This is a genomic window from Stappia sp. ABD4_338, from assembly GCF_056312175.1.
In genome coordinates this window covers 2,089,270-2,204,612 of the sequence record NZ_CM149982.1, presented here as the reverse complement: position 1 = coordinate 2,204,612, position 115,343 = coordinate 2,089,270, and the positions used below count along the sequence as shown (strand labels likewise).

The 115,343-nt window shown below is 65.5% G+C and carries 87 protein-coding genes, 2 tRNA genes and 2 pseudogenes (2 of these 91 only partly in view); 71 read left to right on the top strand and 20 right to left on the bottom strand.

Going from position 1 to position 115,343, the window contains the following annotated elements; all coding sequences use genetic code 11:
- Positions 1-811, bottom strand: partial view of a phosphoribosylformylglycinamidine cyclo-ligase gene (gene purM / locus ACYX4S_RS10070; protein WP_476360054.1) — the 5' portion only. Its footprint begins 266 nt before the window's first position; the window shows 811 of its 1,077 coding nt (coding positions 1-811); the start codon lies at positions 809-811; its stop codon lies off the left edge, out of view.
- A gap of 337 nt (positions 812-1,148) precedes the next feature.
- Between purM and ACYX4S_RS10065 the strand changes: the two genes are divergently transcribed.
- From ACYX4S_RS10065 to ACYX4S_RS10050, 4 genes are all read left to right on the top strand, one after another.
- On the top strand, positions 1,149-2,288 hold the full coding sequence (locus ACYX4S_RS10065) for an AI-2E family transporter (RefSeq protein WP_476360053.1): 1,140 nt from the start codon (positions 1,149-1,151) through the stop codon (positions 2,286-2,288).
- Positions 2,281-2,973 carry an HdaA/DnaA family protein gene (locus tag ACYX4S_RS10060; protein ID WP_476360052.1) on the top strand — a complete coding sequence of 231 codons (693 nt, stop codon included), beginning with the start codon at positions 2,281-2,283 and terminating at the stop codon, positions 2,971-2,973. Before ACYX4S_RS10065 ends, ACYX4S_RS10060 begins: the two co-directional genes overlap by 8 nt.
- 113 nt (positions 2,974-3,086) lie before the next feature.
- Complete coding sequence (locus tag ACYX4S_RS10055) at positions 3,087-5,315, top strand: RNA degradosome polyphosphate kinase (protein WP_476360051.1); 2,229 nt, start codon at positions 3,087-3,089, stop codon at positions 5,313-5,315.
- Complete coding sequence (locus ACYX4S_RS10050; RefSeq protein WP_476360050.1) at positions 5,308-6,834, top strand: Ppx/GppA phosphatase family protein; 1,527 nt, start codon at positions 5,308-5,310, stop codon at positions 6,832-6,834. The genes ACYX4S_RS10055 and ACYX4S_RS10050 overlap by 8 nt, the downstream gene beginning before the upstream one ends.
- Positions 6,835-6,975: 141 nt before the next feature.
- Here ACYX4S_RS10050 and rnd read toward each other — a convergent pair whose 3' ends face one another.
- Positions 6,976-8,208, bottom strand: a complete 1,233-nt coding sequence (gene rnd / locus ACYX4S_RS10045; RefSeq protein WP_476360049.1) for a ribonuclease D — start codon at positions 8,206-8,208, stop codon at positions 6,976-6,978.
- Positions 8,209-8,480: 272 nt separating this feature from the next.
- Between rnd and aspS the strand changes: the two genes are divergently transcribed.
- Positions 8,481-10,397: an aspartate--tRNA ligase gene (gene aspS, locus ACYX4S_RS10040; protein ID WP_476360048.1), complete on the top strand. Its 1,917-nt coding sequence runs from the start codon at positions 8,481-8,483 to the stop codon at positions 10,395-10,397.
- Positions 10,398-10,431: 34 nt separating this feature from the next.
- Complete coding sequence (locus ACYX4S_RS10035; RefSeq protein WP_476362794.1) at positions 10,432-12,213, top strand: ABC transporter ATP-binding protein; 1,782 nt, start codon at positions 10,432-10,434, stop codon at positions 12,211-12,213.
- Between the two features lie 165 nt (positions 12,214-12,378).
- On the opposite strand, the gene ACYX4S_RS10030 is transcribed toward ACYX4S_RS10035, so the two are convergent.
- From ACYX4S_RS10030 to ACYX4S_RS10020, 3 genes are all read right to left on the bottom strand, one after another.
- On the bottom strand, positions 12,379-14,469 hold the full coding sequence (locus tag ACYX4S_RS10030) for a hypothetical protein (RefSeq protein WP_476362793.1): 2,091 nt from the start codon (positions 14,467-14,469) through the stop codon (positions 12,379-12,381).
- A 152-nt stretch (positions 14,470-14,621) separates the two neighbouring features.
- The gene (locus ACYX4S_RS10025; RefSeq protein WP_476362792.1) at positions 14,622-15,821 is read right to left on the bottom strand and encodes a hypothetical protein; all 1,200 of its coding nucleotides are present in this window, start codon (positions 15,819-15,821) and stop codon (positions 14,622-14,624) included.
- Positions 15,822-15,973: 152 nt separating this feature from the next.
- On the bottom strand, positions 15,974-16,882 hold the full coding sequence (locus ACYX4S_RS10020; RefSeq protein WP_476362791.1) for a sugar kinase: 909 nt from the start codon (positions 16,880-16,882) through the stop codon (positions 15,974-15,976).
- Positions 16,883-17,040: 158 nt separating this feature from the next.
- Here ACYX4S_RS10020 and ACYX4S_RS10015 point away from each other — a divergent pair, with 158 nt between their 5' ends.
- The 5 genes and pseudogenes from ACYX4S_RS10015 to ACYX4S_RS09995 all read left to right on the top strand — a co-directional run.
- Positions 17,041-18,660: an EAL domain-containing protein gene (locus ACYX4S_RS10015; protein ID WP_293720523.1), complete on the top strand. Its 1,620-nt coding sequence runs from the start codon at positions 17,041-17,043 to the stop codon at positions 18,658-18,660.
- 153 nt (positions 18,661-18,813) lie between these two features.
- Entirely contained in the window at positions 18,814-19,794 is a 981-nt protein-coding gene (locus ACYX4S_RS10010) for a D-alanyl-D-alanine carboxypeptidase family protein (protein WP_476362790.1), read from the top strand.
- A 218-nt stretch (positions 19,795-20,012) separates the two neighbouring features.
- Positions 20,013-21,605, top strand: coding sequence for a sensor histidine kinase (locus ACYX4S_RS10005; protein ID WP_476362789.1), 1,593 nt, complete (start codon positions 20,013-20,015; stop codon positions 21,603-21,605).
- Positions 21,602-22,426, top strand: coding sequence for a response regulator (locus ACYX4S_RS10000; protein ID WP_476362788.1), 825 nt, complete (start codon positions 21,602-21,604; stop codon positions 22,424-22,426). The genes ACYX4S_RS10005 and ACYX4S_RS10000 overlap by 4 nt, the downstream gene beginning before the upstream one ends.
- Before the next feature lie 146 nt (positions 22,427-22,572).
- Positions 22,573-22,711: pseudogene (locus ACYX4S_RS09995) on the top strand (IS3 family transposase); the annotation flags it as partial.
- 1,506 nt (positions 22,712-24,217) lie between these two features.
- Here the strand turns inward: ACYX4S_RS09995 and ACYX4S_RS09990 are convergent.
- Both ACYX4S_RS09990 and ACYX4S_RS09985 read right to left on the bottom strand, forming a co-directional pair.
- Positions 24,218-27,616, bottom strand: a complete 3,399-nt coding sequence (locus ACYX4S_RS09990; protein WP_476362787.1) for an acyl-[ACP]--phospholipid O-acyltransferase — start codon at positions 27,614-27,616, stop codon at positions 24,218-24,220.
- A gap of 40 nt (positions 27,617-27,656) precedes the next feature.
- On the bottom strand, positions 27,657-27,938 hold the full coding sequence (locus ACYX4S_RS09985) for a YiaA/YiaB family inner membrane protein (RefSeq protein ID WP_476362786.1): 282 nt from the start codon (positions 27,936-27,938) through the stop codon (positions 27,657-27,659).
- A 181-nt stretch (positions 27,939-28,119) separates the two neighbouring features.
- On the opposite strand from ACYX4S_RS09985, the gene ACYX4S_RS09980 reads away from it, so the two are divergent.
- The gene (locus tag ACYX4S_RS09980) at positions 28,120-28,710 is read left to right on the top strand and encodes a TetR/AcrR family transcriptional regulator (RefSeq protein WP_476362785.1); all 591 of its coding nucleotides are present in this window, start codon (positions 28,120-28,122) and stop codon (positions 28,708-28,710) included.
- A 115-nt stretch (positions 28,711-28,825) separates the two neighbouring features.
- Positions 28,826-29,314, top strand: coding sequence for an Lcl C-terminal domain-containing protein (locus tag ACYX4S_RS09975; protein WP_476362784.1), 489 nt, complete (start codon positions 28,826-28,828; stop codon positions 29,312-29,314).
- 1,241 nt (positions 29,315-30,555) lie between these two features.
- Here the strand turns inward: ACYX4S_RS09975 and ACYX4S_RS09970 are convergent.
- From ACYX4S_RS09970 to ACYX4S_RS09960, 3 genes and pseudogenes are all read right to left on the bottom strand, one after another.
- Entirely contained in the window at positions 30,556-31,212 is a 657-nt protein-coding gene (locus ACYX4S_RS09970) for a hypothetical protein (RefSeq protein WP_476362783.1), read from the bottom strand.
- Positions 31,213-31,293: 81 nt separating this feature from the next.
- Positions 31,294-31,527: pseudogene (locus ACYX4S_RS09965) on the bottom strand (transposase); the annotation flags it as partial.
- Between the two features lie 222 nt (positions 31,528-31,749).
- Positions 31,750-35,442, bottom strand: a complete 3,693-nt coding sequence (locus tag ACYX4S_RS09960; protein WP_476362782.1) for a vitamin B12-dependent ribonucleotide reductase — start codon at positions 35,440-35,442, stop codon at positions 31,750-31,752.
- Positions 35,443-36,327: 885 nt separating this feature from the next.
- Here ACYX4S_RS09960 and ACYX4S_RS09955 point away from each other — a divergent pair.
- The 7 genes from ACYX4S_RS09955 to ACYX4S_RS09925 all read left to right on the top strand — a co-directional run bounded on the left by ACYX4S_RS09955 (position 36,328) and on the right by ACYX4S_RS09925 (position 50,240).
- A complete protein-coding gene (locus tag ACYX4S_RS09955) occupies positions 36,328-37,254 on the top strand; it encodes a response regulator (RefSeq protein WP_476362781.1) in 927 nt (308 codons plus the stop codon).
- Positions 37,255-37,345: 91 nt separating this feature from the next.
- A complete protein-coding gene (locus ACYX4S_RS09950) occupies positions 37,346-37,732 on the top strand; it encodes an NADH:ubiquinone oxidoreductase subunit NDUFA12 (protein WP_293723015.1) in 387 nt (128 codons plus the stop codon).
- Positions 37,733-37,864: 132 nt separating this feature from the next.
- The gene (pbpC, locus tag ACYX4S_RS09945; protein WP_476362780.1) at positions 37,865-40,012 is read left to right on the top strand and encodes a penicillin-binding protein 1C; all 2,148 of its coding nucleotides are present in this window, start codon (positions 37,865-37,867) and stop codon (positions 40,010-40,012) included.
- A 104-nt stretch (positions 40,013-40,116) separates the two neighbouring features.
- Positions 40,117-40,995: a 4-hydroxy-tetrahydrodipicolinate synthase gene (dapA, locus tag ACYX4S_RS09940; RefSeq protein WP_293723020.1), complete on the top strand. Its 879-nt coding sequence runs from the start codon at positions 40,117-40,119 to the stop codon at positions 40,993-40,995.
- Between the two features lie 72 nt (positions 40,996-41,067).
- Positions 41,068-41,547 (top strand): SsrA-binding protein SmpB, encoded by a 480-nt coding sequence (gene smpB / locus ACYX4S_RS09935; RefSeq protein WP_476362779.1) that lies wholly within the window; start codon positions 41,068-41,070, stop codon positions 41,545-41,547.
- A gap of 350 nt (positions 41,548-41,897) precedes the next feature.
- Positions 41,898-44,486 (top strand): PAS domain S-box protein, encoded by a 2,589-nt coding sequence (locus ACYX4S_RS09930; protein WP_476362778.1) that lies wholly within the window; start codon positions 41,898-41,900, stop codon positions 44,484-44,486.
- A 168-nt stretch (positions 44,487-44,654) separates the two neighbouring features.
- Entirely contained in the window at positions 44,655-50,240 is a 5,586-nt protein-coding gene (locus ACYX4S_RS09925; protein WP_476362777.1) for an alpha-2-macroglobulin family protein, read from the top strand.
- A gap of 120 nt (positions 50,241-50,360) precedes the next feature.
- Here ACYX4S_RS09925 and ACYX4S_RS09920 read toward each other — a convergent pair whose 3' ends face one another.
- Positions 50,361-51,017, bottom strand: coding sequence for an alpha/beta hydrolase (locus tag ACYX4S_RS09920; RefSeq protein WP_293723030.1), 657 nt, complete (start codon positions 51,015-51,017; stop codon positions 50,361-50,363).
- A gap of 475 nt (positions 51,018-51,492) precedes the next feature.
- Between ACYX4S_RS09920 and ACYX4S_RS09915 the strand changes: the two genes are divergently transcribed.
- The 8 genes from ACYX4S_RS09915 (at position 51,493) to ACYX4S_RS09880 (ending at position 59,553) form a co-directional block, all read left to right on the top strand.
- Positions 51,493-52,674 carry a cysteine desulfurase family protein gene (locus ACYX4S_RS09915; RefSeq protein ID WP_476362776.1) on the top strand — a complete coding sequence of 394 codons (1,182 nt, stop codon included), beginning with the start codon at positions 51,493-51,495 and terminating at the stop codon, positions 52,672-52,674.
- Positions 52,675-52,782: 108 nt separating this feature from the next.
- On the top strand, positions 52,783-54,255 hold the full coding sequence (sufB, locus tag ACYX4S_RS09910; RefSeq protein ID WP_293723035.1) for a Fe-S cluster assembly protein SufB: 1,473 nt from the start codon (positions 52,783-52,785) through the stop codon (positions 54,253-54,255).
- A 284-nt stretch (positions 54,256-54,539) separates the two neighbouring features.
- Positions 54,540-55,295, top strand: coding sequence for a Fe-S cluster assembly ATPase SufC (sufC, locus tag ACYX4S_RS09905; protein ID WP_293723452.1), 756 nt, complete (start codon positions 54,540-54,542; stop codon positions 55,293-55,295).
- 20 nt (positions 55,296-55,315) lie between these two features.
- Positions 55,316-56,644, top strand: coding sequence for a Fe-S cluster assembly protein SufD (sufD, locus tag ACYX4S_RS09900; protein WP_476362775.1), 1,329 nt, complete (start codon positions 55,316-55,318; stop codon positions 56,642-56,644).
- A gap of 114 nt (positions 56,645-56,758) precedes the next feature.
- Positions 56,759-58,009: a cysteine desulfurase gene (locus tag ACYX4S_RS09895; protein WP_476362849.1), complete on the top strand. Its 1,251-nt coding sequence runs from the start codon at positions 56,759-56,761 to the stop codon at positions 58,007-58,009.
- A gap of 10 nt (positions 58,010-58,019) precedes the next feature.
- Positions 58,020-58,427 (top strand): SUF system Fe-S cluster assembly protein, encoded by a 408-nt coding sequence (locus ACYX4S_RS09890; protein ID WP_476362848.1) that lies wholly within the window; start codon positions 58,020-58,022, stop codon positions 58,425-58,427.
- Between the two features lie 249 nt (positions 58,428-58,676).
- Complete coding sequence (gene sufA / locus ACYX4S_RS09885) at positions 58,677-59,054, top strand: Fe-S cluster assembly scaffold SufA (protein WP_293723046.1); 378 nt, start codon at positions 58,677-58,679, stop codon at positions 59,052-59,054.
- A 70-nt stretch (positions 59,055-59,124) separates the two neighbouring features.
- Complete coding sequence (locus ACYX4S_RS09880; RefSeq protein ID WP_476362774.1) at positions 59,125-59,553, top strand: EamA family transporter; 429 nt, start codon at positions 59,125-59,127, stop codon at positions 59,551-59,553.
- A gap of 16 nt (positions 59,554-59,569) precedes the next feature.
- Here the strand turns inward: ACYX4S_RS09880 and ACYX4S_RS09875 are convergent, their stop codons facing one another.
- From ACYX4S_RS09875 to parE, 5 genes are all read right to left on the bottom strand, one after another.
- Positions 59,570-60,628, bottom strand: a complete 1,059-nt coding sequence (locus ACYX4S_RS09875) for a GGDEF domain-containing protein (protein ID WP_476362773.1) — start codon at positions 60,626-60,628, stop codon at positions 59,570-59,572.
- 221 nt (positions 60,629-60,849) lie between these two features.
- The gene (locus ACYX4S_RS09870) at positions 60,850-62,409 is read right to left on the bottom strand and encodes a DEAD/DEAH box helicase (protein WP_476362772.1); all 1,560 of its coding nucleotides are present in this window, start codon (positions 62,407-62,409) and stop codon (positions 60,850-60,852) included.
- Positions 62,410-62,588: 179 nt separating this feature from the next.
- Complete coding sequence (locus ACYX4S_RS09865) at positions 62,589-63,011, bottom strand: hypothetical protein (RefSeq protein WP_293723054.1); 423 nt, start codon at positions 63,009-63,011, stop codon at positions 62,589-62,591.
- On the bottom strand, positions 63,011-63,790 hold the full coding sequence (locus ACYX4S_RS09860; protein WP_476362771.1) for a sulfotransferase family 2 domain-containing protein: 780 nt from the start codon (positions 63,788-63,790) through the stop codon (positions 63,011-63,013). The genes ACYX4S_RS09865 and ACYX4S_RS09860 overlap by 1 nt, the downstream gene beginning before the upstream one ends.
- A 137-nt stretch (positions 63,791-63,927) precedes the next feature.
- Positions 63,928-65,985: a DNA topoisomerase IV subunit B gene (gene parE / locus ACYX4S_RS09855; RefSeq protein ID WP_476362770.1), complete on the bottom strand. Its 2,058-nt coding sequence runs from the start codon at positions 65,983-65,985 to the stop codon at positions 63,928-63,930.
- Positions 65,986-66,718: 733 nt separating this feature from the next.
- On the opposite strand from parE, the gene ACYX4S_RS09850 reads away from it, so the two are divergent.
- A complete protein-coding gene (locus ACYX4S_RS09850; protein ID WP_476362769.1) occupies positions 66,719-67,570 on the top strand; it encodes a tetratricopeptide repeat protein in 852 nt (283 codons plus the stop codon).
- 502 nt (positions 67,571-68,072) lie between these two features.
- Here ACYX4S_RS09850 and xth read toward each other — a convergent pair.
- A complete protein-coding gene (xth, locus tag ACYX4S_RS09845) occupies positions 68,073-68,855 on the bottom strand; it encodes an exodeoxyribonuclease III (RefSeq protein WP_476362768.1) in 783 nt (260 codons plus the stop codon).
- Positions 68,856-68,916: 61 nt separating this feature from the next.
- Positions 68,917-69,285 (bottom strand): iron-sulfur cluster insertion protein ErpA, encoded by a 369-nt coding sequence (erpA, locus tag ACYX4S_RS09840; protein WP_293723067.1) that lies wholly within the window; start codon positions 69,283-69,285, stop codon positions 68,917-68,919.
- 267 nt (positions 69,286-69,552) lie between these two features.
- Between erpA and ACYX4S_RS09835 the strand changes: the two genes are divergently transcribed.
- From ACYX4S_RS09835 to ACYX4S_RS09630, 42 genes are all read left to right on the top strand, one after another.
- Positions 69,553-70,770, top strand: coding sequence for a deoxyguanosinetriphosphate triphosphohydrolase (locus ACYX4S_RS09835; protein ID WP_476362847.1), 1,218 nt, complete (start codon positions 69,553-69,555; stop codon positions 70,768-70,770).
- 74 nt (positions 70,771-70,844) lie between these two features.
- Entirely contained in the window at positions 70,845-72,608 is a 1,764-nt protein-coding gene (argS, locus tag ACYX4S_RS09830) for an arginine--tRNA ligase (RefSeq protein WP_476362767.1), read from the top strand.
- Between the two features lie 221 nt (positions 72,609-72,829).
- Positions 72,830-75,193 carry an SPOR domain-containing protein gene (locus ACYX4S_RS09825; RefSeq protein ID WP_476362766.1) on the top strand — a complete coding sequence of 788 codons (2,364 nt, stop codon included), beginning with the start codon at positions 72,830-72,832 and terminating at the stop codon, positions 75,191-75,193.
- A 99-nt stretch (positions 75,194-75,292) separates the two neighbouring features.
- The gene (gene nagZ / locus ACYX4S_RS09820) at positions 75,293-76,312 is read left to right on the top strand and encodes a beta-N-acetylhexosaminidase (protein ID WP_476362765.1); all 1,020 of its coding nucleotides are present in this window, start codon (positions 75,293-75,295) and stop codon (positions 76,310-76,312) included.
- A 73-nt stretch (positions 76,313-76,385) separates the two neighbouring features.
- Positions 76,386-77,240 carry a segregation and condensation protein A gene (locus ACYX4S_RS09815; protein ID WP_293723077.1) on the top strand — a complete coding sequence of 285 codons (855 nt, stop codon included), beginning with the start codon at positions 76,386-76,388 and terminating at the stop codon, positions 77,238-77,240.
- Positions 77,241-77,301: 61 nt separating this feature from the next.
- The gene (scpB, locus tag ACYX4S_RS09810; protein WP_293723457.1) at positions 77,302-77,937 is read left to right on the top strand and encodes an SMC-Scp complex subunit ScpB; all 636 of its coding nucleotides are present in this window, start codon (positions 77,302-77,304) and stop codon (positions 77,935-77,937) included.
- On the top strand, positions 77,921-79,048 hold the full coding sequence (locus ACYX4S_RS09805) for an ABC transporter ATP-binding protein (RefSeq protein ID WP_476362764.1): 1,128 nt from the start codon (positions 77,921-77,923) through the stop codon (positions 79,046-79,048). The genes scpB and ACYX4S_RS09805 overlap by 17 nt, the downstream gene beginning before the upstream one ends.
- Positions 79,049-79,168: 120 nt before the next feature.
- On the top strand, positions 79,169-79,396 hold the full coding sequence (locus ACYX4S_RS09800; RefSeq protein WP_293723081.1) for a twin-arginine translocase TatA/TatE family subunit: 228 nt from the start codon (positions 79,169-79,171) through the stop codon (positions 79,394-79,396).
- Positions 79,397-79,702: 306 nt separating this feature from the next.
- Positions 79,703-80,191 (top strand): Sec-independent protein translocase protein TatB, encoded by a 489-nt coding sequence (gene tatB / locus ACYX4S_RS09795; RefSeq protein WP_476362763.1) that lies wholly within the window; start codon positions 79,703-79,705, stop codon positions 80,189-80,191.
- Positions 80,188-80,973, top strand: a complete 786-nt coding sequence (gene tatC, locus ACYX4S_RS09790) for a twin-arginine translocase subunit TatC (protein WP_293723087.1) — start codon at positions 80,188-80,190, stop codon at positions 80,971-80,973. The genes tatB and tatC overlap by 4 nt, the downstream gene beginning before the upstream one ends.
- A 64-nt stretch (positions 80,974-81,037) precedes the next feature.
- On the top strand, positions 81,038-82,318 hold the full coding sequence (gene serS, locus ACYX4S_RS09785) for a serine--tRNA ligase (RefSeq protein WP_476362762.1): 1,281 nt from the start codon (positions 81,038-81,040) through the stop codon (positions 82,316-82,318).
- Positions 82,318-83,079 carry a 5'/3'-nucleotidase SurE gene (surE, locus tag ACYX4S_RS09780; protein ID WP_476362761.1) on the top strand — a complete coding sequence of 254 codons (762 nt, stop codon included), beginning with the start codon at positions 82,318-82,320 and terminating at the stop codon, positions 83,077-83,079. The genes serS and surE overlap by 1 nt, the downstream gene beginning before the upstream one ends.
- Positions 83,080-83,140: 61 nt before the next feature.
- Positions 83,141-83,860: a protein-L-isoaspartate(D-aspartate) O-methyltransferase gene (locus tag ACYX4S_RS09775; protein WP_476362760.1), complete on the top strand. Its 720-nt coding sequence runs from the start codon at positions 83,141-83,143 to the stop codon at positions 83,858-83,860.
- Between the two features lie 127 nt (positions 83,861-83,987).
- On the top strand, positions 83,988-85,316 hold the full coding sequence (locus tag ACYX4S_RS09770; RefSeq protein ID WP_476362759.1) for a murein hydrolase activator EnvC family protein: 1,329 nt from the start codon (positions 83,988-83,990) through the stop codon (positions 85,314-85,316).
- Positions 85,317-85,517: 201 nt separating this feature from the next.
- Positions 85,518-85,594 (top strand) — tRNA-Asp (locus ACYX4S_RS09765).
- 59 nt (positions 85,595-85,653) lie between these two features.
- Positions 85,654-85,730, top strand: a tRNA-Asp gene (locus ACYX4S_RS09760).
- A gap of 177 nt (positions 85,731-85,907) precedes the next feature.
- Positions 85,908-86,756, top strand: a complete 849-nt coding sequence (locus tag ACYX4S_RS09755) for a penicillin-binding transpeptidase domain-containing protein (protein ID WP_476362758.1) — start codon at positions 85,908-85,910, stop codon at positions 86,754-86,756.
- 492 nt (positions 86,757-87,248) lie between these two features.
- Positions 87,249-87,614, top strand: coding sequence for an NADH-quinone oxidoreductase subunit A (locus tag ACYX4S_RS09750; RefSeq protein ID WP_293723100.1), 366 nt, complete (start codon positions 87,249-87,251; stop codon positions 87,612-87,614).
- Positions 87,605-88,183 (top strand): NuoB/complex I 20 kDa subunit family protein, encoded by a 579-nt coding sequence (locus ACYX4S_RS09745; RefSeq protein ID WP_293723101.1) that lies wholly within the window; start codon positions 87,605-87,607, stop codon positions 88,181-88,183. Before ACYX4S_RS09750 ends, ACYX4S_RS09745 begins: the two co-directional genes overlap by 10 nt.
- A 79-nt stretch (positions 88,184-88,262) precedes the next feature.
- Positions 88,263-88,862, top strand: coding sequence for an NADH-quinone oxidoreductase subunit C (locus ACYX4S_RS09740; protein WP_422068607.1), 600 nt, complete (start codon positions 88,263-88,265; stop codon positions 88,860-88,862).
- Between the two features lie 11 nt (positions 88,863-88,873).
- On the top strand, positions 88,874-89,308 hold the full coding sequence (locus ACYX4S_RS09735) for a GFA family protein (RefSeq protein ID WP_476362757.1): 435 nt from the start codon (positions 88,874-88,876) through the stop codon (positions 89,306-89,308).
- Positions 89,301-90,485 carry an NADH-quinone oxidoreductase subunit D gene (locus ACYX4S_RS09730; RefSeq protein WP_293723107.1) on the top strand — a complete coding sequence of 395 codons (1,185 nt, stop codon included), beginning with the start codon at positions 89,301-89,303 and terminating at the stop codon, positions 90,483-90,485. Before ACYX4S_RS09735 ends, ACYX4S_RS09730 begins: the two co-directional genes overlap by 8 nt.
- On the top strand, positions 90,485-91,678 hold the full coding sequence (locus ACYX4S_RS09725; protein WP_476362756.1) for an NADH-quinone oxidoreductase subunit E: 1,194 nt from the start codon (positions 90,485-90,487) through the stop codon (positions 91,676-91,678). The genes ACYX4S_RS09730 and ACYX4S_RS09725 overlap by 1 nt, the downstream gene beginning before the upstream one ends.
- Before the next feature lie 15 nt (positions 91,679-91,693).
- The gene (nuoF, locus tag ACYX4S_RS09720) at positions 91,694-93,001 is read left to right on the top strand and encodes an NADH-quinone oxidoreductase subunit NuoF (RefSeq protein ID WP_293723111.1); all 1,308 of its coding nucleotides are present in this window, start codon (positions 91,694-91,696) and stop codon (positions 92,999-93,001) included.
- A gap of 86 nt (positions 93,002-93,087) precedes the next feature.
- Positions 93,088-95,154, top strand: coding sequence for an NADH-quinone oxidoreductase subunit NuoG (gene nuoG / locus ACYX4S_RS09715; protein WP_476362755.1), 2,067 nt, complete (start codon positions 93,088-93,090; stop codon positions 95,152-95,154).
- A gap of 12 nt (positions 95,155-95,166) precedes the next feature.
- A complete protein-coding gene (gene nuoH, locus ACYX4S_RS09710) occupies positions 95,167-96,225 on the top strand; it encodes an NADH-quinone oxidoreductase subunit NuoH (protein WP_293723459.1) in 1,059 nt (352 codons plus the stop codon).
- Positions 96,226-96,245: 20 nt separating this feature from the next.
- Positions 96,246-96,482 carry a hypothetical protein gene (locus ACYX4S_RS09705; RefSeq protein ID WP_422068611.1) on the top strand — a complete coding sequence of 79 codons (237 nt, stop codon included), beginning with the start codon at positions 96,246-96,248 and terminating at the stop codon, positions 96,480-96,482.
- Positions 96,483-96,601: 119 nt separating this feature from the next.
- Positions 96,602-97,090 carry an NADH-quinone oxidoreductase subunit NuoI gene (nuoI, locus tag ACYX4S_RS09700; RefSeq protein ID WP_293723117.1) on the top strand — a complete coding sequence of 163 codons (489 nt, stop codon included), beginning with the start codon at positions 96,602-96,604 and terminating at the stop codon, positions 97,088-97,090.
- Between the two features lie 308 nt (positions 97,091-97,398).
- The gene (locus ACYX4S_RS09695) at positions 97,399-98,013 is read left to right on the top strand and encodes an NADH-quinone oxidoreductase subunit J (RefSeq protein WP_476362754.1); all 615 of its coding nucleotides are present in this window, start codon (positions 97,399-97,401) and stop codon (positions 98,011-98,013) included.
- A gap of 85 nt (positions 98,014-98,098) precedes the next feature.
- Positions 98,099-98,407: an NADH-quinone oxidoreductase subunit NuoK gene (nuoK, locus tag ACYX4S_RS09690; RefSeq protein WP_293723121.1), complete on the top strand. Its 309-nt coding sequence runs from the start codon at positions 98,099-98,101 to the stop codon at positions 98,405-98,407.
- Between the two features lie 7 nt (positions 98,408-98,414).
- The gene (gene nuoL / locus ACYX4S_RS09685; RefSeq protein WP_476362753.1) at positions 98,415-100,376 is read left to right on the top strand and encodes an NADH-quinone oxidoreductase subunit L; all 1,962 of its coding nucleotides are present in this window, start codon (positions 98,415-98,417) and stop codon (positions 100,374-100,376) included.
- Positions 100,376-101,890, top strand: coding sequence for an NADH-quinone oxidoreductase subunit M (locus ACYX4S_RS09680; protein WP_476362752.1), 1,515 nt, complete (start codon positions 100,376-100,378; stop codon positions 101,888-101,890). The genes nuoL and ACYX4S_RS09680 overlap by 1 nt, the downstream gene beginning before the upstream one ends.
- Positions 101,891-101,911: 21 nt before the next feature.
- Positions 101,912-103,366, top strand: a complete 1,455-nt coding sequence (gene nuoN, locus ACYX4S_RS09675; protein WP_293723129.1) for an NADH-quinone oxidoreductase subunit NuoN — start codon at positions 101,912-101,914, stop codon at positions 103,364-103,366.
- A 26-nt stretch (positions 103,367-103,392) separates the two neighbouring features.
- Positions 103,393-104,151, top strand: a complete 759-nt coding sequence (locus ACYX4S_RS09670; protein WP_476362751.1) for a biotin--[acetyl-CoA-carboxylase] ligase — start codon at positions 103,393-103,395, stop codon at positions 104,149-104,151.
- Between the two features lie 156 nt (positions 104,152-104,307).
- Entirely contained in the window at positions 104,308-105,975 is a 1,668-nt protein-coding gene (locus ACYX4S_RS09665; RefSeq protein ID WP_476362750.1) for a ribonuclease J, read from the top strand.
- A gap of 146 nt (positions 105,976-106,121) precedes the next feature.
- Entirely contained in the window at positions 106,122-106,526 is a 405-nt protein-coding gene (mce, locus tag ACYX4S_RS09660) for a methylmalonyl-CoA epimerase (protein ID WP_422070325.1), read from the top strand.
- A 95-nt stretch (positions 106,527-106,621) separates the two neighbouring features.
- Complete coding sequence (locus tag ACYX4S_RS09655) at positions 106,622-106,888, top strand: DUF1467 family protein (protein WP_293723136.1); 267 nt, start codon at positions 106,622-106,624, stop codon at positions 106,886-106,888.
- 146 nt (positions 106,889-107,034) lie between these two features.
- Positions 107,035-107,697, top strand: a complete 663-nt coding sequence (locus ACYX4S_RS09650; RefSeq protein ID WP_476362749.1) for a protein-L-isoaspartate O-methyltransferase family protein — start codon at positions 107,035-107,037, stop codon at positions 107,695-107,697.
- A 367-nt stretch (positions 107,698-108,064) separates the two neighbouring features.
- A complete protein-coding gene (locus tag ACYX4S_RS09645) occupies positions 108,065-109,498 on the top strand; it encodes a TolC family outer membrane protein (protein WP_476362748.1) in 1,434 nt (477 codons plus the stop codon).
- Between the two features lie 298 nt (positions 109,499-109,796).
- Complete coding sequence (locus ACYX4S_RS09640; protein WP_476362747.1) at positions 109,797-110,465, top strand: PopZ family protein; 669 nt, start codon at positions 109,797-109,799, stop codon at positions 110,463-110,465.
- 253 nt (positions 110,466-110,718) lie between these two features.
- On the top strand, positions 110,719-113,562 hold the full coding sequence (locus tag ACYX4S_RS09635) for a valine--tRNA ligase (protein WP_476362746.1): 2,844 nt from the start codon (positions 110,719-110,721) through the stop codon (positions 113,560-113,562).
- A 32-nt stretch (positions 113,563-113,594) separates the two neighbouring features.
- Positions 113,595-114,143: a DUF2155 domain-containing protein gene (locus ACYX4S_RS09630; protein WP_293723147.1), complete on the top strand. Its 549-nt coding sequence runs from the start codon at positions 113,595-113,597 to the stop codon at positions 114,141-114,143.
- On the opposite strand, the gene ACYX4S_RS09625 is transcribed toward ACYX4S_RS09630, so the two are convergent.
- Both ACYX4S_RS09625 and ACYX4S_RS09620 read right to left on the bottom strand, forming a co-directional pair.
- On the bottom strand, positions 114,115-115,203 hold the full coding sequence (locus tag ACYX4S_RS09625) for an alpha/beta hydrolase family protein (RefSeq protein ID WP_476362745.1): 1,089 nt from the start codon (positions 115,201-115,203) through the stop codon (positions 114,115-114,117). The genes ACYX4S_RS09630 and ACYX4S_RS09625 overlap by 29 nt on opposite strands.
- 104 nt (positions 115,204-115,307) lie before the next feature.
- Positions 115,308-115,343, bottom strand: partial view of an ATP-binding protein gene (locus ACYX4S_RS09620; protein ID WP_422068621.1) — the final stretch only. It continues 858 nt past the right edge of the window; the window shows 36 of its 894 coding nt (coding positions 859-894); its start codon lies off the right edge, out of view — the gene reads right to left on this strand; it ends in the stop codon at positions 115,308-115,310.

The following is a 115,343-nucleotide window of genomic DNA, read 5'->3' as shown; positions in this document are numbered from 1 at the left end:
GCAGCACGCGCGGCAGGTTTTCCGGCAGGCCGCCGCCGGTGATATGGGCAAGGGCCTTGATGCCGTCGTTGGCCCGGATCGCCGCGAGAAGCGGCTTCACATAGATGCGCGTCGGCGTCATCAGCGCCTCGCCCAGCGTCGCGCCCGGCGCGAAGGGAGCGGCATCGGTCCAGGTCAGGCCGCTGGTCTCCACGATCTTACGTACCAGCGAGAAGCCGTTGGAGTGGACACCCGACGACACGAGCCCGAGCAGGATGTCCCCCTCGGCGGCATCGGCGCGCGGCAGCAACGCGCCACGCTCCGCCGCGCCCACGGCGAAACCGGCCAGGTCGTAGTCGCCCGCGCGGTACATGCCCGGCATCTCGGCCGTCTCGCCGCCGATCAGCGCGCAGCCGGAGATGCGGCATCCCTCGGCAATGCCCTTCACCACGTCGCTGGCGACCTCGAGGTCGAGTGCGCCGCAGGCATAGTAGTCGAGGAAGAGCAGCGGCTCGGCGCCCTGCACGACAAGGTCGTTGACGCACATGGCCACAAGGTCGATGCCCACGGTCGCATGGACGCCGCTGTCGATGGCGATCTTGAGCTTTGTGCCCACGCCGTCATTGGCCGCGACCAGGATGGGATCGTCGAAGCCCGCCGCCTTGAGGTCGAACAGGCCGCCGAACCCGCCGATCTCGCTGTCGGCGCCCGGCCGTGCCGTCGCCTTGACGAAGGGCTTGATGCGGCGGACGAGCTCGTTGCCCGCGTCGATGTCGACACCGGCATCCGCATAGCTCAGGCCATTGCGGGGGGGCTGGCTCGCTGCGCTCATCGCATTCGTCTCCAGGTGCTCTTTGTGAAGGGCTCTTTGTGAAAGAGCGCGCATACAAACACAGAAAAAGGGGAATGCAAGTGAAACCGCCAGCCTTGCACAGGCGTTGGGCGGCAAAAGGAACGGATCTTGCGCCGATGACGGACGAGGAACGCCACCTGGGGTGCCCGGCCGGCGCAAATCCTGCGGAAAGCGGGCATGACGCGGTGCGAAGCTTGACGGTGTTTGCGCCGCCTGCCTATCTGCCAGAACACGGTCGGCCGCGTTTTCACGCAGGCGGCGACCACCCGAAAGTCCCGGATATCCGGGGCGGGGCGGAAGAAGGGGCACGTATACCGTGACGTTGCAGCGACAGATCTACTTCTGGCTTGGGTCCTTCATCGCCTTTGTTGCCTTCGTCTATCTGTTCAGCCCCATCCTGCTGCCCTTCGTGGCGGGCATGGCGCTGGCCTATCTGCTCGATCCCGTCGCCGACCGGCTGGAGGCCATGGGCCTGCCGCGTCTTGGCGCGACGCTGATTATCCTCGTCTCCTTCGTGCTGATCTTCCTGCTGGTTCTGCTCCTCATGCTGCCGCTGCTCGGCAACCAGCTTTCCGGCTTCCTCAAGGCGCTTCCCGGGCTGGTCAATTCGCTCCAGTCTCTGGTGAGCGACAATCTCGGCGAACGCGTGTTCTCCCTTTTCGGAATGGGGGGAGAGGACCTGAAGTCCAATGTCGGTTCGCTGCTGGGCGAGGGAGCCGGCTGGGTCGCGAGCTTCGCCAAGTCGATCTGGAACGGCGGCCAGGCGCTGCTGTCCGTCATATCGCTCTTCGTGGTGACGCCGGTTGTCGCCTTCTATCTGCTGCTCGACTGGGACCACATGGTCGAGCGCATCGACAGCTGGCTGCCGCGCCCCTATCAGGCGACGATCCGCCGGCTCGCCGGCGAGATGGACCGGGCGGTCGCGGGCTTCGTCCGCGGGCAGGTGAGCGTCTGCATCCTGCTCGGCACCTATTACGCCATCGGCCTCGTCGCCGTCGGGCTGAACTTCGGCCTGCTCATCGGCATCGGCGCTGGCCTCGTCAGCTTCATTCCCTATGTGGGCGCGACGCTGGGCCTCGTCGTCTCGCTCGGGGTCGCGCTTGTCCAGTTCTGGCCGGACTGGCCCATGGTCGTGGCCGTGCTGGTGGTCTTCGCCACCGGCCAGTTCCTGGAAGGCAACATCCTGCAGCCCAAGCTTGTCGGCTCCAATGTCGGCCTGCACCCGGTCTGGCTGATGTTCGCGCTCTTCGCCTTCGGCTACCTCTTCGGCTTCGTGGGGATGCTGATCGCCGTTCCCGCCTCGGCCATGATCGGCGTGCTCGCGCGTTTCGCGCTCTCGCAGTATCTTCACAGCCGCCTCTATGCGGGCGCGCCCGGGCAGGCCGGCGCGGCGGAACACCCCGACGCGCTCGGCGACGGGCAGAAAGGAATGGCCGGGGAGACACGCAATGGCTGAGACCAAGCCTCTCGCGCTGGACCAGATCCCGCTTGTGCTGCCGCATGAGGCCGCCTTCGGGCGTGACGACTTCCTGCCCGGAGCATCGAACGCGGCCGCCGTCTCGCTCATCGAGTCCTGGCCGGACTGGCCTTCGCCGGTCGTGCTTCTGGCGGGCCCGGTCGGCTCGGGCAAGACCCATCTCGTCCATGTGTGGCAGGAGATCAGCGGCGCGGTCATCGTCAATGCCCGCGATCTGGTGGAGACGGAAGCGGATGCGCTCGCCCGGCACGGAGCGGTCGCCGTGGAGGATGCCCATGCGGGCGTCGACCAGGCGGCGCTGTTTCATCTCATCAACGCGGTGCGCGGGCATGGCGCGCATCTGCTCGTCACGGCGCGCACATGGCCGCAGTCCTGGGGGCTGACGCTGCCCGACCTCGCCTCCCGCCTGCGTGCCGCCACGCCGCTGGAAATTCTCGAGCCGGACGACGAACTGCTGCGCCGGGTTCTGGTCAAGCTCTTCGCGGATCGGCAGATCGATGTCGATCCGGCGGTGGTCGACTATCTGGTGGTTCGCATGGAGCGTTCGCTCGCCGCCGCCCAGGACATCGTGGACCGGCTGGACCGCGCATCGCTGTCGGCCGGGCGCGGCATCACCCGACCGCTTGCCGCGAGGGTGCTCGACGCCCTGTCCACAGCCCGGTAGGCGATCCGCGCGATGGGGGCGGGCGTTGATGCAAAACCGTCAAACCATTTCTATAGGCTCGGCGCTGTAGTAGACCGGGATGGTCCGGACGGATCCGGGCGCAGGAGGCATGAATGAACGACGCAACCGTTGAGGCGACACAGGCGAACGCCACGGACGAGGCAGCTCAGGCGCAGGCCGCTGCCGCGCGCACGTCCGACGCGGCCGAGGCGCTGGGCGGACACCCGAGCCGTTTCATCAACCGCGAGCTGTCATGGCTGCAGTTCAACCGCCGTGTGCTGGAGGAGGCGGAAAACACTTCCCATCCAGCGCTTGAGCGGCTGCGCTTCCTGTCGATCTCGGCCAACAATCTCGACGAGTTCTTCATGGTCCGCGTCGCGGGCCTGCGCGCGCAGCTGCGCGAGGGGGTGGGAACCCGCTCCATCGACGGACTGACGCCGGCCGAGCAGCTTGAGCGCATCACCTCCGCCGTTCTCGCCCTGCAGAACGAGCAGCAGGGCGTGTGGCGCGAGATGCGCAAGATCATCTCCGGCGTCGGCGTGTCGCTGGTGGAGGAGGGGGATCTCACCTCGTCCGACCGCAAGTGGCTGGAAGACTACTTCCTCGGCCATATCTTCCCGGTTCTGACGCCGCTGGCCATCGATCCCGCGCATCCGTTCCCCTTCATTCCCAACCTCGGCTTTTCGCTGGTGCTTGAACTGGCGCCGCAAAAGGGCGGGCGCGGCATGACGGCGCTGCTGCGCATTCCCGCGCAGCTCGACCGCTTCGTGCGCCTGCCTGCCGTCGATGGTGTCGAGGGGGACCGTTTCATCACCATCGAGAACGCGCTGGGCCTGTTCATCACGCGTCTCTTCCCCGGCTACGAGATCCGTGGCCGTGGCGCCTTCCGCGTCATCCGTGATTCCGATCTGGAAATCGAGGAGGAGGCCGAGGATCTGGTGCGCCTGTTCGAGAGCGCGCTGAAGCGGCGCCGGCGCGGGTCGGTGATCCGCCTCGAGATCGAGCACTCGACCCCGGACTCCCTGCGCGAGTTCGTTGCCGACGCGCTGCATGTCGATCAGGATGAGGTGTTCATGGTCGACGGGCTGCTGGCGCTCAACAACCTGTCCCAGCTTGTCTCCGTGGATCGCGACGATCTCAAGTTCGAGCCCTATACGCCTCGATTTCCCGAGCGCATCCGCGAGCATGGCGGGGATTGCTTCGCGGCGATCCAGCAGAAGGACATCATCGTCCACCACCCCTACGAGTCCTTCGACGTGGTGGTCCAGTATCTGCGCCAGGCTGCGCAGGATCCTGACGTTGTCGCCATCAAGCAGACGCTCTACCGCACGTCCAACAACTCGCCGATCGTCAAGGCGCTGGCGGAAGCAGCGGAAGCCGGAAAGTCGGTGACCGCGCTTGTCGAGCTGAAGGCGCGTTTCGACGAGGAGGCCAACATCCGCTGGGCGCGCGACCTGGAGCGCGCGGGCGTGCAGGTCGTCTTCGGCTTCCTGGAGCTCAAGACCCACGCCAAGCTGTCGATGGTGGTGCGTCGCGAGCATGGCGAACTGCGCACCTATTGCCACATCGGAACGGGCAACTACCATCCGATCACCGCGCGCATCTACACGGACCTGTCCTATTTCACCGCCGATCCGGATCTCGCCCACGACGTGGCGAAGATCTTCAACTACATCACCGGCTACGCTGAGCCGGTGGAGTTGAACCGCATGATGGTTTCGCCGGTGACGCTGCGCCGTGACATCATGAAGATGATCGCGGCAGAGGCCGATCACGCCCGGGCCGGGCGTCCGGCGCAGATCTGGATGAAGATGAACTCGCTCGTCGATCCCCAGATCATCGACGCGCTCTACGAGGCGAGCCAGGCGGGCGTGCAGGTGGAGCTTGTCGTGCGCGGCATCTGCTGCCTGCGTCCCGGCATTCCCGGCCTGTCGGAGAATATTCGCGCCAAGTCGATCGTCGGCCGGTTCCTGGAGCACAGCCGCATCTTCTGCTTCGGCAACGGACACGGGCTTCCCTCGCCGAATTCGGTCGTCTATATCGGCTCGGCGGATCTGATGCCGCGCAACATCGACCGCCGCGTGGAGACGCTTGCTCCCTTGCGGACCGCGACGGTGCATGAGCAGGTTCTCGACCAGATCATGGTCGCGAGCCTCAAGGACAACCAGCAGAGCTGGCGGCTTCTGGCGGACGGCGGTCACGAGCGCGTTCGCCCCGGCCGCGGCGAGAAGCCGTTCAACGCACACCAGTATTTCATGACAAATCCGTCTCTCTCCGGCCGTGGCAAGTCGCTGCGCGCAAACAGTCCGAAATCGATCACGGAGCCGGCAAAGCGTGGCTGACAGGCTGCCAGATGGACTCGTGCGGGGCCGGTTGAATGGAACCGGCCCCGTCGCGGTGATCGATATCGGATCCAACTCGATCCGCCTTGTCGTCTACGAGCGCCTCGCGCGCTCGCCGACGGTTCTCTTCAATGAAAAGGTGCTCGCTGGCCTCGGGCGCGGACTAGCCGCGACCGGTCGTCTCGCCGAGGGGCCGGAGCGCACGGCACTGCAGGCGCTGGTGCGTTTTCGCCGCCTGTGCGACCAGATCGGCGTCACCGACCTTCACATCCTTGCAACCGCCGCCACGCGCGACGCCACCAACGGCTCCATCTTCATCGCCGAGGTGGAGCGCATCTGCCGGACGTCGGTGCGCGTCCTGACGGGGCGCGACGAGGCGCGGCTCGCAGCACTCGGCATCGTCTCCGGCATCTGGCGGCCGGAGGGCATCGTCGGCGATCTCGGCGGGGGCAGTCTGGAACTCGTGGAGCTCAAGCACGACGAGATCGGGCGGGGGCAGACCCTTCCTCTCGGCGGCATCCGGCTTCAGGAGGCCTCGGACGGCAAGATCGCCCGGGCGCAGAAGCTCGCGGACGACGCGCTTTCGGGTGTCGAGTGGCTGCCGATCGGATCGGACAAGACCTTCTATGCGGTTGGCGGGACCTGGCGTTCGCTGGCCCGCCTGCATCTCCACCAGAACGGCTATCCGCTGCATGTGATGCACGACTATTGCATCGAGGCGGAGGAGGCGATCGAGTTCTGCCAGCATGTGGCGCGGCGCGATCCGGACTCGCTCGACATGATCGACGTTGTTTCGCGCGCGCGCCGTCAGCTTCTTCCCTTCGGCGCGACGGTGATGGAAAAGGTCCTGCGCCGCACCAAGTCGGCCCGCGTGGTCATGTCCGCCATGGGCCTTAGGGAGGGGCTGCTCTACGATCTGATGCCGGAGGACACCCGCCGGCTCGATCCGCTGGTCGCCGCCGCGCGCGAGCTCTCCATCCTGCGCGCGCGCTCACCCGACTACGGCGAGGAACTTATCGCCTGGACGGATCGCATCTTCCCCGCCGTCGGCATCGACGAGACCGAATACGAACGCCGCCTGCGTGCCGCCGGCTGCCTGCTGTCGGATATCGGCTGGCGCGCGCATCCCGACTATCGCGGTGAACAGAGCCTCAACATCATCTCGAACGCCGGTTTCGTGGGCATTGACCATCCGGGGCGGGCCTATCTGGCGCTTTCGGTGTTCTACCGCCATCAGGGACTGGTGGAGGACGCATTGGGACCCCGCATCCGCGAGCTCGCCCATACGCGTCTCAAGGAGCGCGCCCGGCTGCTCGGTGGGGCATTGCGCCTTGCCTCGGTGCTCAGCGCTTCCGTTGCCGGCATCCTGCCGCGCATCGGCGTCGAGGTTCAGGACGGGGGAATGACCATCGTTCTGCCGGACGAGCTTGCCGCCCTCGAGGGGGAACGGCTCGCCAAGCGCGCCAACCAGTTCGGTCGTCTCCTCGGCCTCAAGGCCAGGATCTCCGCGCGCCCCTGATCCGTCGGCAGCGGGCCGTCCGGGCCGTTCCGGCGAAAACCTGCGCAAGGGTCTCCGGCCCAGGGATATCCGAAAGAGAAAAGGCGCGAGGGGCGGAAGCCCGACGCGCCTTTTTCGGATCGGTGGCAGCGTGGCGGCGGATCAGCCCGGCACGCTCGCCGCCCGGGAGCGGCTGCGCTTCTTGCGCCCGCCCTCGGAGGAGGGCTTGACCAGCAGCGGTGCGTCCTGCTCCACGGCGATGACCCTCCGGCCGTTGAAGGCCAGTGCCATCTCGCCGCGCTTGAGCTTCAGCGCCGCTTCCCCGAAGAGCTCCCGGCGCCAGCCGCTCAGGGCGGCCACATCGGCCTCCTCGTCGCTGGCCGCGATCTTCTCCAGGTCCTCGACCGTCGCGATAACCTTCGCGGCGACGCCGTTGGCCTCGCTGACAAGCTTCAGAAGAACCTTCAGCAGGTCGACGGCCGCCGCCGAGCCGTCCGGCGCCGAGCGCCCCTTGGGCACCTCGGGGAGCTTGTCCTTCGGAATCGCGAGCGCGCGCTTCACCGCGCCCAGGATTTCCTCCGCGGCCCGCGAGCGTTCGAAGCCGCGCGGCATGGTGCGAAGGGCGGCGAGGGCCTGCTGGCTCGTCGGCTGCTGTGCGGCGATCTCGTAGATGGCGTCGTCCTTGACGATGCGGTTGCGCGGCACGTCGCGGGTGTGCGCCTCGCGCTCGCGCCAGGCCGCGACCTCCTGCAGCACCGCAAGCTCGATGGGCTTGCGCACCCTCAGCTTCAGCCGCTTCCAGGCGTTTTCCGGGTCGGTGCGATAGGTGTTCTCGGAGGTGAGCACCTCCATCTCGTCGCCGACCCAGTGGCTGCGTCCCTGTTCGGCCAGATTGGCCTTCAGGAAGTGGTAGACGTCGCGCAGATGCGTGACGTCGGCCAGCGCGTAGGCCAGCTGCTTGTCGGTGAGCGGCCGGCGCGTCCAGTCGGTGAAGCGCGACGACTTGTCGATGCGCTCCCCCGTCACCCGGTGCACGAGCTGGTCGTAGGAGATCGAGTCGCCGAAGCCGCAGACCATCGCCGCGACCTGGGTATCGAACAGCGGGTGCGGAATGAGCCCGCCGCGATGATAGATGATCTCGATGTCCTGCCGGGCGGCGTGAAACACCTTCACGACGCTTTCATCGCGCATCAGCTCGAAAAAGGGCTCCAGATCGAGATCGTCGGCGAGCGCGTCGACGATCACGGCCTCTTCCATGCTCGCGATCTGGATCACGCAGAGCTTGGGCCAGAAAGTCGTTTCGCGGAGGAACTCCGTGTCGACCGCGACAAAATCATGAGTGGCGAGCCGCCGACACACGTCGGCGAGGTCCTTGGTGCTTGTGATAATATTCATGGTAATCGCGACGTATATCTCATGCTTGCCCGCTTGTCGCCACGAAACCGCCGATCTCCGTCGGATCGTTCGAGGCCCGTCCGGCGGGCCCGTTCCGGTCGTCACACGGGGCGGGCGAGGCGGCGGTGCCGGGCGCGCGTCCCGCGCCGACCTTGACTTTGTCGCCCTGCCATGGCTTGTGCACGGCGCGTTGCCGGGCTCTCTCCGGCGCGTCCCCGCGCGGTTCCCATCCCGTCCGCGCGTCTTTTCACGACCTGGCACTCGAGGACGTCATGCATCGCTATCGCAGCCACACATGCGGAGAACTGCGCGAAACCCACGTGGGTGAAACCGCGCGCCTGTCCGGCTGGGTTCACCGCGTGCGAGATCACGGCGGCCTCCTGTTCATCGACCTGCGCGATCACTACGGCATGACCCAGTGCGTGGTCGACCCCGATTCGCCCGCCTTCAAGCTGGCAGAGAGCGTGCGCGCCGAATGGTGCATCCGCATCGACGGCGAGGTGAAGAAGCGCACCGACGAGACCATCAACGACACGCTGCCGACCGGGCACATCGAGCTCTTCATTCGCGAGCTGGAGATCCTGGGCTCGGCGCGCGAGCTGCCGCTGCCGGTCTTCAACGAGCCGGAGTATCCGGAAGACATCCGTCTGACCTACCGCTTCCTCGACCTGCGTCGCGAGACGCTGCACGAGAACATCATGACGCGCACGCGCATCATCTCCTCGATGCGCCGCCGCATGGGCGAGGAAGGCTTCACGGAGTTCCAGACGCCGATCCTGACGGCCTCCTCGCCGGAGGGCGCGCGCGACTTCCTGGTGCCCTCGCGCCTTCATCCGGGCAAGTTCTACGCGCTGCCGCAGGCGCCCCAGCAGTTCAAGCAGCTGCTGATGATGTCGGGCTTCGACCGCTACTTCCAGATCGCGCCGTGTTTCCGCGACGAGGATCCGCGCGCCGACCGGCTGCCGGGCGAGTTCTACCAGCTCGACCTGGAGATGAGCTTCGTCGAGCAGGATGACGTCTTCAGCACGATGGAACCTGTCATGCGCGGCGTGTTCGAGGAGTTCGCCAAGGGCAAGCCCGTCACCGACGTCTTCCCGCGCATTCCCTATGCGGAGGCGATCCGCAAGTACGGCTCCGACAAGCCGGACCTGCGCAACCCGATCGAGATGCAGGACGTCAGCGAGCATTTCGCCGGCTCCGGCTTCAAGATCTTCGCGCGCATGCTCGAGGACGAGAAGAACGCCGTCTGGGCGGTGCCCGCTCCCACGGGCGGCAGCCGCGCCTTCTGCGACCGGATGAACTCCTGGGCGCAGGGCGAGGGCCAGCCGGGGCTTGGCTACATCTTCTGGCGTGAAGGCGAAGTTTGGGTGCAGCGTAAAGTAACACAGATGTCTCAGAGCGAGCTTACTTCTGCTATAGCATCTGGAGACGTTGTTGCTGATCACGCAGAGCCCATCGATCGACCTGCAGGGCCAGACGGATGGGAGAAGCGAAAGATCTTCGAGGCAGCAGGTCCGCTTGCCAAGAACATCGGCCCGGAGCGCACCGAGGCGATCCGCACACAGCTCGGCCTCAAGGCCGGCGACGCGGCCTTCTTCGTCGCGGGCGATCCGAAGAAGTTCTCCGACTTCGCCGGCAAGGCGCGCACGCGCGTCGGCGAGGAGCTGGAGCTGATCGACCGCGACCGCTTCGCGCTCGCATGGATCGTCGACTTCCCGTTCTACGAATGGGACGAGGACGAGAAGAAGGTCGAGTTCGCGCACAACCCCTTCTCCATGCCCCAGGGCGGCCTCGACGCGCTGGCGACCATGGACCCGCTCGACATCAAGGCGTTCCAGTACGATCTGGTCTGCAACGGCTACGAGATCGCGTCGGGCTCCATTCGTAACCAGTCGCCGGACCTCATGGTCGCCGCCTTCGAGAAGGTCGGTCTCACCAAGGCGGACGTGGAAGAGCGCTTCGGCGGTCTCTACCGCGCCTTCCAGTACGGTGCCCCGCCCCATGGCGGCATGGCCGCCGGCGTCGACCGCATTGTGATGCTCCTCGTGGGCGCGAAGAACGTGCGCGACGTCAGCCTGTTCCCGATGAACCAGCAGGCGCAGGACCTTCTGATGGGCGCTCCCTCGGACGTCTATCCGAAGCAGTTGCGCGAGCTGCACATCCGGCTCAACCTGCCCGAGAAGGGCTGATCCGCGGATCCGCTCCGCTGCGGAGTGACACGTCTTGCGCAAGCGTCTGGAAGCCTGGCTCTTTGCCGATGCGGACGGAGCGCCCGCGCTCATCCGCCGTCTGGTGAGAGAGAACGCGCGGGCCTTCGCGCCGCTCTACGCGCTCGCTTTCGTGTGCATGGGCCTCGTCGCCGCCACGACGGGGGCGAGTGCCTGGGTCCTCAAGGACGTCATCAACGAGATCTTCGTCGCGCGCGACGGGGCGATGGTGATCGCCATCGCCGTCTTCGTGCTCGTGGTGTTCCTGGTCAAGGGGGCGGCCTCCTACGGCCAACTCGTCATTCTGGGGCGCATTGGCAACGCCATCGTCGCCCAGATCCAGAGACGTCTGTTCAACGCCATCACGAGCCAGGACGTCGCCTTTTTCGAAAGCTCCGGCATCGGTGATCTCGGCACGCGCCTGTCGCACAACGCCAATGCCGCGCGTGCCGCTCTCGACCTCGTCGTCACCGCCCTTGGACGCGACCTTCTCTCGGTGATCGCCCTCGTCGGCGTCATGGTGATCCAGGACCCGCTGATGAGCGTCATCGCCCTGGTGATCGCTCCGCCTGCGATCATCGTCGTGAGCAAGCTCGTGCGCCGGGTCCGCCGTGTGGCGAAGTCGCAGTTCGTTTCGCTCTCGCGTATCCTGTCGATCTCCCAGGAGACGATTTCCGGCATCCGCATCGTCAAGGCCTTCGCCGTGGAGCAGCGCCTGCGCTACGAGATGGGCCAGGCGGTGGCCGATGTCGAGACGCAGGCGAACAAGATCACCCGCCTGTCGGCCCGCACCTCGCCGGTGATGGAGACGCTCGGCGGCATGGCCATCGCCCTGGTGATCCTCTACGGCGGCTATTCCGTCATCGAGCTTGGCAGCGATCCGGGCTCGTTCGTCTCCTTCATCGCGGCACTTCTGCTCGCCTATGATCCGGCCCGGCGGCTGGCGCGTCTCAACGTCAACCTGTCGGCCCATCTCGTCGGCGTGCGGCTCATGTACGAGGTGCTCGACCGGGAGACGGGCGAGCGCGACACGGCGCCCGACGCGCCGCTGCGGCTTGACGAGGGACGGGTGACCTTCGACGACGTCGTCTTCCGGTATGGCGAGGCGCCGGCGCTCGACCATCTCGCGTTCGAGGCGCGTCCGGGCGAGGTGACGGCGCTCGTCGGACCGTCGGGCGCGGGCAAGTCCACCGTTTTCGCCATGCTGGAGCGTTTCCACGATCCGCTCGCCGGTCGGGTGCTGATCGACGGGACCGATATTCGCGAGGCCGGCCTCCAGTCGCTGCGCGCGCAGATCGCGCTCGTCTCGCAGGACACGTTCCTCTTCGACCTGAGCGTGCGCGACAACATCGCCATCGGCCGTCCGGGCGCGAGCGAGGACGACATCCGCCAGGCCGCGCGCGAGGCCAATGCGGAGGAGTTCATCCTCGGTCTCGACGGCGGATACGATGCCAGCGTCGGCGAGGGCGGTGGCAGGCTCTCCGGCGGTCAGCGCCAGCGCGTGGCCATCGCCCGCGCGATCCTGCGCGATGCGCCGATCCTCCTGCTGGACGAGGCAACCTCCGCGCTCGATTCCGAGAGCGAGGCCAAGATCCAGGAAGCGCTTTCGCGGCTGATGAAGGGGCGCACCACGCTCGTGATCGCCCATCGCCTCGCCACCGTGCGCGAGGCCGACCAGATCGTGGTTATGGACAAGGGACGCGTTGTCGAGCGCGGCACCCATGCGGCGCTTGTCGCCGAAGGCGGTCTCTACAAGCGCCTTTGCGACCTGCAGTTCAACGACAAGAACGCCTCCTAACAGGTTCCCCCGACTCGTGAATCGGTTTGTGAAGTCACGTTTCTTCCGTGGCAGGCCATGGGCGCGCGCGCGTCTCCGCTCGCCGTGCGGTGACCGGACGCAAAAAAGCCCCGCCCGGAAAACCGGACGGGGCATCTTGCAGGCGTTCCCGTGGTGGAACGCGGATCAGTTGTTGGCGCTGATTGCCGCGCCCAGCAGGTCCGGGATGCCGCCGGGCGAGGTGGCCGCCAGGCCGAGGATCTGGGTCACCGGCACCGGAGCGTTCGGCGAAAGCTCGACCACCAGTTCGTCGGGCGAGGCGAGGAAGGCACGCACGGCCCCTTCCGCGTCCTTGGCGAACGGGGTGCCGGCGAGCGGCCCCATGCCGGCGGCGGCCTGGTCGGCCAGCGCGTTGGAAAGGGTCTCGGCGGAGATGCCGGCCTTTTCCGCCTCGCCCTCGATGTAGGCGGAGACGAGCTTCGCGTCCTTCACCTCAAGACGGGCGCTGATCAGCGTCGCGGTGGCGAGCGCGGCCTGCGCGTTCTCCGGGTTTTCGAACACGAGACGCGGGATGCCGCCGACCTCGGCGGTGAAGGTTGCCGAGCCGCCACCGTCGATGGACATGGTCATCGGGTCGACGGAAAGCTTCAGCGTGTCCGGGTCCCAGCGGATCGAAAGCTCGTCCGCATAGGCGACCTGGGTCAGGCCGAGGCGCTCGAGGAGCTTGCGCGCGTTCCGGTCGTCAACCAGTTCGACCGGCATCTGAGCGCCCACGGTCTTCATCGCGATGGAGGTCGGGATCGGGTCGATGAAGCCGTCCATCGACAGCGAATAGCTGTCGAGCTTGATCGGGCCGGGCAGGTCGTCGGACGCAACGTCCAGTCCCTTCATCTCCATGCCGGAGAGCATCGGCACCACGGCGAGGATCTCCTGGATGTTCGGCTTGCCGGTCTTGGTGGCAAGGGCAATGTCGATGTAGTTGGCCAGCGGCGGGAGCGTCAGTCCGTCGAGGGTGAAGGAGTCGAGCTTCACCGTCGTGTTGTCCTCCTTGACGGCGACGTCGACACCGGTCAGTTCACCGTGCCCGAGACCCCGGTAGGACGCGTCGTCCACGGCGATGCGGTCGATCGTGCCGTTGCCGAAGTCGGAGGTGACGGCGATCGTGTCCATCGCCATGGAGGCAACGGTAAACCCGTCGAGAATGTCCAGCGCCTTGCGGCCGAGGTTGACCAGCGAGGCCTCGTCCTTGGGCAGGGTGCCGAGCATGGCCTGATCGCCGATGGCGAGCGCGTCCACCGGCTCCACGTCCGTGTCGAGGGTCACGCCGCTTGCCGTCGTGCTGGCGATGGTGAGCTGGCCGAACTTGGCCGAGATCTTCATGTCGTCCGAGGACAGGCTCTCGATGATCGTGTCGTTCGCGGCGGTGCCGGCGGGGACGATCTTCAGCACTTCGTACAGCGGCCGGATATCGGTTCCCTTCACCACATAGGCGCCGGTTTCCTGCTTGATCTCAAGCTTCTCGGCATCCGCGCCGTCGGACAGCGGGAACGACTGTACCGAGGTCATTCGGCCGATGCTCTGCTCCTCGATCCGACCGTTGCCAAAGCCTTTGTAGCTGATGTCCTCGTAGCGGTCGTTCTGCGTGCTGCCCTGGTTTTCGACCTGCATCTCGATCAGGCGCGCGGAACTCTCGTCGATGCGCACGTCGAGGAATGCCAGCAGCATCGGCTTGAAGCGTGACACGGGGTGTTCGGCATCCTCGGCAAGCTCGAGCCGGGGCTGGAAAATGCCGGTGACCACCGCGTCATACTGGGTAATGACCGCGTCGAACGACTTGCGCTCGCCATCCTCGGTCACGCCGCCCGACAGGCTCACCGTCATTGCGCCGGGGTACTCGATCTTGTCGAAGGAATAGCCCTTGTCGTCGATCTTTGCTCCGTACAGGCGAACTTCCGGGGCCTCGAGGCGGATGTCGAGGTCGATGTCGGCGTCGCCGAGCTTGAAGGCGAGGTCCCAGCCGAGCTTTCCGTCGCGCATGACGGCGTCGTTCGGTGCGGTCTCGTTGACCTCGCCGTACTCGCCACTCGAGGCGCCCCATGCCTTGGCGGTCTCGAGGAAGCTGTCGAGCGCCTTGACGGCATCATTGGCGTGGGCCGGGGCGGTGAGGGGGCCTGCAAGAATGGCGAGGCTGGCGGTCAGGGCCAGCAGTCGGCGACGCTGCGTGGAGCGTTCCTTCGTCGCGCACGTATTGCGGGAAAGGACAGGCATGGCTTTCATTTACGGATCTCCGAGGCTTCCGTGCGAGCCGTCCGGGGCCACAAGGGGCGTGGCGGTGCCGGCGGCCGCTACGGGTGCGGTCTGGGTATGAAGGTGGACGCACCGGCAGGGTGGCAAAGGGCTGCCGTGCCGGTGCGGACGTTCGTGACGGTTTACTGGTCGGCCTTCGGCTCATTGGCCGCGATGGTGACGTTCAGGATGTCCGGAAGCATCTGCGGCGCCATCATCGCGGTGCCCATCACCTGCGCCAGCGGCAGCGGGTTGGCGGGCGACGCGACGGCGGACAGCGACTTCGGCTCGTTCAGGAACGTGGTGCCCGCAGCGGCGACCTTGGTCTGGAAGTCGGCGTTGTTGAGCACCGAGAGCATCATCGGCAGCGCGCCGGAAAGCTGGGCGACGAAATCGGCGCGGCTCATGCCGGAGGACTTGGCCTGGCTGTCGAGCAGCCGGTCGACGAGTGAGGCGTTGTCGATCCGCAGCGTCATGCGCTCCAGCGTGAGACCCTGCATGAGTGCCATGGCCTGCTGGGGATCCTCCTGCGACTGGTCGAGCTTTTCGACCACCTCGCGGGTGAGGCCGCCGAGCACGAGGCTGGCGTCGATGGTCGCCGACGTGTCGCCGCCCATGGTCAGGCGTGTCACGTCGAGTCGTCCGCTTGCCGGATCCCAGTCGCCCGAGAAGCCGGCTGACAGCGTCAGCTCCTCGTAGCCGAGTTCGGCGAGGGTTTTCTTTTCGTCGTCATCGAGCATGTCCTGGGAGATGCGGATGCCCTCCAGGTCGACGGACCCGGAGGTCGGCAGGTCGCCGTCCATGCGGTCGATGCGCGCCACGACGCGCTCGACCGGAATGCGACCCTGGTCGCCGGCGTCGATGAGGATGTCGGACAGCTCGGCGCGCGAGTAGCCCGGCGCCACCGTTCCGGCGGCCGCCTTGCCGACGCTCGCCGCCGAGGGAAGCACCGGGTCGGCGATGGTGATCGTCTCGACGGTGATGGCGATGTCGTCGCCCTTGTCCTTGCCGTCGACGCGCACCTGCGTCATGGCAAGCGCGCCGGCGCTCAGCCCGCCGTCGTCGGCGAGCTGGCCGCCGGTGATCGCGGTCGAGGCGATCGAGAGCTTCGCGGCGTCGTCGCCTTCGTTGATGGTGGTGGCCAGGCCGGTGATGGTGACCGTGTCGCCGCTTTCGGCGACGCTGTCATAGCCGGTAACCGTGGCGTTGCCCGCTTCCATGATCTCCATGAACCGGTCGGCGATGTCGTTGCCGCTCGCCTCGAAGGCGAGCGCCGCGACAGGGAGCACGAGCGGAACGGCGAGCGCCATGGCAAGGGCGGAACGGGAAGTGAGGTGATTCATCCAGTCGTCTCCGAGAATCGGTGTTTTCAAGTCCGCTCCCTGCCTGCGGGCCAGCGATACCTTGCGTCAATTGGCGGGCAAGGACAACCCGCCAGCCCCGGCGGGCCCCGGCCCCACGCCCGCGACAGGGGCACGCTGGCGGTCGAGCGTGACTAAACCGTGACGGACATTGCCTTTTCCGGCCATTGTCCCATGGCCTTTGCCACATCCTCGTCCCGCGGCATGCTCGCCTCGTTGCCGAGGTGCTGGATGGCGTGCGCGGAGGCGGCGCGGGCAAAGCGGAAATGCTCCTCCCAGCCGGCGTCCGGGGCGGCGAGGTGATGATGCACATAGGCACCGTGAAACACGTCGCCGGCGCCGTTCGTATCCACAACCTTTTCCGCCGGAACGTCGAGGGCGGGCATGTGCCGCAGGGCGCCGTCGCCCTCGTACCAGTGCATCCCCTTCTCGCCGAGCGTCACCGCGCCGACGTGACACCCCTTTGCGCGCAGGTACTCCAGCGTTTCGCCGACGCCGAGCCCGAGTTGCTCGCAAAAGCGCGCGGAGACCACCGCCACGTCGATGAGGGGCAGGAGCTCCTCGGTGTTGGCGCGCACCGCGCCGCCGTCGAGGGAGGTCAGGATGCCGGCTTCCCGGCAGGCCCTGGCGTAATGCAGCGCCGCGTCGGGCATGTGCCCGTCGAGATGCAGCGCCCGGCAGCCTTCCAGGTTGAGCGGCTGGAAGGGATGCAGGTAGGCGTCGTCGCGGCAGCGCACGATGGCGCGCTTTCCGTCCTTCGGCATGATGAAGGAGAGGGAGGATTCGTGAACCTTCCGCCCGTGGATCGGGATGCCGTATTTGGCGGCCATGTCCAGGAACATGCGCGCCAGCCAGTCGTCGGCGAGCGAACACATGATTTCCGGTTTCGATCCGAGCCGCGCGGCCGCGAAGCCGGCCGTCACCGCGTTTCCGCCGAAGCTCACCGCATAGTCGCGCGCGATGGTCTTCTCGTCGCTGGTCGGCAGTTCGTCCGTGAGAAACGTGATGTCGATATAGGCCTGGCCGATGAACAATGCCTGCATGGCGGATCCTTCTGAAATCGAGGCGGGCGGGCGGAGGTCGGCATCGTCGCGTTGATGTGCCAAGCGTCCGGAATTCTTGCGCTTTCGTTTTCCCCGTTCAGGGGTCATTTACCAAAGCCTGTGCATATTGGGATCATCGGTCAATCTCGGAAACGCGCGTGTCCAGACGCTATGCACTCTTCTTCAGGACGTTGCTGATCGCAATTGCGGTGGCGATCGCGCCCCTCGTGGTGGCCAACTACATCCTGAGCAACTACGCCGAACGGCAGGCGGAAGACGAGATGCGCGCCATCGCGGAGCGCTACGTCCTGCGCGCCGAGAAGGCCATCGGCGACGCCGTTTCCGCGCTTCAGCAACTGCATCAGGGCGGGTTCGTCACCTGCGCGGCCATGGACCGGGCGGCCTTTCATTCGGCGCTGCTCGGCGCGCCCTTCGTGCAGATGATCGGCGTTGTGGATGCCAACGGCGTTCTCATGTGCAACGTCCCCGACGAGGCGACGAGCGGCAAGCCGGTGCTGCCCATGCTCCAGTCCGATTCGCCGCTTGTGGGAATCGGCATGCGCGACAAGATCTACGAGGGCACCCGTGTCGCCCTCGTGAGCTGGCGTATCGGGAACGGTCAGCGCCTGCTGGCCGAGATTTCGCCGGTGGCGATTTCCATCGACCCGGGCCCGGAGTACCTGCGCCCCTATCGCCACGTGGACCTGCGCCTTGGCGACGGTGTCGTCTGGCTGCGATCGGGCGAGAGCAACAGCCTCGATGCCACGGCCGCCGAGCGTCAGCTCGTGGTCGGCGTCGCATCGGCCAAATATCCCATGTCTGCCGACGTGACCGTGCCGGCATTCGCGGCCGAGATGCTGGTTCGCGATCTCAAGGTGGTCGCGGCGATTGCCAGCGTCGGCGTCGCGATCCTTCTCGTCGCCGTCGGCGTGTGGTTCTCCTGGCGCCCCGAGAGCGAGGCGGAGGACGATTTCGTCCAGGCCATCCGCAAGAGCGAGTTCGTCCCCTTCTACCAGCCGGTCATGGACATCGAGACCGGGCGGCTGCGCGGCTGCGAGGTGCTGATGCGCTGGCAGAGGCCGGACGGGACCATCATCTCGCCGGGCGCCTTCATGACCTTCGCGGAGACCTCGGGCCATGTGTTCGAGATGACGCGTCAGATCATGCGCAAGACCTGCGAGGAGGTTGGCGACCTCTACTACCGCAATCCGGATTTCAAGCTGTCGATCAACCTTTTCGCCGGCCACTTCGAGGACCGGCGCATCATCGACGACATTCAGGAAATCTACGGCGGGTCGAAGATCGCCTTCCAGCAGATCGTCATGGAAGTGACCGAGCGCCAGCCGCTCGCCAACATGGAAACCGCGCGCAAGATCATCGCCGAGATGCAGGCGCTCGGGGTGCGCGTCGCGCTCGACGACGTGGGCACCGGCCACGGCGGTTTCGCCTACCTGCAGAAGCTGGGCATCGACATCATCAAGATCGACAAGATGTTCATCGACAGCCTGGGCACCGACGACAACTCCACCACCATCGTCGACACGATGGTCGAACTGGCCGACAATCTGGGTATGGGCATCATCGCCGAGGGCGTGGAGCACATGGAGCAGATCGAGCGCCTTCGCGAACTGGGTGTCTCCGCCGCCCAGGGCTACATCTTCTCGCCGCCGCTGCCGGCGAAGCTCTTCATCGACCTGGCCGAGGCGCTGTCCGCCAGCGGCGGCGCGATGCCGGGCGAGGAAAACAGCCCGCTCGCCATGGTGGCCGGCGCCGCCTGAGGCGGTCCGCACGCGAACATCCTGGCCCGAAGCTCTCTACCCCGTCTCTTGTTCACGGGCCGCGTAAGCGGCCTTTTGCCCTGTCCTGCCTTCGGATAAGGTGGCGCCGGTTTTCGGCCCCTTGGCCGACTTTCACGAACGATGAGGGCGAATGTGAGCGACAGGGCGGCGAACGGCTCGGTGCGAGGAAAGCGTGCCGCGTGGCGTGGACATCTGGCGCTTGCGCTTGCCGGACTTGTCCTTGCCGGCTGCCAGAGCACCGGGCAGACCGGCGGACAGGCAACGGCGCGTTCGGCCTCGCGGACGGCGGATGCCGCCGTCACGCGGGAGTCGCTTGCCCCGCTTCCCGGGACGGGGCTCTCCTATGCCTCCGCGACGCAGACGCCGGTGCGTTCCGATCCGGGCACGGCGGTTGCCAGGGCGCATTCGGCCATCGTCATCGACGCCGCCTCGGGACGTGTCCTGCACGAGGAGGCCGCCGACGGGCTGCGCTATCCCGCATCGCTTACCAAGATGATGACGCTCTACCTGCTCTTCGACGCGCTCGACAGGGGCGAGGTGAGCATGGACACGCCCATCCCGGTAAGTGCCCATGCCGCGCGCCAGCCGCCGGCGAAGATCGGGCTCGTCGCCGGGGGCGACCTCACCGTGCGCCAGGCCGTCAGCGCCCTGGCGGTCAAGTCGGCGAACGATGTCGCGGTTGCGGTCGCGGAGAAACTCGGCGGCTCCGAAAGCGCGTTTGCCGCGCGCATGACCGCCAAGGCGCGTGCGCTCGGCATGACGCGTACCAGCTTCGTGAACGCGTCAGGCCTGCCCGACGCGCGCCAGGTCACGACCGCGCGCGACATGGCGATCCTCGCCCGCGCGCTCAAGACCCGTCATGCCCGCCAGGCGCGCTTCTTCACGGCGCGCTCCTTTACCTACAAGGGGCGCACCTTCGAGGCGACGAACAACCTGCTCGGCCGCGTTCCCGGCGTGGACGGGCTGAAGACCGGCTACATCAGCCTGTCCGGCTACAATCTCGCGGCCTCGGCCCATCGGGGAGGGCGGCGCATCATCGCGGTGGTCATCGGCGGCAAGAGCGAGAGCTCGCGCGACAAGGAAGTCGAAAACCTCATCGCATCCTACCTTTGAGTTCGTTTTCGCGATCGCCGACCTGCGGTGTGAGAAGACGCCCTTTGCTGCGATGCGTCATGGAAACTACGGAGATATGGCAGTTTTGATGGCGTGTAGGAGCGAAATTCTCTAGGGAAGATTGCTTAAGATGCGAGATATCTAAAATTTTCGCGATTGTTTTTTCTGTCCCTTGAAAGGGACTCACCTACGTTGTCCCTCTTTGACGGAGGTGCGATGTGACGAATCCGACCCGCCATGACTGGTCCGACAGTGCGCTGCTGCGGCACATCGTGAGTTCCGTGCACCATGGCATCACCGTCATGGATGCACAGCATACCTTCGTGCTGCTGAACGAGACCGCGCGCCGGCTTTTCGAGCTTCCCGACAGCTTCGTGGAAGGTGAGGCCACGCTGGCCGATCTCGTTCGTCTCAATGCGGAGCGTGGCGAATACGGCGACGGGGACGTCGAGGAGATCATCGCGGATCGCTACCGGATTGCCAGTGGATGCGAGCCGCATGAGCTGGAGCGGATCCGCCACGACGGCACGGTTATCCGAATCCAGGGAACGCCGCTTCCCGACGGCGGTTTCGTGACGATCTGCACCGATGTGACCGACCTTTACCACCGGGAGCAGGCGGTGCGCCGGGAGAACGACCTTCTCGAGACGCGTCTGGAGGAGCGGACCCGTGAGATCGAGTGCGGGCGCAATCTGCTCGTGACCGCGATCGACGCGGTGCGCGACGGTCTGGTGATCACGGATCCGCTCAGCCGGGTGATGTTCGTCAACCGGGCCATGGGCGGGATCTACGAGGACACGCGGACCCCGGTCACCGAGGGGGCTGACCTCCTTGAGTTCCTTCGCGAGCGCGAGGGGCGCCATCTGGTCGAGGACCTTCTCGAACTGGAGGGCGATGGCGCGCTCGAGCACAAGATGTCGACGGGCAAGTGGTTCCGCGTCAGTTGCCGCCCGGCGGGCGACATCGGCCACATCTACAAGTTCACCGACATTTCCGAGTTCAAGGCCCAGACGGCGAAGCTCCGCCGCCATGCGGACGAACTGGTGCGCATGTTGCGCCAGGAGGTTCAGCTCAACGAGATGCAGCGCGAATTCGTTTCCATGGCCTCGCACGAGTTCCGCACGCCGCTGGCGATCATCGACAGCGCCGCGCAGCGTATCCTGCGCCGGGCGGACCGCATCGAGCCGGAGCAACTTGTCGAGCGCATCGGCAACGTGCGCGATGCCGTCGAGCGGATGCAGTATCTCATCAACCGCTTCCTGAATGCCTCCCAGTCCGAGACGGGGCATCTGGAGCTCGACCTGCACCGGGCCCCCTTGCGGGAGATGGTCGAGACGCTCGTTTCCCGCCAGTCGCGGATCACGCCTGAGCGGCAGATCACTCTCGATCTCGGGGATCTGGACGAGGACGCGATGATCGACCGGAAGCTGCTCGAGCAGAGCCTCATGAACGTTCTGTCCAACGCGCTGAAATACTCGCCCGATGGCGAAAGGGTCGAGGTCGCCTGCAGGGTCGAGGAAAAGTGCAACGTCATCCAGGTCACCGATCACGGCGTCGGTATTCCGAAGGATGAGATCGGCAAGATCTTCAACCGCTATTTCCGCGCCTCCACCTCCAGCGGCATTGCCGGCACCGGCATCGGCCTCAACATGACCGACATGATCGTGCGCAAGCACAGAGGGCGGGTCGAGGTGACCAGCACGATCGGGGAGGGGACAAGCGTCGAGATCCGCCTGCCACGGCTTCTTGAGGAGCTGGAGACGATGGTGGGCACCAATGACAACCGCGCGGAAGGAGGGCTGGCATCATGACCCAGAAACCACGCATCATGTGCATCGAGGACGAGCGGCTCCTTCTGGCCGACCTCGTCGAGGAACTGAAGGACTTTGGCTACAACACGATTGCGGCCAACAATGGCGTGGAGGCGCTGGAGATCCTCAAGAGCGAAACGCCGGACCTGATCCTGTGCGACCTGATGATGCCGCGCATGGACGGCCGCGCGGTCCTGCAGCGCGTGCGCGCCGACTTTCCCCGCCTGAAGCGCACGCCATTCATTTTCCTGACCGCGCTCGCCACACGCGACGACGTGATCGCGGGCAAGCGGCTCGGGGCCGACGACTATCTCACCAAGCCGATCGACTACGACCTTCTGTTCGCCACCGTGGAGTCGCGGCTGTCGCAGGTCGCGCGCATCGACGGCGTCTACAAGTCCCAGCTCCTGAAGATCCAGGAGGCGATCCTGAAGAAGTCCAGCGTCAAGGGGCCGCTCCGGATCGCCATTGTCTCGGGTCCGGCGAAGGTGACCGTGCCGATCAAGTCCGCGCTTGAGGAGCTTGGCTGCGAGGTCAATCTCGTGGCGGAAGACGCATTGGTCAGGAAGGAGGTTTCGCTCGATCACGACGATCTCGTTTTCCTGAACTATTCCAAGGTCGTGCACTACTTCCTGAAATATATCGTGAAGGAGGAGAAGAAGAGCACGCTGAAGGCCAAGCTCATCATGCTCTCACCGCCCAATCTCTCGGTGGAGCAGAAGGACGGTCTCGCCGAGACCGGCGTCGACGGGTTCATCGAGTATCCCTACCGGCCCGTCGAGGTGTTCAAGCAGGTCATGGAGCGGCTTCAGCCGCAATGACACGACGCACCGGTGGCAGGAGGTCGGCGTACCGTGGGCAGGCGGGCGCACCGGCTCCTGGGGCCTCCTGTCGCCGGTCAGGCCTTCTCGCAGTTGTAGATATGTCGGTACTCGCGGGACATCTCCAATAAACTCCCCATTCCGGGATGAAGGAATGCGTGGCCGATCTGACGCTGGAGAACCGTCTGCTCGAAAAAGCATCATTGCGGATGGGGACGACGACGCATGAGGTATGCCGCATCCGAGAAGCTGGAGATCATCCGGCTCGTCGAGCAATCGCACCTTCGTGGGTAGAAGCGGCTGAATCACAGACCATTCCGCACAATTCAGCAGAAATGAGTCGGTGCGCGATACGCATTCGCTGGTCCATCTATTCTGCCGGGCAATTAAGAGGCCACGGCGGAGGAGCCGGCCCACGTTGATGCGCCCGCAGTTCCAACGCTTTCGGCCCAATGCTGGAGAGAATCAATTCTAGTAGACATTCCCGCTATTTCTTTTGCTTCCTGAGGAAGACTAGGGTGAGTACCGAAAGGCACAACGGCCCCAATACAGTGGCAAGCGAAACAGGGTTAAATTTGAGCAATATATCCAAATTCTGAAATGTCATAATAAGATGAAATGAGGCTATGATCGCGCAATTGGCCATGATTGCGAGTCGGGAACGAAATAATGTCCCGATCGCAAGCAGAAGAAGAAGGGTAAGAGGAAAGATACCAGCGAATGGTATTGCTCGTAGAAAAAATATGGAAAAGAACGCACTGCTTATCGCAGCTGAAGCGTGCGTAAGATGAATTTTGCCCCATGTCATTTTTCTAACTTTCTCCCAGCGTGCGAGGCTATAATATTATTCATTTCCGATACTTCTTTTGCTTCCTGAGAAAGACTAAGGTGAGTACTGAAAGGCACAATGGCCCCATTGTAACTGCAATCGGAATAAAGCTAGAATTGAGAAATCTATCCAAGTTCTGTAATATTATAAGAAGATGAAATGAGGCTATGATCGCGCAATTGGTGATGATTGCGAGTCGGGAACGAAATAATGTCCCGATCGCAAGCAGAAGAAGAAGGGTAAGAGGAAATATTTCGGCGTGGGGTGTTGAGCGTAGAAAGAATATGGATAAGAACGCACAGCTTATCGTAGCTAAAGCGTGCAATAGATGAGTTGCGCCCCATGTCATGTTTCAAATTTGCTCCCAGCGTGCGAGGTTATTGATTGCTGTCCCTTATATTTCGCGGAATGAATACGGTAATATTTCATGCGCGCGACAGTATTTTACTTTATGAATTTTTGGACGTAAGCGTCTGATGGTGAATTTTTATTATGCTATTGGCAGGTTCGGGATTATATGAGTGTATTTATCCTCTGATATTGCCCTCTTTCTAGACCGCCGTTCAAGGTCAATTTTGCTTTTTGCTGGCGTCGCGGACTTCCATTTTTGCAGGGTTCGTCAAGGCTGGGAGAACCTATTATTTGCGTTTGTTTGCGCGAGACATCGAAACGGAGCGCCCCATCGTTCGGGATCGCCCGGGGACGCCGTGCTGGCGGTTTTCACTCACATTTCTGCGCTCCAACGAAGGTCGGATGAGTATTAACAGTACATTGCCGACTTGTCTGGATTGCGCAACCCCAGCGTGTTCCTTTCTTGGAGAAGCGGGAGATGTATCGTTTTTTGAAGAGGACTTACCACCGGGTTTTTCCTTCAGCTCAACACGGGGGGAGACCGGGTCCGGTGCCTGCGACACGAAAAGGGGGAGCCTTGGCTCCCCCTCGCAAGATCTTGATGACACGGGTCAGGCGGCCTGTTCCTTGCCTCCCGTCTCCGCCATCCTGGTGACGGCGGCGAAGTCGAGCTTGCCCGAGCCGAGCACGGGTACCTTCTTCACATGACGCACCTCGGCCGGAACCATCAGGTCCTGCGTGCCGGTTGAGCGGGCGTGGGTGAGGAAGTCCGCACGGGTTGCGGCCGGGCACTCGGTGAGCAGCACCAGCTTCTCGCCCTTGCGTTCGTCCGCCAGTGCCGCCACCGCCGAGAGATGCTCCGGCCACAGGCGGCCGGCGATCTCCTCCACGGCCGCCAGCGACACCATTTCGCCGCCGATCTTGGCGAACCGCTTCGCCCGGCCCTTGATGGAGAGAAAGCCCTCCTCGTCGATCTCGACGATGTCGCCGGTGTCGTGCCAGCCGGCCTCGGGAGGACGAATGACGCCGGGCTCGTCGGCAAGCAGATAGCCCGTCATCACGTTCGGCCCCGCCACATGCAGCCGTCCGCCGGTCTCCACGCCCGGGACCTTTTCCAGGTGTGCCTTCATGCCCGGCAGGAGTTTTCCGACCGTTCCGGCCTTGTTGTACATCGGCGTGTTGATGGCGATGACGGGCGCGGTTTCCGTCACGCCGTAACCTTCCAGGATGCGCACGCCGAAGCGTTCCATATAGGCGTGGCGAGTGGACGGCTTCACCGGTTCCGCACCCGCGAAACAGTAGCGCAGGGAGCGGAAATCGTAGGCATGGGCCATGCGTGCGTAGCCGTTCAGGAAGGTGTCCGTGCCGAACAGGATGGTCGCGTTGGACGCATAGATCAGCTCCGGCACGATGCGGTAGTGCAGCGGCGACGGGTAGAGATAGATCGGTACGCCGGAGACGAGCGGCAGGATGGTGCCGGCGGTCAGGCCGAACGAGTGGAACATCGGCAGCACGTTGAAAAGCTTGTCGCTCGGCGTGAAGTCGATGCGCGCGGCCGCCTGGGCGGCATTTGCCAGGATGTTGCGGTGGCTCAGCGCCACGCCCTTCGGCTGCCCCTCCGAGCCCGAGGTGAACATGATCGCGGCGACGTCTCTCGCGGCGCGGGTCACGAGCGGACGGGTGCGGGCAAGCCGCCCGGCGATCTTGTCCGCCAGGCCGATCTCCTGGCGCACGTCCTCCAGCCAGACGAACCTGACGGAGCGGCCGACCTCCTCGACCAGCGCGTCGAGCTTGGCCTGGGTGACGAAGGCACGCGAGGTCAGCACGGTCGAGACCTTCGCCGTGTTGCAGGCGGAGAGGACGTTCCGCGCGCCGGCGGTGAAGTTGATCATGGCCGGAATCTTGCCGGCGGACATGAGCGCCAGCATGGTGACCACCGCGCCGTTGGCGTTGGGAAGCATGAGGCCGACGGTGTCCTCCCCCTCGAGCATTCCCGACAGCTTGCGCGAAAGGACGGACGTTCCGGTCAGCAGGGTGCCGTAGGAGAGGGAGCCGGAAACCGGATCCTCTATCGCGGTCTTCGTCATGCCGCGCTCGCGCGCCGCGTCGATGACCCGCTCGACCACCGTCTTGTTCTCGTGAAGGCCGGTGGAGAACATCAGGTCGGACATGATGGCGTAGAGCGCGGTGCCGGCCGCCGCGCGGCGCTTGCGGCCCTTCAGTTCGCCGTCGATGGCGAGGCGTTTCGGCTCCATGATCGTCACCGTCACCTTCGGAAACAGCCGTTTGCGGATCTGGCTCGGGCTCAGGTAGGAGAACGGCGTCTTCTCGAACCCGTCGATGCGCACGGGCACGATCATCGCGCCGGTCTTGTCGGCCACCATCGCCGCGCCGTCATAGACCTTCATCAGGCCGCCCGTGACCGTGATCCGGCCTTCGGGGAAGATCGCCATGGGTTCGCCGGCGTTGACCACCTTGATCAGCGAGCGGGTCGCCATCGGCCTGGTCGGGTTGACCGGCAGCGCGTTGACGAGCTTCAGGAACGGCTTGATCCAAGGCTTGCGCGCGACGTGGTAGTCGATGGCGAAGGTGGGCTTGCGGTCGGTCAGGGTCAGCGCCATCGCCGCGTCGAGATAGCTCACGTGGTTGAGCGCGAGAATGGGGGCCTCGCCGGCCTTCTCCAGGTTTTCCAGTCCCTTCACCTCCATGCGGAAGAACGCCCGGTAGATGATTGAGACGAGATCGCGGAAAGGCGAGGTCGGCAGCATCTTGAACATCGCCACGGCGGCGATGGCGTTGAGTGCCGCGAGAACCGTCATGATCGCGGGAACGCCGGCGCCGAGATTCTGCGCGGTTGCAAGGGCGATGCCGGAGACTACCATGGCGCCGGCGCCGAGCGCGTTGGCGCCCGCGATGGTGCGCGCGCGATGGTCGGCGGCCGCCCAGGTCTGCAGCGCGGTGAAGGTGGGGACCACCAGCAGCGCGCCGGCGATGGCGAGGCCCGCCATGTCGAGCGTCAGGCGCGTCAGGCCCGGCTGCGCCAGGAAATCGGCCAGCGCCAGCGGGGTTTCGGCACCGGAGAACCCGGCAAGCGCGAAGCGGATGTCGAGACCGAAGAGGGCCACGAGCGCCGTGCCCAGCACCGCGGGCAGCAGCACGACGCGCCCGGCGCAGAACCACGCGGCGATGGCGGAGCCGATGCCGATGGAGACCGCGAAGACGGCGAGGAAATAGGTGACGGCCGTTTCGCCGCCGCCCAGCAGGTCCTTCACCATGACCGGCAGCAGCGCCACCACCACCGAGGCCGTGACCCAGAACCACGCGCTCATCAGCGCGACACGGAACAGGCGGCGATCGCGGGCGAGATCGGCGAGAACCGACCACGTCGATCGCAGGATGTTGGCGTCGACCCTGAGGTCGGGCGCGGCCGCCCTGGTCGCGGGGATGGCGCGGCTGACCAGCCAGCAACCGACGGCGAGCGCCATCATGACCGGCGCGAAGACGAGTGTCGCGGCCTCGCCCGCGAAGAGCAGGCCCGAGGCGATCGTGCCGCCGAGAATGGAGACGAACGTGCCCGCCTCGATCCAGGCGTTGGCGCGCGGCAGTTCGTCCATCTCCAGGTGATGCGGCAGGATGCCGTATTTCACCGGGCTGAAGAGGGCGGACACGACGCCGAAGATGAACAGCGCGGCAAAGAGCACCGGCACGGAGGAAAGCGCCATGCCGGTGACCGCGACCGCCGCGCCGGCGATCTCGACAAGCTTCAGCCGCCTTGCGACCAGCGACATGTCGAACCGGTCCGCGATCTGTCCCCCGGCGGCGGACAGCAGCAGGAAGGGGGCGATGAAGACCGCGCCGGCCAGCGAGACGAGCGCCGCGGAATCGTCGGCGACGCGGAACAGGATCAGGAAGACGAGGGCGTTCTTGAGGAAGTTGTCGTTGAACGCCGACAGGAACTGGGTCCAGAACAGCGGCGCGAACCGCCGGGATTTCATCAGGGGCTTGGTCATGGTGGCCTCCCTTTCAGGGTCGCTTGCAGGCGGTGTCGCGTCAGGACTTGTTCGGGGCGCCGGCGTCCATGCGCAGCGTCCCGGTGCGGGCGTCCTCGATCCGGTGGTGGAACTTCATCGCTTCCTCCCGGTCGCGCAGGGTCTTGGTGAGCGTGACCGTGGTGTGCACCAGCATGATCGCGGCCATGGCGTAGAAGCCCTTGGCGGCGAAGCTCGCCTCCATGGACCAGATGCCGATGGCGGTCATCACGGCGGCGACGGCGAAACTCGCCATGGTGAACAGCGTCCAGGCCTGTGAGTGCGTCGGGGGGTAGTCGCTCATGGTCATGTCTCCTGTGTCGGGTCCGGCCCATGGGGGCGGTGGGCGCGCAGGTCTGAAATCAGTCTCCGCATGACATTGCTCCGGAAGATGAACAATGTTCACTATTTGACAGAACCATGTGACTGGCGCAGGGTCAAGAAAAAAGTGAACGGCGTTCAATCATCGGATGGAGCAGGCGCACATGGCAGGCGTGCAAAAGGCCCGGAGAGAAGAGACGCGGCGCCAGATCCTGGCGGCGGCGGCGGCGTTGATGGAGGAGGGGGGCTTGCGCGCCCTGCAGATCCGCGCGGTGGCGGAGCGGGCGGGTTATTCGATCGGCTCGGTCTACAAGCACTTTGCCGATCTCGACGCGCTGGTCGTCGCGGTGAACAGCGGGACCCTCGCGCGCATCCGCGATGCGATGACGGCGGCGACCGAGGGCGTGTCCGCGCCGCTTGAGCGGCTCAAGGCGCTCGCTGCCGCCTATCTTCGTTTCGCGCGCGACAACGCGAACCTGTGGCGCGGGCTGTTCGATCATCACCTGCCCGGCGGCAAGTCGATCCCGGAGGAACACCGGCAGGAGAATGTCGTGCTGCTGTCCTTCATCGGCCGGGAGATCCACGCGCTCGACCCGGGGCTGGACGAGAACGCGCTGGCCGCGCGCACGCGCACCTGCTTCGCCGCCGTGCATGGTGTGGTGGCCATCAGCCTCGAGGACCGCTTCGTCGGCCTCGCGGACGACACGCTGCCGGCGGAGATGGACTTCCTCGTCGAACGGCTGGCGGGGCACTGAGGTATCCGTGCAATGCGGGGCACGTTCTCTGCGGCCGCCACAATTCGATCCCATTGATGCTTATCCCGGTGCTCCCGATTGGCAATTCCTGCCAGACCCAGGAGCGCAAGTTTACATGCAGTCGAAACTTATGGTGATCGCCGTTCTGTTGGCCGCCCTGCCGCTTCCCGCCCACGCGGCCTGCGTGGATGGCGATGGATCCGGCTTCCGTCTTCAGGAGGGGGAGGCAACGGACCGGGCTCGCGGCCTGACCTGGAAAAGATGCGCGGTGGGAATGCAATGGGACCGGGAGGCCGGGCGGTGCTCCGGCGAGGTGCTCGGTCTCGGGCTGAACGAGGCGTTGGACCACGCCAGGAAGGAAGGTGACGGCTGGCGCGTTCCCACCGGAGAGGAGCTGGAAACGCTTCTTCTGGATACCTGCGAGGGCCCGAAGATCGATGGCGTCGCGTTCCCCGATATCGCCGCCTCCGACTTCGGCGAGGGCGCGAAGTTCTGGACCGCCACGGAGGCGATCCCGGACATGTTCTATTTCTTCGACCTGACCAATGGCTATGCCGACATGCACAGCCGGGGCTACCACCTGTCGGTGCTGCTCGTGAAATAGGGCAATGCCTTGCCGCCCCACGGTCGTCACCCCGGACGCGGCGCAGCGGAGATCCGGGGCCCAATCCACGCCTCCGCGTGGGGCTTCGCCATCTTGAGGCCCTGCCATCCTCGCGCCCGCCCGGGGGTTTTCCGCTTGTCGCTGTGGGGACCAATGGGCCCCGGGTGGCGGGCTTGTCGCCCTTGCCCAGGGTGACGCCGGAGAGGGAGGCTGGCGAGGGGGCATGAGGCGCCACCGGTGGCTTCCGTCGAACCCGGCGCCGGTTATCTCCCCGGGTGTCACCCCGGTTTCAGCATCGCCGAAGACCGGGATCCGGTAGGCGCCGTGTGCGGGAGGTGCTTCCTTCGCGATACAGGGCCTTTCGGGGATACTGGATCCCACCGCCTCGCCTCGCGGGGGCGATGCCTTGCCGCCCCACAAACGTCACCCCGGACGCAGCGCAGCGGAGATCCGGGGCCCAATCCACGTTCCCGCATGGGGGGGCGCCACCTTGAGGCGCTGCCATCCTCGCACCCGCCGGGGGCTTACTGCTTGTCGCTGGGGGGACCAATGGGCCCCGGGTCGCGGGACTTTGGCCCTTGCCCGGGGTGACGCCGGAGAGGGAAGGCAGCGAGGGGGCATGAGAAGCGACCGATGGTTTCCGACGGCCATCTCCCCGGGTGTCATCCCGGTTTCGGCATCGCCGAAGACCGGGATCCGGTAGACGCCGGGTGCGGAAGGTGCCTTCCTCGCGAGGAAGGGCCTTTCGGGGGATACTGGATCCCTGCCTGCGCAGGGATGACAGGGGGAGAGCGCGGACGTCGGTCATCCCGCCGCCTCGCCACCCGGAGCAATGCCTCGCCGCCCCACAAACGTCACCCCGGACGCCGCGCAGCGGAGATCCGGGACCCAATCCACGCCTCCGCATGGGGATCGCCACCTTGAGGCGCTGCCATCCTCGCGCCCGCCCGGGGCTTTCCGCTTGTCGCTGGGGGGACCAATGGGCCCCGGGTCGCGGGCCTTTGGCCCTTGCCCGGGTGACGCCTGAGAGGGAGTCTACATAGGGGGGCATGAGGCGCCACCGGTGGTGTCCGCCGGTCATCAGCGCGAGCCTTGCCTCGTGTTTGGTCGGCAAGAGCGGCGGCAACTTCAAAAACTACTCATCGCTGCGCCGGAATTGTCCGTCAGACATCGGCAAAGTCTGCTTCAGGAGCTTGGACCAAAATATAGCTGGTATGAGAACATATTTATGGATCTGAAGCTTAGTCGCTCTCAATATTTTTGGTATTTGTTTTAAAAGATTCTCGGAATTGCAAGGCCCCGTTTAAGGCGTCTTTGTAAGAAAAGTGTTCTATATCTTGATAAATATATGAGGATAGAGCGGCTCCATCAACATAACTGTACGACCAGGAAGCATTTAGGGGTTCATAATACTCGCCGAAAAGTGTGCTGGCCAAATATTCGGGGACGGTTCCGATTTCTCCGGCTTGTTCAGTCATGCTTTCAAGCCATTGTGCTTGAAATGAAGGAATGCCTTTTAAGCATTCTACCAGGTCATGACTAAGTTCTTTTGATGATATGGCTACGATAACATCGTAGCCGGAATGTGTTATATTATAATTAGATTCATTCCGGCCATCATAAAATTGCGCTGATATTTGTAGAGTATGAGCATAGAAATTTTCTAAGATCTCCGAGGATACTCTTTCAGTGTCCGAGCATACATAGACATGTGATATAGGGCGCTGCCAAAGCGGGGGTGGGAACACCAAGTCGGATTTTGCGGTGTCGGTAACTGCAAAAGAAGTGAAAATTGTCACTAAGGTGGTGATTTTCATTTGAAAAAATAATTTCATAGGGGGGGTGCTCATCTTTTTCACTTGCAGAGAAATAATATTATGAGCGGCAGTTTTTGTCATCACTTCTGGTTTTTCGCCTCGTCTTGCATTGGCTATCTCTATCTCAAACGGTGGTTAGTTTCGGTTCAAAAAACTAATGCTTCAGAACCATAGCCAGTGCCAGACGGTTGCCGCTAGGCAGATAACCGACAAAAGGCTGTTGGCGTTGCGATCATGGCGTGTCGCGGTCCTGCGAAACTCCTTGAGCCAATCGAACATGCGTTCGATGACGTCTCTGCCTTTGCAAAGGTATGGCGAGAAACAGTTTTTCCGGTTCTGTGTTTTGCGAGGTGGTATGTTGGGCGGAGATCCACGCGCTTTCATGATCCGACGGGTAGAAGAACATCTGCTTTGGCTCGATTGCGCGCAAACTGTTCCGCGCTCCTGCTCCCACCTTCAGCCCCCGCCCAAACAAAAACCCGCCCGATCGTTTCCGATGGGCGGGTTTCGTGTTTTCGGGGGCCGTTTCGGTCTGACGCCGGATTGATCGGCCAGTCAGCCGGGCGGGGCTGAGAGATCGGGGCGGCCGCTTGCGCAACGGCCCCGGTCCCTCTGTCCTCAGCTGCAGCCGCTCGTGCCGCCGCAGGTGTCGCACTTCAGGCAGGTGCCGTTGCGCACCATGGTGAAGTTGCCGCACTCGGGGCAGCTCTCGCCCTCGTAGCCCTTCATCCGGGCCTGGGCGATGCGCTCGGCCGCGCTCGGCGCCGCCTGCGGGGCAGGGGCCGTCGAGACCTCGACCCGGGCACCGGCCTCGCCACCGCGGGCGAAGGCAGTGGCCACCGCGCTCGTGGTCTGCGCCACCGGGCTGGAGCCCAGCTCCGCCGCGATCGCCTGGGTCAGGTTGCCGGCCGGCTCCCCGTTGCCCACCAGACGGAAGCGCTCCGTCTGGCCGCGCACGAGGCCGTGCGACACCACGCCCTGGCCGGCGCGCTCGCGGGCCGCCGCCGTGTCGCCGCCGCCCTTCGTCTGGCCGCCGAAGACCTCCGGCGGGACATGGGCCAACTCGTGGCGGCCGAGGTAGGACACGGCCAGCTCGCGGAACACGTAGTCCAGCACCGAGGTCGCGTTCTTGATCGCGTCGTTGCCCTGCACCATGCCAGCAGGCTCGAACTTGGTGAAGATGAAGGCGTCGACATACTCCTCGAGCGGCACGCCGTACTGCAGGCCGAGCGACACCGAGATGGCGAAGTTGTTGATGAACGCGCGAAGGGCGGAGCCTTCCTTGTTCATGTCGATGAAGATCTCGCCGAGGCGGCCGTCATCGTATTCGCCGGTGCGCAGGAAGATCGTGTGTCCGCCGATCTTGGCCTTCTGCGTGTAGCCCTTGCGCCGGGTGGGGAGCTTCTCCTGCTCGCGCACCACGCGCTCCACGATCCGCTCGACGATCTTCTCCGCCACCGCTTCCGCGCGCGCCGGCATCGACTGCGCGACGAGCTGCTCGGCGGCGTCCTCCTCGTCCTCGTCGTCATCGGCGAGAAGCTGGGCGTTGAGCGGCTGGCTCAGCTTGGAGCCGTCGCGGTAGAGCGCGTTCGCCTTCAGCGCCAGGCGCCAGGACAGGAGGTAGGCCTCCTTGCAGTCCTCGACGGTGGCGTCATTGGGCATGTTGATCGTCTTGGAGATCGCGCCGGAGATGAACGGCTGTGCCGCCGCCATCATGCGGATGTGGCTCTCCACCGACAGGAAGCGCTTGCCCAGGCGACCGCACGGGTTGGCGCAGTCGAACACCGGATAGTGCTCTTCCTTCAGGAACGGCGCGCCTTCCAGCGTCATGGCGCCGCACACGTGGGTGTTCGCCGCCTCGATCTGCGACCGGGAGAAGCCCAGATGCGCCAGAAGCTCGAAGGCGGGGTCGTTCATCTGCTCCTCGCTGACGCCGAGCGCGGCCATCTGCGCGTCGCCGAGCGTCCAGCGGTTGAACACGAACTTGATGTCGAAGGCCGACTTCAGCGCGCCGCGCACCTTGTCCAGGCCCTCGTCGGTGAGGCCCTTGGCCCTGAGCGACGACGGGTTGACGTGCGGCGCCTGCTCCAGCGAGCCGTGGCCGACGGCATAGGCCTCGATCTCGGCGATCTGGCTCTCGGTGTAGCCGAGCGTGCGCAGGGCCTCCGGCACGGCGCGGTTGATGATCTTGAAGTAGCCGCCGCCGGCCAGCTTCTTGAACTTCACCAGCGCGAAGTCGGGCTCGATGCCGGTCGTGTCGCAGTCCATCACGAGACCGATCGTGCCGGTCGGCGCGATCACGGTCGACTGGGCGTTGCGGTAGCCGTGCTGCTGGCCGAGCTCCAGGGCCTTGTCCCAGGCGCGCTGCGCGTGGTCCACCAGGCGCCGGTCCGGGCAGGAGGCGTGGTCGAGCGGCACCGGAACGGTGCTGAGCGCCTCGTAGCCCTCCGTCTCGCCATGGGCGGCGCGGCGGTGGTTGCGCATGACGCGCAGCATGTGCTCGGCATTGTCCGCGTAGCCGGGGAAGGGGCCGAGCTCGCCGGCCATCTCCGCCGACGTGGCGTAGGCGACACCGGTCATGATCGCGCTCAGCGCGCCGCAGATCGCGCGGCCCTCGTCGCTGTCATAGGGAATGCCGGAGGTCATCAGCAGGCCGCCGATGTTGGCATAGCCCAGGCCCAGCGTGCGGTAGCGATAGGAGAGTTCCGCGATTTCCTTGGAAGGGAACTGCGCCATCAGCACCGAGATCTCGAGCACCATGGTCCACAGGCGCACGCAATGCTCGTAGTTGTCCACCTCGAAGGCGCCGTCGGCGCCACGGAACTGAAGCAGGTTCAGCGACGCGAGGTTGCAGGCCGTGTCGTCCAGGAACATGTATTCCGAGCAAGGGTTGGACGCGCGGATCTCGCCCGATGCCGGGCAGGTGTGCCAGTCGTTGATGGTCGTGTGGTACTGGATGCCCGGATCGGCGGACGCCCAGGCCGCGTAGCCGATCTGCTCCCACAGGTCCTTCGCCTTCACCGTCTTGGTGACGCGGCCGTCCTTGCGGGCGGTGAGATCCCACTCGCCGTCCTCGATCACCGCGCTCAGGAAGCCGTCCGTAACCCGCACCGAGTTGTTCGAGTTCTGACCCGAAACGGTCAGATAGGCCTCGGAATCCCAGTCGGTGTTGTAGGTCGGGAACTCGATCTTCGTGAAGCCCTGGCGGGCGAACTGGATGACGCGCTGGATGTAGTTCTCCGGCACCATCATCTTCTTCGCGGCGCGGATCTCGCGCTTCAGCGCCGGGTTGCGGGCCGGGTCGAAGCACTCGTTGTTGTCGGCCTCGCAGTTCACGCAGGCCTTCATGATCGCGGTCAGGTGCTTCTGGCAGATCTTGGAGCCGGTCACGAGCGCCGCGACCTTCTGCTCCTCCTTCACCTTCCAGCCGATGTAGTCCTCGATGTCGGGATGGTCGACGTCGACCACGACCATCTTGGCCGCGCGGCGCGTGGTGCCGCCCGACTTGATCGCGCCGGCGGCGCGGTCGCCGATCTTGAGGAAGCTCATCAGGCCGGAGGAGCGGCCGCCGCCCGACAGCTTTTCGCCCTCGCCGCGAACGCGCGAGAAGTTGGAGCCGGTGCCCGAGCCGTACTTGAACAGGCGCGCCTCGCGCACCCAAAGGTCCATGATGCCGTTCTCGTTGACGAGATCGTCCTCGACCGACTGGATGAAGCAGGCGTGCGGCTGCGGGTGCTCGTAGGCCGAGGCGGAGCGGGTCAGCTCGCCGGTCTCGAAGTCCACGTAGTAGTGGCCCTGGCCCGGGCCGTCGATGCCGTAGGCCCAGTGCAGGCCGGTGTTGAACCACTGCGGCGAGTTCGGCGCCACCTTCTGGGTCGCCAGCATGTAGCGCAGCTCGTCATGGAACGCGCGGGCGTCGGCCTCGGTGTCGAAGTAGCCGCCCTTCCAGCCCCAGTAGGTCCAGGTGCCGGCGAGACGGTCGAAGACCTGGCGCGCGTCGATCTCGGAACCGGTGCGCTCGTCCTCGGGCAGGCCGGCGAGCGCGTCCTCGTCGGCCACATGGCGCCACAGCCAGGAGGGAACGGTGTTCTCCTCGACCGGCTTCAGCTTCGTCGGGACCCCGGCCTTGCGGAAATACTTCTGCGCCAGGATGTCGGCCGCGACCTGCGAAAACTGGGCCGGAACGTCGATGTTCTCGAGCCGGAACACGATCGATCCGTCGGGATTGCGGATTTCGCTCGTGGCCACGCGAAATTCAATGTCGGCATAGGGCGACTGTCCGTCCCTCGTGTAGCGCCGCTCGATCTTCATCCCTAAAGCCCCTTCAAACTGGACCCGCCGCTGACGGGTCACGCCAATCCGATCACGGCCGCAGCCGTGTGAGCGATATGACGGCATACGCCGCAGGGCCTCGCGCGCGCCGCCGCGCGAAACCGCCTCATTCGCCTGCCTGTTGTGGCCGCTCGTGACCGATGGTCCGACCGACTCTTCGATTCTTTGGGTGAGCGCTAAATATAGTACATGCGCCCGTTCGCGTCACGATATATCGTGTCGTCCGGGCGCAGGAATGCTCAGGCCGCTTTTCTGGAGCTTCAGAAAAGGACGGCTCGAACGACCGCTTCGGACGTGTCCGCGAGTATGTCTGAGGTGATCCGAAAGGGCGCCGCGACGCCCTACGCCGGTTACGATGTCTCGATGGCCTGACCCTAGGGTGAATCGATGCTGAACGTCAAGCGCGGCTCGCCAGAGTTTGTGGCTGGATCGGGTGTCGACAACAAAATGTAGTGTGTTCGTGTGGAAAACGACGGAACCGGTGGATAAGCCGGCTATGCCCCGGTGCCCGTTGGTTCCTGCCGCTTCCAGACGGTCGGGGCGCGTTCTTTTCCCCGCTCCGGCGCACAAGATATTGGGGGTGCGTGGCAATGCGGCACCATGGAACGGCGGCAGGGCGCGGCACCATCGAACGGCGGCGGGGCAGGCGGGGATACCCGATAGGGAGCTGCGTGCGTGCCGGCGTGTATGCCGGGGCCGTGAACCCGGAGCGGGGCCGGGTCGATGAAAAGAAATTGACTCAATTTTTCCTGAAATTCGGCTGAAACTTGATGCGAATTGCCCGTGTCCGCGCAATCGCGGTGCAATGCGGTTGTGCCAATGTCGCCGTCCGGTTGACCCATCTCAGGACGCGCGTGTGGCTTCATGACCCGACATTATGCCTACGGACTGGACTTCGGTGACCTCGATATCGCGGTCGTCGATGATTCGAAGCCCATGCAGACGATCCTGCGCTCGACGCTGCTCAGCTTCCGCGTGCGGCGGGTGCGGACCTACGACACGGCCGAAACCGCGCTGGAGATGATGCGGCTCGATCCGCCCAACATGATTCTCACCGACTGGCGCATGAAGCCGATGAGCGGCATCGGCCTGTTGCGCGCGGTGCGCCAGCGCAGGAATGCGCCGTTGTGCTTCCTGCCCGTGATCTTCGTCACCGCCCACGGAACGCGCACCCTTGTCGACCGGGTCCTGCGGGAGGGTGCGCAGCATGTCCTGGCAAAACCCATCGCGCCGTCGGCCCTTTATGACCGCATCCTCTGGACGCTGCACGATTCGCGCCCGCTGGTTCTCACCGATGACGGGCGCTACGTGATCGAGGGCGTGGCCGACAATCTCGATGCCAAGATGCAGAAGTGGCACCAGATCGGCGGCGGACGGAATCTCATCCGCATGGATCCGGCGAGCCCGGCGGCGAACCGTGCGATGCCGCTTGCCGCCGATGTGCGCAAGGCTGTCGCCGGCGGCCATCAGACGCCCCACGATCACGACGCGCCGCCAGCGCCCGCCCGCGACCACGGCTTTGCCCAGGTGCACGGCCACGCACATGGGCAGGGCAAGGGGGCGGACGCCGCTGCTTCGGCGAGCCGTCAAGGCGGGAGCGACACCCATCGGTCCGATGCCCCTCGCGATCCCGCCGGTCCCAAGGGAAGCGCGAAGCCGGGCGGTCCGCCGTCAAGAACAACCGGCGCCCGTGGCGTGTCGGGCGCAAGCGTTCCGGCCGGGGCCGTTCGCCGAAAGGTGCCAGGTGGCGGGCCCGGGTTCGCGCAGGTGGCGCGCGAGCGGGTGCGATAGGCAACTCATGTGCGCCGGTTCTTCGCATTGCGAAGCCGGGCGCATTGCGGTATTGCCTGACCAACCGAATGCAAACAGCAGGCCCGGCGCGATGAAAACGCTCATCCTTCAGTTTTTCACCTGGTGGAACAGTGCCACCTGGGGCACCCGCTTCTTCACCTGGCGCAAGGGCGAGTTCGTCGGAAAGGACGAATTCGGCAACAGCTATTACCGTGAGCGCGGCGGCAAGAAGCGTTGGGTCATCTACAATGGCCTGGCCGAGGCTTCCACGATTCCCCCGGGCTGGCACGGCTGGATGCACCACCGCACCGACACGCCGCCGACCGAGATCGACTACAAGCCCCGCGCATGGCAGGCCCCGCACAAGCCCAACCGTACGGGTACGGCCGAGGCGTATCGCCCGCAGGGCTCGATCCTGACCCCGGCGAGCCGTCCGAAGGTCTCGGGCGACTATGAGGCCTGGTCGCCGGAAGGCTGATCTTGCGGGCCTGACACGGCCGTGAAGTTTCGAAACCCGGATGCGGCGCGGCCCGTGTCCGGGTTTCGCCGTTTTCGGGGGCGAGAGTGATGTCCCGCAGGCAGATTGCAGGGCAGGGGCTGGCAAGGGCACATGCGCGAGACGAAAGGTGACGACAGGTCGTCCGGGGCCGGGCGTGCGGTAAAACAGCGCTTTTCCCGCCTTGCCCGTGTTGCGTTCGGTCTGGCGGCGGCCGTCCTGGTCGCCGGCGTTGCCGGCGCTGGCTGGCTCGCCTGGTCCGTGCGCGCGGTGCCCGACGACATGGTCTCCGGCAAGGTCACGGTCTCGCGCAGCGTGATCGACCGCAACGGTCTTCTCCTGCGGGCTTTCCAGACGCCGGACGACCGCTGGCGGCTTGCGATCACGCCGCAGGAGGTCGATCCCCGCTATCTCGAGATGCTGCAGGCCTACGAGGACCGGCGCTTTCGCGACCACGTCGGCGTGGATCCGCGCGCGCTGGTGCGCGCGGCGGTTCAACTCGTGACGAGCGGTCGGGTCGTCTCCGGTGCCTCGACACTCACCATGCAGACGGCGCGCCTGCTCATGGAGGGGCCGACGCGCTCGCTTTCCGCGAAGTGGCACCAGATCGTTCTTGCGCTGGCCCTGGAGAGCAACCTGGACAAGGACGCGATCCTTACCCTCTATCTCACCCGCGCGCCCTTTGGCGGCAACATCGAAGGGGTGCGCGCCGCGAGCCTTGCCTGGTTCGGCAAGGAGCCGGCGCGCCTTACACCGGCGGAGGCCGCACTTCTCGTCTCCTTGCCGCAGTCGCCCGAGGCCCGCCGCCCGGACCGGTTTCCCGAGGCGGCGCGCGCCGCGCGGGACCGGGTGCTTCAGGTCATGGTCACGCGCGGCGTGCTGAGCGAAGAGGAGGCGCGGGCGGCCTCGCGCGAGGATGTGCCGCGCCTGCGCCGGGACGTGCCGCTTGTCGCGGCCCATGCCGCGCGCGATGCGCTGGCCCGTCATCCTCAGGCGGAGGAAATCCGGCTGACGCTCGATGGCGCCCTTCAGAGGCGGCTTGAGAAACTGGCGGCAAGCCGCACCGCGCGAACGGGAAAACGGGTTTCGCTCGCCATCCTCGTTGCCGACCACCGGACCGGCGAGGTTCTGGCGCACGTCGGTTCGGCGGGGCTGCTGGACGAGGCCAGGCGCGGTCACGTCGACATGACGCATGCGGTGCGCTCGCCCGGCTCGACGCTGAAGCCGCTGATCTATGGCCTCGCCTTCGAGGAGGGGATCGCGCATCCCGACAGCCTGATCGACGACCGCCCCGTGACCCTGGCCGGCTACAGCCCGACCAATTTCGACATGTCCTTTCAGGGCACGGTGAGGGTCGCGGCGGCACTTCAGGCTTCGCTCAACGTCCCGGCGGTGGAACTTCTCGATGCGGTCGGGCCGGCACGATTCGTGGCGAGGTTGCGCGCTTCGGGCGCGACCCCGCGCTTTCCCCCCGGCGAGATACCGGGGCTTGCGGCCGCGCTTGGCGGTTTCGGCATGACGCTGGATGAACTGGTCGCGCTGTATGGTGCCCTGGCGCGCGGCGGCGAGGCCCTGACACTCGTTCGCGAGCCGGAAGAACTCGACCGGGCGCGGCTGTCGCTGCCCCGCCGCGTGCTGTCGCAAACGGCGGCCTGGCGGATCGGGGAGATCCTGTCCGAGGTGCCGCCGCCCGACACGGCGAACGGCGAGGGGATCGCCTACAAGACCGGAACGTCCTACGGCTACCGTGACGCCTGGGCCATCGGCTACGACGGTCGCCATGTGGTCGGCGTCTGGGTTGGGCGTGCCGATGGAACGCCGATCCCCGGCATCACCGGCTACCTGACCGCGGCGCCGGTGCTTTTCGACGTCTTCCAGCGCATTTCGCCGGAGCGGGTGCGCCTGCCGCAGCGCCCGCGTTCGATCGGTGTCGAGGATCGTGTCCCCGCGCCGCTCACGCATGCCCGCACGCGCAACCCGCGCCGCGAGGCGGGAGGTGCTGCGGGACCGGAGATCTTCTCCCCGCCCGACGGGGCGACCGTCGACCTGGGTCTCGGGTTGCCCGGCGGGGGTGGCGCGCCGCTGACGGTGAAACTGCGGCGCGGACGCGCGCCCTACGTCTGGCTTGCCAACGGGGCTCCGGTGGAAAGCGGGCCCTTCGCGCGCTCGGTCACCATCAGGCCGGACGGTCCGGGAACGACCGTGATCTCTGTCATAGACGCGGACGGACGATCCGCGCGCGTGACCCTCGATCTCAGGTGAAAATCGAGCCTGTCCGGTGTGTTGCGTCGCGCGCGAGCCGCGACTATTGTGCGCCACCCGGACGAGGTCCGTCCGGCCCACCTGCTAACTCCAAGAGGACTGTCATGTTCAAGGGATCGATCCCAGCACTCGTCACGCCGTTCCGGAACGGGTCGGTGGACGAGAAATCGTTCCAGGAGTTGGTGGACTGGCAGGTCAAAGAGGGCAGCCATGGTCTCGTCCCGGTCGGAACGACCGGCGAGAGCCCGACGCTGAGCCATGCGGAGCACAAGCGCGTCATCGAGCTGTGCCTCGAGGCGAACGCGGGGCGCGTGCCGGTGATCGCCGGCGCCGGCTCGAACAACACCACCGAGGCCATCGAACTGGCCGTGCACGCCGAGAAGGCGGGCGCGGACGGCCTGCTCGTGGTCATGCCCTACTACAACAAGCCGAACCAGGCCGGGATGCTCGCCCATTACAAGGCGATCGACGAGGCGGTCGGAATTCCGATCATCATCTACAACATCCCCGGTCGCTCGGTCGTGGACATGCAGCCCGAGACCATGGCGGAACTGTTCCGCACCACGCGCAACATCAAGGGCGTCAAGGATGCGACCGCCAACATGGCCCGCACCAGCCGCCAGCGCGAACTGTGCGGACCCGACTTCATCCAGCTTTCGGGTGAGGATATCACCGCGCTCGGCTTCAACGCCCATGGCGGGCGGGGCTGCATTTCGGTGACCGCGAACGTGGCCCCTGGCCTGTGCTCGCAGTTCCAGGAAGCGACCCTTGCCGGCGACTACGTGAAGGCGCTGGAGCTTCAGGACAGGCTCGCACCGCTTCACAACGCGCTCTTCATCGAGCCGAACCCGACCGGCGTGAAATACGCCCTGTCGCTGATCGACAAGCTGGAGTACGAACTGCGGCTCCCGATGGTGCCGGTCGCTCCCGCGACCCGCACGGCGATCCGCGACGCGATGGTCCACGCCGGCCTTCTCAACTGAGGCGGCGGGAGCGGACCGGAACGAGGACGGACGGGAGGCCTCGTGCCTCCCGTTTCATCATGAAGGCAGGACATGGCGCAGAAACGCCCAGGTGACGCCAACCGCAAGGTCGTCGCGGAAAACCGCAAGGCCCGGTTCAATTACGAGATCGAGGACACGCTCGAGGCCGGCATCGTGCTGACCGGCACCGAGGTGAAGGCCCTGCGTCTGGGCAAGTCCATGATCGCGGAGAGCTACGCCTCCTTCGAGGGCGGCGAGCTGTGGCTCATCAATTCCTACGTGCCGGAATACCTGCAGGCCAACCGCTTCAACCATGAGCCGCGCCGCCGGCGCAAGCTCCTGATCCACAAGCGGGAAATGGCAAGGCTGGCCGATGCCGTCTCCAAGGACGGCAAGACCATCGTGCCGCTTCGCCTCTATTTCAACGAGGATGGCCGGGCAAAGCTGGAGCTTGCTCTGGCGCGCGGCAAGAAGCTGCATGACAAGCGCGAGACCGAGCGCAAGCGCGATTGGGACAGGCAGAAGGCGCGTCTGCTCAAGACCGCCGGCTAGGGGTGTTGAAAAACGGGCGTTTCGGCTGTTCAAAACCCTGTGCCCCGACTGTGCCTGCGTCGTGGAAAACGTCTGGTCGGGCTGGTTGAAATCATGTGCATATATTGTGGACAAGACTGTGCACGGGGCGTGGGCGCCCTGTGCATGAGCGCTGCGTGCATGTGGATCATCCTGTCGACAGGCACGGGAAAAGACGTGGATGATGAGAGGGGAACGGCGGTGCCGTCGCGGTACGCCGTTTGCGATGGCGGTATCAGGTTTCTGAGTTCCCGGACGAATTGAGGGCTTGTGCGCCGCGAGCGAAATCGTGTCAGGATGCCGCAGGGGAATATTCGGGCGGGCCTTTCACGATGGACACGTTTGCTTCGTTTCTGATCGATCCGTTTGCGCTGGCCGGTGCATTGGCGCTCGCCGTGCTCGTCCTTGCCATTCTGCTCTGGCATCACATCCAGCTTCTGGCGAAGGAACGCGAGCAAAATCGTGAGGCCAACCGGGTTGCCAGGCTGTTCGACGATGTTGGCGGGCTCACCGGGGCGGAGAGGGGGCTTCACGCGGCCATCGAGGCGCTGCCCGATGCCTTCGTGCTCTATGATCCCGACGACAGGCTGGTGATCTGCAACTCCCGCTACCGCGAGCTCTATGCCACCAGTGCCGACGTGATCCGCGTCGGCAACCGGTTCGAGGAGATGCTCAGGGCCGGCGTCGCGCGCGGCCAGTATTCCGACGCGCAGGGCGATCCCGAGGGCTGGATCGCAAGGCGCATGGCGAACCACCGCAACCCGCCGTCCGCCCCCATCGTCCAGAAGCTAGATGACGGTCGGTGGCTGCGCGTCTTCGAGAAGCGGATGCCGGACGGCCACACGGTGGGGTTTCGCATAGACATCACCGAACTCAAGCAACGCGAGGAAGCGCTCCGGCTGTCCGAGGAACGGCTCGCGGCCATGGTGTCGGGCGCCTTCGACGCCATTGTCGCGGTCGACAGTCTCGGGGAGATCACGGAGTTCAATCCGGCCGCGGAAAGGGTCTTCGGCTACACGCGCGACGAGGTGCTGGGGCGCAAGGCGCGCGATCTTCTCGTGCCCGAGCGCTACCGGGCGGACTACGACCGGCGCATCAGGGACGTGATGGAATGCGGGCCGGGCGGCTGTCGCGGCGCTGGCGAGCGTATCGAGGCGAAATCCCTGCGCGCCGATGGCACGGAAATTCTCACCGAGATCACGTTCAACTGCATGGAAAGCGGCGACGGCGTGATGGTCACCGGCTTCGTGCGCGACATCACGGAGGACCGTGCGCGAACGCTCGCCCTTGGCGATGCGCTGGCACGCCGCGAGGCGGCCGACCGGGCGCGCTCGGACTTCCTGGCGATGATGAGCCACGAGATCCGCACGCCGCTCAACGCGGTGATCGGCCTTCTGGACGTGATGGAGGAAGCGGGGCTCGAGACGGCGCAGCTTGCCCGCGCACGCACCGCGCGCGGGTCCGCCGAGGCGCTGCTGCAGATCCTCAACGACATTCTCGACGTGTCGCGCCTTGAGGCACGGCGGATCGAGTTCATGGAAGTGCCCTTTCTGGCGCGCGATCTCGTGGCCGGTGTCGGCGACCTTCTGGCGCCGCGCGCCGAGGCCAAGGGGCTGCGGCTTGTGACCAACGTGGAGCAGGATGTCCCCGCCGTTCTGTCGGGGGATGCGGGCCGGTTGCGCCAGATCCTCATCAACCTGGTCAGCAACGCCGTCAAGTTCACCAGGCTCGGCGAGGTGCGTCTGACCCTGGATCTTCGCGGTGAGGCGCGGGACACGGTGAACGGCCGCTGGCCGGTACGCTTCGCGGTCGAGGATACGGGGCCCGGCATCCCCGTCGATCAGCGCGAGCAGATTTTCGAGCGGTTCCGCACGCTCGTCGCACCCGACGGCACGCGTAGCGAGGGGGTCGGCCTGGGGCTTGCTATCTGCCGCGAACTCGTCGCCGGCATGGGCGGTGCGATCCGTCTGGAGGAATCGCGCGAGGGCGGCTGCCGCTTCGTGGTCGATCTCGACCTGGCCGAAAGCGACGGCGAGGTCGTGGTGCCGGGGCGGGGCGAACTGAGCGGCGAGGAGGCGCGCATCCTTCGCGGCGCGGCGGTCCTTCTGGTCGAGGATACCGCCACCAACCGCATGGTGGCGGAGGACCTCCTGACACGCTGGGGGTGCCGTCACCGGTCCGCCGTGGACGGTCTGGAGGCTCTCGGAGCCATCGAGACCGGCCGTTTCGACGCGGTGCTCATGGATGTGACCATGCCCGGCATGAGCGGGTATGAGGTCGCGCGGCGGGTGCGTCGCGGGCGAAGCGAGAACCGCGATGTGCCCATCATTGCCCTGACGGCCCATACCGGCGAGGAGGCGCGCGAAAAGGCGAGGGAGGCCGGCATGACCGCCTTCGCGACCAAGCCGGTCGATTCGCGCGAGCTTGCGGCCCTGCTCGCCCGGGTGCTGGCGAGGGATGGAGACGGCGGCGTCGCGTTGCAGGACGGGGAGCCGGGCGTGGTGCCGGCTGCGGCCGCGCCGACGCTCAGGCGCGCCGAGGCGGGATTTGCCGCCTCCGGTGTCGTCGATCCCGACCGCTTCGAGGCGACGCTCGCGGATCTGCCGCCTGCCCGGCGCGGCGTCATCCTGGCCCGCTGCGTGGAGGACATTCGCGCCCAGATGGAGATCCTGCGCGACCTGGCGGGCGAAGGCGGCGAGGAAGGCGGACGGATCGTCTCCAGCGCCCATGTTCTGGGCGGACTTGCCGAGACCTTCGGGGCGGATCGCCTGGCAAGGCAGGCGCGCGCGCTCGAGCGCAAGGGGCGCGACAGGATCGACCCCGGCGACGTGAAAAGCCTGCTGCGCGAGGCCGAGGAGGCGGCGGAGGTTCTGGGCGATCTCGCGCGCGACGAAGGAGAGCGAAGCCGGGCGGCGGGCTGAAGACGGGCGTCATTCGTCAGTCGTCCCCGCAAAAGGGGGCTGCGGGCCGATTTTGGCGTTTTTGGTCTTGGACTTGTCAAGATTCGGTGATTCCATCGCCGAAACACGGTTTTGCGCGGGAGCGGGGCGCCTTGCAGGCGGCTCGGCCCGATGACGGGGAGGGGTGCAATGAACGCGGATCTGGCGACAGGGACCGGGCGCAACGCGGATGGTCCGGCTGGACGTGGCCGGAAAGCCGGCGTTCGGCGCTTCATCGCGGGGCTTCCCCGCGCCGCATCCGCGCTTCTCCTCCTGACCGGCGTCGTTGCGGGCTCCCTCTCCGCCGAGACCGCGCGCGCCGACGAGCGGCGCATCGTCACCGTCGAGGATGCCGACTACTTCGGCGCCGACTTCAACACGCTGAAGGAGGTGGACCTCGACGCCTGCAAGGCGGCCTGCCTGTCGAGCGACCGGTGCCGTGCCTTCACTTACAACACCTCCGCGCGCTGGTGCTTCATGAAGTCGGACGTCGGCAGGCTGCAGAGCTTTGCCGGCGCGGTGGCGGGTCGTGTGGTCACGGTGGCCGATGCCGAGCGGGCGCCCGTGGACCGGGGCGTGCGCGAGAACGAGATTTCCTTCCTTCCCCGTTCCACCCTGCAGGAGGCCGCCCGCTACGCCCGCACCCTGCCGCGCAGCTTCCGCGCCGGCGGTTCCGATGTGAACGTGCTTGCCGGCGATGGAGAGGCCGCGCTGGCGCGTGGCGACAACGAGGCAGCGGAGCGCGCTTTCGGGCGTGCGCTCACCCTCGACGGCGACCGCCACGACCTGTGGCAGGGCCTTGCCCGTTCGCTCGATGGCCAGAAGCCCGACGACTGGAGCCGCAAGGTCAAGGTCAGGAACGACTTCATCGCGGCCGCGGTGAACACCTACCTCGTTTCCGCCGGCGAAAACGACCGTGCCGACGCTCTGGCCCTTCTTGCCGACGCGCTGGCCCGCAGCCAGACATGGAAGCCGGCGATCAAGGCGCTGCGGGCATCGCTGGCTCTTCAGGAAACGCCGGACCGACGCGCGCGTTATGACGACATGGTGGCCGAGCATGGCTTCCGGATTCTGGAGCACAATGTCGAATCCGATGCGCTCAGCCCGCGCATCTGTCTCGTTTTCTCCGACACGCTGCGCCGCGCCACCGACATGGCGCCCTTCGTGCGGGTGACGGGCGAGGGGCCCTATTCCATCGAGGCCGAGGGCGCGCAGATCTGCATCGACGGCGTGGCGCATGGCGGACGCTATTCGGTGCTGGTGCGTCAGGGTGTGCCGTCGGCCGACGGCGAGGAACTGGAAAAGTCCTCCGATCTCACCGTCTATGTGCGCGACCGGTCGCCCTCGGTGAGCTTCCTCGGCAATGCCTATGTCCTGCCCGCCGGCGATGGCGCGACGATCCCGCTGCGCTCGGTGAACACCGAAACGGTGGACGCGGAAATCTATCGTATCGGGGACCGTGCGCTGGCCTCCGCGCTGCGCGACCGCAGGGCTCTCATCCAGCTCGACAACTACCGCGCGGAACAGGTGCGCGAGGAGTATGGCGAGGCGTTGTGGAAGGGCACGGTCGAGACCGAAATGAAGCTCAACCGCGACGTTACCACGGCCGTGCCCGTGGCCGAATTCGGTCTGACCATGACGCCGGGCATCTACGCCATGGTCGCGCGCGCGCCGCAGGATCGCGAGAACACCTGGGGCCCCTGGGCGACGCAGTGGTTCCTCGTGTCCGACCTTGGTATCACGAGCTACACCGGTGAGGGCGAGGCCGTTGTCGCGCTTCGCCGCCTGTCCGACGCCCAGGCCGTCGAGGGCGCGAGCGTGCGCCTGATCGCGGTCAACAACGACATTCTCGGCGAGACGAAAAGCGATGCGGACGGCTTCGCCCGTTTCGCGCCGGGACTGCTGAGGGGCAAGGGAGGCCGTGCGCCTGCGCTTGTCTCGGTCGAGACCGACAGCGGCGACTATGCCTTCCTCGACCTTGGCAAGCCCGCATTCGACCTGAGCGATCGCGGTGCGGAAGGGCGCCCGGCGCCGGGACCGCTCGATGCCTTCGCCTGGACCGACCGGGGCGTCTACCGCCCGGGCGAGACCGTTCACGTCGGGGCCATGCTCCGTGACCGTGCCGCCTTCGCCAGTCCCGATATTCCGCTGACGCTGATCTACATGCGTCCCGATGGTGTCGAGCAGGCCCGCGTCACGGTTGCCGATGCGGGCGCCGGTGGCCGGGCTCATGCCTTCGAGGTTCCCGCGTCCGCGCAGACCGGTTCGTGGAGCCTGCGCGTTCATGCCGATCCAAAGGCCGATCCGCTCGCGCAACTGTCCTTCCTCGTGGAGGACTTCCAGCCCGAGCGTGTCGACTTCACGCTCGAGACCGACGCCGAGGCGCTGGATCCCACCGACCTGCCGGAGATCTCGCTGCAGGCGAAGTTCCTCTATGGGGCACCCGCCTCCGGCCAACGGCTCGAGGGCGAGGTTGTCGTGTCGCCGAGCCGCTCGCGTGCCGATGCACCGGGCTATGTGTTCGGTCTTGCCGACGAGCAGATCTTCCCCGACCGGGCGAGCCTTGCCGATGGCACGGTGACGAACGACGAGGGGCGGGCGAGCTTCACCCCGGTCCTGCCGCAGCTCCAGCCGACAACCGCCGGCTACGAGGCGCGCATCACCGCACGCGTCGTCGAGGCGGGCGGGCGCTACGTGGAGCGCTCCCTTGAGCTGCCCGTGGTCGCCGACGGTCTTCGCATCGGCGTCAAGCCGGCCTTCGAGGATGGTGTCGATGAGGGCGGACCGGCCGAGTTCGATGTGATCGCGCTCGGTGCGGACGGCGAACGTGCCGCGCTCCAGGGGGCGAACTGGGAGCTTTCAAGGCTCTCCACGCGCTACCAGTGGTACCGCAATGACGGTCGCTGGTCCTACGAGCCCATCACCACGACCAAGCGTGTGGCGAATGGTACGCTCGACATCGACGCTGGCACACCGGCCCGCTTGTCGCTGCCGGTGGAGTGGGGGCGCTACCGGCTCGAGGTGATCGGCACCGACCCCGAAAGTGGCGCGCAGGCGGCGACCAGCACCGAGTTCACCGCCGGCTGGTACGTCTCGTCTGCCTCGTCCCAGACGCCCGACGTTCTCGAGGTCGGGCTCGACCGCAAATCCTACAGGGTCGGCGATACGGCAAGCCTGCGCATGAAGCCGCGCGTTGCGGGTACCGTTCTGGTGTCCGTCATGACCGATCGTCTGGTCGATACGCGGGTCGTCACTGTCGAGGAAGGCGAGACCTCCGTCGATCTCACGGTGACCGATGCCTGGGGGAGCGGGGCCTATGTGACCGCGACCCTGTTCCGGCCGATGGACCTGGAAGCCCGCCGGATGCCCTCGCGGGCACTCGGCCTGAACTGGGCCGCCGTCGATCCGGGCGCGCGCAAGCACACGGTCGAACTCGATGTGCCCGAGCGGATCCGGCCGCGCTCGCGTCTCGACGTGGGCGTCACCATCTCCGGACAGGGCGCCGATGAACCCGCCTTCGTGACGATTGCCGCCGTCGATGTCGGCATTCTCAACCTGACGCGGTTCAAGACGCCCGACCCCGATGGCTGGTATTTCGGCCAGCGCCGTCTCGGCATGGAAATCCGCGACTATTACGGCGCGCTGATCGACAGGACCGCCGGCGAACTCGGCAAGGTGCGCTCGGGCGGTGACGGCATGGGCCTGTCACTCGACGCGCCGCCGCCGCAGGAAGCGCTCATGGCGCTCTTCTCCGGCGTCGTGGAAACGGATGCGGACGGCAAGGCGACCGTCGGTTTCGATATTCCCGATTTCAACGGCACCGTGCGCCTGATGGCTGTCGCCTGGAGTGCGTCGGGTGTCGGCCATGGCGAGCGGGACGTGATCGTGCGCGATCCGCTTGTCATGACGGCGACTTTGCCGCGCTTCCTGGCTCCGGGCGACGAGACGCGTCTCCTGGTTGAGGTCGACAACGTTGAAGGCGAGGCGGGCGAGTATCGCATCGCCGCCGATGTTGAGGGGCCGCTCGAGCTCTCGCTCGCGCCGGACGGTCTCGGTGTGACCCTGGACAAGGGGGAGCGACGTGCGCTGGAGGTGCCGATCAGGGCGGCTTCGGGCACGGGCGATGCCTCGATCCGGCTCACGCTTCAGGGGCCCGACGGTCCGCTGGCCGAGAAGTCCCTGGCGCTCGGCATCCGCGACAACACACCGCCGATGACCCGCCGCAGCTTCGTGACGCTCGCCTCGGCCGGGTCGCTGGACTTGAACGCCGACACCCTTGCAGGGATCCGGCCGGAAGGCGCAAGGATCTCGGTCGCCGCTGGCGGACCGGCAAGGATCAACATTCCGGGGCTTCTCGCCGCGCTCGATCGCTATCCTTACGGCTGTACGGAACAGACCACGAGCCGGGCCCTGCCGCTTCTCTATCTCAACGAACTGGCGCTTTCCGCCGGTCTCGATACGGATGCGGCCGTGCGCGAGCGGGTGCAAAAGGCGATTGCCCGGGTGCTGGGCAACCAGGACGGCAGCGGCGCCTTCGGGTTGTGGTCCGCCTATGGGGCGGGCCGCGACACATGGCTCGATGCCTATGTCACGGACTTCCTCAGCCGGGCGCGGGACAAGGGCTACGACGTTCCCGAGCTTGCCTATTCCCAGGCGCTTGAGGGGCTGGAAAACCGGGTGGCCTACGCATCGGACTTCTCCGATGGCGGCACGGAGATCGCCTATGCGCTCTACGTTCTGGCGCGCACGGGCCGGGCCTCGCTGGGCGATCTTCGCTACTATGCGGATGTGAAGCTCGACGACTTCGGCTCGCCGATGGCCAAGGCCCAGATCGGGGCGGCCCTTGCCCTGTACGGCGAGACGGAACGTGCGGAACGGGCCCTCAAGGCCGCGGTCACCGCGACAGGCGACCTTGGCGGCACCGACTATCGTGCCGACTTCGGCACGTCGTTGCGCGATGCCGCCGGCGTGCTGGCCTATGTCACCGAGGCGGGCTTCGGCTCCCGGATGGGGGAGACCATGGCCGAACGCGTCGCGCGCCGCCAGGAGGAGGATGCGACCTACTCCACGCAGGAAATGGCCTGGCTGCTGATGGCGGGCCATGAGCTTCTGCAATCCGCGAGCGAGGACAGCTTCACCCTCGACGGCAGGCGCGTCAGCACGCCGCTCGCGCTGGATCTCGCCGGCGACCGGGTCGCGGCGGAGGGGGCGAGCCTCGTCAACGAGGGGGGAGAGACGGCCAATGTGGTCGTCTCCGTCTCCGGTCGACCGGTGCGTCCGGAACCGGCGGGCGGCAACGGCTACCAGATCACGCGCGAGTATTACGACCTCGACGGCAATCGCGTGGATCCGGCGGATGTGGCGCTCAACACCCGTATCGTGGTGGTGCTGAACGTGACCAGCGACCGGCTGGGGCGCGGGCGCCTGCTCGTGGTGGACCGGCTGCCGGCGGGGTTGGTGATCGACAATCCGCGCCTGGTGCGTGGCGGGGATCTTGGCGGGCTGGACTGGCTCGACCCGGTCGACAGCACCGATCATGCCGAGTTTCGGGACGACCGTTTCGCGGTCGCCATCGACCAGACCCGCCTCAATGCGGACGGCTACACCTTCGCCTACCTTGCACGGGCCTCGCTACCGGGCAGCTTTGCCCTGCCGCCGGCGACCGTGGAGGACATGTACCGGCCGGGCCTGTCGGCCACCACCGCGACGGGGCGTTTCGAGGTGAAGGCTCCGTGAGGGAGACGCCGTTGCGGTCCTGAACGGACGCGCGCACAAAAAAGACGCCGGCCCGGGGGCCGGCGTCTTGCGTTTTGGGTCTGTGCCACCTGAAACAGGCGGCTCTGGTCAGGCGCGGCCTCAGGCAGGTTCGCTGGTCACGCCCAGGCGCTTGTCCAGATAGGCGCCGCACTCCTCGAGAAGTTCGTCCATGTGGTTCTCGAAGAAGTGGTTGGCACCGGGGATCACCTTCTGGTCGATGGTGATGCCCTTCTGGGTCTTCAGCTTGTCGACCAGATTCTGCACGTCCTTCGCCGGAACGACCTTGTCCGCATCGCCGTGGATGATGAGACCGGAGGACGGGCAGGGGGCCAGGAAGGAGAAGTCGTTCAGGTTCGCCGGCGGGGCGGCGGAAATGAACCCTTCCACTTCAGGCCGGCGCATCAGGAGCTGCATTCCGATCCAGGCGCCGAATGAGAAGCCCGCGATCCAGCACGCGCGTGCGTCGGGATGCACGGACTGCACCCAGTCGAGCGCTGCGGCCGCATCCGACAGCTCGCCCTGGCCATGATCGAATGTGCCCTGGCTGCGGCCCACGCCCCGGAAATTGAAGCGCAACACCGCGAAGCCGCGCTTCGCGAACATGTAGTAGAGCTGGTAGACGATCTGGTTGTTCATCGTCCCGCCGAACTGCGGATGCAGGTGCAGGATCAACGCAATCGGCGCCGTGCGCGACTTGGCGGGCTGGAAACGCCCCTCGATCCGGCCGGCCGGTCCGTTGAAAATCACCTCAGGCATGGACCACCTCGTCAGTCACCATCGTCTTCCTTCTCGTTCCGGCGTCTCTTGCGAACGCCGTGTTTGGTCCCCGTGTCCGCATGACGCGGAGACGGGCAATCCTTCCGGGAAACTGCGTATCGCCGCGCTTGACTCGGTCGGACCCCTTACCTAAAAATACTTTAGAATCGTTCGAAAGTTCAATGTCCGCGGGCGCCGTTGACGGTACCTTTTCGCGGACGCGGAAATCGAACGTATTCCCCGGACGGACAACAGGCGGGTCGGGCTGGACCTTCAGACTGTCTTACCGTTTTGCCGGATCGGGGGCGATCCATCCTTGCCTTGCGGTATATAGGGAGGTCTTATCCCGATCTCCACGGCGAATTGCAAGGATTTGCGTCATGTCCGGAGGGTGAAAGCGCCAGATCGGATGAAGATCGGATGAAACGGTGCCGGACGGATCGTCCGGCGCAAGCGCATCGGGAGCAGCGTCGCAATGGCGGCACGGACACGGATCTATCTGGATCACAACGCTGGCGCGCCCATGCGCCGGCAGGTGATCGAGTGTGTCCGCGATCTTGTCGGCGTGACCGGCAACGCCTCCTCCGTCCATGCCGAGGGGCGCGCGGCGCGCGCGCGCGTTGAGGCGGCCCGCGCCGATGTCGCGGCCCTGGCCGGTGTTCCGGCGGCACAGGTCACCTTCACCTCGGGTGCGAGTGAAGCCAACGTCACCGCGCTGTCGCCCGTGTGGCGCAAGGGGCGGGGCGACCTGCGGTTTTCACGCCTTCTCGTGGCGGCGAGCGAGCACGCCTCGGTTCTTTCCGGCGGCCGCTTCGCGAAGGACGACGTCGAGACGTTAGCGGTCGACGGCGAGGGCGTGATCGACCTCGCCGCGCTCGAGGCCCGGCTTGGGGAGCTCTCCTCAGCCGGCGAGACTGTGCTCGTGTCCGTCATGGCAGCGAACAACGAGACCGGCGTCATTCAGCCGCTCGCCGAGGTGGGACGGCTTGTGGAGGCCGCGGGCGCGCTCCTGCACGTGGATGCGGTGCAGGTCGCCGGGCGGCGCTTCATCGACATGGAAGCGTGGAAAGCGGCCAGCCTGTCGCTTTCGGCGCACAAGATCGGCGGTCCGCAAGGCGCGGGTGCGCTGGTGACCCGCCAGGCGGGGCTGAAGCCGCTTCCGCTGCTGACCGGTGGCGGCCAGGAGCACTGGGACCGCGCGGGGACGGAAAACGTCGCCGCCATCGCCGGATTCGGCGTCGCGGCCTCGCTTGCCGCGACGGAGCTTGGGACGTTTGGCGAAATTGCGGCACTTCGGGATGGTCTTGAGCAAGACGTTCGCCATATAAGCGGTAACGCGAAGGTCTTCGGACAGGGGGCGGAGAGGCTCGCCAACACGAGCTGCCTGGCGCTGCCGGGCGTTTCGGCGGAAACGGCGCTGATCGCGCTGGACCTCGACGGTGTCGCGGTCTCCTCGGGCTCCGCCTGTTCGAGCGGCAAGGTCGGCGTGTCGCATGTCCTGACCGCCATGGGCGTGGACGAGGCTCTTGCCCGCTGTGCCCTTCGCGTCAGCCTCGGACCCGCGACGACGCGGGCCGAGATAGAGGAATTTCTCGCCGCGTTGCGGCGGATATCGGACCGGGTTCTCGGGAAAACAGGCGCAGGGCGCGCCGCCTGAGATCCGGCCCAGGACGAGGGTGGCCCGTTTCCCTTACGGAAGCGGGGCGCCCATACACATAGTGTGACAACCCGCGGTCCTTGACACCGCAGCGGATGGAGACACGCAATGCCTGCTGTCCAGGAGACGATCGATCGTGTCCGCGCGATTGATGTCGATCAGTACAAGTACGGTTTCGTCACCGAAATCGAGTCCGACAAGGCCCCCAAGGGGCTGAACGAAGACATCATCCGGTTCATTTCCGCCAAGAAGGGCGAGCCGGAGTGGATGCTGGAATGGCGCCTCGAGGCGTACAAGCGCTGGCTCACCATGACCGAGCCGACCTGGGCGCGCGTTTCGTATCCCAAGATCGACTTCAACGACCTCTACTACTACGCCGCGCCGAAGTCCGCGCCGGCGCCCAAGAGCCTGGACGAGGTGGATCCGGAGCTTCTCGCCACCTATGAGAAGCTCGGCATTCCGCTGCAGGAGCAGGAAATCCTGGCCGGCGTCGAGCCGAAGAACCGGGTCGCGGTGGATGCCGTCTTCGACAGCGTGTCCGTTGTCACCACCTTCAAGGAAGAGCTGAAGAAGGCCGGCGTCATCTTCTGCTCGATCTCGGAAGCCCTGCGCGAGCATCCGGACCTGGTGAAGAAGTACCTCGGCACGGTGGTGCCGGTGACCGACAACTTCTATGCCACGCTGAACTCCGCCGTCTTCACCGACGGATCCTTCGTCTATGTGCCCGAGGGCGTTCGCTGCCCGATGGAACTGTCCACCTACTTCCGTATCAACGAGAAGAACACGGGCCAGTTCGAGCGCACGCTCATCATCGCGGACAAGGGCGCCTACGTCTCCTATCTGGAAGGCTGCACGGCTCCCCAGCGCGACGAGAACCAGCTTCACGCGGCCGTCGTCGAGCTCATCGCGCTCGATGACGCGGAGATCAAGTACTCGACCGTCCAGAACTGGTACCCGGGCGACAGCGAGGGCAAGGGCGGCATCTACAACTTCGTCACCAAGCGCGGCGACTGCCGGGGCAAGAACTCCAAGATCTCCTGGACCCAGGTCGAGACCGGGTCGGCGATCACCTGGAAGTATCCCTCCTGCATCCTGCGCGGCGAGAATTCGCGCGGCGAGTTCTATTCGATCGCGGTGTCCAACGGTCACCAGCAGATCGACAGCGGCACCAAGATGATGCACCTGGGCAAGAACTCCTCGAGCCGCATCATCTCCAAGGGCATCTCGGCGGGCTTCTCCGAGAACACCTACCGCGGCCTCGTTTCGGCGCATCGCAAGGCGTCGAACGCGCGCAACTTCACCCAGTGCGACAGCCTGCTGATCGGCGACAAGTGCGGCGCCCACACGGTGCCCTACATCGAGTCGAAGAACGCGACGGCCCAGTTCGAGCACGAGGCGACGACCTCCAAGATCTCGGACGACCAGATGTTCTACTGCCAGCAGCGCGGGCTCTCCGACGAGGAGGCGGTCGCCCTCATCGTCAACGGCTTCGTCAAGGACGTGATCCAGCAGCTTCCGATGGAGTTCGCGGTCGAAGCGCAGAAGCTGATCTCGATTTCGCTCGAAGGCTCGGTCGGCTGATGGGGCTCGCGGATTTCATCGATCTGTTTCTGACACCGATTGCTGGTGGTGTCGGGGCTTTTCTCGCCTTGCGGTATACGAAGATAGGCCCCGGGTTTACGCCGAAAGTGACGTTGGGCATCGCAGTCGCGGTCGCGGTTGCGTTGTTCGCCGTCAAAGTTGCGACGCGCTAGACGGCAATCCAATTCAGGGTGCGACAGTCATCGTCGACGCCCTTGAGACAAGCAGACAACCTTGGCGGAGCCCGGGAGGGTGTCCGGAACGGTATGAACAAGGACTACAAGATGCTTGAGATCAAGAACCTCCATGCCCGGATCGCCGACGACGGCACCGAGATCCTGCGCGGCATCGACCTCACCGTGAACGCGGGCGAGGTGCATGCCATCATGGGCCCGAACGGTTCGGGCAAGTCCACGCTCTCCTACATCCTCGCCGGCAAGTCCGACTACGAGGTGACGGAAGGCGACATCCTCTTCAACGGCGAGAGCATCCTGGAGATGGCGCCGGACGAGCGCGCCGCCACGGGCCTGTTCCTGGCCTTCCAGTACCCGATCGAGATTCCGGGCGTGGCGACGATGACGTTCCTCAAGACCGCGCTCAACGCGCAGCGCAAGGCGCGCGGCGAGGCCGAGCTTTCCACGCCGGAGTTCATGAAGGCGGTCAAGGAGAAGTCGGCCGAACTGCAGATCACGCCCGAGATGCTGCGCCGGCCGCTCAACGTCGGCTTCTCCGGCGGCGAGAAGAAGCGCTCCGAGATCCTTCAGATGGCGCTGCTGGAGCCGAAGCTCTGCGTGCTCGACGAGACGGATTCCGGCCTCGACATCGATGCGCTGAAGGTCGTCTCCGACGGCGTGAACCGTCTGCGTTCGCCCGAGCGCTCCTTTGTCGTCATCACCCACTACCAGCGCCTGCTCGACCATATCGTGCCGGATGTTGTGCATGTCCTGTCCAGGGGGCGCATCGTCAAGACCGGCGACAAGGATCTGGCGCTTGAGCTGGAGAAGAACGGGTACGCCGACTACATCGACGCGGCCGCGTGAGGCCGGACAAGGAGGCGGACATGAACATCGAAGCGAGACCGCTCGAGACCCGCGCCGAGACCGAGCTTGCCGAGGCATTCGACACGCTCAAGGCGAAGCTGCCCGGCGGCGAGGCCGTCGCGGCGAAGCGGACAGAGGCATTCGCGGACTTCCGCAAGGCTGGCCTGCCGCATCGCCGGGTCGAGGAGTGGAAATATTCCGACCTGCGCGCCCGTCTGAAGAGCGTGCCGGCCTTCGCCGCGCGCCGTGACACGGCCGCCGCCAGGACCCTGGTCGAGGCCCATGCGGGCACGTTCGGCGACGCCGAGCGGCATCGGCTCGTCATCGTCGACGGCCATTTCCACGCCGACCTGTCCGACGTCGAGGCGCTCGGAAAGGACGGCATCGCCGTGCGTCCCCTCGCCGAGGCGCTTGCCGACGAGGGTGCGGCGCTGATGGCCATGCCGGCGATCGCGAGCAACGATGCCGCCGTCGGCCTCAACGCGATCTTCTGCGCCGACGGCGTGGAGCTTGTCATCGCGGAGGGCGCCACGGTTTCGCGGCCGGTCGAGATCCTGCACGTGCAGGGCGGAGACCAGGCTGGCGCATCCGCCGAGCGCGTCGTGATCCGGGCCGGCAAGGGCTCGAGCGCAACCGTGTTCGAGACCTTCGTGGGCGGAACGGAGGGCACGTTCTCCAACACGCTGACCGACATCCGCGCGGCGGACGAGGCTGACCTTACGCTTGCCCGCCTGCAGGCGGAGGAGGCCGGAACGACCCACGTGGGCAGTGCCGTTGTCACGCTCGGCACGGCCTCCAACGTGAAGCTGATCGGCGCCGGCATCGGATCCGGCTTCGCCCGGCACCAGTCCTTCGTCACCTTCGAGGGCGAGAACGCGCGCGCCGACCTGCTCGGCATCACCATGGTTCGGGCGGGCCAGCACGTGGACCAGACGCTGGTCGTGGACCACGCCGTGCCCAACTGCGAGAGCACCGAGCTCTTCAAGACGGTGGTGGGCGAGGGCGCCAAGGGCATCTTCCAGGGCAAGATCATCGTGCGCCCCGACGCCCAGAAGACCGACGGTCAGATGATGACCCAGTCGTTGCTTCTGGCCGAGGATGCCGAGATGGCGCTGAAGCCGGAGCTGGAGATCTTCGCCGATGATGTCCAGTGCGCGCATGGCGCGACCAGCGGCGAGATCGACGAGGACCTGATGTTCTATCTTCAGGCCCGAGGCATCCCGGAAGCCGAGGCAAAGATGCTGCTCGTGCTCGCGTTCCTGTCGGAGGCGGTCGAGGAGATCGGTGACGAGACCATCGTCGAGGCCTTCGAGGCCCGCATCCGCGACTGGCTTTACGCAAGCGCCTGAGCGCGACCGAACAGGGGACCGGGCGCACTCCGCGCCCGGCTTCGCGGACTGACGAGAGCGGCCGGCCGGTCGGGTGACGGGCTGTCCGCCTCCAAGTGGAGTGATCCCATGACCATGACCGCGGAAGAGACCAGCGCTGCGGCGGCTCCCTATGATGTGGCGGAAATCCGCCGTGACTTCCCGATCCTGTCGCGCGAGGTCTATGGCAAGCCGCTCGTCTACCTCGACAACGGTGCTTCCGCGCAGAAGCCCCAGACGGTGATCGACGCGGTGAGCCGGGCCTATTCGCACGAATACGCCAACGTTCACCGGGGCCTGCACTATCTGTCGAACACGGCGACGGAGAACTTCGAGGCCGCGCGCGAGACCGTGCGCCGCTTTCTTAACGCCCCCTCCGTCGACGAGGTGATCTTCACCCGCTCGACCACCGAGGCGATCAATCTTGTTGCCCAGACGTTCGGAGCCGACGCGATCGGCGAGGGCGACGAGATCGTGCTCACGATCATGGAGCATCACTCCAACATCGTGCCCTGGCATTTCCTGCGCGAGCGCAACGGCGCCAAGATTCGCTGGGTGCCGGTGGAAGAGGACGGCTCGTTCTCCATGGAGGCCTTCGAGGCGACCCTGTCGCCACGCACGAAGATGATTGCCGTCACCCACATGTCCAACGTGCTGGGCACGGTGGTTCCGGTGAAGGAGATCTGCGCGCTTGCCCGCAGCCGTGGCATCCCGGTGCTGGTGGACGGCAGCCAGTCGGCGGTTCATCTTCCGGTGGATGTGCAGGACCTCGACTGCGACTTCTTCTGCTTCACCGGGCACAAGGTCTACGGCCCGTCGGGCATCGGCGTCCTGTGGGGCCGCATGGAGCTTCTGGAGAAGATGCGCCCGTTCAACGGCGGCGGCGAGATGATCCTCGACGTCACCGAGGACACGGTGACCTACAATGCGCCGCCGCACCTCTTCGAGGCCGGGACGCCGCCGATCGTCCAGGCGATCGGGCTGGCGGCCGCGCTCGACTACATGGACGGGATCGGGCGCGAGCGCATTGCCGCGCATGAGGCGGACCTGCGCGACTACGCGCAACAGCGGCTGAAGGAAATCAACTCGCTGCGCATTTTCGGCGAGGCCCCGGGCAAGGGTGCGATCATCTCGTTCGAGATGCAGGGCGTTCACGCCCATGACGTGTCGATGATCATCGACAGGGAAGGGGTTGCGGTGCGCGCCGGCACCCATTGCGCCCAGCCGCTGCTGCAGCGCTACGGCGTGACCTCCACCTGCCGGGCGAGCTTCGGGCTCTACAACACCCGCGAGGAGGTCGACGCCCTTGTGGCGGCGCTCCGCAAGGCCCATGATTTCTTCGCGTGAGAACCGGATGATGGACGATATGGCACAGGCAGAGACACGGGAAGCCCAGGCGATCGACGAGGACCACGCGACCGAGGTCCAGGCGTCGGCGACGGGATTTTCCCCCGAGGAGCTCCAGCAGCTGACCGACGACATCGTCGGGGCGCTCAAGACGGTCTACGACCCGGAGATTCCCTGCGACATCTATGAGCTCGGCCTCATCTACAAGGTCGATATCGAGGATGACCGGTCGGTCAAGATCGACATGACCCTGACCGCGCCGGGCTGTCCGGTCGCCGGCGAGATGCCCGGCTGGGTCGAGAATGCGGTCAACTCGGTCTCCGGCGTCGGTTCCGTCGAGGTGACGATGGTCTTCGATCCGCCATGGACGCCCGACCGCATGTCGGAAGAGGCGAAGATCGCTCTCAACTGGTACTGAGGGCGGGAAGGCGCGGTCTTTGCGGCCGCGGGATCTGGCGGTTCAAGGCCGATTGCACGCGGTGCTTTGCCTGAGCGTCCGCGCGGCCCTATATTGGGTGTAACGACGGTGGGAGCCGGCGATCCGTTTGATCCGTTTCGCTGCCCCTTTCGCGGATGACGCTCCCCGCGCCCGCGCAAGGCCCGCCTGCACAGGCGCTTGGCTGTTTCCCGATGGACAGGCGCCCACAGCGAATTGAGAGGACACATCATGGCGTCCAGATTCCAGGTTCTGAAGCTCACTGACGCGGCGGCCGAGCGCGTGCGCGAGATCGTCGAGGCGTCCGACAGGCCGGTGATCGGCCTGCGGGTCGGCATCAAGAAGGGCGGTTGCGCCGGGATGGAATATGCGATGGACCTCGTCGAGGAGGCAAAGCCCGGCGATGACGTCATCGACGACAAGGGGGTGAAGATCTTCGTGGATCCGTCCGCTGTCCTGTTCCTGCTCGGCACGGAGATGGACCACGAGACGACGAAGTTCCGCTCGGGCTTCGTGTTCCGCAATCCCAACGAGGTGTCCGCCTGTGGTTGCGGCGAGTCGGTCAATCTGGTCCCCGCCGAAGAGGCCGGAGCGCCCGCTCAGGGCTGATCAGGATCCGCTACCCCCGGAAAGCTGGCATTGCAGGTTTTGCGGCTTGAGACCGGAAAGGGGATGGCTGGTGACTGCAGGCTGGCAGGTTTGGGCGTTCGGGGCGGCGGCATTCGCCGCGCTCACTGCCATCTTCGCGAAGGTCGGCGTGGAAGGCGTTCCCTCTGACTATGCAACCCTCATCAGAACCGTCGTCATTCTGGCGCTCGTGGCCGGCATCGTTGCCGTGACGGGCGAGTACAAGCCGTTGCACGAGATTTCGGGGCGGACGCTCGTATTTCTCGTGCTATCCGGTCTCGCGACGGGAGCGTCGTGGCTTTGCTATTTTCGTGCCCTGAAACTTGCGGACGCCAGCCGTGTCGCTCCGGTCGACAAGCTCAGCGTCGTGCTTGTCGCTGTATTTGGGGCGCTGTTTCTGGGGGAACGGCTGGAAGCCAGGGCGTGGCTTGGCGTCGGCCTGATCTTCGTGGGCGTACTGCTGGTGATGGCCCGAAAGTGAGGGCGGCTTTCCGGTGTCACGCCACGCGGATGTCGGTTTCCACGTCGGGGTCGGTCTCGCAACGCACCAGGTTCCGGCCCGCCGCCTTTGCGGCGTAGAGGGCGGCATCGGCACGCGCGATCATCGATTGAACGGTATCCTGGGCGACGAACGATGAGACGCCGATCGAAATCGTGATGCGGCCGAGGTTTTCGCCGGTCGAACGCTTCACCAGTTCCTTGGTCAGAACCGCGCGGCGAATGTGCTCGGCAACCGTCACCGCCTGGCGCAGCGACGTGTGCGGCAGGAGCACCGCGAACTCCTCACCGCCATAGCGGCAGGCGACGTCATGGCCCTTGACGTTCTGCTTTACCGCCAGCGCCACGAGGCGCAGCACCTGGTCGCCGGTCTGGTGGCCGTAGGTGTCGTTGAACTTCTTGAAGTGATCGATGTCGGTGAGCAACAACGCCATCGGTTCGCGGGAGTGCCCGGCCTCGCGCACCATGCGCTCGATGGTCTGGTCGAAATGGCGACGGTTGCTCAGCGTCGTGAGTTCGTCGGTCAGCGACTCGTGCCGGATCGCCTCGAGGCTTTCCTGCAGCTCCTCGATCTGGCGACGGGAGTCGACAAGCTGTGTCTCGAGGGCCTGATTGGCATCGGCCGACTTCTTGGTCGCCGAGACCATGTGGGAAATGAGAGCCTTGAGCTGCTTGGGGTCCTTGAGCTGCTCCAGCTCGGACTGGGCGCCGGCAAGCGAGGCGCCGTATTCGGCGACCGAATCCGCGTTGCGCGTCAGAAGGTCCACCATGCTGTGGATCTCGTCGGAGATCTTTTCGCCGACCTCGTCGATGCGGTCGCCGAGCTTCGTCGGCGACAGGAAGCTGTTGTAGATCTGCTGCAGCTGCTCGGTGGAGATCGGCTTTCCACTTCCCGCGACCTCGTTCACCGCCCGGTTGAGTGAATGGTTGAAGCCGGCGGCATAGGTGTACCAGAGCTCGTAGAAGCGCGGGTAGGCAGGGAGCGTGTTCTTGCGGATGTAGTTCAGCGCTGCGTCGCCGTAGACGATCGTTCGCTTATGGTCTTCTTCCTGGGCCATAGCATATCCATCGTGAGCGCCAAAACGGCGTGAGCGCTGGAGGCAATCCTTGCCAGGCGCGCGAAATGAGTTTTGCAGTCAAGCCTTAATTCACGGTTAAATTTCCGCAACGGCAAGCGCTTGAACACCGTAAATATTGACAAATTTCTCGAGGGCGCGAAAGGCGCCCAAACTTGTGATCCAAACAAAAAAGGGCGGGCCGGAGGCCCACCCTTGTGTCTTCAGCCGGTCTTCTTGGTCGCGCGGGGGTCGCGCAGAAGGAAGGCCGGAACGTGGTCCCCGAGCCCGATCACCGGCTCGTCGTCCCTGTCCTGGCCACGCCGGCGGCCGGACTTGTTGTTGTTGTCGTTGCGACGGTTGTTGCGCGGCTCGCCGGCGTTCGCCGACCCTTGGGCGGACTGGCGCGTCCGGCGTCCGCCGTTCTCGCCACGATTGCCGCGCGGCTGCTTGTCGCCACCGCCGCCTGGCTGCTCGGAGGCCTCGACAGCCTGCTCGACGGGCTTCTTGTCCTGAGCCTTCTTCTCCGGCGCCTTGCGGGCGGAGGAGGCCTTCTCGGCCTTGTCGCTGCCGCCTGCCTTGTCGGCGGCAGCGCCGCGCGAGCGTCCACGACCCGACTTGCGCCGGTCTCCGCGATCGCCCTCGGCGTCAAAGTCCACCGGGTCGCCCAGCCACTCGATCGGCTTCTCGATCAGCTTCTCGATACCGGCCAGATATTTCTGGTCGTTCGGTGTGATGATCGACAGGGCCGCACCGCTTCGCCCGGCGCGTCCCGTGCGCCCGATGCGATGGACATAGTCCTCGGCATGGGTGGGAATGTCGTAGTTGAAGACATGGCTCACGGCCGGAATGTCGAGGCCGCGCGCGGCCACGTCACTGGCCACCAGCAGCTTCAGGTCACCGTTGCGGTACTGGTCGAGTGTCGCCATGCGCGAGCGCTGATCCATGTCGCCGTGCAGGGCGCCGACCGAATAGCCATGGCGCTGCAGGGAGCGGAACACCGTCTGCACGTCACGCTTCCGGTTGCAGAAGATGATGGCATTGGTGAGCGCGTCGCCGGCCTCGTCGATCAGACCGCGCAGGGTCTCGCGCTTGGCTGCGTCCTTGCTGTCCGAGGCGACGATGTTCTGCTTCACGGTTTCCGCCGTGGAAGAGGCGCGGGCGACCTCCACCCGGGCGGGGGCGTGAAGGAACGTATCCACGAGGCGCTGGATCTCCGGCGGCATGGTGGCCGAGAAGAACAGCGTCTGCCGGGTGAAGGGGATCAGCTTGCAGATACGCTCGATGTCCGGGATGAACCCCATGTCGAGCATACGGTCGGCTTCGTCGATGACGAGGATCTCGACACCCTGCAGCATGAGCTTGCCACGCTCGGTGTGGTCGAGCAGGCGTCCCGGCGTGGCGATGAGAACGTCGACGCCGCGATCCAGCTTCTTGTCCTGGTCGCCGAAGGAGGTACCGCCGATCAGCAAGGCCACGTTGAGCTTGTGATTGACGCCGTACTTGTTGAAGTTCTCCTCGACCTGGGCCGCGAGCTCGCGCGTCGGCTCCAGAATGAGCGTACGCGGCATCCGCGCCCTGGCGCGCCCCTTCTCCAGAAGGGTCAGCATCGGCAGGGTGAAGGATGCGGTCTTGCCCGTGCCCGTCTGGGCCAGGCCAAGCACATCGCGCTTCTGCAGGACGTAAGGGATCGCCTCAGCCTGAATGGCTGTCGGTTCGGTGTACCCAGCGGCCTCGACGGCAGCGAGCACTTTTTCGCTCAATCCAAGTGAGGAAAAGGACATATTACCTTGTGATCAAGACGGGTCGGATGGACCGGTTAACCTTGCCGGCGTCTGCTGTTTGCTTGCGACCGGAACCTTCGGCGCGCACACTACAGTTTCGAAGGAAATTGTCAATCTTCCTAAGGTTCGGACGGCGAACCTGAAAGAAATTTGCCTTTCGGCCGGAGCCCGGACCCGTATCAGTTACTTGCGGGACGAAATATGTAAGCGGCGGGATTCTCGTTCTCGAGGAAGAGTTCGTAGGTGGTTTCCTCACCGTCGGCCTCGCGCATGTCGACGAATGCGGCCACCCCGAGTTCGTCGCTCTCGCTGCGCAGTCCGGTCACGCGTCCGCCGATCGCGCCGGCTTCCGACACTTCGTCGATGTCCTGTCCGTCGGAGGTGGAACGGCCGATGAACAACCGGTCGCCCTGGGTTTCACGCACGACATAGAACCCGGTTCCGCTGCCTTCGGGACCGGGCACACGGCTGAGCGCCTGAACATTCCCGGGAAGCTGGGAGAGCAGGGCAGTCAGCCCGTCGGCCGAGGCCGGGAGCGCCTGAAACAGGAGGCCAGCGGTGGTCGCGAGCCCGGCGGCCCCGAGAAGGGAGTGTCGCATCATTACGCCTTTCCCGTTGCTCCGCTGCCGACCGAGGTCGGGTCGAAGGTCCAGTCGTCCCCCGCCGCAGCGCCGGAACCGGATTTCGGCGTCGTGGGATAGAAGCGCGCATAGTCCTTGCGGTAGCGCCGGCGAACTGCCTGGACAAGGGGCGCGGGCAGGCTCGACGCGAGCTTGGTGACGGCCTCGGCGTCGGGATCGATGCCGAGCGAAAGAGCGCCGATGTCGGGACCTTCGTTTGCCAGGATCCGGCGTCGAACCACGTTCCAGTCCGTCTTGCGGTTCTCGTAGCGGATGAAATGAGAGGGCAGGAGCCGTCCCTTGTAGGTCAGTATGGCGCTTTGGCTGCGGATCGAATTCGGACTTTTCCAGTCCGGTGTCCGGCAGACCGCGGCGGCAAACGCCTCGAAGCCGTCCTCGCCGGCAAGTGCGCCGGCGCCTGCGGGGATCTTTCCGCGAACGCAGGCAAGGTAGCTTGCCGCCAGTCGCGACAGGGGATCGCGAAGCACGGTGAAGACGATGGCATCGGGGAAGCGGCGGGTAAGCTGGCGAGCCGACAGCAGCGTCAGCCCGTCAGTCCAGTCGCGAAGGGTTCCGGTCGCATAGGCCGGTCCCTGAGGCGCACCGGCATCGGCGAGGCGCAACAGCGCCGAGCGAATGGAATGATCAGCGGAGTGGGGCGTGCGGCAATACGCCAGCCCCGCACCCTCCAGAACCAGAAAGTGATGGTCGTTGAGGGGGCGCCGCCTTCTTTGATAGGCCCTGAGGAGCGGCTGCAGCACGATGAATCCTTCCCAACTGCCCCCGTGCGACCGGAGGAGTGTTGATTCGCCATCCCTTCCCTTTGACATCATGACACTATGGCCGGAGCATGTCGCGCTGCGAAAACAACCTATGCTCCGGGCCGTAAGCGCTTTCCTCAGATGTCGAGTTCCTCGGCGAACTGGGCGTTTTCCTGAATGAAGACGAAACGCGCCTCGGGCTTGTTGCCCATCAGGCGTTCCACGGCGTCCCGCGTTCCCTCCGCGCCTGCCTCGTCGACCTTCACCCGCAAGAGCGTGCGGCGCGACGGATCCATGGTGGTTTCCTTGAGCTGGGCGGGAAGCATCTCGCCAAGGCCCTTGAAGCGCCCGATTTCCACCTTCGCGTTGGCGCGGAACTCTGACTTGAGCAATGCGTCCTTGTGCGCGTCGTCCCGGGCGTAGAGCGTGCGTCCGCCCTGGCTCAGCCTGTAGAGCGGAGGCACGGCCAGATAGAGGTGTCCCTCGCGGATGAGATCCGGCATCTCGCGGTAGAAGAAGGTTATGAGCAGGGACGCGATGTGCGCGCCGTCCACGTCGGCATCGGTCATGATGACGACCTTGTCGTAGCGAAGGTCCGCCTGGCGATAGGACTTCCCGGTGCCGCAGCCGAGCGCCTGGATGAGGTCGGCGAGCTGCTGGTTCGCGACCAGCTTGTCGCGGCCGGCACTTGCGACGTTCAGGATCTTGCCGCGCAACGGCAGCACCGCCTGGGTCTTGCGGTTGCGCGCCTGCTTGGCCGAGCCGCCGGCCGAATCGCCCTCGACGATGAAGATTTCCGACCCGTCCGCCTGGGTGGAGGAACAGTCGGCGAGCTTGCCTGGCAGGCGCAGCTTGCGCACCGCCGTCTTGCGCGCCACGTCCTTTTCCTGGCGGCGGCGCAGCCGCTCGTCGGCTCGCTCGATAACCCATTCCAGAAGCCTGTTGGCCTGGTTCGGGGAGGCGGTCAGCCAATGGTCGAAGGCATCGCGCACCGCGCCTTCCACGATGCGGGCCGCTTCCGCCGTCGCGAGCTTGTCCTTCGTCTGGCCGACGAACTCAGGTTCCCGGATGAAGACGGACAGCATGGAGCCCGCCGACGTGATGACGTCGTCGCCGGTGATGACCGACGCCTTCTTGTTGCCGGTCAGCTCGCCATAGGCCTTGAGGCCGCGCAACAGCGCGCTTCTGAGGCCGGCTTCATGCGATCCGCCCTCGGGCGTCGGCACCGTGTTGCAATAGGACCGCGTGAAGCCGTCGCCAGCGAACCAGGACACGGCCCATTCGACCGCGCCATGACGACCCGTCTCGCGGGTACGCCCGGCGAAGATGTCGTCGACGACCCTGCGCTCGCCTGTCAGCGCCTCGCCGAGGTAGTCGCGCAAGCCACCGGGAAAGTGGAAGGTGGCCTGGGCCTCGATCCCGTCCTTCTCGTCAATGAGCTCCGGGTCGCAGCGCCAGCGGATCTCCACGCCGGAAAAGAGATAGGCCTTGGAGCGGGCCATCTTGAACAGTCGAGCGGGCTTGAAGGTCGCGCCCTTGCCGAAGATCTCCTCGTCGGGACGGAAGCGCACCAAGGTGCCGCGACGGTTCTGGACGTCGCCCACCGTCTCGAGCGGGCCCTGGGCCAGGCCGCGACGGAACACCTGACGGTAGAGTTTGCGCGCGCGCGCGACCTCCACGACCAGTTCCTCCGACAGCGCGTTGACGACGGACACGCCGACGCCGTGCAGGCCGCCCGAGGTCTCGTAGACCTTGCTGTCGAATTTTCCGCCCGCATGCAGCGTGGTCATGATGACCTCGAGCGCGGACTTGTCGCGGTGCTTGGGATGAGGGTCCACGGGGATGCCGCGCCCGTTGTCGGCAACGCTCAGCGTGCCGTCCGCGGAGAGCGTGACCTCAATCCAGCTCGCATGGCCGGCGACCGCCTCGTCCATGGAGTTGTCGATCACTTCGGCGAAGAGGTGGTGCAGCGCGCGTTCGTCGGTTCCGCCGATATACATGCCCGGACGCCGGCGAACCGGCTCCAGCCCCTCCAGCACCTCGATGTCGGCCGCCGTGTAGTCGGACGGCTCGCTTCTGTCGCGAGCAACCGGCTCCCGTTTCGATGGCCTGGCACGCGCCGCCGGCTTCTCGGGCGTTGCCGGAGCCCCGGAGGACGCGGGGGAGGAGTTGAACAGGTCGTCGTTTGCGGTCATGCGATTTCCGAAAGAGGTGGCGCAGGCAGTTTCTTGCCGGCGCAAGGCGCTTGCTGCCGTGTGCTACCCGATGCGGACAGGAACGGCAACGCGCCCTTGCGGCACACGGATGTTTACTGAACTGCGAATCGACGCTGATTCTGCCAATCCGCAAAGCTTCATGCAAAGCTTCCCGCGTCGGACGCCTCCGTCCACGGGAGGGAACGTTTCCGGGAACCGTTTTTCAACTCCTGCCGGCTACAGTCGTGGCAACGGATCCGGAGAGGTTCGAGGCCGTTCGCCCTGTTGTTGAGGAGGCTTGCATGAGGGACACCCCCCGTTGTCGCGCTGGCAGGATCGATCTTGTCGCCGCCGGAATGCTTTTTGCTCAGGCGCTGGTGTTTGTGGTGCTTGGCTGAGGTGCTGCGTGGAGACCTTCTGTTGCGGGGGTGCCACACCTGCCGCAGAGTCACGAGTAAGGCCCGGAATCGTGGCATTGATGCCCCCTTTCGGCCATTTTTCGGCAGCCTCAGTGTTGTATGAAATCGGGATGCGGGCATGTTCCGGCCCGTTTGCGGATGATCGCTCGATTGGCGGTTTCATCCATTCGGAAGCCGGTTCGCTCGGGCGGGCGGTTTCGAAAATGGACATTGCGCGATCAGCGCATGTCGCATGGGGCAGGGGCGTGGAAACGAACGAAGGGCGTACGGGTACAAGGTCCCGGAGCGGACGGCCCTGCGCGAGGCGGTCGAGAATGCGTATCACGTTTGTGCAGATCTTGGGGGGGATGCTGATCGCGACGGGGCTTGCCGGCCCGGTCGCGGCCCAGGAGACGGCTGCGGAGGCCGCCGCGCGCATGTCCGGCGCGGCTCCGGCCAATGATGACCTGACCCCGACCGAGGCCTTGCGCGCGGGAACCCGCTTTTATTACGCGGGCGAGAAGAAGCGTGCCCTCGACTCCTTGCGGTTCGCCGCCGAGCAGGGGCATCCGCTCGCTGCCTGGAAACTCGGGCGTATGTATTCGCGTGGCGATGGCGTCAAGGAAGACGACATCAAGGCGTTCGAGTACTTCAGCCAGATCGCCTCGAATTTTGCCGACGACAGTCCGAGCTCGCCGCGCGCGCCCTTCATCGCGAGCGCCTTCGTCGAGCTGGGCTCCTATTATCTCACCGGTATCAATGACAGTGCGATCCGGCCGAACCTGACCCGGGCGCGCGAGATCTTCACGTATGCCGCCAGCTATTTCGGCGATGCGGATGCACAGTTCCATCTCGGAATGCTCTATCTCGACGAACGCGACCGCGACACCACCATGGCGGCGCGCTGGCTGAAGCTTGCCGCGCAGAAGGGGCACCTGGCCGCGCAGGCGCGGCTTGGCGAGCTGCTTTTCAACGGCGACTTCGGTGGAGATGGCGCGAGAGCGGCGGGCCTTATGTGGCTCACCGTTGCGGGCAAGCGCGCCAATCGCCCCGACGATCACTGGATTTCGGATCTGCACGAACGCTGCTTCGGTCTCGCCTCCGAGCCCGTGCGTCGGCGCGCGTCGCAGATGGCGGAGAAGTGGTTTTCCGCAAATCCGGGTGTCCTGGCCCACAACTCCCAATAGTGTCCATGCGGCGCCGTGTCTCCTCTGACGCAGCGTCCAGTGAGGCCGGCGGTCTCACCCGACAATCCTGCCTTGTATTTTGTGCTCAGCTTTCGGAACGATCCATGCTAGCATGAAACATGCTGTACGCAGGATCAGGGACTGGTTTGCTGCGGTCCGGAAGGTGTTTTGCCTTCCTCCGGCAGATCTGTTTTGCGTTGCTGATACTTGCTCTTGCGCCGCTCGTCGTGCCGTCGCCGGCCAGAAGTGACGATGAGCGGAGGCGGCTTCCCGCCCCGCAATCGATGAACTCCCGAGCCATGGGCCTTGTGGCGACACCTGCGGCGGGCGGGCGCAATTGCACTTGCCGCTATTTCGGGCAGGATTTCAGTTTGGGCACCACCGTCTGCCTCAAGGGGCCGGACGGGCCGCGACTGGCGCGCTGCGCCATGAACCAGAACAACACGTCCTGGAAGGTGCTCGAACAGTCATGCCCCTCGGCCGGTCTGGAGCGGGGCAGGGGTCAGGCGGCCATCTCCACCCACACAGGCACATGGTCCGACGGCTTCTCCCAGCCGCGCACATGGGCGTCGATCCCGACGCGCTCCAGCTTGTCGGCCGCTTCCGGCGCAAGCAGGATGTGATCGATGCGGATGCCGTTGTTCTTTTGCCAGGCGCCGGCCTGATAATCCCAGAAACTGTAGACATCGGCACCGGTCGTCGCCGCGCGTACGGCGTCGGTGAAGCCGAGTGAGAGAAGCGCGCGGAAGGCCTGCCGGCTTTCCGGCTGGAACAGCGCATCCCCGGTCCAGGCTTCGGGATTGCGCGCGTCCACCGGGTCCGGGATCACGTTGTAATCGCCAAGCAGCATGAAGCGTTCCTCGCGTGACAACATGTCCCGGGCGTGGGCATGAAGCCGCTTCATCCATGAGAGCTTGTAGTCGAACTTCGGCGTGCCGAGCGGGTTCCCGTTGGGCAGATACAGGCCGCCGACCCGCAACGGGCGCGAACCTGTCGCAAAGACGGCCTCGATGTAACGGGCCTGTTCGTCGTCGGGGTCCCCGGGCAGACCGCGCGAAACGCTTTCGGGCTTCTCGCGGCTGAGGATGGCGACGCCGTTGAAGCCCTTCTGGCCGTGGGTCTCGACATGGTAACCGAGCTCGACGAAGCGCTCGGCCGGAAAGCCCTCGTCTACCGACTTGATCTCCTGAAGGCACACGATGTCCGGCGTCGCTTCCTGAAGCCAGGCCAGCGCGGTTTCCAGGCGCGCCTTCACGCCATTGATGTTCCAGGTCGCGATCTTCACCGGTGCTGGCCTTTCTGGTGGCATCGGCCGCACGCGGCCGGGCAGGGATGTGAGATGGCGGTCAGATCGAGAAGCTGGTGCCGCAGCCGCAGCCTGCCGCCGCGAGCGGGTTCTTGATCTGGAACGCCTGTCCCATGATGTCGTCGACGAAGTCGATCTCCGATCCGCTCATGTAGTCGAGCGAGATCGCATCGATCAGCACCGTGGCGCCGTCGCGCTCCAGGACGAGATCGTCGTCCTCACGTGTCGTGACCAGGTCATACTTGTACTGGAAACCGGAGCAGCCGCCGCCTTCCACGCTGATGCGCAGCATGGTGCCGTCGGCTTCCTTCTCGAGGATGCGCGCAATGCGGCGAACCGCACTGTCGCTCATGGTGACCGGCTGGGCCGGGGTCGCGGGGGGCTGTGTGCCAGCGTTGAGTTCCTGCATGGTCCTGTCTCCCATGGCACGAAGGGCGGGCATGCGGCCGTGGCCGGGAATGCCCCTGTATGGCCGGATGGTGGCGGGATCGCGCGGATTTTTCACGCGCGCCCGTGCCGGCACCCTGTGCAAGACGTTTACAGATAGGTATGAACACGGGCGACACGCGTCAACCGCGATGCGTCGGCGCCACAGCGGCCGGCCGCGCATTCAGGGGCGCGCCCGCAAGCGATCACGGACCAGCAGGGGCAGCGCATGACCATTGGCAACGATGCGATGACGGCGGCGATCGGCTATGGCGCCCAGCCAAGGGCGCCTTATGCAACCGATCCTTCGGCAAGCCTCGGACGGCTTGTCCCCGAGCCGGAAAGCCCGACCCGTACGCCCTATCAGCGGGACCGGGACCGCATCATCCACTCGACCGCGTTTCGCCGGCTCAAGCACAAGACACAGGTCTTCATCTACCACGAGGGCGACCACTTCCGCACGCGGCTGACCCACACGATCGAGGTGTCCCAGATCGCCCGCTCTCTGGCGCGCGCGCTGCGCCTCGACGAGGATCTCGCGGAGTGCCTCGCGCTTGCCCACGACCTCGGACACACGCCCTTCGGCCATGAAGGCGAGGACGTGATGGACGAATGCATGGCCGACCATGGCGGGTTCGACCACAACGCTCAGTCCCTGCGCATCGTGACGGCGCTCGAGCGGCGCTACGCCGAGTTCGACGGGCTGAACCTGAGTTGGGAAACGCTCGAGGGACTGGTCAAGCACAATGGGCCTCTGCTTGGACCCGATGGCCGGCCGCTTGGCAAGTTCGCTGGGACGGGGCTGCCCTTTGCCATTCGCGCCTACGCTGAAAAGCAGGATCTGCGGCTGGACAGCTGGCCGAGCGCCGAGGCGCAGGTCGCGGCCATCGCCGACGATATCGCCTATGACGCCCATGATCTGGATGACGGATTGCGGGCCGGACTTCTGGATCTGGAACAGATGGACGAAGTGCCGTTCCTCGCGCGTATCCGGGGCGAGGTTCTGCAGCGCTATCCGGCTCTCGAGCCCGCGCGCCAGATCCACGAGATCGTGCGTCGCTCGATCACGCGCATGGTGGAGGATGTGATCGGGGAAGCGCTGAGGCGTCTCGGGGCGCTCGATCCGGCCTCGCCTGACGACATTCGCAATGCGGGCGATGCGGTCGTTGCCTTCTCGTCGACGATGGCGGAGGAGGAGAGGGCGGTGAAGCGCTTCCTCTTCGCCAATCTCTATCGGCATGAGTCCGTGCTGGCGGTGCGGCGCGAGGTGGCGCAGGTGGTGCGCGACCTGTTTGCCCGGTATCGCGCCGAGCCGTGGGAGATGGCGGAGGAATGGCGCCAGGGGCTCGAGGGAGCCTCCCCCGACCGCCTGGCCAGACGCGTGTGCGACTATGTCGCCGGAATGACCGACCGCTTCGCCATCGACGAACACCGGCGGCTGTTTGACCGGTCACCCGATTTGGGCTAGGTCGCGGTCCACTGCGAGGCAGGGCGCGCCATCTGCGGCCCAATCCCCGATCCCATTTGCCAGAGAAGCAGACGATGAACATCTTCAGCGAGTATGCGGAGCACGTGCGCGCCGCGATCCAGGAGCTTTATCCCGACGGTGAGGTTGACGCCGCGCTGCTGGCCAAATGCGTCGTCGAGCCTCCGCGAGACAGTGCCCACGGCGACCTGGCGACCAACGCGGCACTCGTGCTTGCCAAGCCGCTGAAGGCCAATCCGCGCGCGCTCGCCGAGAAACTGGGCGTGATCCTGGAGCGCCATGACGAGGTGGTTTCCGCCGAGGTCGCCGGCCCCGGGTTCCTGAACCTGCGTCTCACGCCCGGCGTCTGGGGCCGCGTGCTCTCGGCCGTGGTGAGACAGGGCGCCGACTACGGGCGTTCGACCCTTGGCGGGTCCAAGAAGGTGAATGTCGAATACGTGTCGGCCAACCCCACCGGCCCGATGCATGTCGGTCACTGTCGTGGCGCGGTCGTGGGCGATGCACTCGCCTCGCTGCTCGATTTTGCCGGCTTCGACGTCGCACGCGAATACTACATCAACGATGCCGGCGCGCAGGTCGACGTGCTGGCGAACTCCGCCCTGCTGCGCTACCGCGAGGCGCTTGGCGAGGACATCGGGGCGATTCCCGAGGGCCTGTATCCGGGCGACTATCTCGTCCCGGTCGGACAGGCGCTGGCGGAGGAATTCGGCGACAGCCTTCTGTCCATGGACGAGGCGGAACGGCTCGAACTGGTCAAGGCGCGAACCATCGACGCCATGATGGACCTGATCCGCGCGGACCTTGCGCTTTTGAACGTTCACCACGAGGTTTTCTTCTCGGAGCGGACCTTGCACGAGCGCAAGGATAACCAGCCCTCGATGATCGACGCGATGCTGGAAGAACTGCGCGGTCGCGATCTGGTGTACGAGGGCACCTTGCCTCCGCCGAAGGGGCAGCTTCCCGAGGACTGGGAAGACCGCGAGCAAACGCTCTTCCGCGCTATGGCCTATGGCGACGACATCGATCGTCCGCTGAAGAAGTCCGACGGCTCCTATACCTATTTCGCGGCGGATGTTGCCTATTTCCTGTCGAAGTACCAGCGTGGCTTCAAGGAAATGATCTTCATTCTCGGCGCCGATCACGGCGGCTACGTCAAGCGCCTCGAGGCGGTGGGGCGTGCGATTTCCGGCGGGGAGGCGAGCGTCGTTGTCCGCCTCTGCCAGTTGGTGAAACTGTTCCGGGATGGCGAGCCGGTGCGGATGTCCAAGCGGTCCGGCGATTTCATCACCCTGCGTGACGTGGTGGAGGAAGTGGGACGGGATCCGGTCCGCTTCATGATGCTGTTCCGCAAGAACGATGCCCCGCTCGATTTCGACTTCAAGAAAGTGACGGAACAGTCGAAAGACAATCCGGTTTTCTATGTTCAGTATGGTCATGCGCGTTGCCGTTCGGTGATGCGTCAGGCGGCCGAGGACGCGGGTCTCGATACCTCCGAGGCGGCGCTTGCGAAGGCCGACTTCACCCTGCTTGCGGACGAGGGCGAGCGGGACCTGGCCGCAAGGCTTGCGGCGTGGCCGCGTCTGGTCGACAGCGCGGCCGAAGCACACGAGCCGCACAGGGTCGCGTTCTACCTGCATGAACTGGCCAGTGCCCTGCACTCGCAGTGGAACAAAGGCAAGGATTTGCCGCAATTACGTTTTATTAACTCTGAAGATCGACAAACAACATTGGCCCGCCTTGGTCTTGTGCATTCGGTTTCCAAGGTTCTTGCATCTGGCCTCACGATTCTCGGAGTGGATGCCCCGGAGGAGATGCGATAACGGCGGGAGCTTTCGTGTCGGCCCGGCGCGGCTGGTGGAGCAGACCCGAAGCTGTCGACCGGTTCCACGCGGGATCGAGGCCATGCATCGGGTTCGCCGGCTCTGCCGGAAACACAACGGTGCCGGTGGTTCGGCGACCCGCATGACCTGAGAACGCCTTGAAACCGGGCGGCAGGGGCGGTGAACGGACCTCCGGACCTAGCGGGGAAGTTCTCTACGCCATGTCCAATCGTTCGAGCCATCCGGCCGGTTCCGGCGCGCAGCGCGACTCCGCAGACGACGGTTTTTCCGGGTTCGAGGAGGATCCGCTCGTCGAACTGGCCCGGATCGTCAGCGAGGGAAATTCGCGCTTTCGCCAGGAAGAGCCGCAGTCGGTCGAGCCCCAGCCTTATGACGAGCCCGAAGGTGAGGTCGAGGTTGCCGAAGACGCTTTCCATGAAGCGGATGCCGGGTTTGATTCGGTCGTGTCCGGCCATGTCTCCGAGGAGAGCGCCTCACTGATCGACCACGAGGCGTGGGCGCGTGATCTCGAGGATGGGCTCGCCCGCGATCTGGGGTTCCAGGTCGGCGCGGACCGTGCGCCCGAGCCCGTTGAGGTGGAACCCGCCGATCCGTATGTCGAGAGCCCTTACGGAACGGATGGCTATGCCGCCGGCCCGGAGGAGTACGACGTGCACGCCGCCGGTTTCCAGGCGGAGGCCGAAGACGTCGCGGCCTACGAGCCCCATGCCGCGGGTTTTCCGGAGGAAGACGGATACCATCAGGATTACCTGCAGGAGGCGCCTGCGGCTCCGGTCCATGCTGACCCCGCATATCAGTACGGCGACGGCCCGGCAGAGGCTGCATACGAGGATCCGGCTACGGAGGCCGAGCCCGGCGTCTACGAGGATGACGGCGTTCATGCCGGGGGTGCCTACGAACGTGCGCTTGAGGAAGCTGTCGCCGCTTCCCTTGCCGCCCGGCAGCTTGCATCCGATCGCCGTCAGACGGAACCTGTCCCCGCGCCTCAGGAGCAGGTGGCCGCTCCGCGAGCGGAGCCGCAGCGGACGCTCACCGACGATCTTGCCGCGTCGCTTGAAAACGAGTTCCTGATGCAGCCGGCCGCGCCGCGCCGCGACGATACCGTTGACGACCTTCCCGATGAGCCCGCGCCGGTGCAGGCATCCGGCTGGCCGCAGGGCGCGGCGTGGGAAGAGCCGGGTTACGCCCGGGAGCCGGAGGCCGATCAGGCGTTCGACGACGACTTCCTCCTGCAGTCCGCGGATGAGCCCCGGCAGGCAACGACATCCGCGCAGGGGTATGAGTGGGCGGATGAGCCGGCCTATGCCGACGACCCCTATGCGCAAGAGGATGCCGAGGCACCGCCGCCGCCGGGTGGCTACGATCTCGATGCGGTCGCGCAGGCCATGCGCGAGAGCGATCCGCACCTCGGTGGTCATGGCGTTCTGCCGCCTCATTCCGACGCCGAACTGGAAGCCGCGCCCGCTCAGGGCAAGTCGCGGCGTGGTCTTGTCGTGGCGGCGACCGTCATGGGGATCGTCGTCATCGGTGGTGGTGCTTTCGCGTTGTTCGACTTCGGCGGAGGCGTTCCCGACGGGCCGCCGGCGATCATCACCGCCAGCGACGAGCCGGTGAAGGAGTTCCCGGAGAACGAGGAGCGTCCGGGCAACGGCGCAAGCAAGCTTATCTACGACCGCGTCGGCGGCGGCGAAGGCACTGGCGAGGAGCGCCTGGTGCTGCGCGACGAGACGCCTGTCGCATCCCTTCCTCCGGCTCCCGCCGGCCAGGTTTCGGGCGAGAACGGTACGATCGTGCCGTCCGGGCCGCGTCGTGTCCGCACGGTCGTGGTGCGTCCCGACGGGACCATCATTTCCGGAAACGATGCGGGCAGCGATACGAATGCGGGCGCGCAGCAGACGGATGGCGGCACCGCGACACAGGCTCAGGGGCAATCCCAGCCGCTTCCCGGTGCAACGGCCGGTTTGACGCCTTCGGGGATCGGGCAGACGTCCGGTACGGCCTCATCCGACGGGCAGTCGCGCGTCGTGTCCACGTCTCCGGTCTCGGCCACTCCCTCCGGGACGGAGAACGCGGCTGGCCAGAGCGCAGCGTCGACCGACGATCCGGCGAATGTGCCGCGTATCAAGCCCGAGGACATCCAGACGCTTGCCCGCTCCGCGACGCCGGCTCCCGCAACGACCGCGCAGCCGGTCGCACAGCGCCAGAGTGCCGCTCCGCTCGACCTGACCGCAAGCTCCGGCCAGCAGGCGCCGGCCGCCCAGCCGGCGGCAACCCAACCCGCAACGCGCGCGACATCCGCATCCGGCACCATTCCCGCAGGTGCCTACGTGGTGCAGGTGTCCTCGCAGCGTTCCGAGCAGCAGGCGCAGACCGCGTTCGACGACCTCCAGAGGCGTTTCGGCTCGGTGCTGGGAGGCGTGTCGCCGGTGATCCAGCGTGCCGACCTGGGGGATCGCGGAACCTTCTACCGTGTCCGTATCCCAACCTCGAGCCGCGACGAGGCGATCTCGCTCTGCGAGCGGCTCAAGACGGCCGGCGGCGATTGCTTCGTGCGCCGGAACTGACTTTCCGCACGCCACGTTCCTTTCCGCTGGGACGGAGCGTGGCGTGCGGCTTTCACGTTGATTTCCGCGTTTCCGACCTCCGTTTCCGGATGACCCTTCATGGCCAAGGCCTTTATCAGCGGATGCTCCGACACCGTACTCACCGCGGACGAGCGCGCATTCTTCTCCGCGGAAAGACCATGGGGCCTCATTCTCTTCGCGCGGAACATCCGCTCTCATGAACAGGTGCGGGATCTGGTCGCCGACTGGCGCGAGACGGTTGGGGATGCGCAGGCCCCGGTCCTGATCGATCAGGAAGGCGGGCGCGTCCGCCGCCTGCGTCCGCCGCTGGTGGCGGACTATCCCGCCGGTGAGGTGTATGGCCGCCTCTACGCCCAAGACCGCGAAGCCGGGCTGCGCATGGCCTGGGCGGGGGCGCGTCTGATCGCGGCGGATCTTGCGGATCTCGGCATAACGGTCGACTGCGCGCCGATCCTCGACGTGCCCACGCCGACGACGAGCGACGTGATCGGCGATCGCGCCTACGCGCGCGATCCCGAAACCATCGCGGCGATCGGACGGGCGGTGGCCGACGGGCTTCTCGCCGGCGGCGTTCTGCCGGTCATCAAGCACATCCCCGGCCATGGCCGCGCCACCGTCGACAGCCATCTGGAACTTCCCGTGGTCGACGCATCGGCCAGGGACCTACGCGCGGTCGACTTCATTCCCTTCAAGGCTCTCGCCGACCTGCCGCTCGGCATGACTGCGCATATCGTCTTCACGGCTCTGGACGGCGAGCGTTGCGCGACGCAGTCGCCGGTGATGATCGATCTGATCCGCTCCGAGATCGGGTTCGACGGAGCCCTGATGGCCGACGATGTTTCCATGAAGGCACTTGGCGGCGACATGGGCGAGCGGGTTGAAAAACTGTTTGCCGCCGGCTGCGATCTTGCGCTTCACTGCAATGGCGAGATGGTGGAAATGCGGTCGGTCGCCGAAGCGGCGCCGGAACTTGCGGGAGAGGCGCTGCGGCGTTGCTTGGCCGCGCTGGCACGCCGACGGGAAGCCGAGCCCCTGGACCGCACGGCCTTGCGGGCGGAATTCGAAGACCTTCTCGCGCGCGGTCGCCACGTCGCCTGAATTCGGCGACGACCGCACGGCAATCGTGTCGGCGCGGTGTTTGGCCCAAGACGATGGCAGAGAAGGGGCGGAGGTGCAGGAGAGTTTCTTCGAGGAAGACACGCCGGCGACCGATGCGGACCGGGCCACCACCGATCCGGCCCTCGTCGTCGATGTGGATGGTTTCGAGGGGCCGCTCGACCTGCTTCTGACGCTGGCGCGCAAGCAGAAGGTCGATCTGGCGCGCATCTCGATCCTGGCGCTTGTCGAACAGTATCTCGAGTTCGTTGCCGAGGCGCGGCGCCTGCGACTGGAACTTGCCGCCGACTACCTCGTCATGGCTGCCTGGCTCGCCTATCTCAAGTCGCGGCTGCTCATTCCCGAACAGAAGGACGAGGACCAGCTCTCGGGCGAGGAGATGGCCGCCGCGCTCGCCTTCCGTCTGCGACGGCTCGAGGCCATGCGCGAGGCGGCCGACAAGCTCATGAAGCGCAACCGGCTCGGGCGCGACGTTTTCGCGCGAGGAATGCCGGAGCCGGTGCGGGTGTCGCGGCAAAACCGCTTTGCCGCCACGCTCTATGACCTGCTGACCGCCTACGCGGCGCAGCGCCAGCGCACGTCCGTCACCTCCGTGCATGTGCGTCGGCGTACGGTCTGGTCGCTGCAGGAGGCACGCGACCTGCTGACCCGCCTCATCGGACAGCATATGGACTGGGCGCCCCTCGATCGCTATCTGTCGAGATACTTGGCGGACAGGGATCAGGCGAGCACCGTTCTGGCGAGCGCGTTCAGCGCCAGCCTCGAGATGGTGCGCGAAGGGGAACTGGAATTGCGACAGTCCGAAGCCTTTGCGCCGATCTTCCTGCGCCGCCTTGCGGATAGCGCGCGAGCGGACAGGTCGCCGCAGGCTGGCGAGACGGATGGGAAGGACGGGACACCCCTTGACTGACGACGAGGATGTCCGTGACGACGGAGCCGTGGGCGACGGCCCGCTGCCGGCGGCGCTGCGCATGGCGGAGGCGCTGCTGTTTGCATCGCGCGAGCCGGTGGGCGAGGCGGAGCTGGCCGAGCGCCTGCCGCGCGGCTCGGATGTCGCGGCGATTCTCGAGGCTCTGTCGGCGCATTACGCCATGCGCGGCGTGAACCTGGTCCAGGTGGCCGGGAAATGGGCGTTCCGCACGGCGGAGGATCTGGCCTGGATCCTGGCGCGCGAGCAGGTGGAAGAGCGCCGGTTGTCGCGTGCGGCACTGGAAACGCTGGCCATCATCGCCTATCACCAGCCGGTCACACGCGCCGAGATCGAGGAGATTCGCGGCGTCTCGACCTCCAAGGGCACGCTTGACGTCTTGCTGGAAACAGGCTGGATCCGGATGCGCGGTCGCCGTCGCACTCCCGGTCGTCCGGTCACCTACGGCACGACGGAGGCCTTCCTGGAGCAATTCATGCTGGCGTCCGTTCAGGACCTTCCGGGCCTTGACGAACTGAAGGGCTCGGGCCTTCTGGACAGCGCCGTTCCCGCAGGCTTCTTCGTTCCGGTTCCCGACGATTCCTCCGGCCTCCATGAGGAGGAGGATCCGCTCGACCAGGACGAACTGTTCGACTTCCCAGAGAATGACCAAGAGCCTCAAGATGACAGCACCGGCTGAGCGGTCGCACGCCGACGAGAGCCCCTCGTCGCGGTGGGGCAGGCGTGGAACTGCCGGCGCGACCATTGCGGCGCGTCTCGATTTCGAGAACGTGAGCCGGGCCTTTGACGGGGTCACGGCCGTCAACGACGTCTCGCTTTCCGTCGAGCCGGGTGAGGTGCTTTGCCTGCTCGGTCACTCCGGATGCGGAAAGACGACACTCCTTCGCATCGCCGCGGGCGTCGAGAGGCAGACGAGCGGACGCGTGCTCATAAATGAGCGCGAGGTCGCGGGGCCGTCCGTCTTCCAGCCGCCCGAGCGGCGGGGCGTCGGCCTGATGTTCCAGGACTATGCGTTGTTTCCCCATCTCACGATCGGCGAGAACGTGGCCTTCGGCCTGACGCATCTCGGGCGGCAGGATGCGCGCGAAACGGCCTTGCGCGCGCTCGACCGGGTCGGCCTGAAGTCCTACGTCGACGACTACCCCCATGCGCTTTCCGGTGGCGAGCAGCAGCGCGTGGCCCTTGCTCGCGCGATCGCGCCACGCCCGGGCGTGCTTCTCATGGACGAGCCGTTCTCCGGCCTCGACCGGCGCCTGAGGGACGCGGTGCGTGACGAGACGCTGTCCGTCCTGCGCGAGACGCGGGCGACCTGCATGCTCGTGACGCACGATCCCGAAGAGGCCATGCGCATGGGCGACCGCATCGCGCTGATGCGCAAGGGGCGTCTGGTCCAGCTCGGGTCCGCCGACGACCTCTACAATCACCCGGTCGATCTCTTTGCGGCGCGATTCTTTTCCGAACTCGAGGACCTCGAAGCAAGCGCGGGGGACGGTGAGGTCGAGACCGTGTTCGGCCGCTTTCCAGCAAGCGGCATCGCGCGTGGTCAGGCCGTCGACGTCTGTGTTAGGCCGCAAGGCATCCTGCTCGGCGAGCCGGGGGAGGGGATCGCCGGGCGCGTGACACGCCGCCGTTTCCTTGGAGAGGTGGATCTGGTCGAAGTGGCGGTTTCCGGTCGGGACCGTCCGCTTCAGGCGCGCCTTCGCGATGGCGGTCGCTTCGCGGTCGGCATGGACGTGGGCGTCCGGCTCGATCCGCGTGACGTGCTCACGTTTGCACGCGAGCGCGACTGAGAAAGCGCTCGCGCGGGTTTGTCGTCGTCGCGCGCAATCGGTTGGTTGCGATGGGCTGCGCTTTGTTGCAATAGTGCCGCGCCGGCGCAGGTGCGCCGGAAGGACGAGGGAGTTTGGCGTATGGGTATCAGCATCTGGCAGATCCTGATCATTGCGGTGGTCGTGGTTCTGCTGTTCGGGCGTGGCAAGATCTCCGAGCTCATGGGTGACGTCGCCAAGGGAATCAACAGCTTCAAGAAGGGGCTGAACGAGGACGACGACGCCGAGACGAAGGCCAAGACCATCGATCACCAGGCCGACGAGCCGGTGTCCATGAACAAGTCCGAGGACAAGTCCAAGACCGGCTGACCACGCGGATCCCGCGCAGCGCTCCTGCCGGAACCCGGGATAGCGAACCGGCTCCGGACGGAGTGCCGGATCGGCGTGTGCCGTTGCCGGACGACAGTGGCGGTGGTTTGACACCCTCCTGGCGGACCGGACGCCCACCTGCCGTTCCATCTGCCGGGTGGCGTGTGACCAAGGGCGTTGTCCCCACGGGACGATGTTTCCGCTCCGGCGAGAGTCTTCCCGGCGTTCCTGCTCATGGCCTGTTGCGTTTCGCTTGCCGGAAAATTCCGCGAGCGTGCCTGCGGCAAGTGTGAAAGACGGACTGAGATGTTCGATATCGGCTGGACGGAACTGGTAGTCGTCGCCGTCGTGATGATCCTCGTGGTCGGACCGAAGGACCTGCCGCGCATGTTGCGCACCTTCGGGCAGACCATGGGCAAGGTCAGGCGCATGGCGAGCGAGTTTCAGTCAACCTTCAACGACGCTCTGCGCGAAGCCGAACAGCAGGCCGACATCTCCGACATGAAGCGTCAGGTCGAAAAGGCCGGCAACTTCGACCCGCTCGGCGATATCCGTCGCTCGGTCGAGCAGGATCGCGCCACCAAGGGGCAGGGGCCCGGCGGGGCCGCGGCCAAGGTGGAGAAACAGGCGGCTGCACCGGCCGCCGAGGCGGCGTCCGCTCCCGCTGGCGAGGCCGGAAAGGCCGCCGGAGACACCACGACCGCAGCCGCGGAAGCGGCGCAGGCGGCCCCGGCTGAATCCGCTTCCGCCGATCCTGCGGGAGACGAGCGCGCGTCCAGGGGCGACAAGGCATGACACAGGAAGATATCGATTCCTCCAAGGCGCCGCTCATCGAACATCTGATCGAGCTGCGCAGCCGCCTTCTGAAGACGGTCGTCGCCATCTTCATCGCCTTCATCGTCTGCTTCTATTTCTCGCAGCAGATCTACAACATCCTCGTCATTCCCTACGAGACGGCGGCGGGGCATCCTGTCGAGCTGATCTACACCGCCCCGCAGGAACTGTTCTTCACGCGGCTCAAGGTGGCGTTCTTCGGCGCGATCTTCATCGCCTTTCCGGTGATCGCGAGCCAGATCTACATGTTCGTTGCGCCCGGGCTCTACAAGCACGAGCGTGGCGCGTTCCTGCCGTTTCTGATCGCGACGCCGATCCTCTTCGCGATGGGCGCCGCCCTCGTGTTCTTCCTGGTGATGCCGCTTGCGATGGGCTTCTTCCTGTCGATGCAGCAGGACGGGGCCGACGGGCAGACCAAGATCGAACTCGTGGCCCGGGTCAGCGAGTATCTCGGCCTCATCATGACGCTGATTTTCGCATTCGGCCTGGTGTTCCAGCTTCCCGTGCTGCTGACCCTTCTCGGGCGTGTCGGAATGGTTTCCGCCGATGCGCTGAAGCAGAAGCGCAAATACGCCATCGTTATCGCTTTCGTGATGGCGGCGGTGCTCACGCCGCCCGATCCGATCAGCCAGTTGGGCCTTGCACTTCCAACACTGCTTCTCTACGAAGTGTCCATCATTTGCGTCAGGATGGTCGAGAAGAAGCGCGCCGAGCGGGAAGCAGCCGACGAGGCGGAAACCTGAGGCGACAGCGTTTTACGCAACTTCCCGGGTGTCTGGCGCGCCGGCCGAATTTCCGGGGTTCTTCATGTTCGACATCAAGTGGATCCGCGATAACAGCGCGGCTTTCGACCACGCCATGGCGCGGCGCGGGCTTGCGCCGCAGGCCGAGGGCCTGATTGCCATCGACGACCGGCGCCGCGCGCTGGTCGGTGAGCTGCAGCACGCCCAGGAGCGTCGCAACGCCGCCTCGAAGGAGATCGGCAAGGCCAAGGCGTTAGGCGACGAGGCCGCGGCCCAGGCGGTGATCGACGAGGTCGCCAAGCTCAAGAGCCAGATCCAGGAAGGTGAGGAAGCCGAGCGCCGCATCGATGCCGAGCTTCAGGACGCGCTGAGCCGGTTGCCCAACATGCCGCATGACGATGTGCCGGACGGCGAGGACGAGGAGGCAAACGTCGAGGTCCGCCGAGTGGGCACGCCGCCGTCGTTCGATTTTTCCCCGAAGGAACACTTCGAGATTTCCGGCCTGGCGGGAGAGCTGTCGCTCGATCGTGCCGCGCGCATGTCGGGGGCCCGCTTTGCCCTGCTTCAGGGCTCGCTTGCACGTCTTGAACGCGCCATCGGCCAGTTCATGATCGACATCCAGACCGGCGAGCATGGCTACATGGAAGTCTCGCCGCCACTTCTGGTACGAGACGAGGCGCTCTACGGAACGTCCCAGCTTCCCAAGTTCGCCGAGGACCTTTTCAAGACCACCGACGGCCGGTGGCTGATCCCGACCGCCGAAGTGCCGCTGACCAACATGGTGGCGGGCGAGACACTGGACGAGACGGCCCTGCCCATGCGGGTGACGGCGCTCACGCCCTGTTTCCGCTCTGAGGCCGGCTCCGCCGGCCGCGACGTGCGCGGTATCCTGCGGCAGCACCAGTTCTGGAAGTGCGAGATGGTGTCCGTGACGACGCCTCAGTCGTCGCTCGATGAACTGGAGCGCATGACCGGTTGCGCCGAGGAGGTGTTGAAGCGCCTCGGTCTTGCCTATCGCGTCATGGTGCTCTCCGCCGGCGACATGGGCTTCGGTGCGCGCAAGACCTACGACATCGAGGTCTGGTTGCCGGGACAGGACACCTATCGCGAGATTTCGAGCTGTTCGGTCTGCGGCGACTTCCAGGCCCGCCGCATGAACGCGCGCTATCGACCGGACGGCGAGAAGGGGCTGCGATTCGTGCACACGCTCAACGGCTCGGGACTGGCGGTCGGACGCACGCTCATCGCGGTGCTCGAGAACTACCAGAATGCGGACGGCAGTGTGACCGTGCCGGAGGCTCTGCGTCCCTACATGGGCGGCATCGAGAAGATCGGAGCGGCCTGATGCGCATTCTTCTGACGAATGACGACGGCATTCATGCCGAGGGGTTTGCCGCGCTGGAAGCGATCGCGCGTGAGTTGTCCTCCGATGTCTGGGTGGTCGCGCCGGAGACCGACCAGTCCGGCGTCGCGCATTCCCTGACGCTGCACGACCCCTTGCGCCTGCGCGAGGTCGGCGAGCGGCGCTTTGCCGTGCGCGGCACGCCGACCGACTGTGTGATCATGGGCGTTCAGGAAGTGATGGGCGGTCGCCCGGACCTGATCCTGTCCGGCGTCAATCGCGGTCAGAACGCGGCCGACGACGTAACCTATTCCGGCACGATCGCCGCTGCCATGGAGGGCACGCTGATGGGCATACGTTCCATCGCGCTCTCCCAGGCCTATGGCTGGAAGACACGCGGCAAGCCGTCATACGAGACGGCTGTCGCCCATGCGCCGGCGCTGATCGACAAGCTCATGAACTTCGCGTTTCCGCCGGATACGCTGCTGAACGTCAATTTCCCCGATCGTGCTCCGGGTGCGGTGCAGGGCGTGCAGGTGGCCCGGCAGGGCAAGCGCACGCTTTCGGAACTCGCCGTCGACAAGCGGACCGACGGGCGCGGCGTACCCTATTTCTGGGTCGGCTTCCGCAACGAGGAGGAAACGCCGGCGGAGGAGTCGGATCTGGCGGCGCTCGCGGCCGGCTACATCTCGGTCACGCCGCTCAAGCTGGACTTGACGGCTACCGCGGTTCTCGGCGATCTCCGCCGGCTTCTCGACGAGTAACCCGGACATCCGGGGCAGGGTGTCCTGAAGCGGAAAAGCTGTTGCGGACGGGGAGGCGCGCGTGGGTGCGGACGAGGACAGGACTGAGGGCGGCCGGACCGGCAGGGCTCTTGCTCCGGCCGACGCGCAGGCCGCCATCGAGGCCGACCGCGAGGCAACGGCCGCACTGATCCTCAAGCTCAGACAGTCGGGAATGCGCGACCAGCGCGTCCTGTCGGCTCTGGAGCGTGTTCCGCGCCGCCTGTTTCTTCCCGCCGCCTATCAGCGCCATGCGGGCGAGGATACGGCACTTCCCATCGAGTGCGGGCAGACCATCTCCCAGCCGAGCCTTGTCGCCAGGATGAGCGAGGCACTGGAACTCGCGCCGACCCACAAGGTGCTGGAGATAGGGACCGGATCGGGATACCAGGCCGCGATCCTGGGCCTTCTCGCCGGTGAGGTTCACACGGTCGAGCGCTATCGCACGCTTGTCGATCTCGCGCGCGAGCGCCTGCACAGCCTCAAGATCACAACCGTTACCGTGCACCATGCGGACGGCCTCGAGGGGCTGGGTGAACATGCGCCCTATGACCGCATCATCGTGACCGCGGCCGGCCCCGAAGTGCCTCAGGTTTTGATTTCCCAACTGGCCGACAACGGCCTTCTCCTCATGCCGAGGGGGGAAAAGGGCTCGATTCAGGAACTTGTTCTCGTGCGCCGGCTCGGAGGGACGACGGACACCAGGATCCTTGCAAAAGTGCGGTTCGTGCCGCTTGTGGAAGGTGTCGCGGCGCGCCTGTGACATCGCATGTCGCTAGGGAAGAAGTTTCTTCCATGGCGTTTTGATGGCTGCGCTTAAGTCTTTATCAACGTTACCGGCATTTAATCGGACCTAACGACGCAAGGTGTCTTTAAGTCCGAGTAGCGCCATGTCCAAGCATCATTTCCGACCTTCCGCCCGACTGCTCGCGCAGACCGCGACGATTGTCCTCGTCGCTGCGCTCGCCGGTGCATGTAGCGGTGGTGTCGAGCGGTTCGATGACCCGATCTTCACTGGCAACACCGACAATCAGCGAGCGCTCCTGCACGGAAAGCCGGCGGAACAGCCAGGCTTCGACGCTCTGGTTGCCGGCCCTGACCTCGATCGCTCCGTGCAGCGGTCCGCGCTGCCCCCGGCGACCGGCGGAAGCAATGCGACGACCACCGGCTCCATTCCCAATCGGCGTCCCGTCGCAACTGCGCCGGTGAAACCCGTTGCCCAGGCACGTTCCGTCACCCAGACGCGTCCTGTCGCGACGGTTCCCGCATCGAGCGTCGCTCCGGATACGGCGCCGCGCACGGTCCGGGGCTGGACCACGGCGGGGGGGACGCAGGTGTCCGCCCGCGCCGGCGATACGGTCAAGGGCATGTCGCGCAAGTATGGCATTCCGCCCTACGTGCTCGCCGATATCAACGGGGTGAGCGCTGATGCCACCTTCCCGGCGGGGCAGAGGGTGACGATCCCGACCTATGTGCACGGTGCCCCGAGCACGACGACGGCTGCGAGCCAGCCGGTCCGTCTGCCGCCGGCAGGTGGCTCGCCGAGCGTGACGGGCTCCATTCCGGTCGCCACCCGCGCGGTCGCGAATGCGCCGATCCCGCAGCACAAGCCGGGCGCCCGGCCGCAGGTCGCGACGCTTCAGGTGCCGGCCTCGTCCGAACCCTCGCGCCAGGTGACCAGCGCGCATCCCAAGCGCAAGCCGGCCTTGTCGTCCGCGCGCAGCCAGCCGGTTGCCGAGCCGAAGGGCGCGACGGTCCAGAAGGCGGCCGTGCGTGAAGCGCCGGAGACGGCGCCGACGCGTCCGATCCAGGTGAAGGCCGAGCAGGGCGACCCCAATACCCGGCGTTTCCGCTGGCCCGCCAAGGGGCGGATCATCTCCGACTACGGTTCCAAGCCGGGTGGCTCACGGAATGATGGCATCAATCTGGCGCTTCCCGAAGGAGCCGACATCAAGGCCGTCGAGGATGGCACCGTCATCTACTCCGGCAATGAGCTGAAGGGGTATGGCAACCTGGTTCTGGTGCGCCACGATGATGGCTGGGTCTCGGCCTATGCCCATGCCAGCGAGCTTCTGGTCAAGCGGGGCGATCCGGTCCGGCGCGGCCAGACAATCGCCAAGGTGGGGGCGACCGGGTCGGTCACCCAGCCGCAGCTTCACTTCGAGCTGCGTCGCGGCAACAAGGCCGTTGACCCCATGAAATATCTCGCAAGTCTCTGATTGCAGGGGCTGCGGAAGCTAGCGAGTCGCGGGCGCCTTCGGGCGCCCGTTGTCGTTTGGGGCGCTTTTCCACAGTCGTGGCCGCGGTTCGCCGCGGCTTTGATCGAAACGTCACATTCATCGCGGCGAGGCGCTTGACTTGTTTGGCGGCGCGCCGTACATCAGCGCCACTCCCGGCGGCCACAAGCCGCCCGAGGCCAAGCGGGTGTAGCTCAGTTGGTTAGAGTGCCGGCCTGTCACGCCGGAGGTCGCGGGTTCGAGCCCCGTCACTCGCGCCACTTGCCTCGGAAAATGGGATCTGCCGGACGGCCTGGAGCCGTCGGCACGGACGAGGCGAGCGGGTGTAGCTCAGTTGGTTAGAGTGCCGGCCTGTCACGCCGGAGGTCGCGGGTTCGAGCCCCGTCACTCGCGCCACTCGCCTCAGTTCCCCTTCTTCTCCTGAATGCCAATCAAGACTGACGCTCCCGGGTTCGAGGCTCGGGTTTTCCTGTTTGGACGCCGGTCACACGCGTGCCCCATTCCGGAGGCAGTTGCGTGAACCTCGTGCCGTGTGGCGCGACACAAACGGCAGGCGGGGAGGAGGTTGCGTCGATGACCGAAGCTGTTCGAGGGGCTGCAAGGGTCTGGCGCTCGCGCGTGTGGCCTCTTCTTGCCGGTTGCGCATTGATATTCGCCCCGTTGCGGGCCGAGGCGGACTGCCTTCTGGTTGCCGATGCCGCCGATGGTCGTGTCCTGCTCGAGACTGGAACATGCGATGAGCGCGTGACGCCGGCTTCGACCTTCAAGCTCGCGCTGGCCGCAATCGCCTTTGATGCCGGGGTCCTGAAGGGCGCGCACGATCCCGTCATGACATACCGTAAGGGCGAGGTCGCCTGGGGCGGCGACAGGTGGCGCGGAGACATCGATCCAGAAGCGTGGATGGAGCGTTCCGTCGTCTGGTATTCGCAGCGGCTTGTCCGCGCCCTCACGCCGAAGCGTGTTTCCCGGACCCTTCGAGCGCTCGGCTATGGAAACGCGGACCTTTCCGGGGATCCGGACGCGGGGAGGGGCCCGGAGTGGTCCTGGATTGCCTCGTCCCTGAAGATCAGCGCAAGCGAGCAGATGGCCTTTCTGCGGGAGCTGGACGCGGGAGCGCTCGATCTCGATCCCGCGGCGATGTCGCAGGCGCTTGCGCTGCTGCCCGCCTATGACGGTGGAGAGGGCTGGCGCGTGAAGGCCAAGACCGGCGGCGCCTTCCGTCTGCGGCCGGACGGCGGCGTCGACCGCAGTCGCGGGTGGGGCTGGTTCGTCGGACGCGCGGAGAAGGGCGCTGAGCGCCTGCTGTTCGTGCGCCAGGTGATCGAGACGAACGGGGCCAGGGGATCGCCCGGGCGCCGTGTGCGTGATGATGTGCTGGCAAGGTGGCCCGCGATCGCGCGCGAAACACTAGCAGCCAGGTGAGGCGATTCCCTGATGGCAAGGGCGTGTACTGAATCGGCGTCGACCGATCCTGCCGCGTGACCTTATCCGCTGTCCCGTTTCGACATCCGAATTCGCGCGAGTGCGAACAAGCGTCGCAGCCTCTTTCGGGGTCGGTCGGGCGAGGTGGCCGGGAGCGTTGGCGGATAGCTGCCGCCGGGACGCGGCGGCACCCTGTCAAAGTCGAATTATGAGCCAAAAACTCAGGTTTTTGGCGCGTGAAACCATTGAGGTCTTTGCACGACCGTCGGGCTTGCGTTGCAGTGTGGCGTGGGCTAAGCGTGCGCGGTATGGGCATTCGGTGACGCCGTCCTCTCACGTGACGTCGCCGATTTCGCCGGGTTCCGGATCGCCATCGGCCGATCCTCTCCAGACGGGGCAGGGCCGGGACGTTTCAAGTGATCTGACCGGCGTTTCGCGTCAGGGCGCTGGATCTTCCGGCCGCCGGACGTCGGCGCAAGGATACGATTGGACATGGAAGAGCTGCTCAGGGACTACGTGCCGATCATCGTCTTTATCGGTGTATCGCTGGTCATCGGTCTGGCGCTTTTGATCTCGCCTTTCCTGGTCGCCTATCAGAACCCCGATTCGGAGAAGCTCTCGGCCTACGAGTGCGGCTTCAATGCGTTCGACGACGCACGCATGAAGTTCGACATCCGCTTCTATCTCGTGGCGCTGCTGTTTATCATCTTCGACCTTGAGGTTGCGTTCCTGTTCCCGTGGGCGGTGAGCTTCGGCGACCTTGGCTGGTTCGGCTTCTGGTCGATGATGGTGTTCCTCGGCGTGCTCACCATCGGCTTCATCTACGAATGGAAGAAGGGAGCACTGGAATGGGATTGACCTCGAGCGAGCCGCTCGTCGCCCAGGCTCCGAAGGGCATTCTGGATCCCGCCACCGGCAAGCCGGTCGGCTCGAACGATCCGTTCTTCATGGAGCTCAACGATGAGCTCTCCGACAAGGGCTTCGTCATTACGGCGGCCGACAATCTGATCCAGTGGGCGCGCACCGGCTCGCTCATGTGGATGACCTTCGGTCTCGCGTGCTGCGCGGTCGAGATGATGCAGATGTCGATGCCGCGCTATGACGCCGAGCGCTTCGGCTTCGCGCCGCGCGCCTCTCCGCGCCAGTCGGACGTGATGATCGTTGCGGGCACGCTGACCAACAAGATGGCCCCGGCGCTTCGCAAGGTCTACGACCAGATGCCGGAGCCGCGCTATGTGATCTCCATGGGATCCTGCGCGAATGGCGGCGGCTACTACCACTATTCCTATTCGGTGGTTCGCGGTTGTGACCGCGTGGTGCCGGTCGATATCTACGTTCCCGGATGTCCTCCGACGGCGGAGGCGCTTCTGTACGGCGTCTTGATGCTGCAGAAGAAGATCCGGCGCGTGGGCACGATCGAGCGCTGAGGCAGGCAAACAGGACAGGGAAGGGCGTCCATCCGGGATGCCCGCCCGAAACGGATCGGTGTCAGGACGGATCGGTGTGATGGACGAAACGCTCGCTGAACTTGGCGAACACATCAAGGCGGCGCTTGGCGACGCGGTCGAGGACTGCACGGTCGCCTTCGGCGAGCTGACGGTCGTGGCGCGTGCCTCCGACATCGTTCAGGTCGTCCGCTTCCTGCGGGATGATTCGAGCTGCCAGTTCGTCAATCTGACGGACCTGTGTGGTGTTGACTGGCCCGAGCGCGACCAGCGCTTCGACGTCGTCTATCACTTCCTGTCCCCGAAGCAGAACCTGCGCATTCGCGTGAAGGTCGCAACCGACGAGGACACGCCCGTTCCCTCGATCATCGACGTTTTCGCCGGTGCGGAGTGGTTCGAGCGCGAGACCTACGACATGTACGGCGTGCTCTTCACCGGACACCCGGACCTGCGCCGCATTCTCACCGACTACGGCTTTGACGGCCATCCACTGCGCAAGGACTTCCCGCTGACCGGCTATGTCGAGGTTCGCTACGACGACGAGAAGAAGCGGGTGGTCTACGAGCCTGTGCGGCTGAACCAGGAATTCCGCGACTTCGACTTCATGTCTCCGTGGGAGGGTGCCGAATACATCCTGCCGGGCGACGAGAAGGCAAGCTGAGGGTCGGGGTGATGGTGGAACGGCTTAGCGGCGGCTGTCTGTGCGGAAAGGTCCGGTTTTCGGCCGCTCCCGCCACGCGTGACATGGGCGTCTGCCATTGCTCCATGTGCCGGCGCTGGAGCGGCGGTGCGTTCATGGCGGTCGATTGTGGTGACACGGTCGAGTTCGCCGAAGGCGCCGAGCCCGGTGTCTATGTGTCGTCTGACTACGGCGAGCGTGTCTTCTGTGCCCGGTGCGGCAGTTCGCTCATGTGGCGGATGCGCGACGGGTCGCACGCGAGCGTGTCGGCCCAGGCATTCGACACCCCCGAGGTGTTCGCGCTGACGACGGAGATTTTCGTGGACGAGCAGCCCTCCGGCTACGCGTTCGCCAATTCGACCCGGAAAATGACCGGCGCGGAAGTGTTTGCTCTCTACGCGCCCAATCAGGAACCTCAACATGGCTGAGGCCCAGGTCCGCAACTTCAACATCAACTTCGGTCCGCAGCATCCGGCGGCTCACGGCGTTCTGCGCCTTGTGCTGGAGCTCGATGGCGAGGTGGTGACCCGTGTCGATCCGCACATCGGCCTGCTGCATCGCGGCACCGAGAAGCTGATCGAGCACAAGACCTACCTTCAGGCGGTGCCCTATTTCGATCGGCTCGATTACGTCGCGCCGATGAACCAGGAACACGCCTTTGCGTTGGCGGTCGAGCGGATGCTCGATATCGAGGTGCCCAAGCGCGGTCAGTTGATCCGCGTTCTCTATTCCGAGATCGGGCGCATCCTGTCGCATCTGCTCAACGTGACCACGCAGGCCATGGACGTCGGTGCGCTTACGCCGCCCCTGTGGGGGTTCGAGCCCCGCGAGGAGCTGATGGTGTTCTACGAGCGGGCCTGTGGCGCGCGCATGCACGCCGCCTTCGTGCGGCCGGGCGGCGTGCACCAGGACCTGCCGGGCGAGCTGCTCGACGACATCTGGGACTTCTGCGACCCCTTCCTCAAGACCCTCGACGACATCGAGGGGCTTCTCACGGACAACCGCATCTTCAAGCAGCGTAACGTCGATATCGGCGTGGTGTCGCTCGAGGATGCGTGGGCACGCGGGTTCTCCGGCGTGATGGTGCGCGGTTCGGGTGCTGCCTGGGATCTGCGCAAGTCGCAGCCCTACGAATGCTATTCGGAGCTCGATTTCGACATTCCGATCGGCAAGAACGGCGACTGCTACGACCGCTATCTCATCCGCATGGAAGAGATGCGCCAGTCGGTGCGCCTCATGAAGCAGTGCCTCGAGAAGCTCACCGTCGAGCGCGGGCCGGTGTCGTCCGCGGACGGCAAGGTGGTGCCGCCGAAGCGTGGCGAAATGAAGCGCTCGATGGAGGCGCTCATCCACCACTTCAAGCTCTACACCGAGGGCTATCACGTGCCCGCCGGCGAGGTGTATGCGGCCGTCGAGGCGCCGAAGGGCGAGTTCGGCGTCTATCTCGTCGCCGATGGAACCAACAAGCCCTATCGCTGCAAGATCAAGGCCCCGGGCTTCGCGCATCTGCAGGCGATGGATTTCCTGTGCCAGGGGCACATGCTGGCGGACGTGTCGGCTGTCCTTGGATCCCTTGATATCGTGTTCGGAGAGGTTGACCGGTAATGGCCGTACGTCGCCTTCACCATGAGCAGCCCGAAAGCTTCGCATTCACGCCGGACAACCAGGCGTGGGCGGAGAAGGTCATCGGGCGCTATCCGGAGGGCCGTCAGGCCTCGGCGGTGATCCCGCTTCTGTGGCGGGCGCAGGAGCAGCACAACGGCTGGCTTCCCGAGCCCGCGATCCGCTGTGTGGCGGACATGCTGTCCATGCCGCACATTCGCGTGCTGGAAGTTGCGACCTTCTACACCATGTTCCAGCTTCAGCCGGTTGGCCGCAAGGCGCACATCCAGGTGTGCGGCACGACGCCGTGCCAGCTTCGCGGCGCAGAGGATCTGGTGGCGGTGTGCAAGCGCAGGATCGCCGAGCACGCCCATGAGGTGTCCGAGGACGGCGATTTCTCGTGGGAGGAGGTCGAGTGCCTCGGTGCCTGCGTCAACGCGCCGATGATCCAGATCTTCAAGGACACCTACGAGGATCTGACTCCGGAAGGCCTCGAGGGCCTGATCGACGATATCTCGGCCGGTCGCGAGGTGACGCCCGGCCCGCAGAACGGGCGCCGTTTCGGCATGCCCCTGTCGGGCCAGACATCGCTCGGCGACATCAAGGATACGACCGAGGGGCACCTGCCGGCCGCGCATGTGATCGATGGCGCCGAGAAGGCGTCGCACGCCTTTGCCGGCGATCACATCAACGCGGGCGGTTCCGATTTCAACGGTGTCCCGGGCAAGGTGCCGGGAGCGGCGAAGACCTCGTCGGCGAAGAAGGCCGATGACATCGGCACCGACGCGCAGAAGGCGGTGCCGGCGGCAAAGCCCGCAGCAAGGAAGGCCGAGACGCCCGCGAAGTCCGAGCCGAAGAAGCCTGCCGCCCAGACGAGCCTCGATCTCGACGAGGACGCCGGCACGGAGCCGGAGCTTCTGAAGGGCGCGCGCGAGGGCAAGGCGGACGACCTGAAGCGTATCAAGGGCGTCGGACCGAAGATCGAGGGCATCCTCAACGAGATCGGCGTCTATCACTTCGACCAGATCGCGGGATGGACCGAGGAGAACAAGGCCTGGGTCGAGACCCGGCTGAAGTTCAAGGGCCGCATCGACCGCGAGGACTGGATCGCCCAGGCGAAGGTTCTGGCATCGGGCGGCGAGACCGAGTTCTCGCAGCGTGTCGACACCGGCGACGTGCCGACGAGCAAGGCGTAAGGAGCGGAGAGCGGTATGCTGAAGGATCAGGACCGGATCTTCACGAATATCTACGGCCTGCATGACTGGGGTCTTGCCGGCGCGCGTCAGCGTGGCCAGTGGGACAACACCAAGGCGCTGCTCGACAAGGGGCGCGACTGGATCATCGACGAGATGAAGTCCTCGGGTCTGCGCGGCCGTGGCGGCGCCGGTTTCCCGACCGGTCTCAAGTGGTCGTTCATGCCCAAGGAGTCCGACGGACGCCCGGCCTATCTCGTCGTCAACGCCGACGAATCCGAGCCCGGCACCTGCAAGGACCGCGAGATCCTGCGCCACGATCCGCACACGCTGGTCGAGGGCTGTCTGGTCGCCGGTTTCGCCATGGGCGCGATTGCCGCCTACATCTACGTGCGCGGCGAGTTCATCCGCGAGCGCGAGCGCCTGCAGGCAGCCATCGACCAGGCTTATGACGCGGGCCTGATCGGCAAGAACAACAAGAACGGCTACGACTTCGACATCTATGTCCACCACGGTGCGGGTGCCTACATCTGCGGCGAGGAGACGGCACTGCTCGAAAGCCTCGAGGGCAAGAAGGGCCAGCCGCGCCTGAAGCCGCCGTTCCCTGCCAACGTCGGCATCTACGGTTGCCCGACGACCGTGAACAACGTCGAGTCCATTGCGGTCGCTCCGACGATCCTGCGCCGTGGCGCTGCGTGGTTCTCCGGTCTCGGCAAGCCGAACAACGCCGGCACCAAGCTCTTCTGCATCTCCGGTCACGTGAACAACCCGTGCACCGTGGAAGAGGAGATGGGCATTCCCTTCCGCGAGCTCATCGACCGTCATTGCGGCGGCATTCGCGGTGGCTGGGACAATCTGCTCGCGGTGATCCCGGGCGGCTCGTCCGTCCCTTGCGTGACGGCGGAGAACATCACCGACTGCGACATGGACTTCGACAGCCTCAAGGGGCTGGGCTCCGGTCTCGGCACGGCGGCGGTGATCGTCATGGATCGCTCGACCGACATCATCAAGGCCATCGCCCGGCTCTCCTACTTCTACAAGCACGAGAGCTGCGGCCAGTGCACGCCGTGCCGCGAGGGCACGGGCTGGATGTGGCGCGTGATGGAGCGCATGGCCAAGGGCAATGCCGCCAAGGAGGAGATCGACATGCTCTTCCAGGTCACCAAGCAGGTCGAGGGGCACACGATCTGCGCGCTTGGCGACGCGGCCGCGTGGCCGATCCAGGGCCTCATCCGGAACTTCCGTCCGGTGATCGAGGCGCGCATCGACGAGTATACGGCCAAGAGCCGCAAGCCTGCGGCGGCGCCGCTGGCGGCCGCGGAGTGAGGCTTTCGGCGGCAGCGGTCGCCGACTGGAACTGATTTTTCAGGCGTGCAGGGCGCGCCGGATGCAAGCCGTGAGGGCAGCAAGGCATGAACAGGGTTATCGTAGTCGACGGCAAGGAGGTCGAGGTCCCGCAGGACTACACGCTCCTGCAGGCCTGTGAGGCCGCCGGTGCCGAGGTGCCGCGTTTCTGCTTCCATGACCGGCTTTCGATCGCCGGCAACTGCCGCATGTGCCTGGTCGAGGTGAAGGGCGGGCCGCCCAAGCCGGCCGCGTCCTGCGCCATGAACGTTCGCGACCTGCGTCCCGGCCCCAATGGCGAAGCCCCCGAGGTCTTCACCAAGACGCCGATGGTCAAGAAGGCCCGCGAGGGCGTGATGGAGTTCCTGCTCATCAACCATCCGCTCGATTGCCCGATCTGCGATCAGGGCGGCGAGTGCGATCTGCAGGACCAGGCGATGGCCTATGGCGTCGATGCGTCGCGCTTCTCCGAGAACAAGCGCGCGGTCGAGAACAAGTACATCGGTCCGCTCGTCAAGACGATCATGACGCGCTGCATTCACTGCACGCGCTGCGTCCGTTTCACCACCGAGGTCTGCGGCGTCGCCGATCTGGGCCTCATCGGCCGTGGCGAGGATGCGGAGATCACCTCCTATCTTGAGCAGGCGCTGTCCTCGGAGATGCAGGGCAACGTGGTTGACCTGTGTCCGGTCGGCGCGCTGACCCACAAGCCGTATGCCTTCCAGGCGCGTCCGTGGGAGATGGCCAAGACCGAGTCCATTGACGTGATGGATGCCGTTGGATCCGCGATCCGCGTCGACACGCGCGGCCGTGAGGTCATGCGCGTTCTTCCGCGTCTCAACGAGGCGGTGAATGAGGAGTGGATCTCCGACAAGACCCGCTACATCACCGATGGCCTCAAGACCCAGCGCCTCGACCGGCCCTATGCCCGCGTCGACGGCAAACTGAAGCCGGTATCCTGGGGCGAGGCCTTCGCCATCATCGCCGAGAAGGTGAAGGCGGCGGCGCCCGAGAAGATCGGCGCGCTGGCGGGCCAGTTCGCAAGCGTCGAGGAGATGTTCGCGCTCAAGGGGCTGATGGACGCCCTGTCGGTTCCGAACATCGACTGCCGTCATCCCGATTCCCCGCTCGATCCGGCCAAGGGCCGTGCAAGCTACCTCTTCAATTCCACGATCGCCGGGATCGAGGAAGCTGGAGCCATCCTTCTGGTCGGAACCGACCCCCGCAAGGAAGCGCCGGTTCTCAACGCTCGCATCCGCAAGCGCTACACGCGTGGCGATGTGACCATCGGCGTGATCGGCCAGGCGGGCGACCTGACCTACCCGTACAACTACCTGGGTGCGGGGCCGGAGACACTGACTTCGCTGATCGACCACGGCAAGGCCAAGGCCGAGAAGCCAATGGTGATCGTCGGGCAGGGCGCCCTGAACCGCACGGATGGTGCCGAGGTTCTGGCGCTTGCGGCCAAGGTCGCTAACACCGTTGGTGCGGTGACCGAGGACTGGAACGGCTTCAACGTGCTGCACACCGAAGCCGCGCAGGTCGGCGGCCTCGACATCGGCTTCGTGCCGGGCGAGGGCGGCAAGGCGACGGGCGCGATGCTTGAGCCGGGCGCGATGGACGTTCTCTTCCTGCTCGGCGTCGACGAGGTCGAAGTGCCGGAAGGGGCCTTCGTGGTCTATCAGGGCACCCACGGCGACCGTGGTGCGCATCGTGCCGACGTGATCCTGCCGGGGGCTGCGTACCCGGAGAAGTCGGGCACCTACGTCAACACCGAAGGCCGTGTCCAGATGGGCGAGCGGGCGGCATTTCCTCCGGGCGAGGCTCGTGAGGACTGGGCGATCCTGCGGGCTCTTTCCGCACAGCTCGGCGCGGCGCTTCCCTACGATTCCCTCGGCGCGCTGCGCGCGGCGCTCTATGCAGCTCACCCGCACATGGCCGCGATCGATCAGATCGCGGAAGGTGACAAGAGCGCGGTCGAGGCGCTGGCCGGCGGGTCCACGAAGACCGGGTCGGATGCGTTCCACAACGCGATCACCGATTTCTACCTGACCAACCCGATCGCGCGCGCTTCCGCGACGATGGCCGAATGTTCGGCCCTCGCCAAGGCGCGCACGGCCGAAGCTGCGGAATGACGGGGGCGAATGATGGCTGACCTCTGGGCGGACTACCTCTTCCCCCTCATCATCATGCTCGCGCAGAGCGTGCTGTTGCTCGTCGTGCTTCTGGTGGTGATCGCCTACATCCTCTACGCGGATCGCAAGATCTGGGCGGCGGTTCAGATCCGGCGCGGCCCGAACGTGGTCGGGCCCTGGGGCCTGCTGCAGTCCTTCGCCGACCTTTTGAAGTTCGTTCTCAAGGAGCCGGTCATTCCGGCGGGCGCCAACAAGGGCCTGTTCCTGCTGGCGCCGCTGGTGACCGTGACGCTGGCGCTTGCCGCCTGGGCGGTGGTGCCGGTCGCCGACGGCTGGGTGATTGCCGACATCAACGTCGGCATCCTCTACATCCTGGCGATCTCGTCGCTCGGCGTGTACGGCATCATCATCGGCGGCTGGGCGTCCAACTCGAAGTATCCCTTCCTGTCGGCGCTTCGGTCGGCGGCGCAGATGGTGTCCTACGAGGTGTCCATCGGCTTCGTGATCGTCACCGTGCTGATGTGCGCAGGGTCGCTGAACCTGACCGAGATCGTCAACGCGCAGCAGACCGGGCTTGCCACGGCCATCGGACTGCCCTGGCTGACGTTCCTGAACTGGTACTGGTTGCCGCTGCTGCCGATGTTCGTGATCTTCTTCGTGTCGGCGCTGGCCGAGACCAACCGTCCGCCCTTCGATCTGGCCGAGGCCGAGTCGGAGCTGGTCGCCGGGTTCATGGTCGAGTACGGCTCCACGCCCTACATGATGTTCATGCTCGGCGAGTATGTGTCGATCGCGCTGATGTGCGGCCTGATGACCATTCTCTTCATGGGCGGATGGCTGCCGCCGTTCGACTTCGCGCCCTTTACCTGGGTGCCGGGCGTCATCTGGTTCGCGCTCAAGGCCCTGCTGGTCTTCTTCATGATCGCCATGGCGAAGGCAATGGTCCCGCGCTACCGCTACGACCAGCTCATGCGTCTCGGCTGGAAGGTGTTCCTGCCGCTGTCGCTGGCGATGGTCGTGATCGTTGCCGCGGTTCTCATGGCGATGGGCTGGGCTCCGGGCAGCGCGTGAGCGGATGATGGAGAGGTGACATGTCGATTTCGATTGCCGGACTGATCGGTGCGGCCATCGGCCTCTACCTGGGGTGGATCGACTACAAGATCGTGAGCGGTGTGCTGCGCGGTGTCGCGCAGAAACAGCGCCGGAAGACCGGACGGCCCGGACTGCTGGAGCGGTACGAGACGCTGGTAAGGGGAGTGCTCCTTGCCTTCGCGCTGATCGGTTTTCCTCTGGTCGGCTACTTCGCCGGCCAGTCCATCGCCGGCTGAGCCGGACGAGTGATTTCACCGGGGTTCGCCTGCAACGCGGCCCCGCCAAAGAACGGGTTCGAGGGAAACCGCCGGGGATGGCGGGACCTTCGGGAAACATGGAAACGAGGCCAGACGTCATGGCACTTCAACAGGCTGCCAAGTCGCTCTTGCTGAAGGAGTTCGTCTCCGCCTTCTTCCTGGCGATGCGCTACTTCTTCAAGCCGAAGCCGACGCTCAACTACCCCTTCGAGAAGGGGCCGGTCAGCCCGCGCTTCCGTGGTGAGCATGCCCTGCGCCGTTATCCGAACGGCGAGGAGCGCTGTATCGCCTGCAAGCTGTGCGAGGCGATCTGTCCGGCGCAGGCCATCACCATTGAGGCCGGACCGCGCCGCAATGACGGCACGCGTCGCACGACCCGTTATGACATCGACATGGTGAAGTGCATCTACTGCGGCTTCTGTCAGGAAGCCTGCCCTGTGGACGCCATCGTCGAGGGGCCGAATTTCGAGTTCGCCACGGAGACCCGTGAGGAGCTCTACTACGACAAGGCGAAGCTGCTCGCCAACGGCGACCGCTGGGAGCGGGAAATCGCCAACAACATCGCGATGGACGCGCCCTACCGCTAAGGGCGGGCGCGGTGGACGCGGCGGACGGGCTGGTCTAAGACGAGCCCGGTCCGCAGGGAGCGCGTCGCAAGGAAGATTGGGGACCGACGGCCATGCCCTGCCGGGGACGCAGGCCGGTCCTGCCCGCGAGGACGCCATGGCGCCGTTTCAGGCGCATGTGTCTGCGGGGTTTGCGCAACGCGGCCTGAGCCGCAACTTGGCCATTGACCGACGGGACGCGAACACGGATGTGACGCGGCCCACGGTTGCTGAAAACGGGACCTGCTCTGTCGGGTCCGGACGAAACGGGGACAGGGGCACACCGAGACATGGTACTGCAAGCCGTCTTTTTCTACCTCTTCGCGGCAGTCGCGGTGGCCTCCGCCTTCATGGTGATCGCCTCGCGCAACCCCGTGCATTCCGTCCTGTTCCTCATCCTGACGTTCTTCAACGCCGCGGGTCTGTTCATCATGCTCGGGGCGGAGTTCCTGGCGATGCTGCTCGTCGTCGTCTACGTCGGAGCGGTGATGGTGCTGTTCCTGTTCGTGGTGATGATGCTCGACGTTGATTTCGTCGAACTGCGCCAGGGCGTCCTGCAGTACGTGCCGATCGGAGGGCTGATTGGCCTGATCCTGCTGGTCGAGCTTCTGCTGGTGCTCGGAACCTGGGTCATATCTCCGGATATAGCCGCGCATACGGCGGCGCCGGTCGCCGCGGTCGGGGAGGGCTCCAACCTGCGCGGTCTCGGCGAACTGATCTACACCCGCTACATCCTCTACTTCCAGACGGCCGGCCTCGTGCTGCTCGTCGCCATGATCGGCGCGATCGTCCTGACGCTGCGCCACAAGGAAGGGGTGAAGCGGCAGGATATCTCCGCCCAGGTCGGGCGGACCCGCGAGTCCTCGGTCGAGGTTCGCAAGGTCGAAACCGGCAAGGGGATCTGACGGTCCCCGCCGCATCGCTTTCCGGCCGCGCCGCAATCGTGGTGCCGGCCGCCCAAGTCACATTCGGGAGCATCACGAGGCGCCCATGGAAATCGGTCTGTCACATTACCTGGCGGTCGCAGCCATCCTGTTCACGATCGGGATCTTCGGCATCTTCCTCAACCGGAAGAACGTCATCGTCATCCTGATGTCGGTGGAGCTGCTGCTTCTCTCGGTGAACCTCAACCTCGTGGCGTTCTCCTCCTTCCTCGGCGACATGGTCGGGCAGGTCTTCGCGCTGCTGGTGCTTACGGTCGCCGCCGCCGAGGCCGCCATCGGTCTCGCCATCCTCGTGGTCTTCTACCGCAACCGCGGCTCGATCGCGGTGGAAGACGTCAACATGATGAAGGGCTGAGCGAGCGATGTATCAGGCAATCCTGTTTCTGCCCCTGATCGGCTTCCTCGTCGCCGGCCTTTTCGGACGGGCGATCGGCGCGAAGGCGAGTGAATATGTCACCTCGGGACTGATGATCGTCGTGGCGCTCCTGTCGTGGGTCACCTTCCTGACCGTCGGCTTCGGCGAGGGCCATGCCACAAGCCAGGTGCTGTTCCGCTGGATGAACTCGGGCGACTTCAATGTCGACTGGTCGATCCGGGTGGACACGCTGACCGCCGTCATGCTGGTGGTGGTCAACACGGTGTCCGCGCTCGTGCATGTCTATTCCATCGGCTACATGCACCACGATCCGCATCGGCCACGCTTCTTCGCGTATCTGTCGCTGTTCACCTTCGCCATGCTGATGCTGGTGACCTCCGACAATCTGCTGCAGATGTTCTTCGGTTGGGAGGGCGTCGGTCTCGCCTCCTACCTGCTGATCGGTTTCTGGTTCAAGAAGCCTTCCGCCAATGCGGCCGCGATGAAGGCCTTCGTCGTCAACCGTGTCGGTGACTTCGGCTTCATCCTCGGCATTTTCGGCCTCTTCTACCTGTTCCAGACGACCGACTACGATACGCTCTTCGCCCAGGCGAAGGCGTTCTCCGAGGCCGAGCCCAAGGTCGTGCTCGACTTCTTGGGCTACCAGCTCACGCAGCAGGGCGCTCTGACGGCCATCTGCCTGCTGCTGTTCATGGGCGCCATGGGCAAGTCGGCCCAGTTCCTGCTGCACACCTGGCTTCCGGACGCCATGGAAGGCCCGACGCCGGTCTCCGCGCTCATTCACGCCGCGACCATGGTGACCGCGGGCGTGTTCATGGTGGCGCGCCTGTCGCCCATCTTCGATCTTTCTCATACGGCGCTGACGGTGGTGACGCTGTTCGGCGCGACGACGGCCTTCTTTGCCGCGACGGTCGGTCTGGTGCAGAACGATATCAAGCGCGTGATCGCCTATTCGACCTGTTCGCAGCTCGGCTACATGTTCGTGGCGCTCGGCGTCGGCGGATATTCGATCGCCGTCTTCCACCTCTTCACGCATGCCTTCTTCAAGGCGCTCCTGTTCCTCGGCGCGGGCTCCGTGATCCACGCCGTCTCCAACGAGCAGGACATGCGCAAGATGGGCGGGCTGCGCAAGCACATCCCGATCACCTACTGGAGCATGGTCATCGGTACGCTGGCACTGACCGGCTTCCCGCTGACCGCCGGATACTTCTCCAAGGACGGCATCATCGAGGCGGCCTTCGTGGGTCACAACGCCTTTGCCCAGTACGCCTTCTGGATGACCGTGGTGGCCGCCGGGATGACCTCGTTCTACTCGTGGCGCCTTGCCTTCATGACCTTCCACGGCAAGCCGCGCGCTTCGGTGGACGTGATGAAGCACGTTCACGAAAGCCCGCTGGTCATGACCGTTCCGCTCTTCGTCCTGTCGGTCGGTGCGCTGTTCGCCGGCGCCGTCTTCGCGGGGCCCTTCATGGGGCACCACTACGAGGAGTTCTGGAAGGGCGCGCTCTACATCTCGGAAGAGAACGAGATCCTGCACGCCATCCACGAGGTGCCGTTCTGGGTGAAGGCCTCGCCCTTCGTGATGATGGTGGCGGGCCTGGCGCTTGCATGGCTGTTCTACATCAAGTCGCCGGACATTCCGGGCAGGCTCGCGGAGCGGCATCAGGGGCTGTACCAGTTCCTCCTGAACAAGTGGTACTTCGACGAGCTCTATGACGCGATCTTCGTTCGTCCGGCCATGTGGATCGGCCGCCAGCTCTGGAAGCGTGGCGACGGAACGGTGATCGACGGCCTCGGTCCGAACGGCGTCGCCGCCCGTGTCCAGGACGTGACGTCCTGGGTCGTCCGGCTGCAGACCGGATATCTCTATCACTACGCATTCGCCATGCTGATCGGCGTCGCCGCGCTGATCACCTGGTCCATGTTCTCCGTCGGGGGCGCTCACTGATGAGCAACTGGCCGCTTCTTTCCATCACCACCTTCCTGCCGCTCGTTGGAGTGTTCTTCATTCTCCTCGTGCGGGGCGACGATGATGGTGCCAAGGACAACATGCGCCGGGTGGCGCTGATCACCACGGTCTTCACCTTCGCGATCTCCCTGTTCATCTGGGGCGGGTTCGATCCCTCGAACCCGGGCTTCCAGTTCCAGGAGAGCCGCGACTGGCTCGGTGGCAGCATCGGCTACCGCATGGGCGTGGATGGCATCTCGATGCTGTTCGTCATCCTGACGACCTTCCTGATGCCCTTCTGCATCCTGGCGAGCTGGAAGAGCGTCCAGGTCCGCGTGAAGGAGTACATGATCGCGTTCCTCGTGCTGGAGACGCTGATGATCGGCGTGTTCTGCGCGCTCGACCTGGTCATGTTCTACGTCTTCTTCGAGGCCGGCCTGATCCCGATGTTCCTCATCATCGGCGTGTGGGGCGGCAAGCGGCGTGTCTACGCGAGCTACAAGTTCTTCCTCTACACGCTGCTCGGCTCGGTGTTGATGCTGATCGCGCTGATGGCGATGTACTGGGACGCGGGCACGACCGACATTCCCGCGCTGATGCAGCACGGCTTCCCGGCCGGCATGCAGACGTGGCTGTGGCTGGCCTTCTTCGCCAGCTTCGCGGTCAAGATGCCCATGTGGCCGGTGCACACCTGGCTGCCGGACGCGCACGTGGAGGCACCGACCGCCGGTTCGGTTCTGCTTGCCGCGATCCTGTTGAAGATGGGCGGCTACGGCTTCCTGCGGTTTTCGCTGCCGATGTTCCCGATGGCGAGCGAGATGTTCGCGCCGATGGTCTTCACGCTCTCCGTGATCGCGATCGTCTACACCTCGCTGGTGGCGCTGGTGCAGGAAGACATCAAGAAGCTGATCGCCTATTCGTCGGTCGCCCACATGGGCTACGTGACCATGGGCATCTTCACGATGACGGAGCAGGGCGTGCAGGGTGCGCTGTTCCAGATGCTCTCGCACGGCATCGTGTCCGGCGCGCTTTTCCTGTGCGTCGGCGTGATCTACGACCGGATGCACACCCGCGAGATTTCCGCCTATGGCGGCCTGGTGAACAGGATGCCGTTCTATGCGGTCGCCTTCATGATCTTCACCATGGCCAACGTCGGACTGCCGGGCACGAGCGGTTTCGTCGGCGAGTTCCTGACGCTCATGGGCGCGTTCCAGGTCAACACTTGGGTGGCCCTGATCGCCACGAGCGGCGTGATCCTGTCGGCCACCTATGCACTCTTCCTGTACCGTCGGGTGGTGTTCGGCGCCCTGGACAAGGAAAGCCTGAAGTCGATCCTCGATCTCAGTGTGCGTGAGCGGGTCATCCTCGTTCCGCTCATTTTGCTCACCATCTTCTTCGGCTTCTATCCGGCCCCGATCCTCGACGTCACCGCGGCGTCGGTGGATGCGCTGGTTCAGAACTACCACGCGGCGATCGAGGCGGCAGACCAGTCGACCGCCCTGCTGACGCAGTAAGGCCCGAGGACACGAGACGACATGAACGCCTATTCCCAACTCCCGGACCTCGCGCCCGCCCTCTCCGAGCTCATGCTCGCCGCCGGCGCGCTCGCTCTGCTCATGCTTGGCGTGTTCGGCGGGCGGCGGATCACGCCGTATGTGACGGCTCTCGCCGTCGCGCTGCTTGCGGTTGCCGCCTTGCCGCTGCTGCTGCCGGCCGAGTTCGGCATCGTCGCCGGAACCACCTTCCACGGTGCCTTCGTGCTCGACGGTTTCGCCCGGTACATGAAGCTGCTGACGCTGCTCGGTTCGGGTTTCGCCATCGCCATGTCGGTGGCCTTCGCCCGCAACGAGCATTTCGAGCGCTTCGAGTATCCGGTGCTGATCGTGCTGGCCACGGTCGGCATGATGCTGATGCTCTCGGCGAACGACATGATCACGCTGTATCTCGGCGTCGAGCTGCAGTCGCTGGCCCTTTACGTGATCGCCGCCTTCAACCGTGACAGCATCCGCTCCACCGAGGCCGGCCTGAAGTACTTCGTGCTCGGTGCGGTGTCCTCGGGCATGCTGCTCTACGGCATGTCGCTGGTTTACGGCTTCACCGGCCAGACGGGCTTCCCCGAGATCGCCTCGACGATCGCAGGCCACGGCGGATCCTCGCTCGGCCTGATCTTCGGTCTGGTCTTCGTGCTCGCCGGTCTGGCCTTCAAGGTCTCGGCCGTTCCCTTCCACATGTGGACGCCGGACGTCTACGAGGGTGCGCCGACGCCGGTGACCGCGTTCTTCGCGGCCGCGCCGAAGATCGCGGCCATGGGCCTTCTGACCCGTGTCGTCGTCGATGCGTTCGAGCCGGTCACCCATGACTGGCAGCAGATCATCGTCTTCATCTCCATCGCCTCGATGGTGCTCGGCGCTTTTGCCGCGATCGGCCAGAAAAACATCAAGCGCCTGATGGCCTATTCCTCGATCGGCCATGTGGGCTTCGCGCTTGTCGGTCTCGCGGCCGGCACGGAGCAGGGCGTCGTGGGCGTGATCATCTACATGACCGCCTATCTGGCCATGACGCTCGGCGCCTTCGCCTGCATTCTCTCCATGCGCCGCAAGGAGGGCATGGTCGAGGAGATTTCCGATCTGGCCGGCCTTTGGAAGACCAACCGGCCGATGGCCGTGCTGCTGGGCATGATCATGTTCTCGCTCGCCGGCATTCCTCCCTTCGTGGGCTTCTTCGCGAAGTTCTATGTGTTCCTGGCGGCCGTCCAGGCGGAGTTGTATCCGTTGGCGGTGATCGGCGTCCTGGCCTCGGTTGTCGGCGCCTTCTACTACCTTCGCGTGGTCAAGGTGATGTTCTTCGACGAGCCGACGCGGGCCTTCCTGCCGATGCCGGCGGAGCTGAAGTTCACTCTTGCCGTGTCGTCGGCCTTCGTGCTGCTGTTCGTCTTCTTTGCCGGGTCGATCACGGAGATGGCCCAGGCCGCCGCGGGGACGCTGTTCTGAGCTTAGAAATCTCATTTGATGGTGTGATGCGGGAGGTCGCAGGCCTCCCGCATTTGCGTGTCCGGGCCCTCGCCGAAGTCGGGTCGACCAACGTGCTTGCCATGGAGGCCGCCCGTGCGGGTGATCCCGGCGGGCTCTGGATCCTCGGCGGGCGTCAGGTCGAGGGGCGCGGCCGGCGCGCACGGCCCTGGGTGTCCGAGCCGGGCAATCTCTACGCAAGCTATCTCGTGCTCGATCCGGCTTCCGGCGACAGGCTCGCCCAGCTTCCGCTTGTCGCCGCGCTCGCGCTTTCCGAAGCCGTCGATGAAATGTGCGGCACATATGCCCTTGCGAAACTCAAGTGGCCGAACGATCTGTTGGTGGACGGCGCGAAGATCTCGGGCATCCTGCTTGAGGCCACCTCGCTCCCGAATGGTTCGCGCGCGGTCGTCATGGGCTTCGGGCTCAATCTCGTCCATCATCCGGATCTGGCCGACTACAGGGCAGCGGATCTCGCCGGCCTCGGCTATCAGGTGGACGTCGGACAGGCTTTTGCCGCGCTTGCGGGTTCCCTGGAGCGCAGGCTCGTCAGTTGGAATGGCGAAGCCGGTGGTGACCGGTTGATAGCCGACTGGCAGGCGCGTGCGACCGGCCTCGGCAAGGCGATCCGGGTCCGTTTCGACAGTGGCGAAACGCATGGAATTTTCGAGGGGCTCGACGAGATAGGGCGCCTCAGGCTTCGCCTCAAGGACGGAACGTTGACAAGCGTGTCCGCGGGCGACGTGTTTTTCGGAAACGGTTCCTGACGCGCGACGTGCGCGACGGAGAGCCTTCCAACGACATGACCAGAGCGGCGGGGGAGGGGCGCGATGTCGCGCCGCCCCGCCTTTGACAGAACCATGCGCCGCCGGCTCCCCTCACCGGCGGTCGCGCCCGCTTGCGGGCATCAACAGGAGAACACAATGGCGAGCAAGAAAGAGCTCGTTTTCGTCGCGCTTGGCGGGCTTGGCGAAATCGGCATGAACATGGCGCTCTATGGCTACGGCACGCCGCGCAACCGGCGCTGGCTGATGGTCGATTGCGGCGTCACCTTCGCCGGGCCGGAACTTCCGGGCGTGGATGTGGTGGTGCCGGACATCAGCTTCATCGAAAGCCAGCGCGACCGTCTCGACGGAATTGTCATCACCCACGCGCACGAGGATCACTACGGCGCGATCCTGCAGTTGTGGCCGCGCCTTCAGGCGCCGCTCTACATGACGCCCTTCACGGCCGGGATGCTCGCGTCCAAGGCGGCTGGCGAGCCGGGGGCGCCCGACGTCCCTGTGAACGTGCTTGCCCAGGGCAGCCGCAAGCAGATCGGAGCCTTCGACGTCGAACTCGTGGCGATGTCGCACTCGATTCCGGAGCCCTGCGCCCTGGCGATCCGCACGGAGGCGGGCACCGTCGTGCATTCGGGCGACTGGAAGATGGATGCGACGCCGGGGATCGGGAAGCCCATCGACAAGGCGCGCCTTGCCGAGATCGGCGAGGAAGGGGTGCTGGCGCTCGTGTGCGACAGCACGAATGCCGTGCGCGAGGGCCGCAGCCCCAGCGAGGCGGATGTCGCCGGCGGCATGATCGAGGTGATCCGCAGCGCCAGGAAGCGCGTCGCGGTGACGACATTCGCCTCCAACGTCGCGCGCATTCGCTCGGTCGCGCTTGCCGCCAAGGCCTGCGACCGGGATGTCGTCGTGATGGGGCGCTCCATGCACCGCGTGATCGAGGTGGCGACCGAACTGGGGTATCTCGACGGGCTTCCGCCGTTCCTGGGGGAGGATGCCTATGGCTACCTGCCGCCCGAACGCTGCCTGCTTTTGCTGACGGGCAGTCAGGGCGAGGCACGTGCGGCGCTTGCGCGTATCGCTTCCGGTGACCACCGGAACGTGGCCCTGTCGAAGGGCGACACGGTGATCTTTTCCTCGCGTACCATTCCCGGCAACGAGAAGGGGGTGGGTGCCATCGTCAACCAGCTTTCCGACGCGGGCGTGCGGATCGTCTCCGACAAGGACGCGATGGTCCATGTTTCGGGGCATCCGCGCCGGGACGAGCTTGTCGAGCTCTACGGGCTGGTGAAGCCGCAGACGCTCGTGCCGGCCCATGGCGAGCCGCTGCACCTGAAGGCTCATCACGACCTTGGCGTCGAACAGGGGATTCCCGTCGTCGTGGCGGCACGCAACGGCGACATGGTTCGACTGGCACCGGGAACGCCTGATATCGTCGAGACCGTTCAGGTCGGGATCGAGGTGCGCGACGGTCTCATCACCGGCGATCCGGAAGAGACGGGCACGAACGAGCGGCGAAAGCTCTCGCAGGTCGGCTCGGTCGTCGTGACGGTGCTTGTCGATGCCAGGGGCGAGATCGTCAGCGAACCGCAGGCGGCACTTTTCGGCCTGCCGGAGGCCTCGCGCGAGGGAGACGATCTGGAGGATCTCGTGATCGACGAGGTGATTTCGGCGCTCAAGAGCATTCCGAGGAACCGGCGCAAGGATCTTGATCTTGTGGCGGAATCGGCTCGCCGTGCGGCACGTGCGGCCATTCGCGACTGCTGGGGCAAGAAGCCGCTCACGGAAGCGCTGGTCTTTCGCGTCTAGGGTGCGGCCGCATAAACGAAGCATGTCCGGCGTGAAAACGGCAAGGAGATGCAAGGAGAAGCGCGCCGGTACATGTGACCAATTGGCGTCTGGTCGGGTCCGGCCGTGTCTGGCAGGACTTTGTGAACCAGCATGAGGAGGAAGGCATGATAGGACGGTTGAACCATGTGGCGATCGCGGTCCCGGATCTCGCCGCGGCGACGGCCATGTACCGGGATACGCTCGGTGCCCGGGTGTCCCAGCCTCAGCCCGAGCCGGATCACGGGGTGACGGTGGTTTTCATCGAACTGCCCAACACGAAGATCGAACTGCTCGAGCCGCTTGGGGATGCCTCGCCGATCACGGCCTTCCTCGAACGCAGCCCCTCGGGCGGCATCCATCATGTGTGCTATGAGGTCGAGGACATCCTTGCCGCCCGTGACCGGTTGCTCGAGAAGGGCGCGCGGGTGCTTGGAAGCGGCGAACCGAAGACGGGCGCGCATGGCAAGCCCGTGCTGTTCCTGCATCCCAAGGACTTCAACGGCACGCTCGTGGAACTCGAGCAGGTCTGATCTAGAGTGCGTGCGGCGCCGTTTGAACAGGGCGCCGTTGCCAGGGAGAACCGGGCGCCTTGTCGCGCCCCCAGTTGCAAGAGAGCGGAACGGTCGTGTCCATCATCTCCGGCCTTGCCATCTATTTCATCGTCTGGTGGATCGTGCTCTTCGCGGTCCTGCCCATAGGAGTCGTCACCCAGGAGGAAAAGGGCGAGGTTGAACCCGGGACGGTCGCCAGCGCTCCCTCGGCTCCGCGCCTCTGGATGAAGGCGCTGCTCACGTCCGTGATCGCCGGCATCGTGGTAGCCTTCCTCTACTGGGTGATCGCGTTGTCGGGGCTGACCCTCGATGATTTCCCCTTCAAGCCGCCGAGTGGCTAGGGTGCGGCGCTTGTCACGGGCGCGCGACAAAGCTATGGAACGTTTCAGGCAACAGGATTGCGCGGGCCGGTCAGGGCGGCGCACGTTTCGCGAAGGGAATGCCCTGGCGGAGCGAAGCAGGCGAACCAACGGAAGAGACAGGCGCTATGGGCGACTTTGAACGTGTGCGCACCCACATGGTCGACAACCAGCTCCGGACGAATGACGTCACGGATCTGAGGATCCTGGACGCGATGGGAGAGCTGCCGCGTGAGCGGTTCGTCCCCTCGGCGAAGCGTTGCATCGCCTATTCGGACCAGGACGTGCCGCTCTCGGCCGGTGACGGGCAGCGCTTCCTGATGAAGCCGCACATCTTTGCCAAGCTTCTGCAGCTTGCCGACATCGGAAGCGACGACGTCGTCCTGTGCGCGGGATGCGCGACCGGTTATTCGGTTGCCGTGGCGTCCCGCCTTGCCGGATCCGTGGTCGGGATCGAGAAGGACCCGGAAACGGTCGAATCGGCTTCCGCGCTTCTCGTCGATCTCGGTATCGAGAACGCGGCGGTCATCGCCGGCGATCCCGCCACGGGCGGTGCGTCCGAAGGGCCCTATGATGTGATCCTCGTCGATGGAGCGGTGGAGGTGCTGCCTCAGTCCCTGACGGCGCAGCTCAAGGACGGTGGGCGTCTCGTCGTGGTCGAGGGCCGCGGTGGCGCGGGCGTTGCCAAGATTTACGTGCGCTCCGGCGACGTGGTGTCTGGCCGCTTTGCGTTCAACGCCTCGATCAACCTTCTTCCGGGTTTCGAGAAGGCGGGGGAATTCGTGTTCTGAGCATTTGCTGGGAGCATGCGAGAGAATTTCAAGGGACGGTCCGGTCGGATCGTCCCTTTTTTCTTGCCCGTTTGCGGGAACGGCTTTTGACGCAGGGTCCGCAGATCAGGAGTGTTGCGCATGGGTCGCAATGGTGCGCGAATGCGGCACCGATACATTTTCGACGGTTGTCTCATCGCCCCCACCCGATAACAGTACGCTCGAAGAATGGTCCTTTGCGGCCACCAGACCTATTGGTCACGTGGACACCGCGTGGTGAAGCAAGACAGGTTGCCCGTCCGCCGGCTCGGCGGGTGCGGGAGAATAAAGACCGCGGCTTCGTATCGACAGGCAGGGAAGTGACGGATCCCAGGGATCCGCGTCAAACATGGTTCGCCGGCTGGCTCCGTTGCCGGAGCGCTGGAACGAGTGGACAGGGGTTTCGAACGTGAAGCGGACACGATCTTGGATTCTTGCGGCCGCACTTGCGTCCGCGGCGATCGCGGTGCCGGAGGCCGCGTGGTCGCAGTCGATCAGTGAGGCGCTCGCGAAGGCGTATCAGGACAATCCGACCCTCAATGCGGCCCGCGCCGAACTGCGGTCCGTGGACGAGCAGGTGCCTCAGGCCCTGTCCGGCTGGCGGCCGCAGATCTTCGGGTCTCTCGACGTTGGCGGCGTCTATTCGAGTTCTTCGCCGGGGCAGGACAGCTACAACAACACGGCGACCGCCGCCTTGCAGGTTTCGCAGGCGCTCTTTCGTGGCTTCAGGACCGTGAACTCGACACGCCAGGCGGAAGCCATCGTGCGGGCGCAGCGCGAGAGCCTTCGCTCCACCGAGCAGAGCGTCATGAACAACGCGGCGACGGCCTACATGGACGTGATCAGCTCCACGGCGATCGTGTCGCTGCGCCGTTCGAACCTCAAGTTCCTGGCCGAGCAGGTGCGCGCGGCTCAGGATCGCTTCGAGGTGGGCGAGGGGACGCGCACGGACGTTTCGCAGTCCCGGGCCCGTTATTCCGAGGCCCAGTCCGCGCTCAACCTGGCGCTGGCCAATGTGAACACGGCACGGGCAATCTACCGTCAGGTGGTCGGCTCGGATCCCAAGACCCTGTCCGCCCGCACAAACATCTACTCCCAGCTTCCCAAGAAGCTGGACCCGGCGTTGAAGATGGGGGCTGCCGAGCATCCGGCGATCCTGTCCGCCCAGCATCTCGTCGACGCGGGCAGCTTCGCGGTGAAGACGGTGGAAGGCGAACTGCTTCCCACGGTGACGCTTGAGGGCAACCTTGCCCGGCAGTGGAACCCGCCGTCCTCGCGTGGCATCGACACGGTCGATTCGGCCAGCGTCTATGGCCGCGTGAGCATTCCGATCTATCAGGGTGGCGCGGTGTCGTCGCGGGTGCGTCAGGCCAAGGAAGACCTCGGCCGCGCCCGCATCCAGCTTGACGTTGCGCGCGATCAGGTCCGTGCGGCGATCGTGTCCGCCTGGGGTCAGTATCAGGCCGCCGTGGCCTCGATCACCGCCGCGCAGGATGCGGTTTCCGCGAACCAGCTCGCCCTCGAGGGCGTCATCGAGGAGCAGCGCGTCGGCCAGCGTACGACGCTTGACGTCCTCAACGCCCAGCTCGAGCTCGTCAACAGCCGCGTCAACCTCATCGCCGCCGAGCGTGACCGTACGGTTGCCGCCTATGCGCTGATGTCGGCAATCGGCAGCCTGACGGCTGACAAGATCGGCCTTGCCGTCGCCCGCTACGACGACAAGAAACACTACAAGAAGGTGCGCAACAGCTGGTTCGGCCTGACGACGCCGGACGGTCGCTGACATCTTCCGACCCCTGAATTGAACGGAACGGGCCTGTCTCCGCTGGAGGCTGGCCCGTTGTCGTTTCCAGGGCGGGGCGGCTTTTTATGCAAACACATTGAAAAGTCGCCCGACTCGGCGAATTCTGTGGCTCGAACGGACGAGGTGTCCGGTTTTTCGGGCGTGCTGCGTTTTCCCTAGCGGCGGGAACGCGTTATAGTGTCAATGTTCGAGTCGCGTATGTTCGGGCACGTGGAACGCGTTGCCGGTACGGCGAACTCGGGGCGTTAACGCCGTTTGTGCGAGTGCGGGGATTGTGATGGCCAACGCCAATCAAGCTCAAGAACCCTCGATGGAGGAGATCCTGGCCTCCATTCGGCGGATCATTTCGGATGAGGAGCCTGCGTCCGCGGCACCCGAGGCGGATGCGGCAGAAACTGAAGTGGAGCCCGAGATGGGTGCTGGCGAAGCAATGTCCCAGGATGACCTGGACAAGCTTTTCGACTCCGCCGGCGATGCGGATATCGAACCCGATCCCGTGGCCGTCGCCGAGCCCGAACCCGAGCTGGTGGAGGCCGAGGCGGAAGCGGAAGACGATGTCTTCGAGCTTACCGAGGACCTTGCCGTCGAGGACGACGAGATGGACATGGCCGCAGCCATGGCCATGGACGACATGGAAACCGGTGACGTGGCTTTCGTCGATCCGGAGCCTGAGCCCGAGCAGGCTCCCGCGTCGGAGCCCAAGGAGTCGTCCGCCAAGTCGCCGCTCGGCGAGGACGGACTTCTGTCTGCCGATGCAAATCAGGCCGTGCATTCCGCTTTCAGCAATCTGGCGGGCACGATTCTGTCGAACAACTCACGCACGCTCGAGGATCTCGTGAAAGAGCTCCTGCGTCCGATGCTCAAGGAGTGGCTCGACGACAATCTACCCTCGATGGTTGAGCGCATGGTACGTCAGGAGATCGAACGCGTCTCGCGCGGCCGCTGATCGAGGGCGGCGGACCGCGCCGCCTGAAGATGCCTTTCAACGCCGCCCTCAGGGCGGCGTTTTTCGTTTGTGTCCCGTCTTCCGGTCTTCCGTGACGGGCGGAAGCCGGAAAGCGGGGCGTGGCGATCCGTTCGTGTACAAACGCCAAGAGGCAGGCTTGCGCCTTGCTGTCGCCGCGTTTTCGGGAATGGTTGACTTCGCCGCGCGCCTGCGAGACACCACCCCGTCAGTATACAGTTCCCCGGGAAGACCCATGCTCGAAAAGACCTATGATGCCGCCTCCGTCGAACCCAGGATCGCGAAGGCCTGGGACGAGGTAGACGCCTTCCGCGCCGGCGCGGGAGCCGAGCCGGGGGCTGCGTCCTTTTCGATCGTCATTCCGCCGCCCAATGTGACCGGTTCGCTGCATATGGGACACGCGCTCAACAACACGCTGCAGGACATCCTGGTGCGTTTCGAGCGCATGCGGGGACGCGACGTGCTGTGGCAGCCGGGCATGGATCACGCCGGCATTGCCACCCAGATGGTCGTCGAGCGTCAGCTCGCGGAGCGCCAGGAGCCGAGCCGCCGCGACATGGGGCGCGAGGCCTTTGTCGAGCGGGTCTGGTCGTGGAAGGCGGAATCGGGCGGCATGATCGGCAACCAGCTCAAGCGGCTCGGTGCCTCCTGCGACTGGTCCCGCGAGCGCTTCACCATGGACGAGGGGCTCACCCGCGCCGTCCTCGAGGTGTTTGTCGGTCTCTTCAAGGAAGGGCTGATCTACAAGGACAAGCGTCTCGTCAACTGGGATCCCAAGCTTCTGACCGCGATCTCGGATCTCGAGGTCGAGCAGGTCGAGATCAAGGGCAACCTGTGGCACTTCCGCTATCCGCTCGAGGGCGGGGCAACCTGGCAGGCGCCGGTGGCCTTCGACGAAGAGGGCAATCCGACCGAGTTCGAGACCCGGGACTACATCACCGTCGCGACCACCCGTCCCGAGACGATGCTCGGCGACACCGCGATCGCGGTGAACCCGGAGGATCCGAGGTACCAGGGGCTGATCGGCAAGTTCGCGGTGCTGCCGCTGGTGGGACGCCGCATCTCAATCGTTGGCGACGACTACGCCGACCCGACCGCAGGTTCCGGCGCGGTGAAGATCACCCCGGCGCATGACTTCAACGATTTCGAGGTCGGCAAGCGCCACGATCTGGCGATGATCTCCGTGCTCGACCGCGAGGCGAAGGTGCGCCTCGCCGAAAATCCGGAGTTTCTGGAGGGGCTTGCCGAAAGCTCGGAGCTGTCCGCGACCATTGCCGCCTTCGAGGGCTGTGACCGTTTCGACGTGCGCAAGCGTCTGGTCGCGCGGATGGAGGAGCTCGGGCTCCTCGACCGCATCGAGCCGCACACCCACATGGTCCCCCATGGCGACCGTGGCGGCGTGCCCATCGAGCCGCTTCTGACCGACCAGTGGTATGTGGACGCGAAGACGCTGGCGGGTCCGGCCATCGACAGTGTTCGCGAGGGGCGCACGCGCTTTGTCCCGAAGAACTGGGACAAGACCTATTACGAGTGGATGGAGAACATCCAGCCCTGGTGCATCTCGCGCCAGCTCTGGTGGGGACACCGCATCCCCGCCTGGTATGGTCCCGATGGCGCGCTCTTCGTGGAGAAGAGCGAGGAGGAGGCACTTGCCGCCGCGCGCGAGACGTTCGGCCGCGAGGTCGAGGTCGTGGACGTCGAAGCCGCGCTTGCACGCTGGGAGGCCGGAGACGGCGAGGGGCCCGTTGCGCTCTATCGCGACGAGGACGTGCTCGACACCTGGTTTTCCTCCGCGTTGTGGCCGTTCTCCACGCTCGGCTGGCCGGACAAGACGCCGGAGCTTGCGAACTACTATCCCACCAGCGTGCTCGTCACCGGTTTCGACATCATCTTCTTCTGGGTCGCCCGCATGATGATGATGGGCAACCACTACATGACGACCGAACCCTTCCACACGGTCTACATCCATGCCCTCGTTCGCGACGAGAAGGGGCAGAAGATGTCGAAGTCGAAGGGCAACGTCATCGATCCGCTGGCGCTGATCGACCAATATGGCGCGGACGCGCTGCGCTTCACGCTTGCCGCCATGGCCGCCCAGGGCCGCGACATCAAGCTCGCGACGAGCCGTGTCGCCGGGTACCGCAACTTCGTCACCAAGCTCTGGAACGCCGCGCGTTTCGTGGAGATGAACGGTGGCGAGCGTCCCGAGGGCTTCGACCCGGCGGCGGTGCGCGAGACCGTGAACCGCTGGATCGTTACCGAGGTGGGGCGCTGCGGCGTGGAGATCACCGACGCGCTCGAGGGCTTCCGGTTCAACGAGGCGGCGGGCGCGGCCTACCGCTTCGTGTGGAACACCTATTGCGACTGGTACCTGGAGTTCGCCAAGCCGATCTTCTCCGAGGGCAGCGAGGAGGCGAAGGCCGAGACCCGCGCCACCGCCGCATGGGTGCTCGATGAAACGTTGAAGCTGCTTCATCCCTTCATGCCGTTCATGACGGAGGAACTCTGGGCGAAGACGGTCGAGGGAACCGGGAAGGGGCGCGAGAAGCTCCTGACGCATACGCGCTGGCCGGTGTCGGCCGGAGGCGATGTGGACGCTGCCGCCGAGATCAACTGGGTGGTGGACCTGATTTCCTCGATCCGCTCGGTTCGCGCGGAGATGAATGTCCCGGCGGGCGCCAAGGTGCCGCTGGTCGTCACCGGAGCCGGTGCCGTGACCGCGCAACGCCTGAAGACCCACGAGGCGCAGATCCTGCGTCTCGCGCGTGCCGAGAGCATCTCGTTGTCGGACGAGGCACCGCGCGGCTCGGTTCAACTCGTGGCGGGTGAGGCGACGGTCTGCCTGCCGCTGGCGGGTATCATCGATCTCGGTGCGGAAGCCGCGCGTCTTGCCAAGGAAGAGACGAAGCTCGATCAGGAGATCGCACGCATCGACAAGAAACTTGGCAACGAGGCCTTCCTCGCAAAGGCGCCCGAGGAAATCGTCGCCAGCGAGCAGGAAAAGCGCGCCGAGTTCGTCGAGCGCCGCGAGAGGGTTCTGGAGGCGCGCAAGCGCCTTGCGGATCTCTCCGACGCGTAACGCCGACCGGTCTCTGGCAGAAGGTGGAGTGCATGATGCAGGCTGCGCGCAAGCGGGTATTTGCCGGGGCAGGGAGCCTCGGGCGAACGGTTCTCGCGGGATGTGCCGTCGCGGCGGTTCTTGCCGGCCCGGCGCGGGCGGAGATCATCCAGAATCCGGTCGCCGAGTTCTCCGGCCTCGACAAGATCACCGGCCGCATCATCTCCTTCGATGTCTACATCGGGGAGACCGTGCAGTTTGGTGCCCTTCAGGTGACCCCGCGCGAGTGCAACACGCGCCCGCAAACGGAGACGCCGAAGACGACGGCCTTTGTCGAGGTGGACGAGATCACCCTCAACAACGAGGTTCGTCGGATCTTCACCGGTTGGATGTTCGCGGCAAGCCCCGGCCTGCATGCGGTGGAGCACCCCGTCTATGACGTGTGGCTGACCAACTGCAAGCAGGCGTCCTCGGTCGCACCGCCGGACGATTATTCCGGCCCGCCGATCTCCGCCGAGGCCGGTGCGGGCGACCCGCTTGCGGGCACCGCACCCGAACTTGGCGCCGACGCGATCACTCCGCGTCGGAAGCCGCCGCTTTGAACGCATCCGGGCCGCTTGCCGCGGCCCGGATCCACGTCGCGAGTGTTTCGAGCGTGCCGGGCGCATAGGCGGCACGCCCGAGGCCCAGAAAGGCGGCCCTGGCATACCAGGGCCAGTCGCCCGCAAGCTGATGGTTGAACAAGGCGCTGCGCAGCAGGCTGTGCGTCGCGTCCTGCACCAGGATCACCCGATGTGGCGTACCGCTTTCCTCCAGAAGGCGCTCGCAGGCAGCGGCATTCCACGCCGCATCCACGTTGAGATCCTCTTCGCCCCACATCGCCAGATAGGGAATGCGGGCGCGCTCCAGATCGCGGGAGGCGTTCGCGAGCCTGTTGCGGCGGATGAAGTCGAAACGGGTAGGGGGCACGTCGAAGACGCGCGCCGCCTCCGCCCGCGTGATCTCGCCGCGTGCGAACCGGGCAAACGCGTCGTCCTCCCGTGTGGCCAGGCTCGCAAGCTCGTCGGATATCCGGCGTTCCGGCACACCCTCCGCCGCGAGGCGGCGGCGGGTGTAGTAGTCGCCCTGCCTCTGCCAGTCGAGCGCGGCGCCAATGCTGACCGCGAAGCGGGCCGGGGTTCCCGGACGTGCGGCGAGGTCGGGAAGCACCCACCCGGCCTGTGAGAAACCCAGAAAGCCGGAGCGGTCCGCCGCATCCGGCCGCGCGGCGATCAGGGCATCGAGCGCGGCCTGTGCTTCGTCGGCGCGTGCGCGCATGGACTGGCCAAGCCAGTTGCCTTCGCTTTCGCCGATGCCGGGCTTGTCCCAACTGTAGACGGCGATCCCGGCGTCGAGCAGGGCATTCAGGAGAGGGAGATAGCCGCCGCCCGCCGTCCGGTCCTGCGGTCCGTCTCCATGCACGAGGACGACATAGGCAGCGGGCGGGGCGTCGGGAAGCAACAGGGTGCCCTGAAGCCGTCCCTCGGGCGTCTCGAACGCAAGCGGGCGTGCCGTGCGTCCGGAGAGGTCGAAGTCGGAAAGGCCTGTCAGCGTCAGGAGGCCGACAAGCGCGGCGGCGAGCACCACAAGCGCACCAAGGGTGAAGCGTCGTCGAACAGTCATGGAACCCCTTCAGCCGTCGAAGGCCGCATGGCGCGTGCCGAAGGGGGATGTGGACGCGCGGCGGGATGATTTCAATCACCGCGCGTCCCCGGACAGTCTGTGCCTCAAAGCGTGCGGTTGAGGCGCCCGGCCAGATCCTG

Coding starts and splice junctions, on each gene's coding strand:
- ACYX4S_RS10060 (WP_476360052.1), top strand. CDS start 2,281: ATGGCTGAGACCAAGCCTCTCGCGCTGGACCAGATCCCGCTTGTGCTG.
- ACYX4S_RS10055 (WP_476360051.1), top strand. CDS start 3,087: ATGAACGACGCAACCGTTGAGGCGACACAGGCGAACGCCACGGACGAG.
- rnd (WP_476360049.1), bottom strand. CDS start 8,208: ATGAATATTATCACAAGCACCAAGGACCTCGCCGACGTGTGTCGGCGG.
- aspS (WP_476360048.1), top strand. CDS start 8,481: ATGCATCGCTATCGCAGCCACACATGCGGAGAACTGCGCGAAACCCAC.
- ACYX4S_RS10030 (WP_476362793.1), bottom strand. CDS start 14,469: ATGAAAGCCATGCCTGTCCTTTCCCGCAATACGTGCGCGACGAAGGAA.
- ACYX4S_RS10025 (WP_476362792.1), bottom strand. CDS start 15,821: ATGAATCACCTCACTTCCCGTTCCGCCCTTGCCATGGCGCTCGCCGTT.
- ACYX4S_RS10020 (WP_476362791.1), bottom strand. CDS start 16,882: ATGCAGGCATTGTTCATCGGCCAGGCCTATATCGACATCACGTTTCTC.
- ACYX4S_RS10000 (WP_476362788.1), top strand. CDS start 21,602: ATGACCCAGAAACCACGCATCATGTGCATCGAGGACGAGCGGCTCCTT.
- ACYX4S_RS09990 (WP_476362787.1), bottom strand. CDS start 27,616: ATGACCAAGCCCCTGATGAAATCCCGGCGGTTCGCGCCGCTGTTCTGG.
- ACYX4S_RS09985 (WP_476362786.1), bottom strand. CDS start 27,938: ATGAGCGACTACCCCCCGACGCACTCACAGGCCTGGACGCTGTTCACC.
- ACYX4S_RS09980 (WP_476362785.1), top strand. CDS start 28,120: ATGGCAGGCGTGCAAAAGGCCCGGAGAGAAGAGACGCGGCGCCAGATC.
- ACYX4S_RS09975 (WP_476362784.1), top strand. CDS start 28,826: ATGCAGTCGAAACTTATGGTGATCGCCGTTCTGTTGGCCGCCCTGCCG.
- ACYX4S_RS09970 (WP_476362783.1), bottom strand. CDS start 31,212: ATGACAAAAACTGCCGCTCATAATATTATTTCTCTGCAAGTGAAAAAG.
- ACYX4S_RS09960 (WP_476362782.1), bottom strand. CDS start 35,442: ATGAAGATCGAGCGGCGCTACACGAGGGACGGACAGTCGCCCTATGCC.
- ACYX4S_RS09955 (WP_476362781.1), top strand. CDS start 36,328: ATGACCCGACATTATGCCTACGGACTGGACTTCGGTGACCTCGATATC.
- ACYX4S_RS09950 (WP_293723015.1), top strand. CDS start 37,346: ATGAAAACGCTCATCCTTCAGTTTTTCACCTGGTGGAACAGTGCCACC.
- pbpC (WP_476362780.1), top strand. CDS start 37,865: ATGCGCGAGACGAAAGGTGACGACAGGTCGTCCGGGGCCGGGCGTGCG.
- dapA (WP_293723020.1), top strand. CDS start 40,117: ATGTTCAAGGGATCGATCCCAGCACTCGTCACGCCGTTCCGGAACGGG.
- smpB (WP_476362779.1), top strand. CDS start 41,068: ATGGCGCAGAAACGCCCAGGTGACGCCAACCGCAAGGTCGTCGCGGAA.
- ACYX4S_RS09930 (WP_476362778.1), top strand. CDS start 41,898: ATGGACACGTTTGCTTCGTTTCTGATCGATCCGTTTGCGCTGGCCGGT.
- ACYX4S_RS09925 (WP_476362777.1), top strand. CDS start 44,655: ATGAACGCGGATCTGGCGACAGGGACCGGGCGCAACGCGGATGGTCCG.
- ACYX4S_RS09920 (WP_293723030.1), bottom strand. CDS start 51,017: ATGCCTGAGGTGATTTTCAACGGACCGGCCGGCCGGATCGAGGGGCGT.
- ACYX4S_RS09915 (WP_476362776.1), top strand. CDS start 51,493: ATGGCGGCACGGACACGGATCTATCTGGATCACAACGCTGGCGCGCCC.
- sufB (WP_293723035.1), top strand. CDS start 52,783: ATGCCTGCTGTCCAGGAGACGATCGATCGTGTCCGCGCGATTGATGTC.
- sufC (WP_293723452.1), top strand. CDS start 54,540: ATGCTTGAGATCAAGAACCTCCATGCCCGGATCGCCGACGACGGCACC.
- sufD (WP_476362775.1), top strand. CDS start 55,316: ATGAACATCGAAGCGAGACCGCTCGAGACCCGCGCCGAGACCGAGCTT.
- ACYX4S_RS09895 (WP_476362849.1), top strand. CDS start 56,759: ATGACCGCGGAAGAGACCAGCGCTGCGGCGGCTCCCTATGATGTGGCG.
- ACYX4S_RS09890 (WP_476362848.1), top strand. CDS start 58,020: ATGGACGATATGGCACAGGCAGAGACACGGGAAGCCCAGGCGATCGAC.
- sufA (WP_293723046.1), top strand. CDS start 58,677: ATGGCGTCCAGATTCCAGGTTCTGAAGCTCACTGACGCGGCGGCCGAG.
- ACYX4S_RS09875 (WP_476362773.1), bottom strand. CDS start 60,628: ATGGCCCAGGAAGAAGACCATAAGCGAACGATCGTCTACGGCGACGCA.
- ACYX4S_RS09870 (WP_476362772.1), bottom strand. CDS start 62,409: ATGTCCTTTTCCTCACTTGGATTGAGCGAAAAAGTGCTCGCTGCCGTC.
- ACYX4S_RS09865 (WP_293723054.1), bottom strand. CDS start 63,011: ATGATGCGACACTCCCTTCTCGGGGCCGCCGGGCTCGCGACCACCGCT.
- parE (WP_476362770.1), bottom strand. CDS start 65,985: ATGACCGCAAACGACGACCTGTTCAACTCCTCCCCCGCGTCCTCCGGG.
- ACYX4S_RS09850 (WP_476362769.1), top strand. CDS start 66,719: ATGCGTATCACGTTTGTGCAGATCTTGGGGGGGATGCTGATCGCGACG.
- erpA (WP_293723067.1), bottom strand. CDS start 69,285: ATGCAGGAACTCAACGCTGGCACACAGCCCCCCGCGACCCCGGCCCAG.
- ACYX4S_RS09835 (WP_476362847.1), top strand. CDS start 69,553: ATGACGGCGGCGATCGGCTATGGCGCCCAGCCAAGGGCGCCTTATGCA.
- argS (WP_476362767.1), top strand. CDS start 70,845: ATGAACATCTTCAGCGAGTATGCGGAGCACGTGCGCGCCGCGATCCAG.
- ACYX4S_RS09825 (WP_476362766.1), top strand. CDS start 72,830: ATGTCCAATCGTTCGAGCCATCCGGCCGGTTCCGGCGCGCAGCGCGAC.
- nagZ (WP_476362765.1), top strand. CDS start 75,293: ATGGCCAAGGCCTTTATCAGCGGATGCTCCGACACCGTACTCACCGCG.
- scpB (WP_293723457.1), top strand. CDS start 77,302: ATGGCGGAGGCGCTGCTGTTTGCATCGCGCGAGCCGGTGGGCGAGGCG.
- ACYX4S_RS09805 (WP_476362764.1), top strand. CDS start 77,921: ATGACAGCACCGGCTGAGCGGTCGCACGCCGACGAGAGCCCCTCGTCG.
- ACYX4S_RS09800 (WP_293723081.1), top strand. CDS start 79,169: ATGGGTATCAGCATCTGGCAGATCCTGATCATTGCGGTGGTCGTGGTT.
- tatB (WP_476362763.1), top strand. CDS start 79,703: ATGTTCGATATCGGCTGGACGGAACTGGTAGTCGTCGCCGTCGTGATG.
- tatC (WP_293723087.1), top strand. CDS start 80,188: ATGACACAGGAAGATATCGATTCCTCCAAGGCGCCGCTCATCGAACAT.
- serS (WP_476362762.1), top strand. CDS start 81,038: ATGTTCGACATCAAGTGGATCCGCGATAACAGCGCGGCTTTCGACCAC.
- surE (WP_476362761.1), top strand. CDS start 82,318: ATGCGCATTCTTCTGACGAATGACGACGGCATTCATGCCGAGGGGTTT.
- ACYX4S_RS09770 (WP_476362759.1), top strand. CDS start 83,988: ATGTCCAAGCATCATTTCCGACCTTCCGCCCGACTGCTCGCGCAGACC.
- ACYX4S_RS09755 (WP_476362758.1), top strand. CDS start 85,908: ATGACCGAAGCTGTTCGAGGGGCTGCAAGGGTCTGGCGCTCGCGCGTG.
- ACYX4S_RS09750 (WP_293723100.1), top strand. CDS start 87,249: ATGGAAGAGCTGCTCAGGGACTACGTGCCGATCATCGTCTTTATCGGT.
- ACYX4S_RS09745 (WP_293723101.1), top strand. CDS start 87,605: ATGGGATTGACCTCGAGCGAGCCGCTCGTCGCCCAGGCTCCGAAGGGC.
- ACYX4S_RS09740 (WP_422068607.1), top strand. CDS start 88,263: ATGGACGAAACGCTCGCTGAACTTGGCGAACACATCAAGGCGGCGCTT.
- ACYX4S_RS09735 (WP_476362757.1), top strand. CDS start 88,874: ATGGTGGAACGGCTTAGCGGCGGCTGTCTGTGCGGAAAGGTCCGGTTT.
- ACYX4S_RS09730 (WP_293723107.1), top strand. CDS start 89,301: ATGGCTGAGGCCCAGGTCCGCAACTTCAACATCAACTTCGGTCCGCAG.
- ACYX4S_RS09725 (WP_476362756.1), top strand. CDS start 90,485: ATGGCCGTACGTCGCCTTCACCATGAGCAGCCCGAAAGCTTCGCATTC.
- nuoF (WP_293723111.1), top strand. CDS start 91,694: ATGCTGAAGGATCAGGACCGGATCTTCACGAATATCTACGGCCTGCAT.
- nuoG (WP_476362755.1), top strand. CDS start 93,088: ATGAACAGGGTTATCGTAGTCGACGGCAAGGAGGTCGAGGTCCCGCAG.
- nuoH (WP_293723459.1), top strand. CDS start 95,167: ATGGCTGACCTCTGGGCGGACTACCTCTTCCCCCTCATCATCATGCTC.
- ACYX4S_RS09705 (WP_422068611.1), top strand. CDS start 96,246: ATGTCGATTTCGATTGCCGGACTGATCGGTGCGGCCATCGGCCTCTAC.
- nuoI (WP_293723117.1), top strand. CDS start 96,602: ATGGCACTTCAACAGGCTGCCAAGTCGCTCTTGCTGAAGGAGTTCGTC.
- ACYX4S_RS09695 (WP_476362754.1), top strand. CDS start 97,399: ATGGTACTGCAAGCCGTCTTTTTCTACCTCTTCGCGGCAGTCGCGGTG.
- nuoK (WP_293723121.1), top strand. CDS start 98,099: ATGGAAATCGGTCTGTCACATTACCTGGCGGTCGCAGCCATCCTGTTC.
- nuoL (WP_476362753.1), top strand. CDS start 98,415: ATGTATCAGGCAATCCTGTTTCTGCCCCTGATCGGCTTCCTCGTCGCC.
- ACYX4S_RS09680 (WP_476362752.1), top strand. CDS start 100,376: ATGAGCAACTGGCCGCTTCTTTCCATCACCACCTTCCTGCCGCTCGTT.
- nuoN (WP_293723129.1), top strand. CDS start 101,912: ATGAACGCCTATTCCCAACTCCCGGACCTCGCGCCCGCCCTCTCCGAG.
- ACYX4S_RS09670 (WP_476362751.1), top strand. CDS start 103,393: ATGCGGGAGGTCGCAGGCCTCCCGCATTTGCGTGTCCGGGCCCTCGCC.
- ACYX4S_RS09665 (WP_476362750.1), top strand. CDS start 104,308: ATGGCGAGCAAGAAAGAGCTCGTTTTCGTCGCGCTTGGCGGGCTTGGC.
- mce (WP_422070325.1), top strand. CDS start 106,122: ATGATAGGACGGTTGAACCATGTGGCGATCGCGGTCCCGGATCTCGCC.
- ACYX4S_RS09650 (WP_476362749.1), top strand. CDS start 107,035: ATGGGCGACTTTGAACGTGTGCGCACCCACATGGTCGACAACCAGCTC.
- ACYX4S_RS09645 (WP_476362748.1), top strand. CDS start 108,065: ATGGTTCGCCGGCTGGCTCCGTTGCCGGAGCGCTGGAACGAGTGGACA.
- ACYX4S_RS09640 (WP_476362747.1), top strand. CDS start 109,797: ATGGCCAACGCCAATCAAGCTCAAGAACCCTCGATGGAGGAGATCCTG.
- ACYX4S_RS09635 (WP_476362746.1), top strand. CDS start 110,719: ATGCTCGAAAAGACCTATGATGCCGCCTCCGTCGAACCCAGGATCGCG.
- ACYX4S_RS09630 (WP_293723147.1), top strand. CDS start 113,595: ATGATGCAGGCTGCGCGCAAGCGGGTATTTGCCGGGGCAGGGAGCCTC.
- ACYX4S_RS09625 (WP_476362745.1), bottom strand. CDS start 115,203: ATGACTGTTCGACGACGCTTCACCCTTGGTGCGCTTGTGGTGCTCGCC.